Annotated in this window: 111 protein-coding genes, 6 tRNA genes, 2 pseudogenes and 1 CRISPR repeat array (2 of these 120 cut by a window edge); of the genes and pseudogenes, 65 read left to right on the top strand and 54 right to left on the bottom strand. The window is 51.7% G+C overall.

Annotation, left to right across the window (positions count from 1 at the left end; translation table 11 throughout):
- Positions 1-612 carry the 3' portion of an electron transfer flavoprotein subunit alpha/FixB family protein gene (locus tag RGV86_RS07755; protein ID WP_309508391.1) on the top strand. Its footprint begins 249 nt before the window's first position, so 612 of the gene's 861 nt are visible here — the last part of the coding sequence; the start codon falls outside the window, past its left edge; its stop codon occupies positions 610-612.
- A gap of 214 nt (positions 613-826) precedes the next feature.
- On the opposite strand, the gene RGV86_RS07750 is transcribed toward RGV86_RS07755, so the two are convergent.
- The 4 genes from RGV86_RS07750 to queD form a co-directional block, all read right to left on the bottom strand.
- Positions 827-1,402, bottom strand: a complete 576-nt coding sequence (locus RGV86_RS07750) for a glycerol-3-phosphate responsive antiterminator (protein ID WP_001130277.1) — start codon at positions 1,400-1,402, stop codon at positions 827-829.
- 16 nt (positions 1,403-1,418) lie between these two features.
- Positions 1,419-1,679 (bottom strand): ferredoxin family protein, encoded by a 261-nt coding sequence (locus RGV86_RS07745; RefSeq protein WP_000109515.1) that lies wholly within the window; start codon positions 1,677-1,679, stop codon positions 1,419-1,421.
- On the bottom strand, positions 1,670-2,941 hold the full coding sequence (locus RGV86_RS07740; protein ID WP_309508392.1) for an FAD-dependent oxidoreductase: 1,272 nt from the start codon (positions 2,939-2,941) through the stop codon (positions 1,670-1,672). The genes RGV86_RS07745 and RGV86_RS07740 overlap by 10 nt, the downstream gene beginning before the upstream one ends.
- Positions 2,942-3,018: 77 nt before the next feature.
- Positions 3,019-3,384 (bottom strand): 6-carboxytetrahydropterin synthase QueD, encoded by a 366-nt coding sequence (gene queD / locus RGV86_RS07735; RefSeq protein ID WP_016159619.1) that lies wholly within the window; start codon positions 3,382-3,384, stop codon positions 3,019-3,021.
- 315 nt (positions 3,385-3,699) lie between these two features.
- On the opposite strand from queD, the gene cysJ reads away from it, so the two are divergent.
- The 12 genes from cysJ (at position 3,700) to cas2e (ending at position 17,189) form a co-directional block, all read left to right on the top strand.
- Entirely contained in the window at positions 3,700-5,499 is a 1,800-nt protein-coding gene (gene cysJ / locus RGV86_RS07730; RefSeq protein WP_000211335.1) for an NADPH-dependent assimilatory sulfite reductase flavoprotein subunit, read from the top strand.
- A complete protein-coding gene (gene cysI, locus RGV86_RS07725; protein WP_001290645.1) occupies positions 5,499-7,211 on the top strand; it encodes an assimilatory sulfite reductase (NADPH) hemoprotein subunit in 1,713 nt (570 codons plus the stop codon). The genes cysJ and cysI overlap by 1 nt, the downstream gene beginning before the upstream one ends.
- Positions 7,212-7,284: 73 nt before the next feature.
- A complete protein-coding gene (gene cysH / locus RGV86_RS07720) occupies positions 7,285-8,019 on the top strand; it encodes a phosphoadenosine phosphosulfate reductase (RefSeq protein WP_085461093.1) in 735 nt (244 codons plus the stop codon).
- Positions 8,020-8,284: 265 nt separating this feature from the next.
- Entirely contained in the window at positions 8,285-8,437 is a 153-nt protein-coding gene (locus RGV86_RS07715) for a Hok/Gef family protein (protein ID WP_000956460.1), read from the top strand.
- 190 nt (positions 8,438-8,627) lie between these two features.
- Positions 8,628-11,327 carry a CRISPR-associated helicase/endonuclease Cas3 gene (locus RGV86_RS07710; protein WP_085461092.1) on the top strand — a complete coding sequence of 900 codons (2,700 nt, stop codon included), beginning with the start codon at positions 8,628-8,630 and terminating at the stop codon, positions 11,325-11,327.
- A gap of 97 nt (positions 11,328-11,424) precedes the next feature.
- Entirely contained in the window at positions 11,425-12,987 is a 1,563-nt protein-coding gene (gene casA / locus RGV86_RS07705; RefSeq protein ID WP_137598313.1) for a type I-E CRISPR-associated protein Cse1/CasA, read from the top strand.
- On the top strand, positions 12,984-13,520 hold the full coding sequence (gene casB / locus RGV86_RS07700; protein ID WP_085461090.1) for a type I-E CRISPR-associated protein Cse2/CasB: 537 nt from the start codon (positions 12,984-12,986) through the stop codon (positions 13,518-13,520). Before casA ends, casB begins: the two co-directional genes overlap by 4 nt.
- Before the next feature lie 14 nt (positions 13,521-13,534).
- Positions 13,535-14,590: a type I-E CRISPR-associated protein Cas7/Cse4/CasC gene (gene cas7e / locus RGV86_RS07695; protein WP_085461089.1), complete on the top strand. Its 1,056-nt coding sequence runs from the start codon at positions 13,535-13,537 to the stop codon at positions 14,588-14,590.
- Between the two features lie 10 nt (positions 14,591-14,600).
- Positions 14,601-15,347 carry a type I-E CRISPR-associated protein Cas5/CasD gene (gene cas5e, locus RGV86_RS07690; protein WP_085461088.1) on the top strand — a complete coding sequence of 249 codons (747 nt, stop codon included), beginning with the start codon at positions 14,601-14,603 and terminating at the stop codon, positions 15,345-15,347.
- Positions 15,329-15,979: a type I-E CRISPR-associated protein Cas6/Cse3/CasE gene (gene cas6e, locus RGV86_RS07685; RefSeq protein WP_085461087.1), complete on the top strand. Its 651-nt coding sequence runs from the start codon at positions 15,329-15,331 to the stop codon at positions 15,977-15,979. Before cas5e ends, cas6e begins: the two co-directional genes overlap by 19 nt.
- Positions 15,976-16,896 (top strand): type I-E CRISPR-associated endonuclease Cas1e, encoded by a 921-nt coding sequence (cas1e, locus tag RGV86_RS07680; protein WP_085461086.1) that lies wholly within the window; start codon positions 15,976-15,978, stop codon positions 16,894-16,896. Before cas6e ends, cas1e begins: the two co-directional genes overlap by 4 nt.
- Entirely contained in the window at positions 16,896-17,189 is a 294-nt protein-coding gene (gene cas2e, locus RGV86_RS07675) for a type I-E CRISPR-associated endoribonuclease Cas2e (RefSeq protein WP_000063176.1), read from the top strand. Before cas1e ends, cas2e begins: the two co-directional genes overlap by 1 nt.
- Before the next feature lie 96 nt (positions 17,190-17,285).
- Positions 17,286-17,819: a CRISPR direct-repeat array (repeat unit 29 nt; unit sequence GTGTTCCCCGCGCCAGCGGGGATAAACCG).
- 80 nt (positions 17,820-17,899) lie between these two features.
- Here the strand turns inward: cas2e and iap are convergent.
- The gene (iap, locus tag RGV86_RS07670) at positions 17,900-18,937 is read right to left on the bottom strand and encodes an alkaline phosphatase isozyme conversion aminopeptidase (RefSeq protein ID WP_085461085.1); all 1,038 of its coding nucleotides are present in this window, start codon (positions 18,935-18,937) and stop codon (positions 17,900-17,902) included.
- Positions 18,938-19,188: 251 nt separating this feature from the next.
- Between iap and cysD the strand changes: the two genes are divergently transcribed.
- The 12 genes from cysD (at position 19,189) to rpoS (ending at position 28,960) form a co-directional block, all read left to right on the top strand.
- On the top strand, positions 19,189-20,097 hold the full coding sequence (gene cysD / locus RGV86_RS07665) for a sulfate adenylyltransferase subunit CysD (protein WP_000372392.1): 909 nt from the start codon (positions 19,189-19,191) through the stop codon (positions 20,095-20,097).
- Between the two features lies 1 nt (position 20,098).
- Positions 20,099-21,526: a sulfate adenylyltransferase subunit CysN gene (gene cysN / locus RGV86_RS07660; protein WP_085461084.1), complete on the top strand. Its 1,428-nt coding sequence runs from the start codon at positions 20,099-20,101 to the stop codon at positions 21,524-21,526.
- The gene (gene cysC / locus RGV86_RS07655) at positions 21,526-22,131 is read left to right on the top strand and encodes an adenylyl-sulfate kinase (RefSeq protein ID WP_001173681.1); all 606 of its coding nucleotides are present in this window, start codon (positions 21,526-21,528) and stop codon (positions 22,129-22,131) included. Before cysN ends, cysC begins: the two co-directional genes overlap by 1 nt.
- Before the next feature lie 49 nt (positions 22,132-22,180).
- The gene (locus RGV86_RS07650; protein ID WP_001246115.1) at positions 22,181-22,504 is read left to right on the top strand and encodes a DUF3561 family protein; all 324 of its coding nucleotides are present in this window, start codon (positions 22,181-22,183) and stop codon (positions 22,502-22,504) included.
- A gap of 193 nt (positions 22,505-22,697) precedes the next feature.
- Positions 22,698-23,009, top strand: coding sequence for a cell division protein FtsB (gene ftsB, locus RGV86_RS07645; RefSeq protein WP_000517479.1), 312 nt, complete (start codon positions 22,698-22,700; stop codon positions 23,007-23,009).
- An 18-nt stretch (positions 23,010-23,027) separates the two neighbouring features.
- Complete coding sequence (gene ispD, locus RGV86_RS07640) at positions 23,028-23,738, top strand: 2-C-methyl-D-erythritol 4-phosphate cytidylyltransferase (protein WP_085461083.1); 711 nt, start codon at positions 23,028-23,030, stop codon at positions 23,736-23,738.
- Positions 23,738-24,217: a 2-C-methyl-D-erythritol 2,4-cyclodiphosphate synthase gene (ispF, locus tag RGV86_RS07635; protein ID WP_001219242.1), complete on the top strand. Its 480-nt coding sequence runs from the start codon at positions 23,738-23,740 to the stop codon at positions 24,215-24,217. The genes ispD and ispF overlap by 1 nt, the downstream gene beginning before the upstream one ends.
- Positions 24,214-25,263 (top strand): tRNA pseudouridine(13) synthase TruD, encoded by a 1,050-nt coding sequence (truD, locus tag RGV86_RS07630; RefSeq protein ID WP_085461082.1) that lies wholly within the window; start codon positions 24,214-24,216, stop codon positions 25,261-25,263. Before ispF ends, truD begins: the two co-directional genes overlap by 4 nt.
- On the top strand, positions 25,244-26,005 hold the full coding sequence (gene surE, locus RGV86_RS07625) for a 5'/3'-nucleotidase SurE (protein ID WP_032226071.1): 762 nt from the start codon (positions 25,244-25,246) through the stop codon (positions 26,003-26,005). Before truD ends, surE begins: the two co-directional genes overlap by 20 nt.
- On the top strand, positions 25,999-26,625 hold the full coding sequence (pcm, locus tag RGV86_RS07620) for a protein-L-isoaspartate O-methyltransferase (RefSeq protein WP_000254703.1): 627 nt from the start codon (positions 25,999-26,001) through the stop codon (positions 26,623-26,625). The genes surE and pcm overlap by 7 nt, the downstream gene beginning before the upstream one ends.
- A 191-nt stretch (positions 26,626-26,816) precedes the next feature.
- Positions 26,817-27,905: a murein hydrolase activator NlpD gene (gene nlpD / locus RGV86_RS07615; RefSeq protein ID WP_286136638.1), complete on the top strand. Its 1,089-nt coding sequence runs from the start codon at positions 26,817-26,819 to the stop codon at positions 27,903-27,905.
- Between the two features lie 62 nt (positions 27,906-27,967).
- Positions 27,968-28,960 carry an RNA polymerase sigma factor RpoS gene (rpoS, locus tag RGV86_RS07610; protein WP_000081550.1) on the top strand — a complete coding sequence of 331 codons (993 nt, stop codon included), beginning with the start codon at positions 27,968-27,970 and terminating at the stop codon, positions 28,958-28,960.
- Positions 28,961-29,162: 202 nt separating this feature from the next.
- On the opposite strand, the gene pphB is transcribed toward rpoS, so the two are convergent.
- Both pphB and mutS read right to left on the bottom strand, forming a co-directional pair.
- Positions 29,163-29,819 (bottom strand): protein-serine/threonine phosphatase, encoded by a 657-nt coding sequence (gene pphB / locus RGV86_RS07605; protein WP_085461081.1) that lies wholly within the window; start codon positions 29,817-29,819, stop codon positions 29,163-29,165.
- A gap of 105 nt (positions 29,820-29,924) precedes the next feature.
- Complete coding sequence (mutS, locus tag RGV86_RS07600; RefSeq protein ID WP_085461080.1) at positions 29,925-32,486, bottom strand: DNA mismatch repair protein MutS; 2,562 nt, start codon at positions 32,484-32,486, stop codon at positions 29,925-29,927.
- 285 nt (positions 32,487-32,771) lie between these two features.
- Between mutS and RGV86_RS07595 the strand changes: the two genes are divergently transcribed.
- A complete protein-coding gene (locus RGV86_RS07595) occupies positions 32,772-33,125 on the top strand; it encodes a nitrous oxide-stimulated promoter family protein (protein ID WP_000015504.1) in 354 nt (117 codons plus the stop codon).
- A gap of 38 nt (positions 33,126-33,163) precedes the next feature.
- Here the strand turns inward: RGV86_RS07595 and flhA are convergent, their stop codons facing one another.
- From flhA to hypA, 6 genes are all read right to left on the bottom strand, one after another.
- Positions 33,164-35,242, bottom strand: coding sequence for a formate hydrogenlyase transcriptional activator FlhA (gene flhA, locus RGV86_RS07590; protein ID WP_010348056.1), 2,079 nt, complete (start codon positions 35,240-35,242; stop codon positions 33,164-33,166).
- Positions 35,243-35,315: 73 nt separating this feature from the next.
- Positions 35,316-36,326: a hydrogenase maturation carbamoyl dehydratase HypE gene (gene hypE / locus RGV86_RS07585; RefSeq protein WP_085461078.1), complete on the bottom strand. Its 1,011-nt coding sequence runs from the start codon at positions 36,324-36,326 to the stop codon at positions 35,316-35,318.
- Entirely contained in the window at positions 36,323-37,444 is a 1,122-nt protein-coding gene (hypD, locus tag RGV86_RS07580; RefSeq protein WP_085461077.1) for a hydrogenase formation protein HypD, read from the bottom strand. The genes hypE and hypD overlap by 4 nt, the downstream gene beginning before the upstream one ends.
- Positions 37,444-37,716 (bottom strand): hydrogenase 3 maturation protein HypC, encoded by a 273-nt coding sequence (hypC, locus tag RGV86_RS07575; protein ID WP_000334881.1) that lies wholly within the window; start codon positions 37,714-37,716, stop codon positions 37,444-37,446. The genes hypD and hypC overlap by 1 nt, the downstream gene beginning before the upstream one ends.
- Positions 37,707-38,579 carry a hydrogenase nickel incorporation protein HypB gene (gene hypB, locus RGV86_RS07570; RefSeq protein ID WP_000337678.1) on the bottom strand — a complete coding sequence of 291 codons (873 nt, stop codon included), beginning with the start codon at positions 38,577-38,579 and terminating at the stop codon, positions 37,707-37,709. Before hypB ends, hypC begins: the two co-directional genes overlap by 10 nt.
- Before the next feature lie 3 nt (positions 38,580-38,582).
- Complete coding sequence (gene hypA / locus RGV86_RS07565; RefSeq protein WP_001516945.1) at positions 38,583-38,933, bottom strand: hydrogenase maturation nickel metallochaperone HypA; 351 nt, start codon at positions 38,931-38,933, stop codon at positions 38,583-38,585.
- Positions 38,934-39,145: 212 nt separating this feature from the next.
- On the opposite strand from hypA, the gene hycA reads away from it, so the two are divergent.
- The 9 genes from hycA to hycI all read left to right on the top strand — a co-directional run bounded on the left by hycA (position 39,146) and on the right by hycI (position 47,008).
- Positions 39,146-39,607, top strand: coding sequence for a formate hydrogenlyase regulator HycA (gene hycA / locus RGV86_RS07560; protein ID WP_000158052.1), 462 nt, complete (start codon positions 39,146-39,148; stop codon positions 39,605-39,607).
- 124 nt (positions 39,608-39,731) lie between these two features.
- Complete coding sequence (gene hycB, locus RGV86_RS07555; protein ID WP_001079186.1) at positions 39,732-40,343, top strand: formate hydrogenlyase subunit HycB; 612 nt, start codon at positions 39,732-39,734, stop codon at positions 40,341-40,343.
- Positions 40,340-42,166: a formate hydrogenlyase subunit 3 gene (gene hycC, locus RGV86_RS07550; RefSeq protein ID WP_085461076.1), complete on the top strand. Its 1,827-nt coding sequence runs from the start codon at positions 40,340-40,342 to the stop codon at positions 42,164-42,166. Before hycB ends, hycC begins: the two co-directional genes overlap by 4 nt.
- Positions 42,167-42,168: 2 nt before the next feature.
- Entirely contained in the window at positions 42,169-43,092 is a 924-nt protein-coding gene (gene hycD / locus RGV86_RS07545) for a formate hydrogenlyase subunit HycD (RefSeq protein ID WP_000115224.1), read from the top strand.
- A gap of 17 nt (positions 43,093-43,109) precedes the next feature.
- Positions 43,110-44,819 carry a formate hydrogenlyase subunit HycE gene (hycE, locus tag RGV86_RS07540; RefSeq protein ID WP_001288118.1) on the top strand — a complete coding sequence of 570 codons (1,710 nt, stop codon included), beginning with the start codon at positions 43,110-43,112 and terminating at the stop codon, positions 44,817-44,819.
- Positions 44,820-44,828: 9 nt separating this feature from the next.
- A complete protein-coding gene (gene hycF, locus RGV86_RS07535; protein WP_000493804.1) occupies positions 44,829-45,371 on the top strand; it encodes a formate hydrogenlyase subunit HycF in 543 nt (180 codons plus the stop codon).
- The gene (hycG, locus tag RGV86_RS07530) at positions 45,371-46,138 is read left to right on the top strand and encodes a formate hydrogenlyase subunit HycG (RefSeq protein WP_000067387.1); all 768 of its coding nucleotides are present in this window, start codon (positions 45,371-45,373) and stop codon (positions 46,136-46,138) included. Before hycF ends, hycG begins: the two co-directional genes overlap by 1 nt.
- A complete protein-coding gene (gene hycH, locus RGV86_RS07525) occupies positions 46,135-46,545 on the top strand; it encodes a formate hydrogenlyase assembly protein HycH (protein WP_001291918.1) in 411 nt (136 codons plus the stop codon). Before hycG ends, hycH begins: the two co-directional genes overlap by 4 nt.
- Entirely contained in the window at positions 46,538-47,008 is a 471-nt protein-coding gene (hycI, locus tag RGV86_RS07520; RefSeq protein WP_000132947.1) for a hydrogenase maturation peptidase HycI, read from the top strand. Before hycH ends, hycI begins: the two co-directional genes overlap by 8 nt.
- Positions 47,009-47,165: 157 nt before the next feature.
- Here the strand turns inward: hycI and ascB are convergent, their stop codons facing one another.
- Positions 47,166-48,590 carry a 6-phospho-beta-glucosidase AscB gene (gene ascB / locus RGV86_RS07515; RefSeq protein WP_085461299.1) on the bottom strand — a complete coding sequence of 475 codons (1,425 nt, stop codon included), beginning with the start codon at positions 48,588-48,590 and terminating at the stop codon, positions 47,166-47,168.
- 8 nt (positions 48,591-48,598) lie between these two features.
- Positions 48,599-50,056, bottom strand: a complete 1,458-nt coding sequence (gene ascF, locus RGV86_RS07510; protein WP_001107834.1) for a PTS cellobiose/arbutin/salicin transporter subunit IIBC — start codon at positions 50,054-50,056, stop codon at positions 48,599-48,601.
- Between the two features lie 259 nt (positions 50,057-50,315).
- On the opposite strand from ascF, the gene ascG reads away from it, so the two are divergent.
- The 3 genes from ascG to hypF all read left to right on the top strand — a co-directional run bounded on the left by ascG (position 50,316) and on the right by hypF (position 54,407).
- Complete coding sequence (gene ascG, locus RGV86_RS07505) at positions 50,316-51,326, top strand: DNA-binding transcriptional regulator AscG (protein ID WP_085461075.1); 1,011 nt, start codon at positions 50,316-50,318, stop codon at positions 51,324-51,326.
- A gap of 148 nt (positions 51,327-51,474) precedes the next feature.
- Positions 51,475-52,002, top strand: a complete 528-nt coding sequence (hydN, locus tag RGV86_RS07500; RefSeq protein ID WP_085461074.1) for an electron transport protein HydN — start codon at positions 51,475-51,477, stop codon at positions 52,000-52,002.
- Positions 52,003-52,154: 152 nt separating this feature from the next.
- Complete coding sequence (hypF, locus tag RGV86_RS07495; protein WP_085461298.1) at positions 52,155-54,407, top strand: carbamoyltransferase HypF; 2,253 nt, start codon at positions 52,155-52,157, stop codon at positions 54,405-54,407.
- A 128-nt stretch (positions 54,408-54,535) separates the two neighbouring features.
- On the opposite strand, the gene norW is transcribed toward hypF, so the two are convergent.
- Both norW and norV read right to left on the bottom strand, forming a co-directional pair.
- A complete protein-coding gene (gene norW / locus RGV86_RS07490) occupies positions 54,536-55,669 on the bottom strand; it encodes an NADH:flavorubredoxin reductase NorW (RefSeq protein ID WP_085461073.1) in 1,134 nt (377 codons plus the stop codon).
- Positions 55,666-57,105: an anaerobic nitric oxide reductase flavorubredoxin gene (norV, locus tag RGV86_RS07485; RefSeq protein WP_000029630.1), complete on the bottom strand. Its 1,440-nt coding sequence runs from the start codon at positions 57,103-57,105 to the stop codon at positions 55,666-55,668. The genes norW and norV overlap by 4 nt, the downstream gene beginning before the upstream one ends.
- A 186-nt stretch (positions 57,106-57,291) precedes the next feature.
- Here norV and norR point away from each other — a divergent pair, with 186 nt between their 5' ends.
- Positions 57,292-58,806, top strand: a complete 1,515-nt coding sequence (gene norR, locus RGV86_RS07480; RefSeq protein ID WP_085461072.1) for a nitric oxide reductase transcriptional regulator NorR — start codon at positions 57,292-57,294, stop codon at positions 58,804-58,806.
- Here norR and gutQ read toward each other — a convergent pair.
- The 7 genes from gutQ to srlA form a co-directional block, all read right to left on the bottom strand.
- The gene (gene gutQ / locus RGV86_RS07475) at positions 58,803-59,768 is read right to left on the bottom strand and encodes an arabinose-5-phosphate isomerase GutQ (protein ID WP_001287440.1); all 966 of its coding nucleotides are present in this window, start codon (positions 59,766-59,768) and stop codon (positions 58,803-58,805) included. The two genes, norR and gutQ, sit on opposite strands and share 4 nt — an antisense overlap.
- Positions 59,761-60,534 (bottom strand): glucitol operon DNA-binding transcriptional repressor SrlR, encoded by a 774-nt coding sequence (srlR, locus tag RGV86_RS07470; RefSeq protein ID WP_085461071.1) that lies wholly within the window; start codon positions 60,532-60,534, stop codon positions 59,761-59,763. The genes gutQ and srlR overlap by 8 nt, the downstream gene beginning before the upstream one ends.
- A 66-nt stretch (positions 60,535-60,600) precedes the next feature.
- Positions 60,601-60,960: a transcriptional regulator GutM gene (gene gutM, locus RGV86_RS07465; protein ID WP_000252899.1), complete on the bottom strand. Its 360-nt coding sequence runs from the start codon at positions 60,958-60,960 to the stop codon at positions 60,601-60,603.
- 105 nt (positions 60,961-61,065) lie between these two features.
- Positions 61,066-61,845 (bottom strand): sorbitol-6-phosphate dehydrogenase, encoded by a 780-nt coding sequence (srlD, locus tag RGV86_RS07460; protein ID WP_085461070.1) that lies wholly within the window; start codon positions 61,843-61,845, stop codon positions 61,066-61,068.
- Positions 61,846-61,849: 4 nt separating this feature from the next.
- Positions 61,850-62,221: a PTS glucitol/sorbitol transporter subunit IIA gene (srlB, locus tag RGV86_RS07455; RefSeq protein WP_085461069.1), complete on the bottom strand. Its 372-nt coding sequence runs from the start codon at positions 62,219-62,221 to the stop codon at positions 61,850-61,852.
- A 10-nt stretch (positions 62,222-62,231) separates the two neighbouring features.
- Complete coding sequence (srlE, locus tag RGV86_RS07450) at positions 62,232-63,191, bottom strand: PTS glucitol/sorbitol transporter subunit IIB (RefSeq protein WP_085461068.1); 960 nt, start codon at positions 63,189-63,191, stop codon at positions 62,232-62,234.
- Positions 63,188-63,751 carry a PTS glucitol/sorbitol transporter subunit IIC gene (gene srlA, locus RGV86_RS07445; RefSeq protein ID WP_000573314.1) on the bottom strand — a complete coding sequence of 188 codons (564 nt, stop codon included), beginning with the start codon at positions 63,749-63,751 and terminating at the stop codon, positions 63,188-63,190. Before srlA ends, srlE begins: the two co-directional genes overlap by 4 nt.
- Before the next feature lie 255 nt (positions 63,752-64,006).
- Between srlA and mltB the strand changes: the two genes are divergently transcribed.
- Positions 64,007-65,092, top strand: a complete 1,086-nt coding sequence (gene mltB, locus RGV86_RS07440; protein WP_085461067.1) for a lytic murein transglycosylase B — start codon at positions 64,007-64,009, stop codon at positions 65,090-65,092.
- 38 nt (positions 65,093-65,130) lie between these two features.
- Here mltB and RGV86_RS07435 read toward each other — a convergent pair whose 3' ends face one another.
- A complete protein-coding gene (locus RGV86_RS07435) occupies positions 65,131-65,379 on the bottom strand; it encodes a hypothetical protein (RefSeq protein ID WP_000201681.1) in 249 nt (82 codons plus the stop codon).
- A gap of 179 nt (positions 65,380-65,558) precedes the next feature.
- Here RGV86_RS07435 and pncC point away from each other — a divergent pair, with 179 nt between their 5' ends.
- The 15 genes from pncC to luxS all read left to right on the top strand — a co-directional run bounded on the left by pncC (position 65,559) and on the right by luxS (position 75,723).
- Positions 65,559-66,056 (top strand): nicotinamide-nucleotide amidase, encoded by a 498-nt coding sequence (gene pncC / locus RGV86_RS07430; protein ID WP_010348092.1) that lies wholly within the window; start codon positions 65,559-65,561, stop codon positions 66,054-66,056.
- 79 nt (positions 66,057-66,135) lie between these two features.
- Positions 66,136-67,197, top strand: coding sequence for a recombinase RecA (gene recA, locus RGV86_RS07425; RefSeq protein ID WP_000963153.1), 1,062 nt, complete (start codon positions 66,136-66,138; stop codon positions 67,195-67,197).
- A gap of 239 nt (positions 67,198-67,436) precedes the next feature.
- Positions 67,437-67,937, top strand: coding sequence for a recombination regulator RecX (gene recX / locus RGV86_RS07420; protein ID WP_000140499.1), 501 nt, complete (start codon positions 67,437-67,439; stop codon positions 67,935-67,937).
- Between the two features lie 128 nt (positions 67,938-68,065).
- Positions 68,066-70,696: an alanine--tRNA ligase gene (gene alaS, locus RGV86_RS07415; RefSeq protein WP_085461066.1), complete on the top strand. Its 2,631-nt coding sequence runs from the start codon at positions 68,066-68,068 to the stop codon at positions 70,694-70,696.
- A 234-nt stretch (positions 70,697-70,930) separates the two neighbouring features.
- Positions 70,931-71,116: a carbon storage regulator CsrA gene (gene csrA / locus RGV86_RS07410; protein ID WP_000906486.1), complete on the top strand. Its 186-nt coding sequence runs from the start codon at positions 70,931-70,933 to the stop codon at positions 71,114-71,116.
- A gap of 315 nt (positions 71,117-71,431) precedes the next feature.
- Positions 71,432-71,524: transfer RNA gene (locus RGV86_RS07405), tRNA-Ser, on the top strand.
- Between the two features lie 3 nt (positions 71,525-71,527).
- Positions 71,528-71,604: transfer RNA gene (locus RGV86_RS07400), tRNA-Arg, on the top strand.
- Positions 71,605-71,668: 64 nt separating this feature from the next.
- Positions 71,669-71,745 (top strand) — tRNA-Arg (locus RGV86_RS07395).
- A 62-nt stretch (positions 71,746-71,807) separates the two neighbouring features.
- A tRNA-Arg gene (locus RGV86_RS07390) sits at positions 71,808-71,884 on the top strand.
- Between the two features lie 61 nt (positions 71,885-71,945).
- Positions 71,946-72,022, top strand: a tRNA-Arg gene (locus tag RGV86_RS07385).
- Between the two features lie 62 nt (positions 72,023-72,084).
- Positions 72,085-72,161: transfer RNA gene (locus RGV86_RS07380), tRNA-Arg, on the top strand.
- A 276-nt stretch (positions 72,162-72,437) separates the two neighbouring features.
- On the top strand, positions 72,438-73,004 hold the full coding sequence (gene yqaB, locus RGV86_RS07375; RefSeq protein WP_000273321.1) for a fructose-1-phosphate/6-phosphogluconate phosphatase: 567 nt from the start codon (positions 72,438-72,440) through the stop codon (positions 73,002-73,004).
- Positions 73,001-73,429 carry a YqaA family protein gene (locus RGV86_RS07370; protein ID WP_000004484.1) on the top strand — a complete coding sequence of 143 codons (429 nt, stop codon included), beginning with the start codon at positions 73,001-73,003 and terminating at the stop codon, positions 73,427-73,429. Before yqaB ends, RGV86_RS07370 begins: the two co-directional genes overlap by 4 nt.
- 72 nt (positions 73,430-73,501) lie before the next feature.
- Entirely contained in the window at positions 73,502-75,058 is a 1,557-nt protein-coding gene (gene gshA / locus RGV86_RS07365; RefSeq protein WP_085461065.1) for a glutamate--cysteine ligase, read from the top strand.
- A gap of 149 nt (positions 75,059-75,207) precedes the next feature.
- Complete coding sequence (gene luxS / locus RGV86_RS07360) at positions 75,208-75,723, top strand: S-ribosylhomocysteine lyase (protein WP_032226039.1); 516 nt, start codon at positions 75,208-75,210, stop codon at positions 75,721-75,723.
- A gap of 118 nt (positions 75,724-75,841) precedes the next feature.
- Here luxS and RGV86_RS07355 read toward each other — a convergent pair whose 3' ends face one another.
- From RGV86_RS07355 to RGV86_RS07275, 17 genes are all read right to left on the bottom strand, one after another.
- Positions 75,842-78,445, bottom strand: a complete 2,604-nt coding sequence (locus RGV86_RS07355; RefSeq protein ID WP_085461297.1) for an autotransporter outer membrane beta-barrel domain-containing protein — start codon at positions 78,443-78,445, stop codon at positions 75,842-75,844.
- A gap of 558 nt (positions 78,446-79,003) precedes the next feature.
- Positions 79,004-80,116, bottom strand: a complete 1,113-nt coding sequence (locus tag RGV86_RS07350; RefSeq protein ID WP_000638289.1) for an ATP-binding protein — start codon at positions 80,114-80,116, stop codon at positions 79,004-79,006.
- Positions 80,113-80,820, bottom strand: a complete 708-nt coding sequence (locus tag RGV86_RS07345) for an RNA ligase family protein (protein WP_085461064.1) — start codon at positions 80,818-80,820, stop codon at positions 80,113-80,115. Before RGV86_RS07345 ends, RGV86_RS07350 begins: the two co-directional genes overlap by 4 nt.
- A gap of 257 nt (positions 80,821-81,077) precedes the next feature.
- A complete protein-coding gene (emrB, locus tag RGV86_RS07340; RefSeq protein WP_001516928.1) occupies positions 81,078-82,616 on the bottom strand; it encodes a multidrug efflux MFS transporter permease subunit EmrB in 1,539 nt (512 codons plus the stop codon).
- Between the two features lie 16 nt (positions 82,617-82,632).
- Complete coding sequence (gene emrA / locus RGV86_RS07335) at positions 82,633-83,805, bottom strand: multidrug efflux MFS transporter periplasmic adaptor subunit EmrA (RefSeq protein WP_032226033.1); 1,173 nt, start codon at positions 83,803-83,805, stop codon at positions 82,633-82,635.
- A gap of 126 nt (positions 83,806-83,931) precedes the next feature.
- Positions 83,932-84,462, bottom strand: coding sequence for a multidrug efflux transporter EmrAB transcriptional repressor EmrR (emrR, locus tag RGV86_RS07330; protein ID WP_000378436.1), 531 nt, complete (start codon positions 84,460-84,462; stop codon positions 83,932-83,934).
- Between the two features lie 90 nt (positions 84,463-84,552).
- Positions 84,553-84,888 (bottom strand): L-valine transporter subunit YgaH, encoded by a 336-nt coding sequence (ygaH, locus tag RGV86_RS07325; protein WP_000119757.1) that lies wholly within the window; start codon positions 84,886-84,888, stop codon positions 84,553-84,555.
- Positions 84,878-85,615, bottom strand: coding sequence for an L-valine exporter subunit YgaZ (gene ygaZ / locus RGV86_RS07320; protein WP_309508393.1), 738 nt, complete (start codon positions 85,613-85,615; stop codon positions 84,878-84,880). The genes ygaH and ygaZ overlap by 11 nt, the downstream gene beginning before the upstream one ends.
- Positions 85,616-85,738: 123 nt before the next feature.
- A complete protein-coding gene (locus RGV86_RS07315; RefSeq protein WP_000165720.1) occupies positions 85,739-86,923 on the bottom strand; it encodes an MFS transporter in 1,185 nt (394 codons plus the stop codon).
- 188 nt (positions 86,924-87,111) lie between these two features.
- Positions 87,112-88,104, bottom strand: coding sequence for a glycine betaine/L-proline ABC transporter substrate-binding protein ProX (gene proX / locus RGV86_RS07310; RefSeq protein WP_001216525.1), 993 nt, complete (start codon positions 88,102-88,104; stop codon positions 87,112-87,114).
- Between the two features lie 57 nt (positions 88,105-88,161).
- Positions 88,162-89,226: a glycine betaine/L-proline ABC transporter permease ProW gene (gene proW, locus RGV86_RS07305; protein WP_000774988.1), complete on the bottom strand. Its 1,065-nt coding sequence runs from the start codon at positions 89,224-89,226 to the stop codon at positions 88,162-88,164.
- Entirely contained in the window at positions 89,219-90,421 is a 1,203-nt protein-coding gene (gene proV / locus RGV86_RS07300) for a glycine betaine/L-proline ABC transporter ATP-binding protein ProV (RefSeq protein WP_000985478.1), read from the bottom strand. The genes proW and proV overlap by 8 nt, the downstream gene beginning before the upstream one ends.
- Positions 90,422-90,775: 354 nt before the next feature.
- Positions 90,776-91,735, bottom strand: a complete 960-nt coding sequence (nrdF, locus tag RGV86_RS07295; protein ID WP_085461063.1) for a class 1b ribonucleoside-diphosphate reductase subunit beta — start codon at positions 91,733-91,735, stop codon at positions 90,776-90,778.
- Between the two features lie 9 nt (positions 91,736-91,744).
- Positions 91,745-93,889, bottom strand: coding sequence for a class 1b ribonucleoside-diphosphate reductase subunit alpha (gene nrdE, locus RGV86_RS07290; protein WP_085461062.1), 2,145 nt, complete (start codon positions 93,887-93,889; stop codon positions 91,745-91,747).
- Complete coding sequence (gene nrdI / locus RGV86_RS07285; protein WP_000080948.1) at positions 93,862-94,272, bottom strand: class Ib ribonucleoside-diphosphate reductase assembly flavoprotein NrdI; 411 nt, start codon at positions 94,270-94,272, stop codon at positions 93,862-93,864. Before nrdI ends, nrdE begins: the two co-directional genes overlap by 28 nt.
- Complete coding sequence (gene nrdH / locus RGV86_RS07280; protein WP_085461061.1) at positions 94,269-94,514, bottom strand: glutaredoxin-like protein NrdH; 246 nt, start codon at positions 94,512-94,514, stop codon at positions 94,269-94,271. The genes nrdI and nrdH overlap by 4 nt, the downstream gene beginning before the upstream one ends.
- A gap of 208 nt (positions 94,515-94,722) precedes the next feature.
- The gene (locus tag RGV86_RS07275) at positions 94,723-95,154 is read right to left on the bottom strand and encodes a carboxymuconolactone decarboxylase family protein (protein WP_000209790.1); all 432 of its coding nucleotides are present in this window, start codon (positions 95,152-95,154) and stop codon (positions 94,723-94,725) included.
- An 87-nt stretch (positions 95,155-95,241) separates the two neighbouring features.
- On the opposite strand from RGV86_RS07275, the gene pdxR reads away from it, so the two are divergent.
- Complete coding sequence (pdxR, locus tag RGV86_RS07270; RefSeq protein ID WP_085461059.1) at positions 95,242-96,576, top strand: MocR-like pyridoxine biosynthesis transcription factor PdxR; 1,335 nt, start codon at positions 95,242-95,244, stop codon at positions 96,574-96,576.
- Positions 96,577-96,631: 55 nt separating this feature from the next.
- On the opposite strand, the gene RGV86_RS07265 is transcribed toward pdxR, so the two are convergent.
- On the bottom strand, positions 96,632-96,961 hold the full coding sequence (locus RGV86_RS07265) for an ElaB/YgaM/YqjD family protein (RefSeq protein WP_010345700.1): 330 nt from the start codon (positions 96,959-96,961) through the stop codon (positions 96,632-96,634).
- A 151-nt stretch (positions 96,962-97,112) separates the two neighbouring features.
- On the opposite strand from RGV86_RS07265, the gene RGV86_RS07260 reads away from it, so the two are divergent.
- Entirely contained in the window at positions 97,113-97,457 is a 345-nt protein-coding gene (locus RGV86_RS07260) for a DUF2002 family protein (RefSeq protein ID WP_000281310.1), read from the top strand.
- A 36-nt stretch (positions 97,458-97,493) separates the two neighbouring features.
- Here RGV86_RS07260 and alaE read toward each other — a convergent pair whose 3' ends face one another.
- A complete protein-coding gene (alaE, locus tag RGV86_RS07255; protein ID WP_000492676.1) occupies positions 97,494-97,943 on the bottom strand; it encodes an L-alanine exporter AlaE in 450 nt (149 codons plus the stop codon).
- Positions 97,944-98,613: 670 nt separating this feature from the next.
- Between alaE and stpA the strand changes: the two genes are divergently transcribed.
- Entirely contained in the window at positions 98,614-99,015 is a 402-nt protein-coding gene (gene stpA, locus RGV86_RS07250) for a DNA-binding protein StpA (RefSeq protein ID WP_000115375.1), read from the top strand.
- A 46-nt stretch (positions 99,016-99,061) separates the two neighbouring features.
- Here the strand turns inward: stpA and RGV86_RS07245 are convergent, their stop codons facing one another.
- Positions 99,062-99,586, bottom strand: a complete 525-nt coding sequence (locus RGV86_RS07245) for a rhodanese family protein (protein WP_085461058.1) — start codon at positions 99,584-99,586, stop codon at positions 99,062-99,064.
- Positions 99,587-99,595: 9 nt separating this feature from the next.
- Positions 99,596-99,895 (bottom strand): ArsR/SmtB family transcription factor, encoded by a 300-nt coding sequence (locus RGV86_RS07240; protein ID WP_000137274.1) that lies wholly within the window; start codon positions 99,893-99,895, stop codon positions 99,596-99,598.
- A gap of 182 nt (positions 99,896-100,077) precedes the next feature.
- Here RGV86_RS07240 and RGV86_RS07235 point away from each other — a divergent pair, with 182 nt between their 5' ends.
- Together RGV86_RS07235 and kbp are read left to right on the top strand one after the other, a co-directional pair.
- Positions 100,078-100,236 (top strand): YqaE/Pmp3 family membrane protein, encoded by a 159-nt coding sequence (locus tag RGV86_RS07235; RefSeq protein WP_000508177.1) that lies wholly within the window; start codon positions 100,078-100,080, stop codon positions 100,234-100,236.
- Between the two features lie 82 nt (positions 100,237-100,318).
- Positions 100,319-100,768 carry a potassium binding protein Kbp gene (gene kbp / locus RGV86_RS07230; RefSeq protein WP_309508394.1) on the top strand — a complete coding sequence of 150 codons (450 nt, stop codon included), beginning with the start codon at positions 100,319-100,321 and terminating at the stop codon, positions 100,766-100,768.
- Here kbp and csiR read toward each other — a convergent pair whose 3' ends face one another.
- The 6 genes from csiR to glaH form a co-directional block, all read right to left on the bottom strand.
- Positions 100,769-101,431, bottom strand: a complete 663-nt coding sequence (csiR, locus tag RGV86_RS07225) for a DNA-binding transcriptional regulator CsiR (RefSeq protein ID WP_000156829.1) — start codon at positions 101,429-101,431, stop codon at positions 100,769-100,771.
- Between the two features lie 20 nt (positions 101,432-101,451).
- Complete coding sequence (gene gabP / locus RGV86_RS07220) at positions 101,452-102,852, bottom strand: GABA permease (RefSeq protein ID WP_010345708.1); 1,401 nt, start codon at positions 102,850-102,852, stop codon at positions 101,452-101,454.
- A gap of 310 nt (positions 102,853-103,162) precedes the next feature.
- On the bottom strand, positions 103,163-104,443 hold the full coding sequence (gene gabT / locus RGV86_RS07215; protein ID WP_085461057.1) for a 4-aminobutyrate--2-oxoglutarate transaminase: 1,281 nt from the start codon (positions 104,441-104,443) through the stop codon (positions 103,163-103,165).
- A gap of 13 nt (positions 104,444-104,456) precedes the next feature.
- On the bottom strand, positions 104,457-105,905 hold the full coding sequence (gabD, locus tag RGV86_RS07210) for an NADP-dependent succinate-semialdehyde dehydrogenase (protein ID WP_085461056.1): 1,449 nt from the start codon (positions 105,903-105,905) through the stop codon (positions 104,457-104,459).
- A 22-nt stretch (positions 105,906-105,927) separates the two neighbouring features.
- On the bottom strand, positions 105,928-107,196 hold the full coding sequence (gene lhgO, locus RGV86_RS07205; RefSeq protein WP_085461055.1) for an L-2-hydroxyglutarate oxidase: 1,269 nt from the start codon (positions 107,194-107,196) through the stop codon (positions 105,928-105,930).
- Positions 107,197-107,215: 19 nt separating this feature from the next.
- Positions 107,216-108,193 carry a glutarate dioxygenase GlaH gene (gene glaH, locus RGV86_RS07200; protein WP_085461054.1) on the bottom strand — a complete coding sequence of 326 codons (978 nt, stop codon included), beginning with the start codon at positions 108,191-108,193 and terminating at the stop codon, positions 107,216-107,218.
- Positions 108,194-108,502: 309 nt separating this feature from the next.
- On the opposite strand from glaH, the pseudogene RGV86_RS07195 reads away from it, so the two are divergent.
- From RGV86_RS07195 to RGV86_RS07185, 3 genes and pseudogenes are all read left to right on the top strand, one after another.
- Positions 108,503-109,613 (top strand): annotated as a pseudogene (locus RGV86_RS07195) (IS3 family transposase).
- Between the two features lie 9 nt (positions 109,614-109,622).
- Positions 109,623-109,823 (top strand): hypothetical protein, encoded by a 201-nt coding sequence (locus RGV86_RS07190; protein WP_085461053.1) that lies wholly within the window; start codon positions 109,623-109,625, stop codon positions 109,821-109,823.
- Between the two features lie 1,064 nt (positions 109,824-110,887).
- Positions 110,888-112,174, top strand: a complete 1,287-nt coding sequence (locus tag RGV86_RS07185; protein WP_179143916.1) for a YadA-like family protein — start codon at positions 110,888-110,890, stop codon at positions 112,172-112,174.
- 86 nt (positions 112,175-112,260) lie between these two features.
- Here the strand turns inward: RGV86_RS07185 and RGV86_RS07180 are convergent.
- A pseudogene (locus tag RGV86_RS07180) lies at positions 112,261-112,680 on the bottom strand (IS3 family transposase); the annotation flags it as partial.
- Positions 112,681-112,964: 284 nt separating this feature from the next.
- Here RGV86_RS07180 and RGV86_RS07175 point away from each other — a divergent pair.
- Both RGV86_RS07175 and RGV86_RS07170 read left to right on the top strand, forming a co-directional pair.
- Complete coding sequence (locus RGV86_RS07175; RefSeq protein ID WP_000897387.1) at positions 112,965-113,384, top strand: translesion error-prone DNA polymerase V autoproteolytic subunit; 420 nt, start codon at positions 112,965-112,967, stop codon at positions 113,382-113,384.
- Positions 113,384-114,652 carry a Y-family DNA polymerase gene (locus RGV86_RS07170; RefSeq protein WP_085461051.1) on the top strand — a complete coding sequence of 423 codons (1,269 nt, stop codon included), beginning with the start codon at positions 113,384-113,386 and terminating at the stop codon, positions 114,650-114,652. The genes RGV86_RS07175 and RGV86_RS07170 overlap by 1 nt, the downstream gene beginning before the upstream one ends.
- Here RGV86_RS07170 and RGV86_RS07165 read toward each other — a convergent pair.
- On the bottom strand, positions 114,629-114,886 hold the 3' end of the coding sequence (locus RGV86_RS07165) for an SOS response-associated peptidase (RefSeq protein WP_137598311.1). It continues 429 nt past the right edge of the window; only the last 258 of its 687 coding nucleotides appear in the window; its start codon lies beyond the right edge, outside the window — the gene reads right to left on this strand; the stop codon is at positions 114,629-114,631. The genes RGV86_RS07170 and RGV86_RS07165 overlap by 24 nt on opposite strands.

The raw sequence follows: 114,886 nt of genomic DNA, 5'->3' as shown, positions 1-114,886 counted from the left end.
ATCTGCCAGGTAACTTCGTTAGATATTCCAACCGTAAGCGTGCGCAAATCCCACTGGGGAAATGTGCTGACGGCGACGCTGCAAACAGAAAAACGTCCGCTATGTCTTTCTCTGGCGCGCCAGGCTGGAGCAGCGAAAAACGCTATGCTGCCATCCGGTATGCAGCAACTAAACATTGTCCCCGGCGCACTTCCAGAGTGGTTTGTTAGCATCGAAAACCTGAAAAATACTACCCGTGACCCATTAGTAGAAGCCAGACGGGTGTTGGTGGTGGGGCAGGGTGGCGAGGCTGATAGCCATGAAATCGCTATGCTGGCTGAAAAGCTGGGCGCCGAAGTGGGCTACAGTCGGGCGCGAGTGATGAACGGTGGTTTTGATGCGGAAAAAGTGATTGGAATTTCCGGGCATTTGCTGGCGCCAGAGATTTGCATTGTTGCCGGGGCGTCCGGCGCGGCAGCGTTAATGGCAGGCGTGCGTAATAGCCAGTTTGTGGTGGCTGTGAATCATGACGCCAGCGCGGCGGTATTTTCACAGGCAGATGTTGGCGTGGTAGATGACTGGAAAGCGGTACTGGAGGCGCTGGTGACAAATATTCGCGCAGAATGCCAATAACGTACTGCCGGATGCGGTTCTGGGGCAGGGACTTGTAGGCCTGATAGGACGCGTTAGCGTCGCATCAGGCATCGCTTGTCGGATGCGGCGCAAACGCCTTATCCGACCTACATTGGTGGTTCCCGTAGGCCTGATAAGACGCGTTAGCGTCGCATCAGGCGCCGAATGCCGGATGTGGCCTATAAACCACACAAATTCCGTTACGATAATCCCGTTAAAGCAATTTTTTCGCTAACGTCCAGACGCTGGTATTGGTGGTCGAAAGCGCCACCACACCGGCGTCAATTGCATTGCGCGCATCTTCTTCATCGCACACCAGTCCGCCTGCAATCAGCGGCTGGCGGATTTTCTCCGTCACCCAGCCCAGTACTTTGGGCATACAGCCAGGCAGGATCTCAATGCAATCAGGGTTCGATTGCGCAACCTGCTTATCAATATTGTGAAACGAAATCGAATCGACAATAAACAGGCGATGAATACAGAAAAAACCTTCCGCTCTTGCCGCTTTCAGCATTGAGGCTTTGGTACTGATAATACCGTCCGCCTCGGTCACCAGTTTCAGAAACTGAATGACGACCTCTTTATTTGACGCTCCTTCCAGCAAATCGACATGAATAAAGGCATATTTCCCGGCGTTTTTAATCTTTTTGACGATTTGACTGATGGTGCAGATATTGCCGTACAACACGGAAATAAACTGGCATTCAGAATCAATGGCCAGTTGCAGACTGGCATTATCTTTAACGGCAGCAATCACCGGATTCTGGCGGAGCAGGTGTAAGAGGGGCATAAATTATCCTTATTATTTATCCAAAGCGGTAGGTGATGCCGAATCCGGAAGGCGGATAGCGCCACTGTTGTAGTGTTTTTTCATTGCACAGCAAACGGCAGGTGCCGCACTCCAGGCAGTTACGATAATCAACGCGCAAATCACCTTCCGGCGTGAGCGAAAAAAGACCTGCCGGGCAGGCGTTAATCAACCGTTCTGCCGTCTGGCGCTCAACGGAATCAGACGGAACAATATGCGGCGCATCAGCCGCGCGCCAGAGATTACGGGCTACAGACATCGCAGACTCCTGATAACATCGCCTGCCAGATGCCACAATCCGTGACGACGTAAATGACGCCAGAATAACTGGCGCAGCGGTGGAACAGGTTTATCACCCTGATCCCATAAATCACGGGAAATATCCTGCATTAACGCTGGCCATTTCCGATACCAGCCAGGTCGGTGTAAAAGCGCCGGAACATGCTGATAACGTTGTAGAACATCCCACAGCAGGCTACGTTCTACGTTGTGATGATAAAGCGGAAAAAGATTTTGCGGCTCGCGGTGCTGGCAGGCGCTAATCAGCGTTTGCGCTGCTGCCTGCGCACCAGTCAGCGCCATGTCCATGCCGCGCACTGAAATTCCAGTATTGACGCAACTGCGTAATGCATCGCCCACCAGCAACCAGCCGTTACCAGCGTATTGCATCGGCATACTGTGCAGGCCACCTTCTGGCACCAGATGCGCGCCATACTCAAGCGATTCCGTGTTTTTGATAAGCGGGCGCACTGCCGGATGTGTTTTAAAACGAGCTAACAGCTCGCTTGCTGGAACACAGCTTTGTGCAAGGGAAGAGAGCGGGCAAACAATCCCAACTGAAAGCGTTTGTTGATTGGTATAAAGAAAGGCGCCGCCGGGCAAGTCATCACAGATTTCGCCGCTAAACAATAGCGCCGCACCTTCGTTATTCTCCAGATGAAAACGTTCTTCGATAATGGATCTTTCAAGCGACAGAACTTCTTTGATTCCCAACGCCATCGCTTCGCTAGCAGGGCGGGTAACTAACCCATGACGTTCTGCCAGTACGCTATTGGCACCTTCCGCCAGCACCACATAACGAGCGCGGATAATATCGTCACCACAAATAACGCTACATACTCTGCCGTTTTCTATATGTAGTGCATCCACCGTTGCGCCAGGGATGCACTCGACACCTTCTTTTTCGGCTTCGGCAACCAGCCACGGATCGAAGCGAGCGCGTAAGACACTCCAGGATTCACCGCCAGGCTGTAAGCTGGAAAATGTCGTTGCGCCATCCGGCGTTAGCAGAGAAAGGCTTTCGTGAGTGATGCGTCGCTCAAGGGGTGCGGTCAGGTTAAATTGGGGGAGGAGTTCCGCGAGTGCATGGGTATATAGCCGTCCGCCGGAAAGATTTTTGCTGCCAGGGATTTCAGCGCGTTCCAGTAACAGAACGGATAAGCCCGCTCGCGCGCAGCGTAACGCACAAGCGGTGCCCGCAATGCCGGCACCGATAATAATAATGTCGCAGTCGTCTTCCATGTCGTGCCCCATATATCCAGAGCGCAACACCCTAACATAGCGTTACTTAAGCGAAATTGACCGCCGACACACTCTTATCATTCGCCGCGATAGATGCAACCTGCAGTGCAGGTTTCTTTCACCATAACCGCACTTAACAACGGAACAACCGGTTTAACCTGATCCCAAATCCATTTTGCTAAAACCTCGCTGGTCGGGTTTTCCAGGCCAGGAATATCATTGAGATAATAGTGATCGAGGCGATCATAGGTTGGTTTAAATGCCGCTTTCAGTTCAGCGAAATCGATAATCCAGCCCGTATGCGGATCGACTTCCCCGGTAATTTCCAGGCGCACCATAAAAGAGTGCCCGTGAAGGCGACCACATTTATGTCCTTGTGGGACGTGTGGCAAGCGGTGAGCGGCTTCGAAGGTGAAATCTTTAAATAACGTGGTGGACATCATAATTTCTCTACAGGACGACAAAACGGGCGTAGAGTACCGGAAAGCCTGTTTTTTCGCATTATCTAAAATGGGTTTGTTGCGCAAAATAGCCTAATTATCTTAATGATGGTCGATATTTATTTAATTTTCATTGGGTTAATAAATCTATTTTGTTGTTAAAGACTATTGCTAAAACAGGTTAGTCGATTTGGTTATTAGTTATCGCTATCCCGTCTTTAATCCACACCGTTCGCCCCGTTAACCTTACCTTCTCTTTTGTTTTATGGGCGCAGACAGGGCGCAGAAACAGCTTTGCTTACTGGAACATAACGACGAATGACGACACAGGCCCCACCTTCCGCTTTGCTTCCGCTGAACCCGGAGCAACTGGCTCGCCTCCAGGCAGCCACTACTGATTTGACACCTACCCAGCTTGCGTGGGTATCCGGCTATTTCTGGGGAATACTTAACCAGCAGCCAGGTACACTTGCAGCTACACCTGCGCCTGGCGCAGAAATGCCGGGTATCACCATCATCTCCGCTTCGCAAACGGGTAATGCTCGCCGGGTCGCTGAAGCGTTACGTGACGACTTATTAGCGGCAAAACTGAACGTTAAGTTGGTGAACGCAGGCGACTATAAATTCAAACAAATCGCCAGTGAAAAACTGCTCATTGTGGTGACTTCAACACAAGGGGAAGGGGAACCGCCGGAAGAAGCCGTCGCGCTGCATAAGTTCCTGTTCTCCAAAAAAGCGCCGAAACTGGAAAATACCGCTTTTGCCGTGTTTAGCCTTGGTGACACCTCTTATGAGTTTTTCTGCCAGTCCGGTAAAGATTTTGACAGCAAGCTGGCGGAACTGGGCGGTGAGCGCCTGCTCGACCGTGTTGATGCTGACGTTGAATATCAGGCAGCCGCCAGCGAATGGCGCGCCCGCGTGGTTGATGTTCTGAAGTCCCGCGCGCCTGTTGCGGCACCTTCGCAATCTGTCGCTACTGGCGCGGTAAATGAAATTCACACCAGCCCGTATAGCAAAGAGGCGCCGCTGGTGGCGAGCCTTTCGGTTAACCAGAAAATTACCGGACGCAATTCTGAAAAAGACGTTCGCCATATCGAGATCGATTTAGGTGATTCAGGCCTGCACTATCAGCCGGGCGACGCGCTGGGCGTCTGGTATCAGAACGATCCGGCACTGGTAAAAGAGATTGTTGAACTGCTGTGGTTGAAAGGCGATGAGCCTGTCACTGTTGATGGCAAAACGCTACCGCTGGCAGAAGCCTTACAGTGGCATTTTGAACTGACCGTCAACACCGCGAATATTGTTGAGAACTACGCCACTTTAACGCGCAGTGAAACGCTGCTGCCGCTGGTGGGCGATAAAGCGAAGTTGCAGCATTACGCGGCAACCACGCCAATTGTCGATATGTTGCGTTTCTCTCCGGCACAACTGGACGCTGATGCATTCATCGGTATTTTGCGCCCGTTGACGCCGCGCTTATATTCCATCGCCTCATCGCAGGCGGAAGTCGAGAGCGAAGTGCACATCACCGTCGGCGTTGTGCGTTATGACGTGGAAGGTCGCGCCCGTGCGGGTGGTGCCTCCAGCTTCCTCGCCGATCGCGTGGAAGAAGAGGGCGAAGTTCGGGTGTTTATCGAACATAACGACAACTTCCGTTTGCCTGCTAATCCGGAAACGCCGGTGATTATGATTGGCCCCGGTACGGGCATCGCGCCGTTCCGCGCCTTTATGCAGCAGCGTGCCGCCGACGAAGCGCCGGGTAAAAACTGGCTGTTCTTTGGTAATCCGCACTTTACGGAAGATTTCCTCTATCAGGTGGAATGGCAGCGTTACGTCAAAGAAGGCGTGCTGACGCGTATCGATCTCGCCTGGTCGCGCGATCAAAAAGAAAAAATTTACGTACAAGACAAACTGCGCGAACAGGGCGCAGAGCTGTGGCGCTGGATCAATGACGGTGCCCACATTTATGTCTGCGGCGACGCCAATCGCATGGCGAAAGACGTTGAACAGGCACTTCTGGAAGTGATTGCCGAATTTGGTGGCATGGACACCGAAGCGGCGGATGAATTTTTAAGTGAGCTGCGCGTTGAGCGCCGTTATCAGCGAGATGTCTACTAATGAGCGAAAAACATCCAGGGCCTTTAGTGGTCGAAGGTAAACTGGCAGACGCGGAGCGCATGAAGCTTGAGAGCAACTATCTGCGCGGCACGATTGCTGAAGATTTAAACGACGGCCTGACCGGCGGCTTTAAAGGCGACAACTTTCTGCTGATCCGTTTCCACGGTATGTATCAGCAGGATGACCGCGATATCCGCGCTGAGCGTGCCGAGCAGAAGCTGGAACCACGTCACGCGATGATGCTGCGCTGCCGTCTGCCTGGTGGAGTGATCACCACCAGACAATGGCAGGCGATTGATAAATTTGCTGAAGACAACACGATTTACGGCAGCATTCGTCTGACCAACCGCCAGACGTTCCAGTTCCACGGCATTCTGAAAAAGAACGTCAAGCCGGCACACCAGATGCTGCACTCGGTCGGGCTTGATGCGCTGGCAACCGCCAACGACATGAACCGTAACGTGCTTTGCACCTCGAACCCGTTTGAATCGCAGCTGCACGCGGAAGCGTATGAATGGGCGAAGAAAATTTCTGAGCACCTGCTGCCACGTACTCGTGCATATGCGGAGATCTGGCTCGATCAGGAGAAAGTCGCTACCACTGATGAAGAACCGATCCTCGGTCAGACCTATTTACCGCGTAAGTTTAAAACGACGGTAGTGATCCCGCCGCAGAACGACATCGATCTGCACGCCAATGACATGAACTTTGTGGCAATAGCGGAGAACGGCAAGCTGGTAGGCTTCAATCTGCTGGTGGGCGGTGGGCTGTCTATCGAACACGGTAACAAAAAAACCTACGCCCGCACCGCGAGCGAGTTTGGTTATCTGCCGCTGGAGCATACGCTGGCGGTGGCGGAAGCCGTCGTGACGACTCAGCGTGACTGGGGTAATCGAACCGATCGTAAAAATGCCAAAACCAAATACACGCTGGAACGTGTGGGTGTTGAGACGTTTAAAGCGGAAGTGGAACGTCGCGCGGGGATCAAGTTCGAACCGATCCGTCCGTATGAGTTCACCGGACGCGGCGATCGCATCGGCTGGGTTAAAGGCATTGATGATAACTGGCACCTGACGCTGTTTATCGAAAATGGTCGCATCCTTGATTATCCGGGGCGTCCGTTGAAAACCGGTCTGCTGGAGATCGCGAAGATCCACAAAGGCGATTTCCGCATTACGGCGAACCAGAATCTGATCATCGCCGGTGTGCCGGAAAGCGAGAAAGCGAAGATCGAGAAGATCGCCAAAGAGAGCGGGTTAATGAATGTCGTCACGCCGCAGCGTGAAAACTCGATGGCCTGCGTGTCATTCCCGACTTGCCCGCTGGCAATGGCGGAAGCGGAGCGTTTCCTGCCGTCTTTTATCGACAACATCGATAATTTAATGGCGAAACATGGTGTCAGCGATGAGCATATCGTGATGCGTGTAACAGGCTGCCCGAACGGTTGTGGTCGCGCGATGCTGGCGGAAGTGGGCCTGGTGGGTAAAGCGCCGGGTCGCTACAACCTGCATCTTGGCGGCAACCGCATTGGGACACGTATCCCTCGGATGTATAAAGAAAACATCACCGAGCCGGAAATCCTGGCGTCGCTTGATGAACTGATAGGGCGCTGGGCGAAAGAGCGTGAAGCGGGTGAAGGCTTCGGCGACTTTACGGTGCGTGCGGGCATCATTCGCCCGGTGCTCGATCCGGCACGCGATTTGTGGGATTAACCATCAGCGGGATATTGTAGGCCTGATAAGACGTGTGAGCGTCGCATCAGGCAAGGCAAACAGTGAGGTATCTATGTCCAGACTCGATCTAAACGCCCTGAACGAACTACCGAAGGTAGAGCGCATTCTGGCGCTGGCGGAAACTAATGCCCAACTGGAAAAACTGGACGCTGAAAGCCGCGTTGCCTGGGCGCTGGATAATCTGCCCGGTGAATATGTACTTTCTTCCAGCTTTGGCATTCAGGCGGCGGTGAGCCTGCATCTGGTGAATCAGATTCACCCGGATATTCCAGTGATCCTCACCGATACCGGTTATTTGTTCCCGGAAACCTACCGCTTTATTGACGAGTTAACGGACAAACTCAAACTAAATCTGAAGGTCTACAGGGCAAAAGAAAGCGCCGCCTGGCAGGAAGCGCGCTACGGTAAACTGTGGGAGCAAGGTGTTGAAGGCATTGAAAAGTACAATGAGATCAACAAAGTCGAACCCATGAACCGGGCGCTGAAAGAACTTAACGCGCAAACCTGGTTTGCTGGCCTGCGCCGCGAACAATCCGGCAGTCGCGCTAATTTGCCAGTGCTGGCTATCCAGCGTGGTGTATTTAAAGTCCTGCCGATTATCGACTGGGATAACCGAACTATTTATCAGTACCTGCAAAAACACGGTCTTAAATATCACCCATTGTGGGATGAAGGATATTTATCGGTCGGTGATACTCATACAACCCGTAAATGGGAACCCGGCATGGCGGAAGAAGAAACGCGTTTCTTTGGCTTAAAAAGGGAATGTGGATTACACGAAGGGTAAACGTTATCCGGATAAATTAAACGCCTCTGTCAGAAATGATGGGGGCGTTTTTATTTTGCGAGCAGCATTCCGGCATTTAAACGTGAACGTCGCAGGGAGAATCAACAGGTATAGAATGGTGTCGGGTGCTTGAGGCTGTCTGGCGTTAAGCATTCGCGAGGTTCCAGATGGACAAAAGCCCCAGGCGATATTTCTATCAACCTGAGGCCAGCGTTCGAACCTAAGCAATTCGGATGTTAGTCTCTTCTTTGCAGGGAGGCAAGACATGCTGACAAAATATGCCCTTGTGGCAATCATAGTGCTGTGTTTTACAGTATTGGGATTCACGCTGATGGTAGGCGACTCGTTGTGTGAGTTGAGTATCAGAGAACGTGGTATGGAGTTTAAGGCAGTTCTCGCTTACGAATCGAAGAAGTAGCCACCACGCGGGGGTAAAACCCCGCGTATTGAATTGTGATGGTTTGGTCTCCTGCACCCTTTTTTAAAATTTATATTTTTTATGTGAATATATTGTTTCTGTTTATTATTAATTTCAAATGAAAATCATCAATTTATTCATAATATAAATGTTTTATTGGCTGATATATATCACAGATAATTTTTAATATATGCGTAAATATCCTTTAAGTTTACTGAAGGATAAAAATATTGTGACTTTTTTTGATTTCTGGGGAAAAACCCGACACGGCGAGAAAGACGGGGGCGACGACTATCACCTTCTTTGCTGGCATTCGCTGGATGTAGCTGCGATGGGCTATTTAATGGTTAAAAGAAATTGCTTCGGGCTGGCTGGCTATTTTCGTCAATTAGGTATTTTAGATAAGGAACAGGCCGCACAATTTTTCGCCTGGTTGCTGTGCTGGCACGATACTGGAAAATTTGCCCGCTCTTTTCAGCAACTTTGCCCGCCCCCTGAACTCAAGATTCCGGAAGGTTCCAGAAAGAATTACGAAAAGATCTCTCATTCAACGCTGGGTTACTGGCTGTGGAATTATTATTTAAGTGAATGTGAGGAGTTACTTCCTTCATCTTCGCTCTCTCCGCGCAAACTTAGGGGAGTGATAGAAATGTGGATGCCCGTGACGACAGGGCATCATGGTCGACCGCCAGACCGTATTGATGAACTGGATAATTTTCTGCCTGAAGACAAAGCTGCCGCGCGAGATTTTCTCCTTGCAATCAAATCATTGTTTCCGCTCATTGAGATCCCCGCATTCTGGGGTGATGACGAGGGTGTTGAACTTTTTAAAAGACTTTCCTGGTATATTTCTGCAACCGTCGTACTCGCAGACTGGACGGGATCGTCAACGCAGTTTTTTCCACGCGTCGCACACGCAATGCCTGTCGCGGAGTACTGGCAACGGGCGCAGGATCAAGCTCAAAACGCATTAACCGTCTTTCCGCCACAATCTGAAACCGCGCCTTTTACCGGGATAAAAACACTATTTCCTTTTATTGAGCACCCGACACCGTTACAGCAAAAGGTGCTGGATCTGGATATCAGCCAGCCTGGACCGCAGTTATTTATTCTGGAGGATGTGACTGGCGCAGGCAAAACAGAAGCGGCGCTTATCCTGGCGCACAGATTGATGGCTGCGGGTAAAGCTCAGGGGCTGTTTTTTGGCCTGCCAACAATGGCAACGGCTAATGCCATGTACGATCGGCTGGTCAAAACCTGGCTTGCTTTCTATTCGCCAGAATCCCGCACCAGCCTGGTGCTGGCACACAGTGCCCGCACATTAATGGACCGCTTTAATGAATCACTCTGGTCCGGTGATTTAGTCGGGTCAGAGGAACCGGATGAACAAGCGTTCAGTCAGGGATGTGCCGCCTGGTTTGCCGACAGTAATAAGAAGGCTTTACTGGCTGAAATTGGCGTCGGCACGTTGGATCAGGCGATGATGGCGGTGATGCCGTTCAAACATAATAATCTGCGGCTTCTTGGGTTAAGTAACAAAATCCTGCTGGCTGATGAGATCCACGCCTGTGACGCTTACATGTCGTGCATTCTTGAAGGGCTGATCGAGCGGCAGGCGCGTGGCGGAAACAGCATTATTTTGCTTTCTGCCACGCTATCTCAACAACAGCGCGACAAACTCGTCGCCGCCTTTGCGCGTGGCGCAGAGGGCCAGCAAGAAGCTCCGTTGCTGGAAAAAGATAGTTACCCCTGGCTGACGCATGTCACGAAATCGGATGTGAATTCACACCGGGTAGCGATGCGCAAAGACGTTGAGCGTCGCGTGAGCGTGGGTTGGCTCCATAGCGAACAAGCGTGTATTGCGCGTATCGAATCGGCGGTAAGCCAGGGGAAATGTATCGCCTGGATTCGGAATTCTGTTGATGACGCTATTCAGGTTTATCGTCAGTTAATTGCTCGCAGCGTCATTCCTGCTTCCAGCCTTTCACTTTTTCATAGCCGCTTTGCTTTTAGCGATCGCCAGCGAATTGAAACGGAGACGCTGTCGCGCTTTGGCAAAGACGACAGCTCACAACGTGCCGGAAAAGTCCTTATTTGTACTCAGGTATTAGAGCAGAGCGTCGATTGCGATCTGGACGAAATGATTTCCGACCTTGCCCCCATTGATTTGCTGATCCAGCGAGCTGGGCGATTACAGCGGCATATTCGTGATATTAACGGTCAGTTAAAGCGTGACGGAAAAGACGAACGTTCCCCTCCTGAATTGCTGATTCTGGCACCCGTCTGGGACGACTCTCCGGGTGACGAATGGTTTGGCAGTGCGATGCGTAACAGTGCATATGTCTATCCCGATCATGGACGAATCTGGCTGACACAGCGCGTGCTGCGTGAGCAAGGCGCTATTCAGATGCCTCACTCAGCCCGACTTCTTATTGAATCCGTCTACGGTGAGGACGTGGTAATGCCGGAAGGGTTTGCCCGCAGCGAGCAGGAGCAAGTGGGTAAATATTACTGCGATCGCGCAATGGCTAAAAAGTTTGTGCTGAACTTCAGGCCCGGCTATGCCGCTAATATCAACGATTACCTCCCGGAAAAACTGTCAACACGTCTGGCTGAGGAGTCTGTTTCCCTGTGGCTGACTACCTGTATTGACGGTGTGGTGAAGCCTTATGCCACCGGTGCTCACGCATGGGAAATGAGTGTTGTCAGAGTGCGTCGAAGCTGGTGGAAAAAACATCGGGATGAGTTTTCTTTACTGGAAGGGGAAGCGTTCAGGCAGTGGTGCATTGAACAGCGGCAAGATCCGGAGATGGCAAACGTGATTTTAGTCACCGATGACGAAAGTTGCGGGTATTCGGCTACGGAGGGATTGATTGGCAAGGTTGCTTGAGATGTCTGCGACAGGACTCTTTGAATAGTTGATACACCGAAAAGGATGGAATGATGGACAACCGACCTGGGATGGTCTTTTTTACGAGAGGATGCGTATGAACTCGTTTTCACTTCTGACAACCCCGTGGTTGCCCGTTCGTTATAAAGACGGAACGACAGGCAAGCTGGCACCAGTCGATCTGGCTGATGAACATGTTGTCGATATCGCCGCGCCGCGAGCAGATTTACAAGGTGCGGCGTGGCAGTTTTTACTGGGGCTACTACAAAGCAGTTTCGCGCCAAAAGATCATCGTCGTTGGGATGATATCTGGGAAGACGGGCTGGAAGTCGAAAAGCTACGGGAAGCATTGCTGTCATTAGAGCACGCTTTCCAGTTTGGCCCTGAATCCCCTTCATTTATGCAGGATTTTGAGGCGCTCACGGGTGATAAAGTTCCGGTCGCTTCGCTACTGCCTGAGATTCCCGGTGCTCAAACAACGAAGTTTAACAAAGACCACTTTATCAAGCGTGGCGTGACTGAACATGTATGCCCACATTGTTCCGTGTTAGCTCTGTTCTCCCTACAGTTAAATGCACCGTCTGGCGGCAAAGGCTATCGCACCGGTTTGCGCGGCGGTGGGCCGATGACCACTCTGATTGAGTTACAGGAATATCAGGGCAATCAGCAAACTCCCTTGTGGCGCAAACTGTGGCTCAACGTGATGCCGCAGGATGAAGCCGACTTACCGCTACCCAAAAAATTTGATGATCTGGTTTTCCCATGGCTTGGCCCGACGCGTACCAGCGAACTGGCCGGTGCTGTAGTAACCGATGATCAGGTCAATAAACTCCAGGCGTACTGGGGAATGCCGCGACGTATTCGTATTGATTTTAATACCACGACAGTCGGCAACTGCGATATTTGCGGTGAGCAGAACGACGCGCTTCTGAGCCTGATGACGACCAAAAATTATGGTGCCAATTATGCCATGTGGCAGCACCCCTTAACGCCCTATCGTGTACCGCTTAAAGAGGGGGGCGAGTTTTACTCGGTCAAACCACAACCTGGCGGTTTAATCTGGCGCGACTGGTTAGGCCTTATCGAAACGGGTAAGTCAGAAAATAATAAAGAATTTCCGGCGCTGGTGGTGAAACTCTTTAATGCAAGCAATCTGAAGCAGGCAAAAGTGGGCTTATGGGGATTTGGTTATGATTTCGACAACATGAAAGCCCGCTGTTGGTACGAACACCATTTCCCGCTGCTGCTCAATAAAAAAGAAGGCCAGATACCCAAGCTGCGGCTAGCTGCGCAAACGGCTTCACGGATTCTAAGTCTGTTACGCAGTGCACTGAAAGAAGCATGGTTCTCCGATCCGAAAGGTGCTCGGGGTGATTTTAGTTTTGTGGATATCGACTTCTGGAACAAAACTCAGCATCGCTTCCTGAGGTTAGTGCGCAACATTGAAGAAGGTCAGGATCCAGATGAATTACTCAGCAAATGGCAAAAGGAGATTTGGTTATTCGCGCGTCAGGATTTTGACGATCGCGTTTTTACCAATCCTTATGAAGCCGTCGATTTGAAACGCGTTATGACCGCACGCAAGAAATATTTTACAACATCGGCGGAGAAGCAAAATGCTAAGGCCGCCAGGGAGAAAAAGCAGGAGGCTGCTGAATGAATATTGTAAAAGAGGAGCACAAAGCCACGTTGCGTAAATGGCACGAAGAGTTGCAGGCCAAACGCGGCAATCGTGCCAGTCTGCGGCGTAGCACAACGGTTAATGATGTTTGTCTGTCAGATGGGTTTCGTTCTCTGCTGATGCAGACCCACACTTTGTGGAAAATTGAAGCACAAGAGTGGCGTTTTACCGCACTGGCGCTGGTCGCCGCTGTTGCCGCCAATGTTAAAGCCATTGATGAACGACAGCCTTTTGCTGCGCAGTTGGCGGCTGTCATGTCAAAGGGGCGTTTTACTCGCCTGTCGGCAGTAAAAACACCGGATGAGTTACTGCGCCAGTTACGCCGCGCAGTCAGATTATTAAACGGTTCCGTCAATCTTGACTCTCTGGCAGAGGGTGTCTTCCGCTGGAGTCAGGAGAGCGACGACCTGCTCAATCATCACCGCCGCCAGCAGCGGCCAACCGAATTTATCCGTATCCGCTGGGCGCTGGAATATTACCAGGCTGGCGACGCCGATAACGAACAAAATTAATAAAGGACTATCTCATGACGACATTTATTCAGCTTCATTTGTTAACCGCTTACCCTGCTGCCAACCTTAACCGTGATGACACCGGTGCGCCGAAAACCGTAGTGCTGGGTGGCGCAACGCGTCTACGCGTTTCCTCGCAAAGTCTGAAACGTGCGTGGCGCACTTCTGCACTTTTTGAACAGGCGTTGGCGGGTCATATTGGTATTCGCAGTGGGCGTATCGCGCGTGAGGCGGCAACTATCCTGATTGAGAAGGGAATCGAAGAGAAAAAAGCCATCGAATGGGCAGCAAAAATTGCAGATTATCTTGGGAAAGCTAAAAACGACAAAAAACCAAAAGATCCGCTCACTAACGCCGAAACTGAACAATTAGTTCACATCAGCCCGGCGGAATTTGACGCCGTAAAAGCGCTGGCCCATCAACTGGCAGAAGAAAAGCGCGCGCCAAAAGAGGAAGATCTCACTCTGTTACGCAAAGACCGTATGGCAGTAGATATCGCCATGTTTGGTCGTATGCTGGCGAATAAACCCGAGTTTAATGTTGAAGCAGCCTGCCAGGTAGCACATGCATTTGGTGTCAGTGAAACGATTGTCGAAGATGATTTTTTCACCGCCGTTGATGATTTACGCCAGGCTTCTGAAGATGCCGGTGCCGGGCATCTGGGAGAAACCGGATTCGGTTCTGCGCTGTTCTACACCTATATCTGCATCGATAAAGATCTGCTGGTAGAGAACCTTGGCGGAGACGAAGCGTTAGCTAATCAGACCATACGTGCTTTTACGGAAGCCGCGCTTAAAGTCTCCCCAACCGGTAAACAAAACAGCTTTGCCAGCCGTGCCTATGCCTCCTGGGCGCTGGCGGAAAAAGGCACCGATCAACCGCGTTCTCTGGCTGCGGCCTTCTATGAACCCATTAATGGCACCCGTCAGTTAGACGTGGCGGTACAGCGCATTACAACGCTTCGGGAAAACATGAATAAGGTTTACGAACAGAAGACTGATTTCGTAAGTTTTGACGTGATGAACAAACAGGGAAGCATGAAGGACGTGCTGGACTTTATCTGCGCGTAAGGGGCGGCTTATGAGCCAATATCTGATTTTTCAGCTTCATGGGCCTATGGCGTCCTGGGGTGTTGATGCTCCTGGAGAAGTGCGTCATACCCATGAGCTACCTTCGCGATCTGCGCTGCTGGGGCTACTGGCTGCCGGAGTAGGGATCCGGCGTGATGATACCGAACGGTTAAATGCATTTAATCGCCACTATTCACTGGTAGTTTGCGCCAGCTGTAACCCGCGTTGGGCACGGGATTATCACACGGTCCAGATGCCAAAAGAGGTGCGTAAAACGCGTTATTTCAGCCGTCGCGAAGAGCTGAGCAATCCTGAACTGCTAAGCGCGATTATCTCCCGGCGCGACTACTACACTGATACCTGGTGGATGGTGGCTGTGGCAAAAACCCCCGATGCGCCTTACAGCCTCGAACAGTTGCAGAACGGTTTACGTCATCCGGTTTTTCCGCTTTATCTTGGGCGAAAAAGTCATCCGCTGGCATTACCACTTGCGCCTTTACTGCTTGAAGGTAACGCGTCTGATGTCTTACGTAACGCATATCACCAGTATCAGGAGCATTTCCACGAACTAAAAATCTCACTCCCGAAACTTCAGGATGAATGTTGGTGGGAAGGGGAGCACGATGGTTTGGTCGCAAGCAAAATATTACGCCGCCGGGATGTTCCTTTAAATCGTCAGCAGTGGCTGTTTGGGGAACGCACCATCAATCAGGGGCCGTGGCTCAGCAAGGAGGAACCATGTACCTCTCAAGAATAACCTTACATACCGGCAAGCTTTCGCCAGTGCAGTTGCTGCATCTGGTGGATCGCGGGGAATATGTGATGCATCAGTGGCTGTGGGATCTCTTCCCTGGCGGCAAAGAAAGGCAATTTCTTTATCGTCGGGAAGAACTCCAGGGAGCGTTTCGCTTTTTTGTCCTGTCGCAGGAACGCCCGGCGGAAAGTGAAACGTTCACCATCGAATGCCGACCATTTTCGCCGGAGCTGAGTACCGGACAACAACTTTGTTTCAACCTGCGGGCGAATCCAACAATCTGTAAAGCGGGCAAGCGCCACGATTTGCTGATGGAGGCGAAACGGCAGGTGAGGGGGCAGGCGGAAGGATGTGATGTCTGGTTGCATCAACAACAGGCGGCGCTGGACTGGCTGGCAGCACAGGGAGAGAAAAGTGGTTTTACACTACTGGACACCTCGGTTGATGCCTACCGACAACAGCAACTCCGGCGGGAAAGCTCCCGGCAACTGATCCAGTTCAGTAGCGTGGATTATACGGGGATGCTTACAGTCACTGACCCTGAGTTGTTTCTGCAACGTCTCAGCCTGGGGTATGGCAAAAGCCGGGCGTTCGGCTGTGGTCTGATGCTGATCAAGCCCGGAGCAGAGGCGTGACGTTTGTACCTCTGAGCCCGATCCCATTAAAAGATCGCACCTCCATGATCTTCCTCCAGTACGGTCAGATCGACGTACTGGATGGCGCTTTCGTGCTGATCGACAAAACCGGGATCCGCACACATATTCCGGTGGGATCGGTCGCCTGCATTATGCTCGAACCGGGAACGAGAGTTTCCCACGCGGCGGTACATCTGGCCGCCACGGTGGGAACACTACTGGTCTGGGTAGGTGAAGCGGGTGTCCGCGTTTACTCCTCCGGACAACCCGGTGGGGCGCGGGCAGATAAATTACTCTACCAGGCAAAGCTGGCTTTAACGGAAGAGCTACGGTTGAAGGTGGTGCGCAAAATGTATGAATTACGTTTTCGTGAACCACCGCCAGCTCGCCGTTCAGTGGAGCAGTTACGGGGAATTGAGGGATCCCGTGTTCGCCAGACCTATGCATTACTGGCGAAACAATATGGTGTGAAATGGAATGGTCGCAAATACGATCCTAAAGACTGGGAAAAAGGCGATGTTGTGAATCGCTGCATCAGTGCTGCCACATCATGTCTGTACGGTATTTCTGAAGCGGCAGTATTAGCTGCGGGATATGCGCCCGCTATTGGTTTTATCCATAGTGGAAAACCGCTTTCATTTGTTTATGACATAGCCGATATCATTAAATTTGATTTGGTTGTGCCAAAGGCATTTGAAATAGCGGCAAGACACCCGGCAGAACCTGATAAAGAAGTGAGACTGGCCTGCCGTGATATTTTCCGTAGCAGTAAATTAACGGGCAAATTAATTCCGTTAATTGAGGAAGTCCTTGCCGCAGGTGAAATTGAACCGCCACAACCTGCGCCGGATATGTTACCGCCAGCCATCCCCGAACCTGAAACGTTGGGCGATAGCGGTCATCGAGGACGCGGCTGATGAGCATGGTCGTGGTTGTTACAGAAAATGTCCCGCCGCGCTTACGTGGACGGCTCGCAATCTGGCTACTTGAAGTGCGTGCTGGCGTTTATGTCGGTGATACATCCAAACGTATTCGGGAGATGATCTGGCAGCAAATTACCCAACTGGCAGGTTGTGGAAATGTGGTCATGGCCTGGGCGACAAATACTGAGTCTGGTTTTGAGTTTCAGACCTGGGGCGAAAACAGACGTATTCCGGTGGATTTGGATGGGTTACGTTTGGTTTCTTTTCTTCCTGTTGATAATCAATAAGTTAGACGTTCTTTAAAAATAAGGAAATGTTTGAATTTAGTTGGTAGATTGTTGATGCGGAATAAATTTGTTTAAAAACAGATATGTATGCTTAGAGTGTTCCCCGCGCCAGCGGGGATAAACCGGCCATCCGTGATAAGACGTTCGGCGCCGTCGGGTGTTCCCCGCGCCAGCGGGGATAAACCGCCAATCCGCAGGGGAGTTCTGCTACACGTTCGAGTGTTCCCCGCGCCAGCGGGGATAAACCGAACAGAGCCTCACCCGTTGATTTGAGGAAAAGGTGTTCCCCGCGCCAGCGGGGATAAACCGTATTTATCTTCCACAGTGTTCGGTCCTCCGGTGTGTTCCCCGCGCCAGCGGGGATAAACCGGTGATGGGCGGTGACAAATCCCGGAACACGTAGTGTTCCCCGCGCCAGCGGGGATAAACCGCAATCCGGTAAACGTGTGCCTGGGCTCAAGCTGTGTTCCCCGCGCCAGCGGGGATAAACCGAACCGCGATGCAGCGATGCAGCGATGCAGCGATTCACCGACCGGGCGCGTGTTCCACGCGTCAGCGGCGATAAACCGTCGATCGAGGATAAACAGGCGGGGCAGGGACTGTGTTCCCCGCGTCAGCGGGGATAAACCGGATAAACGCGATGCGGCGCAGCAAAAAATCAAGTGTTCCCTGCGTCAGCGGGGAACACTCAGCTTCTATTTTCAAACTCATCAAGACGCCTTCGCCAGCTCTTTCACTAGCGGTAGCATTATCCGCATTACATCACGGCAGCGGCGTTCTATTCTTCCAGGAAGTGCCTTATCAATATGCTGTTGATTATCCAGTCTTACATCATGCCAGCTAGTTCCCTCAGGGAATGCGGCTGTTTTTGCGCGTTGCTGATAACCATCTTTATTTCCCAGATTCCAGTTTGTTGCTTCTACCGAAAGTACGGCAATACCGGCTTTGTCGAAAACCTCGGCGTCATTACAACACCCAGTGCCTTTCGGATAATTTTTATTCAAACCCGGATTGGTCGTTGCGGCAATTCCGTGACTACGCGCAATTGCCAGTGCCCTGTCGCGCGTTAATTTCCTTACTGCTTCAGGGGTTTTTACACCGCTGTTGAAATACAATTTATCGCCAACAATTAAGTTATCGAGATTAATCACCAGCAGCGTATTTTTCTTTTCGGTGTCACTCATCCGCTTGAGTAAATTCTCAGCGCCTAATTTCCCTTCCTCTTCGCCACTGGTCGCCACAAATCGAATACCATACTCGGTAGGCGTATTTTTCAGGCGTTCTGCCAGTTCCAGCATGACACCTAAACCTGCGGCGTTATCATCCATTCCTTGTAACGTCAGCCCGCCGAGATTGGCATCGGCGTCAGCATCGCTCTGCGGGGCGTAGGTATCCAGATGCGCCATAATAATGATCTGCTGCGGCGCTTTGCCTTCATGAGCGGCAATCACCGTACTTCCCGTCACGTTATGCCAGTTTTTGCGATTATCGCGGGCGGTATAAATATATCGGCTATTAAATGTCCGAATATCACTGCGATAACCCATTTGCTGAAACTGTTGCTGAATATAATCGGCAGATAACATTTCTGCGGGGGTTCCGGTCATGCGTCCCGGAAAGAAAGTGGCAATATGTCGTGCCTGGGTATTAGCAAAATCGCCAGGTTTAGGTGACGAGGCGTGTACGGGGAGAATAAAGCATACGCCGAGCGCCAGGGCAGCGGTACGGTGGCGCAATGCGGAAAACATAGTGAGTCCTTAAATACCATGCAAATTTTTTTACCGCCATAGTATGAAACTGCCGCTGCGCTAAAACAATTTCAAATCTTCCTAAATGCCCGAAATCCGGAGCCTTAAGCACTTTTTGATATTAGCTTTGCCAAATCGTTATTCCGTTAAGGAACTACTCATTCTAATTGGTAATTTCATTCGTTCTCTTACGCTCCCTATAGTCGAAACATCTGATGGCAAGAAAATAGCGGTATTGCAAAGGAACGGTTATGGATCAAAAACGACTTACTCACCTGCGGCAACTGGAGGCGGAAAGTATCCACATTATTCGCGAGGTGGCGGCAGAATTTTCAAATCCGGTGATGCTCTACTCTATCGGTAAAGATTCCAGCGTCATGCTGCATCTGGCGCGCAAGGCGTTTTATCCAGGTACGCTGCCTTTCCCATTGCTGCATGTTGATACTGGCTGGAAATTCCGCGAGATGTATGAGTTCCGCGATCGCACAGCTAAAGCCTATGGCTGCGAACTGTTGGTACATAAAAATCCAGAAGGCGTGGCGATGGGGATTAATCCATTCGTGCACGGCAGCGCCAAACATACCGACATCATGAAAACTGAAGGCCTGAAACAGGCGCTGAACAAATACGGTTTTGATGCCGCCTTTGGTGGTGCACGCCGTGACGAAGAAAAATCCCGTGCTAAAGAGCGTATCTACTCTTTCCGTGACCGCTTTCATCGCTGGGATCCGAAAAATCAGCGTCCGGAGCTGTGGCATAACTACAACGGACAAATTAACAAAGGTGAAAGTATCCGCGTCTTTCCGCTCTCTAACTGGACTGAGCAGGATATCTGGCAATACATCTGGCTGGAAAATATCGACATTGTTCCGCTGTATCTCGCTGCTGAGCGTCCGGTTCTGGAACGTGACGGTATGTTGATGATGATTGATGACAACCGTATCGACCTGCAACCCGGCGAAGTGATTAAAAAACGGATGGTGCGTTTCCGCACGCTGGGCTGCTGGCCGCTGACCGGTGCGGTGGAGTCAAATGCGCAAACACTGCCGGAGATCATCGAAGAAATGCTGGTTTCCACCACCAGTGAGCGTCAGGGCCGCGTGATTGACCGCGACCAGGCGGGATCTATGGAGCTGAAAAAACGTCAGGGGTATTTTTAAGATGAACACCGCACTTGCACAACAAATCGCCAATGAAGGCGGCGTCGAAGCCTGGATGATCGCGCAACAACATAAAAGCCTGCTGCGTTTTCTGACCTGTGGCAGCGTTGATGACGGCAAAAGTACCCTGATTGGTCGTTTGCTGCACGATACCCGCCAAATCTACGAAGATCAGCTCTCATCACTGCATAACGACAGTAAACGTCACGGCACTCAGGGCGAAAAACTGGATCTGGCATTGCTGGTGGATGGTCTGCAAGCCGAGCGCGAACAGGGCATCACTATCGATGTGGCATATCGCTATTTCTCCACCGAGAAGCGTAAATTTATTATCGCCGACACCCCAGGGCACGAGCAGTACACCCGCAATATGGCGACCGGCGCATCGACATGTGAGCTGGCGATCTTGCTGATCGACGCCCGAAAAGGCGTGCTCGATCAAACCCGTCGCCACAGTTTTATCTCCACGCTGTTGGGGATCAAACATCTGGTCGTGGCGATCAACAAAATGGATCTGGTGGATTACAGCGAAGAGACGTTCACCCGCATTCGTGAAGACTACCTGACTTTTGCGGAACAATTACCGGGCAATCTGGATATCCGCTTTGTGCCACTCTCCGCGCTGGAAGGCGATAACGTGGCTTCGCAAAGTGAAAGTATGCCGTGGTACAGCGGTTCGACATTGCTCGAAATGCTCGAAACCGTAGAGATCCAGCGAGTGGTGGATGCCCAGCCAATGCGCTTCCCGGTGCAGTACGTTAACCGCCCGAATCTTGATTTTCGTGGCTACGCCGGAACGCTGGCATCCGGTCGTGTGGAAGTCGGGCAACGAGTCAAAGTGTTGCCTTCGGGAGTGGAGTCAAACATTGCGCGGATCGTCACTTTTGATGGCGATCGCGAAGAAGCCTTTGCCGGAGAGGCGATCACTCTGGTGCTGACGGATGAGATCGACATCAGCCGTGGCGATCTGCTGCTGGCGGCAGACGAAGCATTACCGGCAGTGCAGAGCGCGTCGGTGGATGTGGTATGGATGGCGGAACAGCCGCTTTCCCCAGGGCAGAGTTACGACATCAAAATTGCCGGTAAGAAGACGCGTGCTCGTGTTGATGGCATTCGCTATCAGGTTGATATTAATAACCTTAACCAACATGAAGTTGAAAATTTACCGCTCAATGGCATTGGTCAGGTTGATCTCACCTTTGACGAGCCGTTGGTGTTAGATCGCTATCAGCAAAACCCTGTTACCGGTGGGCTGATTTTTATCGATCGCCTGAGCAACGTGACTGTTGGTGCCGGTATGGTGCATGAGCCGAAAAACGAGGCCGCCGTTGCGCCGTCGGAATTTAGCGCGTTCGAGCTGGAACTGAATGCGTTAGTGCGCCGCTATTTCCCTCACTGGGGCGCGCGCGATTTGCTGGGAGATAAATAATGGCGCTGCATGACGAAAACGTCGTCTGGCATAGCCATCCGGTCACTGTGCAACAACGCGAGCAACACCACGGTCATCGTGGTGTTGTGCTGTGGTTCACCGGTCTCTCTGGTTCCGGTAAATCAACGGTCGCGGGGGCACTGGAGGAGGCGTTACATAAACTTGGTGTCAGTACGTATTTGCTGGACGGCGACAACGTTCGCCACGGTTTATGCAGCGATCTCGGTTTTAGCGATGCCGATCGTAAAGAAAATATCCGCCGCGTCGGTGAAGTGGCGAATTTAATGGTTGAAGCCGGACTGGTGGTGTTGACTGCGTTTATTTCACCACACCGCGCCGAACGCCAGATGGTTCGTGAACGTGTAGGAGAAGGGCGATTTATCGAAGTGTTTGTCGATACGCCGCTGGCGATTTGCGAAGCTCGCGATCCAAAAGGCTTATATAAGAAAGCGCGTGCCGGTGAGCTGCGCAACTTTACCGGAATTGATTCGGTTTACGAAGCGCCTGAATCGGCAGAAATTCATCTCAATGGTGAACAATTAGTAACAAATTTGGTTCAGCAATTATTAGATCTACTGAGACAGAACGATATTATCAGATCCTGAGACACCACCGGGTTTCCATGCCCGGTTCGTCAAAGTAACAGGATCAGATATGCGTAATAGCCATAACATTACACTAACAAATAGCGAAAGCCTTACTGAGGATGAAGAAACCACATGGTCGCTGCCAGGCGCCGTGGTCGGTTTTGTCTCCTGGCTGTGTGCGCTGGCGATACCGATGTTGATTTATGGCTCTAACACGCTGTTCTTTTTTATCTATACCTGGCCTTTCTTTCTGGCGCTGATGCCCGTCGCGGTGGTGGTGGGTATTGCGCTGCATTCATTGATGGACGGAAAGCTACGCTACAGTATTGTTTTTACCCTGGTGACTGTAGGTATTATGTTTGGTGCACTGTTTATGTGGTTGTTGGGCTAATTTGTTCTTTCCCGTCTACTCTGTTCATAATTCAAACCGTAACCAATAATGAGATTATGTTCCGCACGCCCTGGGTATACGTAACAATGGACAAATGTGGTACATTTGCCCGCGTTGTCGCGGTATCCCCAACAGAGGATGTAGAGTCGTCTTCGGATGTATGGGATGAAGATGCCGTTTTTCAGGGGGCAGGATGGGTAAACTAACGCTGCTGTTGCTGGCTATTCTGGTCTGGCTACAGTATTCGCTGTGGTTCGGTAAGAACGGTATACATGACTATACCCGCGTCAATAATGATGTGGCGGCACAGCAAGCTACAAACGCGAAACTTAAAGCGCGAAACGATCAGCTTTTTGCCGAAATTGACGATCTCAATGGCGGTCAGGAGGCGCTCGAAGAACGAGCGCGTAATGAACTCAGCATGACCAGGCCGGGCGAAACTTTCTATCGTCTGGTGCCTGACGCGTCGAAACGCGCACAGTCTGCGGGGCAAAACAATCGATAAATCAGCCCAGGAATTAACATGGCAACCACTCATTTGGATGTTTGCGCCGTGGTTCCGGCGGCCGGATTTGGCCGCCGAATGCAAACGGAATGTCCTAAGCAATATCTCTCAATCGGTAATCAAACCATTCTTGAACACTCGGTACATGCGCTGCTGGCGCATCCCCGGGTGTCGCGTGTCGTCATTGCTATAAGCCCTGGCGATAGTCGTTTTGCACAACTTCCTCTGGCAAATCATCCGCAGATCACCGTTGTTGACGGTGGTGAAGAGCGTGCTAATTCCGTGCTGGCAGGTCTGAAAGCCGCTGGCGACGCGCAGTGGGTGTTGGTGCATGACGCCGCTCGCCCTTGCCTGCATCAGGATGACCTTGCGCGTCTGTTGGCGTTGAGCGAAACCAGCCGCACGGGGGGCATTCTCGCTGCGCCGGTGCGTGATACCATGAAACGTGCCGAACCGGGCAAAAATGCCATTGCTCATACTGTTGATCGCAACGGCCTATGGCACGCGTTGACGCCGCAATTTTTCCCTCGTGAGCTGTTATATGACTGCCTGACGCGTGCATTAAATGAAGGCGCTACCATTACCGATGAAGCCTCGGCGCTGGAATACTGCGGTTTTCATCCGCAGCTGGTCGAAGGCCGTGCGGATAACATTAAAGTCACGCGCCCGGAAGATTTGGCGCTTGCCGAATTTTACCTCACCCGAACCATCCATCAGGAGAATACATAATGCGAATTGGACACGGATTTGACGTACACGCCTTTGGCGGCGAAGGCCCAATTATCATTGGTGGTGTGCGCATCCCTTACGAAAAAGGGCTGCTGGCGCATTCTGATGGCGACGTGGCGCTCCATGCGTTGACCGATGCATTGCTTGGTGCAGCGGCGCTGGGGGATATCGGCAAACTGTTTCCGGATACCGATCCGGCATTTAAAGGAGCAGACAGCCGCGAGCTACTGCGTGAAGCCTGGCGACGCATTCAGGCGAAGGGGTATACCCTCGGCAACGTCGATGTCACTATCATCGCTCAGGCACCGAAAATGCTGCCGCACATTCCACAAATGCGCGTGTTTATTGCCGAAGATCTCGGCTGCCATATGGATGATGTTAACGTGAAAGCCACTACTACGGAAAAACTCGGATTTACCGGCCGTGGGGAAGGGATTGCCTGTGAAGCGGTGGCGCTACTCATTAAGGCAACAAAATGATTGAGTTTGATAATCTCACTTACCTCCACGGTAAACCGCAAGGCACCGGGCTGCTGAAAGCCAACCCGGAAGATTTTGTGGTGGTGGAAGATTTAGGCTTTGAGCCTGATGGTGAAGGTGAGCATATTCTGGTGCGCATTCTTAAAAACGGCTGCAATACCCGTTTTGTGGCTGACGCGCTGGCGAAATTCCTGAAAATTCATGCGCGTGAAGTCAGCTTCGCCGGGCAGAAAGACAAACATGCAGTGACGGAACAGTGGTTATGCGCTCGCGTTCCGGGCAAAGAGATGCCCGATCTGAGCGCGTTTCAACTGGAAGGTTGTCAGGTGCTGGAGTATGCGCGCCACAAGCGTAAACTGCGTTTAGGGGCACTGAAAGGCAACGCCTTTACCCTGGTACTACGCGAAGTGAGCAATCGCGATGACGTTGAACAACGTCTGATCGATATTTGCGTAAAAGGTGTACCGAACTACTTTGGCGCGCAGCGTTTCGGTATTGGCGGTAGTAACTTGCAGGGCGCGCTGCGCTGGGCGCAAACCAATACTCCGGTACGCGATCGCAATAAACGCAGTTTTTGGTTGTCGGCAGCACGTAGTGCGTTGTTTAATCAGATTGTTGCTGAGCGCCTCAAAAAAGCAGAAGTTAATCAAGTTGTTGACGGCGATGCGCTACAATTAGCCGGGCGCGGCAGTTGGTTTGTTGCAACTCACGAAGAACTGGCGGAATTACAGCGTCGCGTCAACGATAAAGAGCTGATGATTACCGCAGCTTTGCCCGGTAGCGGCGAGTGGGGAACCCAACGTGAGGCTCTGGCATTCGAACAAGCGGCGATAGCCGAAGAAACTGAATTACAAGCTTTGCTGCTGCGCGAAAAAGTTGAAGCCGCGCGCAGAGCGATGCTGTTATATCCACAACAATTAAGCTGGAACTGGTGGGATGACGTCACCGTAGAAATCCGTTTCTGGCTTCCGGCGGGAAGTTTTGCGACCAGCGTTGTCAGGGAACTTATCAACACAACAGGTGATTATGCGCATATTGCTGAGTAATGATGACGGGGTACATGCACCCGGTATACAAACGCTGGCGAAAGCCTTGCGTGAGTTTGCTGATGTTCAGGTGGTTGCCCCCGATCGTAACCGCAGCGGCGCTTCAAATTCCCTGACGCTGGAATCCTCCCTGCGAACGTTTACCTTTGAAAATGGTGATATCGCTGTGCAAATGGGAACCCCGACAGACTGCGTCTATCTTGGCGTGAACGCACTAATGCGTCCACGTCCGGATATTGTGGTTTCGGGCATTAACGCCGGCCCCAATCTGGGGGATGATGTTATCTATTCCGGTACGGTAGCCGCCGCGATGGAAGGTCGTCATTTAGGTTTTCCGGCGCTGGCTGTCTCGCTTGATGGACATAAACATTATGACACTGCTGCGGCGGTAACGTGTTCCATTTTGCGCGCACTGTGTAAAGAGCCGCTGCGTACCGGGCGTATTCTCAATATTAACGTACCGGATTTACCACTGGAGCAGATTAAAGGTATCCGTGTCACTCGCTGCGGTACACGACATCCGGCAGATCAGGTGATCCCGCAGCAAGATCCGCGCGGCAATACGCTGTACTGGATTGGCCCACCGGGCGGTAAATGTGATGCCGGTCCGGGGACCGATTTTGCTGCGGTAGATGAGGGCTATGTCTCCATCACGCCGCTGCATGTGGATTTAACTGCGCATAGCGCGCAAGATGTGGTTTCAGACTGGTTAAACAGCGTGGGAGTTGGCACGCAATGGTAAGCAGACGCGTACAAGCACTTCTGGATCAATTACGTGCGCAAGGTATTCAGGATGAGCAGGTGCTGAATGCACTCGCCGCCGTGCCGCGTGAAAAATTCATTGATGAAGCGTTTGAACAAAAGGCCTGGGATAATATCGCGTTGCCGATAGGTCAGGGGCAGACAATTTCGCAGCCATATATGGTGGCGCGAATGACCGAATTACTTGAACTGACGCCGCAGTCGCGGGTGCTGGAAATCGGCACTGGTTCGGGATATCAAACGGCAATCCTGGCGCATCTTGTCCAGCATGTATGTTCGGTCGAACGGATTAAAGGCTTGCAGTGGCAGGCGCGTCGTCGCCTGAAAAATCTTGATTTACATAATGTTTCAACCCGTCACGGCGATGGATGGCAAGGTTGGCAAGCACGTGCGCCGTTTGACGCTATCATTGTAACGGCGGCACCGCCCGAAATTCCTACTGCGCTAATGACGCAACTGGATGAAGGCGGGATTCTCGTCTTGCCGGTCGGGGAAGAGCACCAGTATTTGAAACGGGTGCGTCGTCGTGGGGGCGAATTTATTATCGATACCGTAGAGGCCGTGCGCTTTGTCCCCTTAGTGAAGGGGGAGCTGGCTTGAATTGCGAGGAAATACCTGGAATTTTCCTGGTTATTTTGCAGCAAGTCAGCGTATCGTGAACATCTTTTCCAGTGTTCAGTAGGGTGCCTTGCACGGTAATTATGTCACTGGTTATTAATCAATTTTTTCCTGGGGGATAAATGAGCGCGGGAAGCCCAAAATTCACCGTTCGCCGTATTGCGGCTTTGTCACTGGTTTCGCTATGGCTGGCTGGCTGTTCTGACACATCGAATCCACCGGCACCGGTCAGTTCCGTTAATGGTAATGCGCCTGCAAATACCAATTCAGGTATGTTGATTACGCCACCGCCGAAAATGGGAACGACATCTACAGCGCAGCAACCGCAAATTCAGCCGGTACAGCAGCCACAAATTCAGTCTACACAACAACCACAAATCCAACCGGTACAGCCTGTCGCTCAGCAACCGGTGCAAATGGAAAATGGGCGTATCGTCTACAACCGTCAGTACGGGAATATTCCGAAAGGCAGTTATAGCGGCAGTACCTATACCGTGAAAAAAGGCGACACACTTTTCTATATCGCCTGGATCACCGGCAACGATTTCCGTGACCTCGCTCAGCGCAATAATATTCAGGCACCATACGCGTTGAACGTCGGTCAGACCTTGCAGGTTGGCAACGCCTCCGGTACGCCGATTACTGGCGGAAATGCCATTACCCAGGCGGATGCAGCAGAGCAAGGAGTTGTGATCAAGCCTGCACAAAATTCCACCGTTGCTGTTGCGTCGCAACCGACAATTACGTATTCTGAGTCTTCGGGTGAACAGAGTGCTAACAAAATGTTGCCGAACAACAAGCCAACTGCGACCACGGTCACAGCGCCTGTAACGGTGCCAACAGCAAGCACAACCGAGCCGACTGTCAGCAGTACATCAACCAGCACGCCTATCTCCACCTGGCGCTGGCCAACTGAGGGCAAAGTGATTGAAACCTTTGGCGCTTCTGAGGGGGGCAATAAGGGGATTGATATCGCAGGTAGCAAAGGACAGGCAATTACCGCGACCGCAGATGGCCGCGTTGTTTATGCCGGTAATGCGCTGCGCGGTTACGGTAATCTGATTATCATCAAACATAATGATGATTACCTGAGTGCCTACGCCCATAACGACACAATGCTGGTCCGGGAACAACAAGAAGTGAAGGCGGGGCAAAAAATAGCAACCATGGGTAGCACCGGAACCAGTTCAACACGCTTGCATTTTGAAATTCGTTACAAGGGGAAATCCGTAAACCCGCTGCGTTATTTGCCGCAGCGATAATTCGGCGGAACCAGGCTGTTGCTTGAGCGTTCCGTCAAGGGATCACGGGTAGGAGCCACCTTATGAGTCAGAATACGCTGAAAGTTCATGATTTAAATGAAGATGCGGAATTTGATGAGAACGGAGTTGAGGTTTTTGACGAAAAGGCCTTAGTAGAAGAGGAACCCAGTGATAACGATTTGGCCGAAGAGGAACTGTTATCGCAGGGTGCCACACAGCGTGTGTTGGACGCGACTCAGCTTTACCTTGGTGAGATTGGTTATTCGCCACTGTTAACGGCCGAAGAAGAAGTTTATTTTGCGCGTCGCGCACTGCGTGGAGATGTTGCCTCCCGCCGCCGGATGATTGAGAGTAACTTACGTCTGGTGGTAAAAATTGCCCGCCGTTATGGCAATCGTGGTCTGGCTTTGCTGGATCTTATCGAAGAGGGCAACCTGGGGCTTATCCGCGCGGTTGAGAAGTTTGACCCGGAACGTGGTTTCCGCTTCTCAACATACGCAACCTGGTGGATTCGCCAGACGATCGAACGGGCGATTATGAACCAAACCCGTACTATTCGTTTGCCGATTCACATCGTAAAGGAGCTGAACGTTTACCTGCGAACCGCACGTGAGTTGTCCCATAAACTGGATCACGAACCGAGTGCGGAAGAGATCGCAGAGCAACTGGATAAGCCAGTTGATGACGTCAGCCGTATGCTTCGTCTTAACGAGCGCATTACCTCGGTAGACACCCCTCTGGGCGGTGATTCCGAAAAAGCGTTGCTGGACATTCTGGCCGATGAAAAAGAGAACGGTCCGGAAGACACCACGCAAGATGACGATATGAAACAAAGCATCGTCAAATGGCTGTTCGAGCTGAACGCCAAGCAGCGTGAAGTGCTGGCACGTCGATTCGGTTTGCTGGGGTACGAAGCGGCAACACTGGAAGATGTAGGTCGTGAAATTGGCCTCACTCGTGAACGTGTTCGCCAGATTCAGGTTGAAGGCCTGCGCCGTCTGCGTGAGATTTTGCAGACTCAGGGGCTGAATATCGAGGCGCTGTTCCGCGAATAAGCAAGCATCTGTCAGAAAGGCCAGTCTCAAGTGAGGCTGGCCTTTTTCTTTTGTATGACTTGTCCTGAATAGCGTTGATGGTGACGCCAGCTCCTGACAGTAAACTGGTGTGCGAAACCCGATGTCTTTATGAAGAAATTCATGACCGATATTGGCAATAGCGGATCTGAACCAGAGATGATCCTTATCCTGACTGGATTAATTATTTAATTTTATAAAACGATAACCGTCCGCTTTTCGGCGATCCGGTATCAATATAAATCTGGTTAGCGAATGTCTGAATGTTATCAAACATCATATGTCCAAATATAAAATAATCAGCACCGTTTATTTTTTGTAACTCGCCATTAAGCGACTTCTGCACGCGATCAACAGGCCAGAGTAATTCGCTTTCCGCGATTTCTTTGCCAAAGTGATATTCATTACCCGGATAATCTGCATGTGTGATGACATATTTTATAAAATCGTTACTCAATTCGATAATATGCGGGAGATGATGAAATCTCAGTAACAGATCTATTACTTCTTTTTTCTCTGAATCATTTAAATCAAAGAACCAGTCACCGCCGCTGGCTAACCACATATTGCCATCACCAGTCGCGAATGCATCAAGCGCCATCGCTTCATGGTTACCTTTAACCGACGTAAACCAGGGCTGATTTAACAGGCGTAGCACATTAAGACTCTCCGACCCACGATCAATATTATCGCCTGTGGAAATAAGTAAGTCTGTTTCGTGACAAAAAGATAATTCATGCAAACGGGATTGTAATAATTGATAGTCACCATGAATATCACCAACAACCCATATATGGCGGTAGTGATAAGCATCAATTTTTTGATAGCGTGTTGATGGCATGATTTTACCCTGTAAAATAATCTCTACTATTATACAGGGTATTTTTATTAGATTCGTCAGTTGTCGTTAATATTCCCGATAGTAAAAGGCTATCGGGAATTATTTTTACACCAGACTCTTCAACCGATAAATCCACTCCAGCGCCTGACGCGGAGTCAGAGAATCTGGATCGAGATTTTCCAGTGCTTCGACCGCTGGCGAGGTTTCTTCCGGCACAGAAAGTAGCGACATTTGCGTACCATCTACCTGTGTAGCGGCAGCATTCGGCGAAATGCTTTCCAGCTCACGCAGTTTCTGTCGCGCACGTTTGATCACCTCTTTCGGTACACCTGCCAGCGCAGCAACCGCCAGACCGTAGCTCTTACTCGCCGCGCCGTCCTGTACGCTGTGCATAAAGGCGATAGTGTCTCCGTGCTCCAGCGCATCGAGATGCACGTTGGCGACGCCTTCCATTTTCTCCGGCAGTTGAGTCAGCTCGAAGTAATGGGTAGCAAACAGCGTCAATGCTTTAATTTTATTCGCCAGATTTTCGGCACATGCCCACGCCAGCGACAGGCCATCGTAAGTCGACGTTCCGCGCCCAATCTCATCCATCAATACCAGACTGTACTCGGTGGCGTTATGCAGAATATTAGCGGTTTCGGTCATCTCCACCATAAAGGTTGAACGTCCGGAAGCCAGATCATCCGCTGCGCCAACACGGGTGAAGATGCGATCGATCGGCCCAATCTCGACTTTTTGTGCCGGTACGTAACTGCCAATATACGCCATCAGCGCAATCAACGCGGTCTGGCGCATATAGGTACTTTTACCGCCCATGTTCGGACCGGTGATGATCAACATCCGTCGCTGCGGTGACAGGTTCAGCGGGTTAGCGATAAACGGCTCATTCAGCACCTGTTCAACCACCGGATGGCGACCTTCGGTAATACGAATGCCGGGTTTATCGATAAAGGTCGGGCAGGTGTAGTTCAGGGTATATGCGCGTTCTGCCAGATTTACCAGCACGTCCAGTTCTGCCAGCGCGCTCGCACTCTGTTGTAACGCTTCCAGATGCGGCAGTAGCAGGTCGAACAACTCTTCATAAAGCTGTTTTTCCAGCGTCAGTGCTTTACCTTTTGAAGTCAGTACCTTGTCTTCGTACTCTTTCAGCTCCGGAATAATGTAACGTTCGGCGTTTTTCAGTGTCTGGCGGCGCATATAGTTAATTGGCGCCAGATGACTTTGCCCACGGCTGATTTGAATGTAGTAGCCGTGCACCGCATTAAAGCCGACTTTCAGCGTGTCCAGACCGGTACGTTCACGTTCGCGGATTTCCAGACGCTCCAGATAATCGGTCGCACCGTCAGCCAGCGCACGCCACTCATCCAGCTCTTCGTTATAGCCTGGAGCGATGACGCCACCGTCGCGCACCAGCACCGGTGGCGTGTCGATGATTGCTCGCTCCAGCAGGTCGCGCAGTTCGGCAAATTCGCCCATTTTTTCACGCAGCGCCTGTACTGGTGCACTATCGACATTTTCTAGCTGTGCACGCAGTTCCGGCAGTTGCTGGAAGGCATGACGCATACGAGCAAGGTCGCGCGGGCGAGCGGTACGCAACGCCAGGCGTGCCAGAATACGCTCCAGATCGCCGACCTGCCGGAGTACCGGCTGTAACTCGGCGGTGAAATCCTGCAATGCGCCAATAGTTTGCTGACGCTCAAGCAACACACGGGTGTCGCGCACCGGCATATGCAGCCAGCGTTTCAGCATACGGCTACCCATCGGCGTGACGGTGCAATCGAGCACGGAAGCCAATGTATTTTCCGCGCCGCCCGCCAGATTCTGGGTAATTTCCAGGTTACGACGCGTCGCAGCATCCATAATGATGCTGTCCTGCTCACGTTCCATAGTGATAGAGCGAATATGCGGCAGGGTCGTGCGTTGGGTATCTTTCGCATACTGTAACAGACAACCGGCAGCACAAAGCCCACGAGGCGCGTTCTCGACGCCAAAACCGACCAGATCGCGGGTGCCAAATTGCAGGTTCAACTGCTGGCGCGCGGTGTCGATTTCAAACTCCCACAGCGGACGACGACGCAGGCCGCGACGACCTTCAATCAACGACATCTCGGCGAAATCTTCTGCATACAACAGTTCCGCCGGATTGGTGCGTTGCAGCTCTGCCGCCATCGTTTCGCGGTCAGCCGGTTCGCTCAGACGAAAACGGCCGGAGCTGATATCCAGCGTCGCGTAACCGAAACCTTTGCTGTCCTGCCAGATAGCCGCCAGCAGATTGTCCTGACGCTCCTGTAGCAGGGCTTCATCGCTGATCGTGCCCGGCGTGACGATACGGACAACTTTGCGCTCAACCGGCCCTTTGCTGGTAGCCGGATCGCCGATTTGTTCACAAATCGCAACCGACTCACCTTGATTCACCAGTTTGGCGAGATAGTTTTCCACTGCATGGTAGGGAATACCCGCCATCGGGATCGGCTCGCCCGCAGATGCGCCGCGTTTAGTCAGTGAAATATCTAGCAGCTGCGACGCTCGTTTTGCGTCGTCATAAAATAGCTCGTAAAAGTCACCCATCCGGTAGAACAGCAGGATCTCAGGATGCTGGGCTTTCAGCTTGAGGTACTGCTGCATCATTGGCGTATGGGCGTCGAAATTTTCTATTACACTCATGGAGTTAGATCCGGTTCCCTGATGTTAAATGTAGTGTGATGGTTTTTATTTTCGTTGTAATCACATAAGGCGCACATGATACCGGAGTTAATCATTTCAGGGGAAGACACGAAAGGTGAGTTCTTGATGTCGGTTCCGGGAAAAATGCTGCTTTGCAGCGTTTGCTTGTTGGCTGTGGAAAAGGGGCGCAACATTGTCTGGTTGAAGAAACCTTCTCCTTCAGAGCCATAGTCCCCTTTACATTTAAGTTGTAATATAAATGCACCTTAAGAGTGTGGAGGCAGCATGTCCGGTAAGCGTATCTCTCGTGAAAAACTGACGATTAAAAGAATGATCGATCTTTATCAAGCGCAATGCCCGCAGGCGTCAGCGGAGCCGGGGCATTACGATGCGCTGTTTGCTTACGCGCAAAAGCGGCTGGATAAATGTGTGTTCGGCGAAGAGAAACCAGCCTGTAAGCAGTGTCCGGTTCACTGTTATCAGCCAGCAAAGCGTGAGGAGATGAAACAGATTATGCGTTGGGCGGGGCCGCGAATGCTGTGGCGTCATCCGATCTTAACCGTGCGTCATCTGATTGATGATAAGCGTCCGGTGCCGGAATTGCCGGAAAAATATCGCCCGAAGAAACCACGTGAATAGCGTGCCGGATAGATCTTCCTGTCCGGCACTCCAGACGATTAAACCAACGCCGCTTTATCAATTCCCAGCCGCTTCATCCGTGACAGCAGGGTCGTGCGTTTTAACCCCAGACGTTGCGCAGCGCCTTTCGGACCCGCGACTACGCCGTTCGTCTCTTTTAATACGCGAACAATCAGTTGATATTCATCTTCGCCTTCCTGAGCGACGACCGTTGCAGCAGGCGGCGTTTCGGGTTCTGGCAGTGAGATATCGGGTAAAGAGAGTTGTAGAACATTACCGCGAGTCAGCAGTACCGCACGCTCAATAACATTTTCCAGTTCGCGCACGTTACCCGGCCATTCCATGTTGCTCAATATGCGCAGTGTCTCGGCAGGAATGCTGTCGATATTGCGCCCCAGTCGGCGGGCAATTTTGAAGGTAAAGGCTTTCGCCAGCAGCGGAATATCTTCCGGGCGCTCGCGTAACGGCGGCAGGTGGATCGGGAAGACGTTCAGGCGGTAATAGAGATCGCTACGGAACTCGCGGTCGGCGACCATTTTTTTCAGATCGCGATTAGTTGCGGCGATTAAACGCACGTCTGTCTGAATGATTTTGTTGCTGCCGAGGCGTTCAAACTCCTGCTCCTGCAATACGCGCAGCAACTTTGGCTGTAACTCCAGTGGCATATCGCCCACTTCATCGAGGAACAGAGAGCTTTTATCCGCCAGTTCAAAACGACCGATGCGCTGGGCGCTGGCACCGGTAAAGGCACCACGTTCATGACCAAACAGATCGCTTTCCAGTAATCCGGCAGGCATCGCCGCGCAGTTCATTTTCACCATGCGACGATTATTACGCCCACTGAGATTATGGATTGCGCGGGCAATCAGCTCTTTACCCGTGCCAGTTTCACCGAGGATCAGAACGGTACTGTCGCTTTGCGCCACCATTTCAACTTGTTTAAGCACGCTGTACATGGCTTCGCTGCGACCAATAATCTCGCCAAATTCACTATCCACTTTGTTGAGTTGTTCCGTCAGGGCAAGGTTTTCATCAACCAGCCGCTCTTTCAGACGGTGGATTTCCTGGTAGGCGAGGGCATTATCCACGGCGATTGCCACTCGTTCGGCAATCTGGCGCAGCAAACTCAGGTTGGTGGTGGTAAATATTTTCTCTTCGCACTGTGCCAGTTTCAGCACGCCCAGCATGGTATTGCCAGACATCAACGGCAGCAGGCACAGCGTCTGGATCTGGTTGCCCCAGGTATCGAACAACATGCGTTCGTAGGGGGCTAAATCATCCCGCTCGTGGAGATTAATCAGCAGCATCTCTTTGCTTTTAAATACGCGCTCGGTGAGGGTTCCGGCCTCATCAACTTCACTCTGTTCGTGAGTGGGATGCTGTTTATCGAGATAGTGAGTGGAGTAGACGTTGAGTTTGTTTTTGCGGTGGCTGCGTAAGACGATGCTGATATCGTCAATGTCGAAGTAGTAGTGGATCTCTTTCGCCACTTCGCTGACCAGTTCGTCCATGTCCAGGCGGGAGAGTACCGCATTGGTGATGGCAACCAGAATGCGGAAGTTATCCCGTTCCCGACATAACAGTTCGTAGTCGACATTGTTGATGATGCGACTCTGAATTTGCTCGGTGACAACAGAAACAATCTGCGTAAAGGTTTGCAGGCGATTGAACTCTTTTTCGCTCCACGGGCGATCGTCATAACGAATAAATTCACAGCCGCCAAAAATATGTCCTTCCGCTGCCTGTGGCATCAGGCAATAGTGACCAAATTTAGGGTATAGCCCGCTTGTGGCCAGTTGTGGCCAGGTTTCACAAAATTCTTCGTAGCTGCAATGCAGCGTATCAGGACGTGACAAAATGCTGCGCACCGGCCCATGTGCCAGAACGGTTTCGTCTTCGTATTTTATAGGGGGTTCTTTGTCACGCGACGCGTAATAAGTCGCACGTTGAGTCTGCGCTTGCCACAACACAATCGCCGCGTTGTCGGCGAGCGCAGAACGCTTTACCAGTTGCGAAAGAGCCTCACACAGCGAGGCCAGATCGGGCTGCTGCAATAGTGTCCGAGTGATGTCGAACAACCCTTGTTGCCCGAGATCACTCATCGGTGTATACGACATGTTGTTCTTCCAGGAAAGCACCGCTAAGCGGTGCAAAAGGTAAATGACAAATTATAGGAGCTTTAGATTTTTATTAGCATATACGAGGCAGCGGTTCGGCGTGAGGTAGATCGAGAGTTCGTTTCACGCCATAAAGCCCTGCGAGACGAACACCTTTACGTTCCACCACTTCGCCAATTAACGCCGCATCCTGTCCTAGTGGATGGGAATGCAGCGCCGCCAACACTTGCTCAGCCGCGTTACGCTCTACGGCAATCACCAGCTTACCTTCGTTGGCAAAGTTGAGGGCGTCCAGCCCCAGCAGCTCACAAACGCCGCGCACGGCAGGTTTAACCGGCAGTGCCGCTTCTGTAATTTCAATACCACAACCGCAGGCTGCCGCAAACTCATGAACCACCGCATTCACCCCACCACGGGTGGCATCGCGCAGCGCCTTCACGCCGGGAATGTCTCGCAGCGTCTGAATCAGCGGCGTCAGCACCGCGCAGTCGCTGACCAGTTCGCCATCCAGCCCCAGTTGTTCGCGCAAGTTAAGGATAGTCGCACCGTGGTCGCCGAGCGTACCGCTAACCAGCAATACATCGCCGGCGGTCAGGGTTTGTGCACCCCAGTGAATATTTGCCGGGATCGCGCCCATGCCTGCGGTGTTGATAAACAGTTTATCTGCCGCCCCACGCTGCACCACTTTGGTATCGCCGGTGACAATAGCAATGCCAGCCGCACGGGCAGTTTCAGCCATGCTGGTGACCACGGCTTTCAGCGTCTCCATCGGCAATCCTTCTTCAAGGATAAATCCACAGGAGAGATAGCGTGGAATTGCGCCGCTGACCGCCACGTCATTCGCCGTGCCGCAAATCGCCAGCTTGCCAATATTGCCACCAGGAAAGAACAGCGGGTCAATGACGTAACTGTCGGTGGAAAAGGCCAGACGGTCGCCTTCCGCCACCAGTTGTGCCAGGTCAAGACGCGCCTGATCTTCCTGCTCAGCCAGCCATGGATTCGCAAAGGCTTCCATAAACAGGCTGTTGATTAATTGCTGCATCGCCTGGCCGCCGCTGCCGTGGGCGAGTTGGATATTATTCACGCTTCACTCTCCTGCTGACGATACTGATACCACGCGGCGCACGCTCCTTCAGAGGAGACCATCAGCGCGCCGAATGCGGTTTGAGGATTACAGGTGTTACCAAACAGCGGGCATTGATGCGGCTTACATTTGCCCGTCAATACTTCGCCACAGCGCGCGCGTGGGTCATCGCAAACCTGCTGCGGTGCCGGGCGGAAATGCGCTTCAGCGTCAAATTGCTGATAATTCGGCGTCAGATGCACGCCTGAGGATTCGATCACCCCAAGGCCACGCCATTCGCTGTCGCCGTTGACGCAGAACACGTCGGCTATCGCCTGTTGCGCCAGCAGGTTACCTGCGTCAGGCACCACTCGCCGGTACTGATTCTCTACTTTGCTGTGGGCCGCTATTTTCTGCTCTACCAGCATCACCACGCCTTGTAGTAGATCAAGTGGTTCGAAACCAGCGACCACCAGCGGACGATTAAAATCGCTGGCGATAAAATTATAGGCATCGGTGCCGATAACCATACTGACGTGGCCTGGCGCGAGGAACGCATCAATGCCATTGTCCGGTTGTTCCAGCAAACTGCGCAGCGTGGGGATAAGCGTAATGTGCTGGCAGAAGAAGTAAAAGTTCTGCACATCGTGGGCTTTTGCCTGTTGCAGGGTGATGGCGGTGGTCGGCATGGTGGTTTCAAACCCTAAACCGAAGAACACCACTTTGCGGGTTGGGTTCTCTTGCGCCAGTTTCAACGCATCCATTGGCGAGTAAACGATGCGCACATCGGCACCGCGTGCTTTTGCCTGCAACAGTGACCCCTGTTTTCCAGGTACGCGCATGGCGTCGCCAAAGGTACAGAAAATCACTTCCGGATGGCTGGCAATCTCCACGCAGGTGTCGATTCTGCCCATCGGCAGTACACACACCGGGCAGCCCGGACCGTGGATAAACTCAACGTTTTCTGGCAGTAACTGATCGAGGCCGAATTTAAAAATGGCGTGGGTATGACCGCCACACACTTCCATAATGCGCAGAGGGCGTTCGGCAGTGTAAGAGAGATGTGAAGCACGTTCGCGCAGATGCTCAATTAACTGCATCACCTGTTCCGGCGCGCGATATTCATCAACAAAACGCATTATTTTTCCTCGCCATACAACAGCGCGCCAACATCCGGCTCAACGTCAAACATATTTTGTAATGCGTCGAGGGTGTCGCGCGCTTCGGCTTCATTAATTACGCTCATGGCAAAGCCAACGTGAACCAGTACCCACTGGCCCACGCGCGGCTGACCGTTTTCATCGCAGCTGCCGACTAACGTTAAATCGACATCGCGCTGAATGCCGCAGACGTCGACTTTAGCCTGGTTACCGTCAATGGTGCGGATCTGGCCGGGAACGCCTATGCACATCGCTGTGTCTCCAGCCAGTTCAGCCACTGGTCCATCCCTTCGCCGCTGGTGGCGGAAATGAGGATGATTTCAATTTCTGGATTGACTTCGCGGGCGCAGGCGATGCATTTCTCAACGTCGAAATTGAGATACGGCAGCAGGTCAACTTTGTTGAGCAGCATCAGCGAGGCGGCGGCAAACATATGCGGATATTTCAGCGGTTTGTCTTCGCCTTCGGTAACGGAAAGCACCGCAACTTTATGTTTTTCACCCAGATCGAAGCTGGCCGGGCATACGAGGTTGCCGACGTTTTCGATAAACAGAATACCGTTATCGTCCAGTGGCAGACGCGGCGCGGCGTCGGCGATCATCTGTGCGTCAAGATGGCAACCTTTACCGGTGTTCACCTGAATCGCTGGCGTGCCGGTAGCGCGAATACGTGCGGCATCGTTCACGGTTTGCTGGTCGCCTTCAATCACCGCGCACGGAACGCTGTCTTTCAGGCGCATTAAGGTTTCCGTCAGCAGCGTGGTTTTACCGGAACCGGGGCTGGATACCAGGTTGAGCACCAGTTGATTACGGGCAGCAAAACGCGCGCGGTTACGTTCAGCCAGGCGATTATTTTTGTCCAGCACGTCAATTTCGACTTCCAGCATCCGGCGCTGGCTCATGCCCGGCGCGTGTGTGCCTGCTTCGCCATGACCGTAATGCAGGTCGCCCTCTTCGGTCTGGCTGGGGGTAAATTCAGGCGCTTTAATGCCGGTTATTTTCATCTTCGGGCGTGCAGCCGGGGCAAAAGGCGCGCTACGAAACGCGGAATGAGGGTTATGTTCATCACCCTCGATATACAGGTTGCCTTCACCGCAACCGCATGTTGTACACATCGCTCACTCCTGGTCTATTTCTATCCGCCGAATCTGTAAACCGTCGTCTGCCACAATGCGCAGCATGTCGCCATGACACTGTGGGCAGCGGCGGACGCGCTGGGTCAGTAGCGTCACATACTGTTGGCATGTTTCACACCAGCATTCGGCCTCTTGTTCTTCGAGGTGCAGTTTACAACCTTCCGCCACGCTGCCACGGCAAACCAGATCAAAACAAAAGGCAAGAGAGCTGGTTTCGACACAAGAAAATGCGCCAATTTTGAGCCAGACCCCAGTTACGCGTTTTGCACCGTGCTTTGCGGCCTGTTGTTCAATCAATTCCAGTGCCCGTTGGCAGAGGGTTATTTCGTGCATATCGCCTCCCATTAACTATTGCCAGCTATAAGCAATAATTGTGCCAGTGTTGACTATCCCTGCGGTGAATAATGTCGATGATGTCGAAATGACACGTCGACACGGCGTCGAAATTCAGCGGAATCATAAAAATCACCTAAATAACAATGAATTAAAAATTGGCACAAAAAATGCTTAAGGGCAGGCATCTCTGTTAAACGGGTAACCTGACAATGACTATTTGGGAAATAAGCGAGAAAGCCGATTACATCGCACAGCGGCATCGTCGCCTACAGGACCAGTGGCATATCTATTGCAATTCGCTGGTTCAGGGGATCACGTTATCAAAAGCGCGTTTGCATCACGCGATGAGCTGCGCGCCAGATAAAGAACTCTGTTTCGTTCTTTTTGAACATTTTCGCATTTACGTCACCCTGGCGGATGGCTTTAACAGCCATACCATCGAGTATTACGTCGAAACGAAAGATGGCGAAGACAAACAGCGGATTGCACTGGCTCAGTTGAGCAGTGACGGCATGATTGATGGCAAGGTCAACATCCGTAATCGCGAACAAGTGCTGGAACACTATCTCGAAAAAATCGCCGGCGTTTACGACAGCTTATACACCGCCATTGAAAACAATACCCCGGTGAATTTAAGCCAACTGGTAGAGGGACAAAGCTCGGCAGCATGAGCTGAGGCTTTGCCCGTTTTGCAGGCGTCATGCCTGTTTGGGGATGGGCGTGTCGATGAGTGTCGAAAATGACATTTCATCGGCATGTTTTCGTCAAAAATGACAATCACCTGAGGAATGCCTGGTGAATCGTTTTGTAATTGCTGACTCCACGCTCTGTATCGGTTGCCACACCTGTGAGGCCGCCTGCTCAGAGACGCATCGCCAGCACGGCCTGCAATCCATGCCGCGCCTGCGAGTGATGCTAAATGAAAAAGAATCTGCACCGCAGCTCTGTCACCACTGTGAAGATGCGCCCTGTGCGGTGGTCTGCCCGGTTAATGCCATCACCCGCGTTGATGGTGCCGTGCAGTTGAATGAAAGTCTGTGCGTAAGCTGCAAACTTTGCGGCATCGCCTGCCCGTTTGGCGCAATTGAATTTTCCGGCAGCCGTCCGCTGGATATTCCGGCAAATGCCAATACCCCGAAAGCGCCACCGGCACCGCCTGCTCCGGCGCGTGTCAGCACATTGCTTGACTGGGTGCCGGGCATTCGCGCGATCGCCGTCAAATGTGATCTTTGTAGCTTTGATGAACAAGGTCCGGCCTGCGTGCGGATGTGCCCAACCAAAGCCCTGCATCTGGTGGATAACACCGATATCGCCCGCGTCAGCAAACGTAAGCGTGAGCTGACTTTTAATACGGACTTTGGCGATCTCACCTTGTTTCAGCAGGCTCAAAGTGGAGAGGCTAAATGAGCGCAATTTCCCTGATCAACAGCGGCGTGGCGTGGTTTGTTGCCGCCGCTGTTCTGGCATTTCTCTTTTCTTTTCATAAGGCGCTGAGTGGCTGGATAGCCGGGATTGGCGGCGCGGTTGGTAGCGTGTACACAGCAGCAGCAGGTTTCACCGTGCTGACGGGGGCGGTCGGCGTGAGCGGTACGCTGTCACTGGTAAGCTACGATGTGCAAATCTCTCCGCTTAACGCGATTTGGTTGATAACCCTCGGCCTGTGTGGCCTGTTTGTCAGCCTCTACAACATTGACTGGCATCGCCACGCGCAGGTGAAATGCAACGGTTTGCAGATCAATATGCTGATGGTTGCCGCCGTGTGCGCCGTCATTGCCAGCAATCTGGGCATGTTCGTGGTAATGGCCGAAATCATGGCTCTGTGCGCGGTGTTTCTCACCAGCAACAGCAAAGAGGGCAAACTGTGGTTTGCGCTGGGGCGTCTTGGCACTCTGCTGCTGGCGATTGCCTGCTGGCTGGTCTGGCAACGTTACGGCACGCTGGATCTGCGCCTGCTGGATATGCGCGTGCAACAGCTGCCGCTCGGTTCCGATATCTGGCTGCTCGGCGTGATTGGCTTTGGCCTGCTGGCCGGGATTATCCCGCTGCACGGCTGGGTGCCGCAGGCTCATGCTAACGCTTCTGCGCCTGCTGCCGCGCTGTTTTCCACGGTGGTAATGAAAATCGGCCTGCTGGGCATTTTAACCCTGTCTCTGCTGGGCGGTAACGCGCCGCTGTGGTGGGGAATTGCGCTGCTGGTGCTCGGCATGATCACCGCGTTCGTCGGTGGTTTGTATGCGCTGATGGAGCACAACATCCAGCGTCTGCTGGCTTACCACACACTGGAAAATATCGGCATCATCCTGCTGGGGCTGGGGGCTGGCGTAACGGGTATCGCGCTCGAACAACCGGCGCTGATTGCTCTTGGCCTGGTCGGTGGCCTGTACCATCTGCTTAATCATAGCCTGTTCAAAAGCGTACTGTTCCTTGGGGCGGGTAGCGTCTGGTTCCGTACTGGTCATCGCGATATCGAAAAACTCGGCGGCATTGGCAAGAAAATGCCGGTTATCTCCATCGCCATGTTAGTCGGGCTGATGGCAATGGCTGCGCTGCCGCCGTTGAACGGTTTTGCCGGTGAATGGGTTATCTATCAATCCTTCTTCAAACTGAGCAATAGCGGAACGTTCGTTGCCCGTCTGCTGGGGCCGCTGCTCGCCGTGGGGCTGGCAATTACCGGTGCGCTGGCGGTGATGTGTATGGCGAAAGTCTATGGCGTTACGTTCCTCGGTGCGCCGCGTACCAAAGAAGCCGAAAACGCCACCTGTGCGCCGCTCCTGATGAGCGTAAGCGTGGTGGCACTGGCGATTTGCTGCGTGATTGGCGGTGTTGCTGCGCCGTGGCTGCTGCCGATGCTGTCAGCAGCTGTACCTCTGCCGCTGGAGCCTGCTAACACTACCGTTTCTCAACCAATGATCACCCTGCTGCTGATTGCCTGCCCGCTGCTGCCATTCATCATTATGGCGATTTGCAAAGGCGACCGCCTGCCGTCACGTTCCCGTGGCGCGGCATGGGTGTGCGGCTACGACCACGAAAAATCAATGGTGATTACTGCTCATGGTTTTGCCATGCCGGTGAAACAGGCGTTTGCGCCGGTGCTGAAACTGCGCAAAGTGCTGAATCCAGTGTCGCTGGTGCCGGGCTGGCAGAGCGAGGGGAGTGCGTTGCTGTTCCGCCGGATGGCGCTGGTTGAACTGGCGGTGCTGGTGGTGATTATTGTTTCACGAGGAGCCTGAGAATGAGTGTTTTATATCCGTTAATTCAGGCGCTGGTGTTATTTGCCGTTGCGCCGCTGCTCTCCGGTATAACCCGCGTGGCGCGCGCACGCTTGCATAACCGTCGCGGACCGGGCGTGTTGCAGGAATATCGCGACATTATCAAACTGCTGGGGCGTCAGAGTGTTGGCCCGGATGCCTCCGGCTGGGTGTTCCGCCTGACGCCATACGTGATGGTGGGCGTCATGCTGACTATCGCTACCGCGCTGCCGGTGGTGACCGTCGGTTCTCCGCTGCCGCAACTGGGCGATTTGATCACCTTACTGTATCTCTTTGCCATCGCGCGTTTCTTCTTTGCCATTTCCGGTCTGGATACCGGTAGCCCGTTTACCGCTATCGGCGCGAGCCGTGAAGCGATGCTCGGTGTGCTGGTCGAGCCGATGTTGTTGCTCGGCCTGTGGGTCGCGGCGCAGGTTGCCGGTTCCACCAACATCAGCAACATCACCGACACCGTTTATCACTGGCCTCTGAGCCAGAGCATCCCGCTGGTGCTGGCACTCTGTGCCTGCGCATTCGCCACCTTTATCGAAATGGGCAAACTGCCGTTCGACCTTGCGGAAGCCGAGCAGGAGTTGCAGGAAGGGCCGCTCTCTGAATACAGCGGCAGCGGCTTTGGCGTCATGAAATGGGGTATCAGCCTGAAACAGCTGGTGGTGTTGCAGATGTTCGTCGGGGTGTTTATTCCGTGGGGACAAATGGAAACCTTCACCGCTGGCGGGCTGCTGCTGGCGCTGGTGATTGCCATCGTCAAACTGGTGGTCGGCGTCCTGGTTATCGCGCTGTTCGAAAACAGCATGGCCCGTCTGCGTCTTGATATTACTCCGCGCATTACCTGGGCTGGGTTTGGCTTTGCATTTTTAGCGTTCGTCTCCTTGCTGGCGGCGTGATTAAAGAGAGTATGAGCATGTCTGAAGAAAAATTAGGTCAACATTATCTCGCCGCGCTGAATGAGGCATTTCCGGGCGTCGTGCTGGATCACGCCTGGCAGACCAAAGATCAGCTGACCGTGACCGTAAAGGTGAACTATCTGCCGGAAGTGGTGGAGTTCCTCTACTACAAACAGGGTGGTTGGCTGTCGGTACTGTTTGGTAACGATGAACGCAAACTGAATGGTCATTATGCCGTTTACTATGTGCTGTCGATGGAGAAGGGCACGAAGTGCTGGATAACCGTGCGCGTCGAAGTTGACGCCAACAAACCGGAATATCCGTCCGTGACGCCGCGCGTTCCGGCGGCGGTCTGGGGCGAGCGTGAAGTGCGCGATATGTACGGTTTGATTCCGGTTGGTCTGCCGGATGAACGCCGTCTGGTGCTGCCGGATGACTGGCCGGATGAACTCTACCCGTTGCGTAAAGACAGCATGGATTATCGTCAACGTCCGGCACCAACCACCGATGCAGAAACCTACGAGTTCATCAACGAACTGGGTGATAAGAAAAACAACGTGGTGCCGATTGGCCCACTGCACGTTACCTCCGATGAACCGGGTCACTTCCGCCTGTTCGTTGACGGCGAAAACATTATCGACGCCGACTACCGCCTGTTCTACGTCCATCGCGGCATGGAAAAACTGGCGGAAACCCGTATGGGTTACAACGAAGTGACCTTCCTGTCGGATCGTGTTTGCGGGATCTGCGGCTTTGCCCACAGCACCGCCTACACCACGTCGGTGGAAAACGCGATGGGTATTCAGGTACCAGAACGCGCGCAGATGATCCGCGCCATTCTGCTGGAGGTGGAACGCCTGCACTCGCATCTGCTCAACCTCGGCCTCGCCTGTCACTTTACCGGCTTTGACTCCGGCTTTATGCAGTTCTTCCGCGTGCGTGAATCTTCCATGAAAATGGCGGAGATCCTCACCGGGGCGCGTAAAACTTACGGTCTGAACCTGATCGGCGGGATTCGTCGCGATCTGCTGAAAGATGACATGATCCAGACCCGTCAACTGGCGCAGCAAATGCGTCGTGAAGTACAGGAGCTGGTGGATGTGCTGCTGAGTACGCCAAATATGGAACAGCGCACCGTCGGCATTGGTCGTCTGGATCCGGAAATCGCCCGCGATTTCAGTAACGTTGGCCCGATGGTGCGCGCCAGCGGCCACGCTCGTGATACCCGTGCTGATCACCCGTTTGTCGGTTATGGCCTGCTGCCGATGGAAGTTCACAGCGAGCAGGGCTGCGACGTTATTTCGCGTCTGAAAGTGCGTATCAACGAAGTCTTTACCTCGCTCAATATGATCGACTACGGCCTGGACAATCTGCCAGGCGGCCCGCTGGCGGTGGAAGGATTCACCTACATTCCACACCGTTTTGCGCTGGGCTTTGCCGAAGCGCCGCGCGGCGATGATATCCACTGGAGCATGACCGGCGATAACCAGAAGCTGTACCGCTGGCGCTGTCGTGCCGCGACCTACGCGAACTGGCCGACCCTGCGCTACATGTTGCGCGGCAACACCGTTTCTGATGCGCCGCTGATTATCGGTAGCCTCGACCCTTGCTACTCCTGTACCGACCGCATGACCGTGGTCGATGTGCGTAAGAAGAAGAGCAAAGTGGTGCCGTACAAAGAACTCGAGCGTTACAGCATTGAGCGTAAAAACTCGCCGCTGAAATAAGGAATCGCCATGTTTACCTTTATCAAAAAAGTCATCAAAACCGGCACGGCGACCTCGTCTTATCCGCTGGAGCCGATTGCGGTTGATAAAAACTTCCGTGGTAAGCCAGAGCAGAACCCGCAGCAGTGCATTGGCTGCGCGGCCTGCGTCAATGCCTGCCCGTCAAACGCCTTAACGGTTGAAACCGACCTCACCACCGGTGAGCTGGCGTGGCAGTTCAATCTTGGGCGCTGCATCTTCTGTGGACGCTGCGAAGAAGTCTGCCCGACGGCGGCGATCAAACTGTCGCAAGAGTACGAACTGGCGGTATGGAAGAAAGAAGACTTCCTGCAACAGTCCCGCTTCGCGCTGTGCAACTGCCGCGTCTGCAATCGTCCTTTCGCCGTACAGAAAGAGATCGACTACGCCATTGCGCTGCTTAAGCACAATGGTGACAGCCGCGCGGAAAACCACCGCGAAAGCTTTGAGACTTGCCCGGAATGTAAGCGCCAGAAATGCCTGGTGCCGTCCGACCGTATTGAACTGACTCGCCATATGAAAGAGGCCATCTGATGAGCAATTTATTAGGCCCCCGTGACGCCAACGGCATTCCGGTTCCGATGACGGTGGATGAATCCATCGCCAGCATGAAGGCGTCGTTACTGAAAAAAATCAAACGTTCTGCCTACGTTTACCGCGTGGACTGCGGTGGCTGCAACGGCTGCGAAATTGAAATTTTCGCCACGCTTTCGCCGCTGTTCGATGCAGAACGCTTCGGTATTAAAGTTGTTCCGTCCCCGCGTCATGCGGATATTTTACTGTTTACCGGCGCGGTCACCCGTGCAATGCGATCCCCTGCGCTACGTGCGTGGCAGTCCGCGCCGGACCCTAAAATCTGTATCTCTTACGGTGCCTGCGGTAACAGCGGTGGCATTTTCCACGATCTCTACTGCGTGTGGGGCGGTACGGATAAAATCGTCCCGGTGGATGTTTACATCCCTGGTTGCCCGCCAACGCCTGCCGCCACGCTGTACGGCTTTGCAATGGCGCTCGGCCTGCTGGAGCAGAAAATCCACGCCCGTGAGCCAGGCGAACTGGATGAGCAACCGGCAGAGATTCTGCATCCGGATATGGTGCAGCCGCTGCGCGTGAAAGTGGATCGCGAAGCGCGTCGCCTGGCGGGTTACCGCTACGGTCGCCAGATTGCCGATGACTTCCTTACGCAATTAGGGCAGGGCGAAGAGCAGGTTGCTCGCTGGCTGGAAGCGGAAAACGATCCGCGTCTGAACGAGATTGTCAGCCATCTGAATCATGTTGTTGAAGAGGCGCGTATCCGATGAGTGAAAAGGTGGTGTTCAGTCAACTGAGCCGTAAATTTATTGATGAGAACGATGCCACGCCCGCCGAGGCGCAGCAGGTGGTCTATTACAGCCTGGCGATTGGTCACCACCTTGGGGTTATCGATTGTCTGGAAGCGGCGCTCACCTGCCCGTGGGATGAATATCTGGCATGGATTGCCACTCTGGAGGCGGGCAGCGAAGCCCGCCGCAAAATGGAAGGCGTGCCGAAATATGGTGAGATCGTCATCGACATTAACCATGTGCCGATGCTGGCCAACGCATTCGATAAAGCCCGGGCAGCGCAAACTTCGCAGCAGAAGGAATGGAGTACAATGCTGTTAAGTATGCTGCATGATATTCATCAGGAAAACGCCATCTATTTGATGGTGAGGAGATTGCGTGACTGACGTTTTACTCTGTGTTGGCAATAGCATGATGGGCGATGATGGCGCAGGCCCGCTACTGGCGGAAAAGTGCGCCGCCGCGCCGAAAGGTCACTGGGTGGTGATTGACGGCGGTAGTGCACCGGAAAACGACATTGTCGCTATTCGCGAACTGCGCCCGACACGACTGCTGATTGTCGACGCCACGGATATGGGGCTAAACCCCGGCGAGATCCGCATCATCGATCCGGATGATATCGCCGAGATGTTTATGATGACTACCCATAACATGCCGTTGAACTACCTTATCGACCAGTTGAAAGAAGATATTGGCGAAGTGATTTTCCTCGGCATCCAGCCGGATATCGTCGGCTTTTACTACCCGATGACCCAGCCGATTAAAGATGCGGTAGAAACCGTTTATCAACGACTGGAAGGCTGGGAAGGGAATGGCGGATTCGCGCAGTTAGCGGTGGAAGAAGAGTAGTTTTTCAGTAAGGAATCAGGACAGGGATGTTCTTGATGAGGGAATCAGAACTGATGGCAAACGCTAAATTGCCCGATGCGCTGCGCTTATCGAGCCTACAAAGTTCGTGCGACATGTAGGCCGGATAAGGCGTTCACGCCGCATCCGGCACGGTTGCTTACTCTAAATCTTCACCGTTACTGGCAATCACTTTTTTATACCACCAGAACGATTTCTTACGCGTGCGCGCCAGCGTGCCGTTACCTGCATCGTCACGGTCTACATAGACAAAACCGTAGCGTTTGCTCATTTCACCCGTAGAGGCGGAAACTAAATCAATACAGCCCCAGGTGGTGTAGCCCATCAGCGGAATGCCGTCTGCAATCGCTTCGCCCATTGCGCGGATATGTTCGCGCAAATAGCTGATGCGATAGTCATCGTTAATCTCACCATTGGCAGTAAATTCATCTTTTGCGCCGAGGCCGTTTTCCACCAGAAACAGCGGCTTCTGATAACGGTCGTACATCATGTTCATGGTGATGCGCAGACCGAGCGGATCAATACCCCAGCCCCAGTCGCTCACTTGTAGATACGGGTTACGCAGCGATTTCACCACGTTCGCTGCACTGCTGTTGTTGGCGTTCATCTCCGCCGAGGCGCAGCGCGAGGCGTAATAGCTGAAAGAGATAAAATCGACGGTGTTTTTCAGGATCTCATCATCGCCCGGTGCTTTGTCGATGGTTACCCCTTTTTCGCGAAATACGCGGGCAGAGTAAGCTGGGTACGCGCCCCGCGCCTGCACATCGATAAAAAACAGGTTTTCCCGATCTTTCTCCAGCGCCGCCCAGACATCTTCCGGCTTGCAACTGTAAGGGTAGAAGTTACCGCCCGCCAGCATACAGCCCACCTGATTTTGCGGGTTAACCTCATGGGCGATTTTGGTGGCTAATGCACTGGCAATCAGCTGGTGGTGTGCGGCCTGATATTTCACCTGATCCTGATTTTCCCCTTCTTCAAACACCAGACCCGCACCGGAGAACGGGCTATGCAACATAATGTTGATTTCATTGAAGGTTAGCCAGTATTTCACCAGGCCATCAAATGCTTCAAAACAGGTTCGGGCGTAGCGAGTGAAAAACTCCACCAGCTTACGGTTACGCCAGGAGCCATATTCCGTCACCAGATGCATCGGCACATCGAAGTGACACAACGTGACCAGCGGTTCGATACCGTACTTTTTACACTCTTCAAAGACAGAACGATAAAAAGCAATGCCCTGCTGGTTGGGCGTCAGCTCATCGCCCTGCGGGAAGAGGCGGCTCCAGGCTATTGAGGTACGGAAAACCTTGAATCCCATCTCTGCCATCAGGGCGATATCTTCTTTATACCGATGATAAAAATCCGTCGCCTCATGGCTGGGGTAAAACTCGTCATCGCGCAACTGAAAACGTTTTTCCAGCCCCAGTTTCACCGCCATTCGATGCTCGCCGTGTGGGATCATATCGACCGTGGTCAGCCCTTTGCCACCTTCACGGTACGCACCTTCAGACTGGTTGGCGGCAAGCGCGCCGCCCCATAAAAAACCTTCTGGAAATACTGACATTTTCATCCTCAATTAAGACTTACTTCTTTGGCGACGGTCGGTTGTACGCTCTGATGCTTTCGCGCCTCGGCAGCCGCTTCCTCAACAGGAATATCCTCAAAGCCGAGCAGCAGTGTGAGGATAAACGACAGCACCACCGCCAGCGCCATGACCGCGAACACCCAGACGATGCTCATTGGATTCGCCGGATCGAAGAACTGCACGCTGGTAAATAGCCCCGGCGCTGCCATTGAGTGGCTGGCAAGCCCCGCCATACCGGCAACCGCGCCGCAAATAAAACCGCTGATAAGACTGGCGATAAGCGGACGTTTCAGGCGGATCGCCACGCCGTATAACGCCGGTTCGGAAATCCCCGCCATAATGGCTGATGCCGCCGCAGCCAGTGCCGTCTGGCGCAGTTCCGGGTTTTTCGTTTTCCACGCCACCGCCAGCGATGAACCGCCCAGCGACAGGTTAGCGCCGATCTCTGACGGCATGACCATCCCTTCTTTTCCGGTTTCGGCAATGGTCTGAATGATGGTTGGCGTAAAGACGCGGTGCATCCCGGTCATTACCAGCAGCGGCCACAGCGCGCCCATAATGGCGACTGAAAGCCAGCCCAGATAACCATGAATGGTGTAAACCAGCGCCGAAATGGCGCTACCGATCCAGATACCAATCGGGCCAATCAGCAGGATTGCCAGCGGTGCGGCAATCAACACAATCAGCATCGGCTTGAGGAAGTTTTTTGTCACTGCCGGTGTAATGCTGTCCACCCAGCGTTCGATATATGACAGGCACCAGGTCATCACCAGCGCCGGGATCACCGTGTAGGTGTATTTCACCGCCGTGACCGGAATCAGGGCAAATTCAACATGTTCACCCTGAGCCGCTTTCGCCATCAGCTCAATGAAACTCGGATGTACCAGTACACCCGCGATGGCAATCGCCAGCGACATATTGGTTTTAAATTTGATGGCGGCAGATGCCGCGACCATTAGCGGCAGGAAGAAGAAAGCACCGTCACCAATAACATTCAGAATGGTTAAGGTCGGCGATCCTTTTGTCAGCACACCGCTCATCTCGAGGATCATCGCCAGCAGTTTGACCATCGATCCGCCGATAATCGCCGGGATCAGCGGTGACATAGTGCCGATCAGCGCATCAAGGATCCCTGCACCAATGCGACGTAGCGTGAGCTTGGGTTTACCCACGGGCAGGGCGGGTTGCATATCTCCCGGCAGCAGGCTGACGATTTCCTGAAAGGCTTGTGAAACGGTATTGCCGATAATCACCTGACACTGGTTGTCACTACGTACCACGCCGAGTACGCCGGAGATGGTTTTCAACGTCGGGCTGTCGATAAGCGCATCATCTTTAATAACAAAGCGCAAACGCGTCATACAGTGCGTGACCGCCGAGATGTTATCAACGCCGCCCAGTGCCGCTATCACCGAGCGCGCCAGCGCCGCATAATTTTTGGCCATCGGATTTTATCCTGTTATCAGTAGGGTAGAGGTAGTTGTTATCAGTCGACGTGACGGGAAAATGCCGATGCTGAAACGGAAGTAAGAAACCGGTTTCACAAAATCATGAATAGTTATCACTAAATAAGCAAGAGAGTTAATTGTTCATTTTTTATATTTGTGAAACCGGTCACCTGAATATTTTTCCCGCTGATTGCGCAAGGACAATCAGCAAACGGTGCAGTAAACTGCGATGACTGCGTGTAAAGGGATGAAAACAATGACGACAATGCTGGAAGTGGCGAAGCGCGCCGGGGTTTCAAAAGCGACCGTTTCCCGCGTGCTTTCAGGTAATGGCTACGTCAGCCAGGAGACGAAAGATCGCGTGTTTCAGGCGGTAGAAGAGAGCGGTTACCGCCCAAATTTGCTGGCGCGCAATCTGTCGGCGAAGAGTACTCAGACGCTGGGGCTGGTAGTGACCAACACGCTTTACCACGGCATTTATTTTAGTGAATTACTGTTTCATGCCGCGCGGATGGCGGAAGAGAAAGGGCGCCAACTGTTGCTGGCTGATGGTAAACATAGCGCCGAAGAAGAGCGCCAGGCGATTCAGTATCTGCTGGATCTGCGCTGCGACGCCATTATGATTTACCCGCGTTTTTTAAGCGTGGATGAGATCGATGACATTATTGACGCGCACAGTCAGCCGATAATGGTGCTCAATCGACGCTTGCGCAAAAACAGCAGCCATAGCGTCTGGTGCGATCATAAACAGACCAGCTTTAACGCCGTGGTAGAGTTGATAAACGCCGGGCATCAGGAGATTGCTTTTCTTACCGGTTCGATGGATTCCCCCACCAGCATTGAGCGTCTTGCCGGATATAAAGACGCGCTGGCGCAGCATGGTATTGCGCTCAATGAAAAACTTATCGCTAACGGTAAATGGACGCCCGCCAGCGGAGCCGAAGGAGTAGAAACGTTGCTCGCACGTGGGGCTAAATTTAGCGCGTTGGTTGCCAGTAATGACGATATGGCGATAGGGGCGATGAAAGCGTTGCACGAGCGCGGCGTAGCGGTGCCGGAGCAGGTGTCGGTTATCGGATTTGATGATATCGCCATGGCGCCGTACACGATCCCGGCGCTCTCGAGCGTAAAAATTCCGGTGACTGAGATGATTCAGGAAGTTATTGGACGGCTGATTTTTATGCTCGATGGCGGGAATTTCTCACCGCCGAAAACCTTCAGCGGAAAACTGATCCGCCGCGACTCCCTCATTGCTCTTTCGCGATAAACATTGTCATCACATGTCATCGTCACTTGTGTCGATGACATCGTTTTTTCTGCATTACAGATTTTAATTTCCTTAAATAACAGTAAATTAAAAACTGGCATGATTTGTGAATGTATCGGCGCATTAACTGTCATTGCTGGAGAATTTGATGAACCGTTTCATCATTGCTGACGCGAGTAAATGTATTGGTTGCCGTACCTGTGAAGTGGCGTGCGTGGTTTCTCATCAGGAGAATCAGGACTGTGCATCGCTGACCCCGGAAACTTTTTTACCGCGTATCCATGTCATTAAAGGTGTGAACATTTCCACGGCAACAGTCTGCCGTCAGTGTGAAGATGCACCGTGCGCTAACGTCTGCCCGAATGGTGCTATCAGCCGTGATAAAGGGTTTGTTCATGTCATGCAGGAACGTTGTATTGGTTGCAAAACCTGCGTTGTGGCTTGCCCGTATGGCGCGATGGAAGTGGTGGTACGTCCGGTGATTCGCAACAGCGGTGCGGGGCTGAATGTACGTGCAGACAAAGCCGAAGCCAATAAATGCGACCTGTGCAACCATCGTCAAGACGGCCCGGCGTGTATGGCGGCTTGCCCGACCCATGCGCTGATTTGTGTCGATCGTAATAAACTTGAACAACTGAGCGCAGAAAAACGTCGCCGCACGGCGCTGATGTTCTAAAAATCTTACAGAACTGTTCTGGCATCAAAGGAATTCCCGGAAATATTCGTAGAATACGGAGCGGGCGGTTTCGCTGACCTGTGACTGCCGGATGCGACGCGCTCGTGTCCGGCTGGGCGGGTTACGCAATTCATGATGGCGGGAATAACTCAATGGCAAAAAACACATCTTGCGGTGTCCAACTGCGTATTCGTGGCAAAGTGCAGGGCGTCGGTTTTCGTCCGTTTGTCTGGCAGCTGGCACAGCAATTAAATCTTCACGGCGATGTCTGTAATGACGGCGATGGCGTGGAAGTCCGGTTGCTGGAAGACCCGGAAACGTTTCTTGTTCAATTGCATCAGCACTGCCCACCGCTGGCGCGTATTGATAGCGTCGAGCGTGAGCCGTTTATCTGGCCACAGCCGCCCACCGAGTTCACCATCCGCCAGAGCACAGGCGGCACCATGAATACGCAAATTGTTCCCGATGCCGCTACTTGCCCTGCCTGTCTTGCCGAAATGAATACCCCAGGCGAGCGGCGTTATCGTTATCCGTTTATCAACTGTACTCATTGTGGCCCGCGTTTCACCATTATTCGCGCGATGCCTTACGACCGCCCGTTTACCGTGATGGCGGCGTTTCCGCTGTGTCCGGCCTGTGACAAAGAGTACCGCGATCCGCTCGATCGCCGCTTCCACGCCCAGCCGGTGGCCTGCCCGGAGTGTGGCCCGCATCTTGAATGGGTAAGTCATGGTGAACATGCGGAACAAGAGGCGGCATTACAGGCAGCTATTGCACAGTTAAAAATGGGAAACATTGTTGCCATCAAAGGGATTGGCGGATTTCATCTCGCCTGCGATGCACGCAATAGTAACGCAGTGGCGACACTTCGGGCGCGCAAACATCGCCCGGCGAAACCGCTGGCGGTTATGTTGCCAACAGCAGAAGTCTTACCAGACGCTGCGCGCCAGTTGCTCACCACGCCCGCCGCGCCGATTGTGCTGGTGGATAAAAAATATGTTCCTGAGCTTTGTGATGATATCGCCCCTGGCCTTAACGAAGTCGGGGTGATGTTGCCTGCGAATCCGCTTCAGCATTTGCTGTTACAGGAACTGCAATGCCCGCTGGTGATGACCTCCGGCAACCTGAGCGGTAAACCACCGGCTATCAGCAACGAACAGGCGCTGGCGGATTTGCAGGGCATTGCCGACGGATTCTTGATACATAACCGCGACATCGTGCAGCGGATGGATGATTCGGTGGTGCGCGAAAGCGGCGAAATGCTGCGCCGTTCGCGGGGGTATGTGCCGGACGCGCTGGCTTTGCCTCCGGGTTTTAAAAATATACCGCCTGTGCTGTGTCTTGGTGCGGATCTGAAAAATACCTTCTGCCTGGTGCGCGGTGAACAAGCGGTGTTGAGTCAGCATCTGGGCGATTTAAGTGACGATGGCATCCAGATGCAGTGGCGCGAAGCGTTACGCCTGATGCAAAACATCTACGATTTCACCCCGCAATACGTTGTGCATGACGCGCATCCGGGCTATGTCTCCAGCCAGTGGGCAAGCGAGATGAGTCTGCCGACGCAAACGGTGCTTCATCATCATGCCCACGCAGCGGCGTGTCTGGCAGAACATCACTGGCCGCTGGATGGTGGTGATGTCATTGCGTTGACGCTCGACGGTATCGGTATGGGGGAGAACGGCGCTTTGTGGGGCGGCGAGTGCCTGCGGGTGAACTATCGCGAATGTGAGCACCTGGGCGGCTTGCCTGCGGTGGCGCTTCCGGGGGGCGATTTGGCTGCAAAGCAGCCGTGGCGTAACCTGCTGGCGCAGTGCCTGCGCTTTGTGCCGCAGTGGCAGAATTACCCTGAAACGGCAAGTGTGCAACAGCAAAACTGGAGCGTGCTGGCGCGGGCGATTGAGCGTGGAATTAACGCGCCGCTGGCGTCATCGTGTGGGCGTTTGTTCGATGCTGTGGCGGCGGCGCTGGACTGTGCGCCAGCCACATTAAGTTATGAAGGCGAAGCGGCTTGTGCGCTGGAGGCGCTGGCGGCTTCGTGCCACGGCGTGAAGCATCAGGTAACGATGCCGTTGGTAGATAATCAACTGGATCTCGCCACCTTCTGGCAGCAGTGGCTGAACTGGCAGGCTCCGGTTAATCAACGCGCGTGGGCGTTTCATGATGCGCTGGCGCAGGGTTTTGCATCGTTGATGCGTGAGCAGGCTACGATGCGGGGTATCACTACGCTGGTATTTAGTGGTGGCGTTATTCATAACCGTTTGCTGCGCGCACGCCTGGCGCATTATCTCGCTGATTTCAGGTTGCTCTTCCCGCAGAGTTTACCGGCGGGCGATGGCGGGTTGTCTCTGGGGCAGGGGGTTATTGCTGCGGCGCGTTGGTTAGCGGGTGAAGTCCAGAACGGATAAAGCGTGTTGCATTTGGACACCATTGCCGGATGCGGCGTAAACGCCTTATCCGGCCTACACATGCGCTCCCCGTAGGTCGGATAAGACGCGCCAGCGTCGCATCCGACATTTTGGGCACAGTAGCCCACCTACACCGGCAACGTTTTCAACAATCCGAACGCCTCTTTCATCCGATCCTCACTGACCACAAAGGCGCGAAGCTGGTCGGCATCGTCAACGCCGCGCGCCACAATTCCCTGGCGTTCGGTATTAATCTGCCAGCGCAAATCCTGACGCTGGGTTTCCCCTGCCAGATGCAGTGGTAATTCCGGCGTTTTGATTTTCACCAGCATCGCCGGTAGTTTCAGCGGCGTGTTATTGCCGAGAAGATTTTTTGCCAGCACCATCGCGCTAAGTTGAATCGGCTGCAGGAACGGCAATACCTGACCGTTAATCTCCGCGCAATCGCCCAGCGCGTAAATATCGGCATTACTGGTTTGCAGATAACTATCGACGCAAACGCCGCGATTAATCGTCAGTCCGGCACGTCGTGCCAGGGCGGTTTCCGGGCGCAGTCCGGTGGCGGCAATTACTGCATCTACTTCGATGCTGCGTTGGCGATCCAGCGTTGCCCGAATGCCAGAATCCGTTTTTTCCAGCCCCTGCAACTGAGATTTCAACAGCAGATGGACGCCCATCTCCGTCAACCGATGCTGCAAGCGGCTGCTTACTTCCGGTGGCATTAACGACGCCAGAATGCTGGCAGCGTTGTCGATTAGCGTGACCGCTTTGCCTGCACGACAAAAATCCATCGCCAGTTCGCTACCAATCAAACCACCGCCAACAATCAATACGCGCCGCGCTTCCCGCAGTTGCGTTTCACAGGCGCGATACTCTTGCTGACTATTTAACGTCAGCATTAACTCACGCCCGGGCACTGGCGGGACAAAGGCGCTGGCACCGGTTGCCAGCACTAACTTGTCGTATTGCCACTGATTATTCTGACTTTTCACCACATGGGCTTCGGCATCGATATCCGTCACCCAGGTGTGCGGAAACAGGCGCAGATTAAACTGCTCGGCAAATTCACCTGCCGTCTGGCGGGTAAGGTCGTCGGCACGTTGCCCCTGACTGATCACATGGCTGAGGTCAGGTTTGTTGTACTCATCCATGCTGTCGGCGGCAATCAGGGTTAATGGAATACTGGCGTCCTGTTTGCGAATATTTTTCACCAGTTGGCGGGCGGCGAAGCCCGAACCAATGATCACAATGCCGTTGCTCATTTTGCCTCCGATGCCAGTTCGTCAAAGACGTCTTTGCCGAGTGAACATTCCGGGCACAGGAAGTTATCCGGGACTTCACTCCACGGCGTTCCTGGCGCAACGTCCTGCATTGGCTCGCCTTTTGCCGGATCGTAAATCCACTGGCAGACGCTGCATTGCATCCGTGGGCCGAGGTCAGCCGTCGTGGTGGCACAGGTTTCTTCTTTAACCACCGTATTCACCGTGTTCTGCGGCAGCGGCGAAAGCGCCCATTGACGGGCAATTTCACGACCGTGTTCACGGCATAACTCCAGAGCGTCCTGATCCGGTCGCCATTTGGCTTTCAGGCTAAGCGACATTTCGAAACCTGCATCCTGCAGGCGCGTGGAAAGACGATCCACCGCACCGCCGCTCCAGCCGTGAGAGCCGAAAGCACTGGCGCGTTTATTACGAAAGCGCAATCCGGTCATCTCCTCCACCAGCCCGGCGATTTTCGGCATCATCACGTTATTCATCGTCGAAGTGCCGACCAGCACGCCTTTTGAGCGGAAGACATTGGTCAGGATTTCGTTTTTATCGCTTCGGGCGACGTTGAAAATTTTCACCGCTACGCGCGGGTCGGTTTCCGCGATCCCCTGGGCGATAGCGTCAGCCATCATGCGGGTATTATTCGACATTGTGTCGTAGAAAATGGTGATTCTGTCTTCCTGATAATCCGCCGCCCATTTCAGGTACAGCTCGACAATTTGCGTCGGGTTATCGCGCCATACCACGCCGTGAGAGGTCGCTATCATATCGACTGGCAAGTTAAAGCCCAGGATCTCGGTAATTTTCGGCGTTACCAGGCGGCTGAACGGCGTCAGGATATTGGCGTAGTAACGCTGGCACTGCTCGAAAAGCTCGGTCTGATCCACTTCATCGTTGAACAGATGCTCGTCGCAGTAGTGCTGACCGAAAGCATCGTTACTGAACAGCACCGCGTCGCCTGTCAGGTAAGTCATCATGCTGTCCGGCCAGTGCAGCATTGGTGTTTCGACAAAAATGAGCTGTTTGCCGTTGCCGATATCCAGCGTGTCGCCAGTTTTCACCACATTAAAATTCCACTCCGGATGATGGTGATGACCATTTATCGAGTCGATAGCGTTGGCTGTACAGTAGATCGGCGTATCGGGAATTTGCGCCATCAGTTCAGTCAGCGCCCCGGCGTGGTCCTCTTCTGCATGGTTAATCACGATGTAATCGATATCCGCCAGATCGATTTCATTACGCAGGTTCTGCACAAATTCGCGGCTGAATTTATGGTCGACGGTGTCGATCAGCACGTTTTTTTCTTCGCGGATGAGGTAGCTGTTGTAGCTGCTGCCGCGCAGCGTTTTATATTCCGTGCCGTGAAAATCACGAACTTCCCAGTCACGTTGACCCACCCAATGAATGTTATTTTTCACCACAATAGACATAGCAACCTCAATTTATTCAGCGTGTTCTAAAAAGATGTCTTGTTAATTGCAGATTGCGTGCCAGTTTTTTATCTGATTGTTTTTAATGTATAAATTAATTTATGCTCATTAGTGAGTAGTCAAAATGACTATCAATAAAATGGTCAATATGACAATATCAATAGTCAAATTGACAGTGAGGCAAAGATGAGTTTTTCCGTTGATGTGCTGGCGAATATCGCCATCGAATTGCAGCGTGGGATTGGTCATCAGGATCGTTTTCAGCGCCTGATCACCACGCTGCGTCAGGTGCTGGAGTGCGATGCGTCTGCGTTGCTACGTTACGACTCGCGGCAGTTTATTCCGCTTGCCATCGACGGGCTGGCGAAGGATGTACTCGGTAGACGCTTTGCGCTGGAAGGTCATCCACGGCTGGAAGCGATTGCCCGCGCGGGTGATGTGGTGCGCTTTCCCGCAGACAGCGAATTGCCCGATCCCTATGACGGTTTGATTCCCGGGCAGGAGAGTCTGAAGGTTCACGCCTGCGTTGGTCTGCCGTTGTTTGCCGGGCAAAACCTGATCGGCGCACTGACGCTCGACGGGATGCAGCCCGATCAGTTCGATGTTTTCAGCGACGAAGAGTTACGCCTGATTGCCGCGCTGGCGGCGGGAGCGTTAAGCAATGCGTTGCTGATTGAGCAACTGGAAAGCCAGAATATGCTGCCGGGCGATGCCGCGCCGTTTGAAGCGGTGAAACAGACGCAGATGATCGGTCTGTCGCCAGGTATGACGCAATTAAAAAAAGAGATTGAGATTGTGGCGGCGTCCGATCTCAACGTCTTAATCAGCGGTGAGACGGGAACCGGTAAGGAGCTGGTGGCGAAAGCGATTCATGAAGCCTCGCCACGGGCGGTGAATCCGCTGGTCTATCTCAACTGTGCCGCACTGCCGGAAAGTGTGGCGGAAAGTGAACTGTTCGGGCATGTGAAAGGAGCGTTTACTGGCGCTATCAGTAACCGCAGCGGGAAGTTTGAAATGGCGGATAACGGCACGCTGTTTCTCGATGAGATCGGCGAGTTGTCGTTGGCATTGCAGGCCAAGCTGCTGCGGGTGTTGCAGTATGGCGATATTCAGCGCGTTGGCGATGACCGCAGTTTGCGGGTCGATGTGCGCGTACTGGCGGCGACTAACCGCGACTTGCGTGAAGAGGTGCTGGCAGGGCGATTCCGCGCCGACTTGTTTCATCGCCTGAGCGTGTTTCCACTTTCGGTGCCGCCGCTGCGTGAGCGGGGCGATGACGTCATTCTGCTGGCGGGGTATTTCTGCGAGCAGTGCCGCCTGCGGCTGGGGCTTTCCCGCGTGGTATTAAGCGCCAGTGCGCGAAATTTACTGCAACACTACAGTTTTCCGGGGAACGTGCGCGAACTGGAACATGCTATTCATCGGGCGGTAGTGCTGGCGAGAGCGACCCGCAGCGGCGATGAAGTGATTCTCGAGGCGCAACATTTTGCTTTTCCAGAAGTGACGGTGCCGCCGCCAGAAGCGGCGGCGGTGCCCGTTATTAAGCAAAATCTGCGTGAAGCGACAGAAGCGTTCCAGCGTGAAACTATTCGCCAGGCACTGGCACAAAATCATAACAACTGGGCCGCCTGCGCGCGGATGCTGGAAACCGACGTCGCCAACCTGCATCGGCTGGCGAAACGTCTGGGATTGAAGGATTAAATAATCCCGGCCTGATAGAAATCCTGCAGGTTAATTGCGCCGGTGAGTTTGCCGTTTTCATCCACCACCGGTGCGGCAGTGATTTTGCGCTTCATCAGGATCTCTTTAGCGTCGATGGCGCGACTTTGCGCCTGTAGTGTGGTGCCGCCTGTCGTCATCGCTTCATTAACTGGCGTGGTGAGTGCGCCGCCGCCAACCAGCCAGCGACGTAAATCGCCGTCAGTAAAGACGCCTTGTACCTGTTGTTGAGCGTCACATACTGCCACCAGCCCCAGACCGGTGCGGCTGAGTTCCAGCATCGCATCCATCACGCTGGCGGTTAACGCCACCTGCGGGATGGCGTCATCACGGCGCATCAGATGATGTACTTTATTCAGCAAGCGAGCGCCCAGCGCGCCGGCAGGGTGGGAGCGGGCAAAATCTTCTTCATTAAAACCGCGCGCCTGCATGACTGCCATCGCTAGTGCGTCACCCATCATCAGGGTATTCACAGTGCTGGAGGTCGGCGCAAGGTGCATCGGGCAGGCTTCGCGTTCGACGGAAATATCCAGCACTGCTTTCGCCGCCAGACCCAGCGGTGATGTCGGTTTGCCGGTCATCGCCAGCAGCGCGATGGATTTATCTTCCAGACGCGGAATGATCAGATCCAGTTCCTTCGCGCCACCGGAGTAAGAGATAAACAGCATCACATCGCGGCTTTCAATCATTCCCAGATCGCCGTGCAGTGCTTCTGCGGGATGGACAAAAAAAGCCGGTGTGCCGGTACTGGCAAGCGTTGCGGCGATTTTCTTACCAATGTGGCCCGATTTGCCAATTCCCGAAACCACCACTTTGCCTTCGCAGTGCAGGATGATATTGGCGGCGCGAACAAAATCATCGCCCAGACGTTCCGGTAAACGGCTTGCTTCCTGCAACTCCAGGGTTAACGTCTGACGCCCTGCGTTTAGTAGTGCTTCACTCATTGCTCTCTCCGGTAATGATCACGTCGATCCCTTTCTCTTCCAGCGCCTGACGAAACGCCGGATCGATACCTGCGTCGGTAATCAGCTTATCGACGCTTTCAAGACTGCAAACTATGTTGGGGCTTTTACGGCCAAACTTCGATGAGTCAGCCATCAAAATCACTTCGCGCGCGGCATTGCACATTGCCTTACTGACGGTATAGACCTCGTTGAACGTGGTTACGCCCGCATTGAGATCGATGCCGTCGGTGCCCATAAATAATTTATCGAAGGTGAAATGCTCGAAGGCATTCTCTGCCAGTTGCCCGTGAAATGAGGCCGATTTTTTGCGAAATGTTCCGCCTGGCATCAGGATGGTTTGTTCGTTATCCAGTTCGGATAGCGCGTTGACGATATGCAGGCTGTTGGTCATCACCGTGATGTTATTAAAGCGCGAGAGCATGGGGACCATCTGCAACACGGTACTGCCAGCATCAAGAATGATCGAATCGCCATCATGAATAAAACTGACGGCGGCTTCCGCAATCAGCTCTTTCTTGCGGGTGTTGATGAGCGTTTTATGATCGATAGGCGGATCGGATTCCTCTTTATTTAACACCACGCCGCCATAGGTACGGATGACGGTTCCTGCATGTTCCAGAATAACCAGATCTTTGCGAATGGTGGTGCCTGTGGTGTCAAAGTATTGCGCCAATTCTTCAACCGAGCATTTCCCCTGCTTTTGCAGGTACTCCAGAATGGCGGCCTGACGCTGACGAGGTTTCATGGGCGTGATTACCTGATTTAGGTTTCAAAATGATAACTTCGCAAGCAAGTAACATTCACAACGAAATTATCCACGTTTCAGTTTAAGCGCCAATGATAGAGCATTCTGTGATAGTGGATCACGGGGAAAGATCACATCGGGCCTCAAATCACCAGAATACATACCCTTAATTGCGGGAATTTTTTGTGGTCGGGCGAAAACGGTCAGTCCTTTCATAAACAAGGTGTCGGTGACGCGCTGCTGATCGTCCAGGGCGATGGCGACCACGACCCGTGGCTTAAAGCGCCCACTGGAACGGCCTACACCGACGCGCCCTTGCTGGCAGAGCGCGTCGAAGGCTCGATTAAAACGAGAAATTTGCCAACCGCCTAAGGCCAGTTGCGCGCACCAGGCGATAACGGCGACGGTGATGAGTGCGGATACCATAACTTCTCCTTAATGTAGTGGCGGAAGTCCTGTAGGCCTGAGAAGCGTAGCGCATCAGGCATTCTATTAGTCTCGCGGAGATCCTTAAGGGATCTCCGCTGTTGATCAGAACATCACCTGACCACCGGTGACATTGATCGACTGTCCGGTGCAGTACGACGCCTTTGGACTGGCGTAGAACAGCAGCATATTCAGCACATCCTGATAATCGCAGCCGCGTTTGAGCGGTACTTTATCGATGTAATACTGCTCGACTTGATCCGGTTTGATACCTAGTTTGGTCGCGTATTGCGGCAACAGTGACTGGAACATCGGCGATTTCAGCAGGTTACCCAGCATCAGCGAATGTACCGTAATGCCGTACTCTGCCAGATCCAGTGCCAGTGATTGAGTCAGCCCGACGCCACCAAATTTCGCTGCGCTATAGCCAGAGTTGTGTTTGCTGCCCACTTTGCCGGATTTCGAGTTGATCTGAATAATGCGTCCCTGAATCCCGTCGCGGATCATCAAACGCGAAAATTCACGCGCGCACAGGAAATAACCCACCAGATTCACCTGTAGCGAACGGTCAAAATCGCCGAGCTGGAAGTCGCTGATAAAGGCTGCTTTTGCTATTCCGGCGCTGTAGACCAGCAAATCCACGCGACCAAAGATTTCATCTACCCCATGAGAGAGCGCCAGAACGCTCTGCTCGCTGGTAGCGTCAGCACCAAAACCATACGCCGTTCCTTCACCATATTCGGCGTTAATTTCTTGCGCCACATTTGCGGCTTTGTCGCTCTGAATATCGACAACCGCTACGCGATACCCCTCGCCAGCCAGACCGTGGCACAGGAACGCGCCCAGGGTTTGCCCACCACCGATGACAACGGCAACCTGATTCATTTTTTTACTCCTTAATAGATTCAAACTTCAAAACCGATCCCGGTACGATATCGTCGGGTACAGGGCCTGCCACATGGACAGTGCCCGGAAATTCCGCTTCGCTTAAACCATCGAAGCGCAGGGTGACATGACCCAGTTCGCGAAGATTGTCTTCCGCCACGCTGCCAACGGCGGTCACCGGATAACGATGCTGGCCGAGAGAAAATTGCAAACCGGGATGGAGTTCACCTTTCAATTCGCCGTGGCAATGGATGAAGCAATATTCTTCGAGATCCGCAGGTGCGCCTTCACGAAAGGTGATGAGCATCTGGTCGCTGAAAGCGTCAGTGGCGCTCGCGCCGATACGGGTGATGGTGGTCTGATAAATAACGGTCATGTTTCAGCCTCTATTGATAGATAAAACCGGAGACAAACCAGGCGATCAGTACAGTCGGTGCGCCGGTCAAAAAGCGGCTCACCAGTACAGAAGGGACCCCGACGCGAACCGTGTCCTGACGGGCTTCCGCCAGCGATAAACCGACCGGGATAAAGTCGCAGGCCGCCTGCGCGTTGATGGCAAACAGTGCCGGTAAAGCCAGATGCGGCGGAATATTGCCGAGACCAATCTGCACACCAATCAATACGCCGATAACCTGCGCGATAACGGCGCCAGGGCCCAGGAAAGGCGAAAGCAGCGGGAAGGAGCAGATGAGCGCCAGCATAACCAGCCCCAGTGGATGGCTCGCCAGCGGAGCAAGACCGTGAGCAATCCAGTCACCAAGGCCGGAAGCCATAATGATGCCGATGAGCGCCGAGACGAACGCCATAAACGGCAGAATGGTTTTTAATACGGTATCGATAGTGTCGCGCCCGGACTGGAACAACACGGCAACGGCAGACCCCATGCCCATTCCCACCTTCGCCAGTAAACCATCGCTTTGTTCGGTGATTTTCTTGCTGGCATCATAATCACGGCCAACGGAAGAGGGTTGGGGAGTTTCAGCTCCGACCACAGTAATATTTTCTTCTTTCACGCCAGAGACATAAATATCTTCCACTATGTACTGCGCCAGCGGACCGGACTTGCCCGTCGAGTGGATATTAATGGTGGGAATATGCCGTTTTGGATAGATGCCGCAGCGCAGTGTGCCGCCGCAGTCGATTACCGCAACGCCGATTTCCGCTTCCGCAGGTTCACCTTCTTTAAAGCCGTCGATAGCCTGCCAGCCAGTAAGCTGTGCCAGTTTGTCGACAATTGCAGGCCGGGTTCCGGCGGTGATATAGACGATTTTTTTACCTGGCGTGGCTTCCAGCTCTAGCGGGCCGCCCCAGCCACCCGTTCCTTTTTCGATCCGAATACGCGTCATGATGTCGCTCCTGCCAGGTGAACTTTCTGTTCAAGTTGAATGCCCATCTTTTTCTCAAAAATGGCGGTGGTCAGGTCGGTCACCCAGCCACGGAAGAAGTTGGTGACCAGACCAACCAGCAGGTAGCTCACTGCCAGTGGGCCAAGTGGCAGATTCAGCGTCGTCAGACCGCTGGCAATTCCCAGATAAACAAACAGTTCGCCGGGGTTGATATGAGGGAAGAGACCGTTCATTGAGTGGCAGCTATAAGAGGCCGCCGCGTAATAGCTGGGTTTGAACTTTTCCGGCATAAAACGACCCAGACTTAAGGTCATCGGGTTACAAAAGACAAACGTGCCAATGCACGGTAATAGCAGGTAACGAGAAACAGGATTGCCGGCGCAACGTTGAGCAAATCGTTCAATGCGGTGCTGCCCGATAAAATTAATCAGCGCGTTCATGATTACCAGCAGGCTTATCAACAGCGGAAGAATGCCGGTCACCATCCCGGTAAACACCTCTCCACCTTTCTGGAACAGCCCGATGAACCACTCTGCGCCATGAGTAATGGTTTCTATCATTGTTCTCTCCTTTGAAATTTATTGTTTTATTACCAAACGGCAACACAATCTAATCAGATTGAAAGATTTAAAAGTGTTATTTTGATCGCAAAATGAAAGATAAATATTTTAATTTGAAAGTTTAGTTAAGAGAATGGCGATGAAGGTGATTTGTGTTATGTAAAGTCCGTATTGGGCAGTGACTACCGCTTCCTTGTGCGGGGCGGGATGCTTTACCATACTTGCCCCTGGTTGAATCTGTTAAATGGACTCCTCATGGTCAAGCGTCGTTATGTAACATTACTTCCCCTTTTTGTGTTGCTTGCCGCCTGTAGCAGCAAGCCAAAACCTACTGAGACTGAAACGACCACCGGAACGCCGTCCGGCGGCTTCCTGCTTGAGCCGCAGCACAATGTGATGCAGATGGGCGGTGACTTCGCTAACAACCCGAATGCGCAGCAGTTCATCGACAAAATGGTGAACAAACACGGCTTCAATCGTCAGCAGTTGCAGGAAATCCTCTCTCAGGCGAAACGTCTGGATTCGGTACTGCGGCTGATGGATAACCAGGCACCAACCACATCAGTGAAGCCGCCATCAGGCCCGAATGGCGCATGGTTGCGTTATCGCAAAAAATTTATTACGCCGGATAACGTGCAGAACGGCGTGGTTTTCTGGAACCAGTATGAAGATGCGCTGAATCGCGCGTGGCAGGTGTATGGCGTACCGCCGGAAATTATTGTCGGGATTATCGGCGTCGAAACCCGCTGGGGACGCGTGATGGGTAAAACCCGCATCCTCGATGCGTTGGCGACGCTGTCATTTAACTACCCACGCCGCGCGGAGTATTTCTCTGGCGAGCTGGAAACTTTCCTGCTGATGGCGCGCGATGAGCAGGACGATCCGCTCAATCTGAAAGGTTCCTTTGCCGGGGCAATGGGCTACGGTCAGTTTATGCCGTCGTCTTACAAACAATACGCCGTGGATTTCAGCGGCGACGGACATATCAACCTGTGGGATCCGGTTGATGCCATTGGCAGCGTGGCGAACTATTTCAAAGCGCATGGCTGGGTGAAAGGCGATCAGGTCGCTGTAATAGCAAATGGTCAGGCTCCGGGCTTGCCAAATGGCTTCAAAACCAAGTACAGCATTTCACAACTTGCAGCGGCAGGGCTGACGCCACAGCAGCCACTGGGCAATCATCAGCAGGCCAGCTTGCTGCGTCTGGATGTCGGGACGGGGTATCAGTACTGGTACGGTTTGCCGAACTTCTACACCATCACCCGTTACAACCACAGCACCCATTACGCAATGGCGGTCTGGCAGTTAGGACAGGCCGTGGCGCTGGCGCGCGTACAGTAACTCTTTGCAAGAGGGGGGTTAAACCTCCCTCTGCTATCTTACTGTTTATTTGAAAGAGATTGCTGACGTAATTGTTTGATTTTCTTAGACAGCGACACTGTATATCCCAGGCAGACAACGCCTAACGCAGCCTGACCAAAATCGAAAGGTTCAAGATAGCCAGAAGATAAAATCTTACATACCACTGCAACCAGGGCGCTGACGCCGCCAATGGTGACCCACATACGCATTTGCGTGGTCTGTTTGAGTACGTTTTGTGGGGTGTTATCCGTTTTCTTTGTTGCCATTACTTTCTCTCCCTGTGAATACATATCAATGTGAACGCGGCATGGTAGCCTTTTTCTTTACTGGTTGGTCGTAACAGTCTTATTTCGGAATGCGACTCGTAAAATGAATCGCTCGTCCCCATCTTTTACGGGAAAGTGCTATCTTGTCCGGCATAAATATTTGACTGACAGAGGTTGTGATGACTGACAGTGAACTGATGCAATTAAGCGAGCAGGTAGGGCAGGCGCTGAAAGCCCGTGGCGCAATCGTAACAACCGCTGAGTCTTGTACCGGCGGCTGGGTAGCGAAAGTGATTACCGATATTGCCGGTAGTTCCGCCTGGTTTGAACGCGGATTTGTCACCTACAGTAACGAAGCCAAAGCGCAAATGATCGGCGTGCGAGAAGAGACGCTGGCTCAGCATGGCGCGGTGAGTGAACCCGTCGTGGTGGAAATGGCAATTGGCGCCCTGAAAGCGGCTCGTGCTGATTATGCCGTTTCTATTAGTGGTATCGCTGGGCCAGACGGCGGCAGCGAAGAGAAACCTGTTGGCACCGTCTGGTTTGCTTTTGCCTCAGCCAGCGGCGAAGGTATTACCCGCAGGGAATGCTTCAGTGGCGACCGCGAAGCCGTGCGTCGTCAGGCGACGGCGTATGCCTTGCAGACGCTGTGGCAACAATTTCTACAAAATACTTGATACTGTATGAGCATACAGTATAATTGCTTCAACAGAATATATTGACTATCCGGTAATACCCGGCATGACAGGAGTAAAAATGGCTATCGACGAAAACAAACAGAAAGCGTTGGCGGCAGCACTGGGCCAGATTGAGAAACAATTTGGTAAAGGCTCCATCATGCGCCTGGGTGAAGACCGTTCTATGGATGTGGAAACCATCTCTACCGGTTCGCTTTCACTGGATATCGCGCTTGGGGCAGGTGGTCTGCCGATGGGGCGTATCGTCGAAATCTACGGACCGGAATCTTCCGGTAAAACCACGCTGACGTTGCAGGTTATTGCCGCTGCGCAGCGCGAAGGTAAAACCTGTGCGTTTATCGATGCTGAACACGCGCTGGATCCGGTCTACGCACGTAAACTGGGTGTCGATATCGATAATCTGCTGTGCTCTCAGCCGGACACCGGCGAGCAGGCACTGGAAATCTGTGACGCGCTGGCACGTTCTGGCGCCGTAGACGTTATCGTTGTTGACTCCGTTGCGGCACTGACGCCGAAAGCGGAAATCGAAGGCGAAATCGGCGACTCTCATATGGGTCTTGCGGCACGTATGATGAGCCAGGCGATGCGTAAGCTGGCGGGTAACCTGAAACAGTCCAACACGCTGCTGATCTTCATTAACCAGATCCGTATGAAAATTGGTGTGATGTTCGGTAACCCGGAAACCACAACCGGTGGTAATGCGCTGAAATTCTACGCTTCTGTTCGTCTCGATATCCGTCGTATCGGCGCGGTGAAAGAGGGCGAAAACGTGGTGGGTAGTGAAACCCGCGTGAAAGTGGTGAAGAACAAAATCGCTGCACCATTTAAACAGGCTGAATTCCAGATCCTCTACGGCGAAGGTATTAACTTCTACGGCGAGCTGGTTGACCTGGGCGTGAAAGAGAAGCTGATCGAGAAAGCGGGTGCGTGGTACAGCTACAAAGGTGAGAAGATCGGTCAGGGTAAAGCGAATGCGACTGCCTGGCTGAAAGACAACCCGGAAACCGCGAAAGAGATCGAGAAGAAAGTACGTGAGCTGCTGCTGAGCAACCCGAACTCAACGCCGGATTTCTCTGTAGATGACAGCGAAGGCGTAGCAGAAACTAACGAAGATTTTTAATCGTTCGTTATTGATGATAATAGATAATGTGTGCACGGACGGTCCCCTCGCCCCTTTGGGGAGAGGGTTAGGGTGAGGGGAACAGGCCAGCACTGGCGTGAAGAGTGATTCTCACTCTGGCCCGCTAACTGGAAGGGCGAGGAGGAAGATCGTGTCTACATTTATAAGTGAGCTAATTTGTTAGCAATCTCTGGGCCGCATCTGCGGCCCTTTTGCTTTTTAAGTTTTAAGGATATGCCATGACAGAATCAACATCCCGTCGCCCGGCATATGCTCGCCTGTTGGATCGTGCAGTACGCATTCTGGCGGTACGCGATCACAGTGAGCAAGAATTGCGACGTAAACTCGCAGCACCGATTATGGGCAAAAATGGCCCGGAAGAGATTGATGCCACGGCGGAAGATTACGAGCGCGTTATTGCCTGGTGCCATGAACATTGTTATCTCGATGACAGCCGATTTGTTGCGCGCTTTATCGCCAGCCGTAGCCGCAAAGGTTATGGACCAGCGCGTATTCGCCAGGAACTGAATCAGAAAGGTATTTCCCGCGAAGCGACAGAAAAAGCGATGCGTGAATGTGACATCGACTGGTGCGAACTGGCGCGCGATCAGGCGACGCGAAAATATGGCGAACCACTGCCAACTGTCTTTTCAGAAAAAGTTAAGATCCAGCGTTTTCTGCTCTATCGTGGCTATCTGATGGAAGATATCCAGGAGATTTGGCGAAATTTTGCCGACTGAACGCATACGGTATTTTACTTCCCAGTCAAGAAAACTTATCTTATTCCCACTTTTCAGTTACCAGCCCAGCGGTTATTAACTCGCTGCTGCTGGTGGCGATATTTCGTTAGCTTGATTTCAGGATAATTATGAGCAAGAGCACCGCTGAGATCCGTCAGGCGTTTCTCGACTTTTTCCATAGTAAGGGACATCAGGTAGTTGCCAGCAGTTCCCTGGTCCCCCATAACGACCCAACTTTGTTGTTTACCAACGCCGGGATGAACCAGTTCAAGGATGTGTTCCTTGGGCTCGACAAGCGTAATTATTCCCGCGCTACCACTTCCCAACGCTGCGTGCGTGCGGGTGGTAAACACAATGACCTGGAAAACGTCGGTTACACCGCACGTCACCATACCTTCTTCGAAATGCTGGGCAACTTCAGCTTCGGCGACTATTTCAAACACGATGCCATTCAGTTTGCATGGGAACTGCTGACCAGCGAAAAATGGTTTTCCCTGCCGAAAGAGCGTCTGTGGGTTACCGTCTATGAAAGCGACGACGAAGCCTACGAAATCTGGGAAAAAGAAGTAGGGATCCCGCGCGAACGTATTATTCGCATCGGCGATAACAAAGGTGCGCCATACGCATCTGACAACTTCTGGCAGATGGGTGACACCGGTCCGTGCGGCCCGTGCACCGAAATTTTCTACGACCACGGTGATCACATCTGGGGTGGCCCTCCGGGAAGCCCGGAAGAAGACGGCGACCGCTACATTGAGATCTGGAACATCGTCTTCATGCAGTTCAACCGCCAGGCAGATGGCACGATGGAACCGCTGCCGAAGCCGTCTGTAGATACCGGTATGGGGCTGGAGCGTATTGCTGCGGTGCTGCAACACGTTAACTCTAACTATGACATCGATCTGTTCCGCACGCTGATCCAGGCAGTAGCGAAAGTCACTGGCGCAACCGATTTGAGCAACAAATCGCTGCGCGTAATCGCTGACCATATTCGTTCTTGTGCGTTCCTGATCGCTGATGGTGTTATGCCGTCCAACGAAAACCGTGGTTATGTACTGCGTCGTATCATTCGTCGCGCGGTGCGTCACGGTAATATGCTGGGCGCGAAAGAAACCTTCTTCTACAAACTGGTTGGTCCGCTGATCGACGTTATGGGCTCTGCGGGCGAAGACCTGAAACGCCAGCAGGCGCAGGTTGAGCAGGTGCTGAAGACTGAAGAAGAGCAGTTTGCTCGTACTCTGGAGCGTGGTCTGGCGCTGCTGGACGAAGAGCTGGCAAAACTTTCCGGTGATACGCTGGATGGCGAAACAACTTTCCGCCTGTACGACACCTACGGCTTCCCGGTTGACCTGACGGCTGACGTTTGTCGTGAGCGCAACATCAAAGTTGACGAAGCTGGTTTTGAAGCAGCAATGGAAGAGCAGCGTCGTCGTGCGCGCGAAGCCAGCGGCTTTGGTGCCGATTACAACGCAATGATCCGTGTTGACAGTGCATCTGAATTTAAAGGCTATGACCATCTGGAACTGAACGGCAAAGTGACCGCGCTGTTTGTTGATGGTAAAGCGGTTGATGCCATCAATGCAGGCCAGGAAGCGGTAGTTGTGCTGGATCAAACGCCATTCTATGCAGAATCTGGCGGTCAGGTTGGCGATAAAGGCGAACTGAAAGGCGCAAACTTCTCCTTTGCGGTAGAAGATACTCAGAAATACGGCCAGGCGATTGGTCACATCGGTAAACTAGCTGCGGGTTCTCTGACAGTGGGCGACGCGGTGCAGGCTGATGTTGATGAGGCTCGTCGCGCTCGTATTCGTCTGAATCACTCCGCAACGCACTTGATGCACGCCGCGCTGCGCCAGATTCTGGGGACTCATGTATCGCAGAAAGGTTCTCTGGTTAACGACAAAGTGCTGCGTTTCGACTTCTCACATAATGAAGCGATGAAGCCAGAGGAAATTCGTGCCGTAGAGGATCTGGTTAACGCACAGATTCGTCGTAACTTGCCGATCGAAACCAACATCATGGATCTCGAGGCTGCGAAAGCGAAAGGCGCGATGGCGCTATTTGGCGAGAAGTATGATGAACGTGTACGTGTACTGAGCATGGGCGATTTCTCCACAGAGCTGTGTGGCGGTACTCACGCCAGCCGCACCGGTGATATCGGTCTGTTCCGTATTATCTCTGAATCGGGTACTGCTGCGGGCGTTCGTCGTATCGAAGCTGTAACCGGAGAAGGTGCTATTGCCACCGTTCATGCAGACAGCGATCGCTTAAGCGAAGTTGCGCATCTGCTGAAAGGCGATAGCAATAATCTGGCTGATAAAGTTCGTTCAGTACTGGAACGTACGCGTCAGTTGGAAAAAGAGCTACAACAGCTTAAAGAACAAGCTGCCGCGCAGGAGAGTGCAAATCTTTCCAGTAAGGCAATTGATGTTAATGGTGTTAAGCTGTTGGTTAGCGAGCTTAACGGTGTTGAGCCGAAGATGTTGCGTACCATGGTTGACGATTTAAAAAATCAGCTGGGGTCGACAATTATCGTGCTGGCAACGGTAGCCGAAGGTAAGGTTTCTCTGATTGCAGGCGTATCTAAGGACGTCACAGATCGTGTGAAAGCAGGGGAACTGATTGGTATGGTCGCTCAGCAGGTGGGCGGCAAGGGTGGTGGACGTCCTGACATGGCGCAAGCCGGTGGTACGGATGCTGCGGCCTTACCTGCAGCGTTAGCCAGTGTGAAAGGCTGGGTCAGCGCGAAATTGCAATAATATTAGCGTCAGGCAATGCCGTGGACTTGCTCCACGGCATTCGCATCAACGCTATCGACAACGATAAAGTCAGGTTGAAGTTGTGTATATCGGCTAAACTTAGGTTTAACAGAATGTAATGCCATGACTGCTTACATGTAATGTGTTTGTCATTGCTTACTTTTTGGCGTTATATGATGGATAATGCCGGGATACAGAGAGACCCGACTCTTTTAATCTTTCAAGGAGCAAAGAATGCTGATTCTGACTCGTCGAGTTGGTGAGACCCTCATGATTGGGGATGAGGTCACCGTGACAGTTTTAGGGGTAAAGGGCAACCAGGTACGTATTGGCGTAAATGCCCCGAAGGAAGTTTCTGTTCACCGTGAAGAGATCTACCAGCGTATCCAGGCTGAAAAATCCCAGCAGTCCAGTTACTAATCTTTCCGCGTCTCATCTTTAACGGTGAGACGCACCCTCAAAATCTCTCCTTCACTTCAATTTCTTTTCGCGTTACTCCCGTTCATTCAACGTTAACATCCATTTTTCAACATCATTCCTGCCTGTCATAGGCCATTTTTTCTGTTGATAAAACACTCTTTTTGACGTTTTTACAGTCTAATTGAGCGTGAAGTGTGCAAACGATAAAAGTGTGGGAAAAATTGTTTGACTTATAAGTCTCAGAAAGTAATATGTGCGCCACGCAGCGACGATGAGCGATAAACAAGTTCTTCGAAGCACTCGTAAGAGGCGTGTGGTGAGGTGGCCGAGAGGCTGAAGGCGCTCCCCTGCTAAGGGAGTATGCGGTCAAAAGCTGCATCCGGGGTTCGAATCCCCGCCTCACCGCCATTTGCATCCGTAGCTCAGCTGGATAGAGTACTCGGCTACGAACCGAGCGGTCGGAGGTTCGAATCCTCCCGGATGCACCATCTCTTGCTTGATATGGCTTTAGTAGCGGTATCAAAAAATCTGCAGTAAAGTAAGTTTTCCGATGCATCCGTAGCTCAGCTGGATAGAGTACTCGGCTACGAACCGAGCGGTCGGAGGTTCGAATCCTCCCGGATGCACCATCTCTTACTTGATATAGCTTTCGTAGCGATATCAATATCAGTAGTAAAATAATTTTCCCGATGCATCCGTAGCTCAGCTGGATAGAGTACTCGGCTACGAACCGAGCGGTCGGAGGTTCGAATCCTCCCGGATGCACCATCATTACTTGATATGGCTTTCGTAGCGATATCAATATCAGCAGTAAAATAATTTTCCCGATGCATCCGTAGCTCAGCTGGATAGAGTACTCGGCTACGAACCGAGCGGTCGGAGGTTCGAATCCTCCCGGATGCACCATCATTACTTGATATGGCTTTCGTAGCGATATCAATATCAGCAGTAAAATAAATTTTCCCGATGCATCCGTAGCTCAGCTGGATAGAGTACTCGGCTACGAACCGAGCGGTCGGAGGTTCGAATCCTCCCGGATGCACCATCTTCTCCGTATTATCCGCGATTGATGATCCTCATGGTCTGCAATATTGATGTATGCACCAGGGAGGATAACGTTGCGCCAGCAACGACCCGAAGGGCGAACGCCAGTGAGTCATCCTCCCGGATGCACCATCTTCTCCAACAATTTCCTCCAAAAACATCTCATTTCTAAATAACTATTTTATCCATATCCTGAATAATCTTCCCCTTCGCATCGGCGACAAAATCAAGCAATTACGCTAAAGTAGCGTCATATTTTTCGACTTGCGAGAAGACAATGTACGAGCGTTATGCAGGTTTAATTTTTGATATGGATGGCACAATCCTGGATACAGAACCCACGCACCGTAAAGCGTGGCGTGAAGTATTAGGACGCTACGGTCTTCAGTACGATGTACAGGCCATGATTGCGCTTAATGGCTCGCCCACCTGGCGTATAGCCCAGGCGATTATTGAGCTGAATCAGGCCGATCTCGATCCCCATGCATTAGCCCGCGAGAAAACCGATGCCGTAAGAAGCATGTTGCTCGATAGCGTCGAACCGCTTCCTCTTGTTGAAGTGGTGAAAAGCTGGCACGGTCGTCGCCCAATGGCTGTCGGTACGGGGAGTGAAAGCGCCATTGCTGAGGCGCTGCTAACGCATCTGGGATTACGTCGTTATTTTGACGCGGTTGTCGCTGCCGATCACGTCAAACACCATAAACCTGCACCAGACACGTTTTTGCTGTGTGCGCAGCGTATGGGCGTGCAACCAACACAGTGCGTTGTCTTTGAAGATGCCGATTTTGGCATACAGGCCGCTCGCGCCGCAGGCATGGACGCCGTGGATGTTCGCTTGCTGTGAGTGAGTCGCTGTCGCTCTTCTCGTTGTTTGCCAGTAGTTTTCTCAGCGCTACACTACTACCCGGCAATTCGGAAGTTGTGCTGGTCGCAATGTTACTTTCTGGGGTGAGTCATCCCTGGGTTTTAGTATTAACAGCAACAATGGGTAATAGCCTTGGAGGGTTAACTAACGTTATCCTTGGGCGTTTCTTTCCATTGCGCAAAACATCGCGCTGGCAAGAAAAAGCCATTGGCTGGCTGAAACGCTATGGCGCAGTCACACTCTTATTAAGCTGGATGCCAGTGATTGGCGACTTACTGTGTCTGTTAGCGGGATGGATGCGCATCTCGTGGGGACCAGTAATCTTTTTTTTGTGCCTTGGTAAAGCGTTGCGCTATGTTGCGGTTGCAGCAGCCACCGTTCAGGGCATGATGTGGTGGCACTAATTGTAGGCCTGCACACATGGCCACCATTACAGTTATGCTAATTAAAACGATTTTGACAGGCGGGAGGTCAATTTGATCCCGGACGTATCACAGGCGCTGGCCTGGCTGGAAAAACATCCTCAGGCATTAAAGGGGATACAGCGTGGTCTTGAGCGCGAAACTTTGCGTGTTAACCCAGATGGCACTCTGGCAACAACCGGTCATCCTGAAGCATTAGGTTCCGCACTGACGCATAAATGGATCACCACCGATTTTGCCGAAGCGTTGCTGGAGTTCATTACGCCGGTCGATGGCGATATTGAGCATATGTTGACCTTTATGCGCGATTTGCATCGCTATACCGCGCGTAATATTGGCGATGAGCGGATGTGGCCGTTAAGTATGCCATGTTACATCGCGGAAGGTCAGGATATCGAACTGGCGCAGTATGGAACGTCCAATACAGGGCGCTTTAAAACGCTGTACCGTGAAGGGCTGAAAAATCGCTATGGCGCGCTGATGCAAACCATCTCCGGCGTACACTACAACTTCTCTTTACCAATGGCATTCTGGCAAGCGAAGTGTGGTGATATCTCGGGCGTTGACGCCAAAGAGAAAATCTCTGCGGGCTACTTCCGCGCTATTCGTAACTACTATCGCTTCGGTTGGGTGATCCCGTACCTGTTTGGCGCATCTCCGGCAATTTGTTCTTCTTTCCTGCAAGGTAAACCGACGTCGCTGCCGTTTGAGAAAACCGAGTGCGGCATGTATTACCTGCCGTATGCAACATCGCTACGTTTGAGCGATCTGGGCTATACCAATAAATCGCAAAGTAATCTTGGTATTACCTTTAATGATCTCTACGAGTATGTAGCGGGTCTGAAGCGGGCAATTAAAACGCCGTCGGAAGAGTACGCGACGATTGGTCTTGAGAAAGACGGCAAGCGGCTGCAAATCAACAGCAACGTGCTGCAGATTGAAAACGAGCTGTATGCGCCGATTCGTCCGAAACGCGTTACTCGCAGCGGCGAGTCGCCTTCAGATGCGCTGTTACGCGGCGGCATTGAATATATCGAAGTGCGTTCGCTGGATATCAACCCATTCTCGCCGATTGGTGTTGATGAGCAGCAGGTGCGATTCCTCGACCTGTTTATGGTCTGGTGTGCGCTGGCTGATGCACCGGAAATGAGCAGTAGTGAACTTGCCTGTACACGCGTCAACTGGAACCGGGTGATCCTCGAAGGACGTAAGCCGGGGCTGACACTGGGAATTGGCTGTGAAACTGCGCAATTCCCGTTGCCGCAGGTGGGCAAAGATCTGTTCCAGGATCTGAAACGCGTCGCGCAAACGCTGGACAGCATTAACGGCGGCGAAGCATACCAGAAAGTGTGTGATGAACTGGTGGCCTGCTTTGATAATCCCGATCTGACTTTCTCCGCCCGCATCTTACGGTCTATGATTGATACTGGTATTGGCGGAACCGGGAAAGCGTTTGGTGAGGCTTATCGCAATTTGTTGCGTGAAGAGCCGCTGGAAATTCTGCGTGAAGACGATTTTATTGCCGAGCGCGAAGCGTCTAAACGCCGTCAGCAGGAAATGGAAGCCGCAGACACCGAGTCGTTCAAGGTGTGGCTGGAAAAACACAGCTGATAGAAAAGAAAAAGGCCACTCGTGAGTGGCCAAAATTTCATCTCTGAATTCAGGGATGATGATAACAAATGCGCGTCTTTCATATACTCAGACTCGCCTGGGAACAAAGAGTTCAGAATATTTTAAAAAAAATTACCGGAGGTGGCTAAATGCCGTTGTTAGATAGCTTCACAGTCGATCATACCAGGATGGAAGCGCCTGCAGTTCGGGTGGCGAAAACAATGAACACCCCGCATGGCGACGCAATCACCGTGTTCGATCTGCGTTTCTGCGTGCCGAACAAAGAAGTAATGCCAGAAAAAGGTATCCATACCCTGGAGCATCTGTTTGCTGGTTTTATGCGCAACCATCTTAACGGTAACGGCGTTGAGATTATTGATATCTCGCCAATGGGTTGCCGCACCGGTTTCTATATGAGTCTGATTGGTACGCCAGATGAGCAGCGTGTTGCTGATGCCTGGAAGGCGGCAATGGAAGATGTGCTGAAAGTGAAGGATCAGAATCAGATCCCTGAACTGAATGTCTACCAGTGCGGTACTTTCCAGATGCACTCGTTGCAGGAAGCACAGGATATTGCACGTAGCATTCTGGAGCGCGACGTGCGTATCAACAGCAATGAGGAACTGGCGCTGCCGAAAGAGAAGTTGCAGGAACTGCACATCTAGCCCGTTTAAGAAGAAGAAGCCGGGCGGTGATATCACTGTCCGGCTTGCCTGATGTGCTACGCTTATCAGGTTGATGCGGGGAGCGCGCCACCCGTACGTGACGGGCGGCAAAGTGGTATTAAAAGAGATATTTCATGCCCAGCATTCCCTGGGTATCGCTGTAACCGTTGTCCCCCAACTGCTGGGCGACGTTGCCCCACAGTTGCAGACGTGGATTAAGCTGACCTTCCACCCCAACTTTTAGCTCACCGATGTTACGTGTACCGATGATCTCATCGCTGATGCCATCCATCTTCACGCTGTAATTGCGGGAGTTATAAATCCAGTTGGTTTCCACGAAAGGCTGGAAGGAACGCGCTTTATGATCATCAATAGCATTATGACCTTGCAGGTACGCTTTCACCCCCAGACGCGTTTGCAGGTTGCCTTCGGTGCTGTCCTCAACCAGAGTGCCATTGTCTTCAGTATGATTGTCTGCCTTCACATCCATCCACGTCAGTTGCATTTTAGGCTGCAACCAGTAGCTGGTGCGGGCATCTGCGCTTTCACCAAGACGGAAGGTATAACCCGCTTCAATGGCGGCGGTGATACCGTCAGAGTGATATTTTTCACTGGGCAGATACTCGCCGGAGACGGTGTTATCAAACCAGTTATAGAGCAACCAGCTATCAACATAAGTTCCTGTTTTATCTGCTTCGTTAGCGTACCAGGTGCCATACACGCCCACACTGTAGCCGTCGATTTGCCCGCGTGAGTTGTAGCCGGTCAGGCTGGAATGTGTGTGGCTCTTGCTGTTGGCATAGCCAGCCATCAGGCCGAGATGCCAGCGATCGAGTGCGTTACTGCTCCATTGCGCAAGATCGCCGCCAAGTTGCAGAACATAACGGTTGCTCTGAGTGCTCAGTTCATCTGAGCGATCCTTAAAGCGGTTATGTCCGCCAATGTTACGTAACCACAGACTGGTCACTTTCTGCTCGCCGGTTAGCAGGTCGGTGTACTGTGTTTCCCCCAGACGGTCATGCAGCCGGGTATTAAACAGCGTATTTGCAGCCTGAATATTGGCCAGATAGCTACTAATCTCCGGGCGATACTGATGCTTTCTTTCTGGTAGTGGTTCTGGTGAAACGGGGGTATAAGGAGAAGCCGGTGTCGGTGTATCAGGTGGCTCTGGTGAATCAGGTATTACAGGGTCAACAGGTGGTATAAGTGGGGTTTCACTGGTTAAGTACCAGTTCTGATCGTCACTTTTCGTCACGTTGTAATCATAGGCTCCGGCAACAATACGGCCTTCTTTACTAAACGTACCCTCTGATGCCCCCGTTATTTCAACAATGCGGATACCTTCAAGCGTATCGGCGCCCTGACCACCGGCATTATGAACACTCACACGGGTATGACCAGACGTGTTGCCTTTTACAATTAATTTATCGGTCGCAGAATTATCATCGCCGAGTGCGGTACGCATAACTAACAAACCGTTATTAGCGGTGTAATTGCCATTGATGGTGAGTGTGGCAGGCGTGAATTTGTCGCCATTTTTTGAGGACGATAGTGTTGCCGTACCCGCCAAATCCAGTGCATTTAAGGTTTGTGAAAAACCAGCTAAATCAATATTCCCTCCACTGGAGACGACATAACTGGAGTTTGGACTAAAGGTATCGTTGATACCGGCGCGCAGGGTGCCTTTACTAATATTCGTTTGGCCAGAATAGGTATTTGCGCCAGCCAACGTCGTGACTCCGGAACCTACCTGGTTAACCTCGCCTTTGCCAACGATATCTGCTGCCAGGATAAAATCTTCGCTGGAATGGTTGAAATTAATCTGGGCAGTACTGTCCCCGACCTCGCTTCCCATATGGATAATCGGCGTCTTAATTGCCCCCGCTTTTTGCTCGGCTTCTCCCTGCGCTCCACCAATGTTTAGAATACCGGTGCTGGTTTCGTCCATTCCAAGCCAGATAAATTGATTCGCGCTGACCGTGGCATTATTACTCACGGTAAGAATACCCTTTGCTTCGTTCAGCAATGAGCCCAATCCCCCAAGGGAGATAAACTCATTCACGGCTAATGAAGAATTGTCACCATCAACCAGCGTTTCACCGTATCCCGTTCCCTGAAAATTCTCCATATTTCCATTAAAGCCAATGATCATATCTTTTGACGCTGTAAGATGACCGCCATGAGTGATTTCGAGTTTACCTGTCCCCTGATCGCCTACCATCACATACCGTGCGGCAACGGATGATCCCTCACCGTCAATAACGACTTGCCCCTGTGCCTGGTAATTAAATTCACCAATTCTGAATTCATTTAAATCGGTGATAGTACTACCGCTAAGTACCATTAAAGTTCCTGAACCGCCATTAGTTCCCAGGTAAATATCGCGTTCATTAGGCGATGCATGACTAAGCGTCAGATGAGTGTTATTTTCTAATTTTATTGTCCCTGACGTCGCATTACCGATTACGATTTTAGCAGTAGTCAGATCCCGCCCGTCTATATTCAACGTTCCTGCACTTGTTGCTCCAACATTAAGATACCGAAACTGGTCCCATACTGGTGAGTTATTTTCTGATGAAGATAAGGTTACGACATCATTATTATTGATTGTCACATCGCTGTTGATAGTGGCTGGTGGTGTCCATGCCTGAGAAATTGGTATTGATAGCACAGTTGAAATAGCTATTGCCAGCGTGGACAAGGGATGCTGTCTGATATTCATAAAGTTAATTTTCATCCTTATGATTTATTTTAAGATAAATAGCGAATCCACAGTAACTACGTAAAAAATTAGATTTTAAGGCCGCTGAATCAGGTTGCTGTTCTGTAAATGAAGGGTAGTGTGTGAGGCCAATAATTATAAATCAGTTTAATTTGTGATTAATTTGATATTAATTTGTTTTGATGGTTTAGGCATTAGGGTGAAAATAAGGTGCATAATTTTACTTAGCGGAAATTTTTAAATGTCTTAAGGCATAAAAATGAGCAAAGAAAAAGCAAAGGAAATCAATAAGATGTTTTTTCGGAATTTTGCGGGGTTAGTAACAGTAACTGATTAATTGCATGTTTATTGTTTGCACATCTTTTTAGATATAAAAAACACCAGGATTATTATCAAAAAATAATGTAAGTCTGGTTTCCATGCATGGGTTATATGCACGTAAATAATAAGATTAAATATTTCCTCATTAAGAAAAGTGCAAAAGTATTCTCTTCTCAGGCAATGTAAATCTGCCCGATACGATAAACGTATCGGGCAGGTGTTTAATTCTCCGGCTTTCTACCTGTCAGTCACCCGATATTCCACGCTATGCGCTTCATCAGGTTGTGGAACTTCCAGCCTTGAGGCCATCCGCATCACCACCGCTTCAGGAACGGCATACTCGCGTCTGGCATTTTGCTGCTTCCATTGCGACCACGGCACTTCCAGATAAACGATTTTTACTCGTGCGCCGTAAGCCGTAAACAGACTGATAAGCTGGCTACGCAGCTGGCGGGTAATGTTCGTTGCATTCCAGACAAACGACTTCTTTTGCCGAAGTCGCACGCGCGCCTCTTCTTTTGCCTGTTGCACAATACGCCCGGTGGCGGTTTTGTCGTCCGGGCTGGCATTGATTCGCCGCCGCATGTCATCAAGGCTGATAACATCCATTCCCTGGCACTGTTCACTGATATAGCGATCTTTGCCCATTCCCGGTAAGCCACACAGCAAAGTAACTTCAAAATGTTCAGCCTCCCAGGGAACAAAATCGGGAGAACTTTGTTCATGGGTCAGGTAATGCCAGCGTGCGGAATCAGAAACGAATGGGCGCACTTTTCCCCAGCATTGTTGCTCCTGGCAAAACAGCACGAACAGATCGATGCGTTCCAGCATTGACTGCTTATCAGGGCAATGACGACCAAGCAGATCGGCACGGGCAAGCAGGGCGAGCAGACGCGTGTCGACGCGCATCGCAGCAGTGAGCAGTAAACGCTCCGGTTCCGGACGTTCCAGTAACCATAGCGGTAACCCATGCAGACGCACCAGTGCAACGATTTGCTCGCGCAGCACAAATGGTGTGGGGATATCGCGCCATAAAATTTGTCGGGCCGTCAGTTCGCCCCGACGAGCGTGGCCAGGCGACTGAATACGTCCGTTTTCCTGCACGGTAGTGCTGCGCTTTTCAACATCATGCAATAACGCCGCCGCCCATAAAACTTCCTGCTGTTGAGCGGGGAGTTGCTGAAATTCTGGCAGAGTAACGAGGGCGTTAAGCACCATTTCGGTATGCACGCCGACGTCACCTTCACCATGATGCTCCGGGTCTTGTGGCGTGTGATGCATCTCCTCAACCCAGCTAAAACGCTGGCGAAGTGTCGACCAGCGTTTATCGTCGGTAAGTCGCCAAATCATGACTGTTCTCCATAAGCGAACTCATGTGCCATCCGCGCCCGACGCCAGTGGCGCTTCCAGTGTTCGCTGGTTTTGACATGATTTTTGCGCACGTACTTGAATACATTATGGGGAAAATCGGCAACGGGAAATGCGTCGCGATTTCGGCTGACAATGCCTTCCAGCGTACAGGGTTGCCCGGTTTGCGTATCCCAGGGATCGAACGCGCCGCGCTCACAGGTCAGCGCCAGAAAATCATGTTGCCAGCTTTTTTCATCATTCCCCGGCTGCGGGCCGGAAATTTCCGGGACGCAGGGGAAATCAAACAAGGCGGCGTAAAACTGAACTTCTTCCCAGCTTAACCACATGTCCTGACAGCGAACGGCAAACAGATAAAAATCCTGCTCCAGTGCCCGGTATTCAATGGAGTGAACGGCATAAAGATTTTCGCCAAACAACTCCAGATCGCCGAGATCGTTTTTCAGTAGTTGCCAGCGTTGGCGAATATTATAGCTCCATGCCGATTCCGTAGGGGCTGCATGGGAACGGGCAAACACGCCGAAGCGATTAAGACAGTTATTTTCGCCGTCGAGTTTTTCAGTATGTACCAGTTGCGAAATTGCCTGCATATCTTGCCAGTAACTGGCGTTAATGCGGTCATCGCTGGTGGTGCCAGGGGAGAAAGGGTAGTGCCAGGTTCTCCCGTATTTACGTTGGGTATTCATAATAATCCATTATTTGGTGTGTAATAAATGTACGCCCGCGAGGGTGCGAGTTTTGGGGTTAAAAGAAAAATGTAAGTATCACCCGCGAAAGCGAGGGCGAAGGGAAAAGAGAATTAACAACCTGAACGAATGTTCAGAACCGGTTAATGGTGAATGGAAGAGTGTGAGGCGGCGAGAAGATACACCGATTGAGTGGATAAAACAACCGTTTGTAGAATGAGCAAATAAAAAGGGAGCCGCAGCTCCCTTTGACAACATCAGTGCGCACCGCCTCCGCCGCCACCTGCGCCAAATGGCGGCCTGGCAAACCACACCAGCCCCAGCAGGACGAGGAATATCCCGGCTGACATCCAGAAGATCTCATTGGCGGAAATAATCAACCCCTGATTAGTGATCTGCTGGGCAATCCAGCCGGAAGCTTGCTGTTGCGTCATTCCCAGCCCTTCCAGTTGATGGTACATCGCCTGGGCGTTCGGGTTATACGGATTCACTGATTCGGTCAACTGCGCATGGTGCAGTGACTCGCGGTTAGTCCACATAGTCGTAGTGATTGATGTCCCTATAGACCCCGCCAGCGTTCGCGTAAAGTTGGAGAGACTCGACGCCGCCGCCAGTCGTTCCGGCGGCAAACCAGAGAGCGTAATGGTGGTCAGCGGCATAAAGAAGCAGGCCACCGCGAAGCCCTGGATAAACTGCGGCCAGGCCGATGCACCAAAATCCATACCCGGTTCAAAGGTATAAGCACGCCAGTAAAAGCAAACGGCATACATAATAAAGCTGAAGGTTACCAGCCGACGCATATCCAGTTTATGCGCAAAACGGCCGATAATTGGCGACAGGATCACCGGAATAATCCCTACCGGCGCAGATGCCAGCCCTGCCCAGGTTGCCGTGTAGCCGTAGACTTCCTGCAATAATTGCGGCAACAGAACAATTGCGCCGAAGTAGAGCATGTAGGCGAGGCTGATACACAAGCAGCCAATTGTGAAGTTGCGCGATTTAAACAGTGACAGGTCGACTATCGGGTTATCGTCGGTCAACTCCCAGACAATCAGGAAGCTGATAGCCACCACCGCCACCACGGTGAGGATGATAATTTCTTGCGATGAGAACCAGTCCAGCTCTTTACCCCGGTCGAGCATAATTTGCAGGCTACCGATACCAATCACCAGCAGCGCCAGCCCCACGGCATCAATTCGCCGCCTTTCTGTACGGGTTTCGCGTCCGCGCAGGGTTTGCAGTGTCATCAACACCACCGCCACGCCAATTGGCACGTTGATGAAGAATATCCAGCCCCAGTGGTAATTATCACTGATATAACCGCCGAGGATTGGGCCGCAAATTGGCGCGACAATCACCGTCATCGACCACAACGCCAGCGCGATCGAGCGTTTAGCTGGCGGGTAGTTATTCAGTAACAGACTTTGCGAAAGTGGGATCAACGGCCCGGCGACAATCCCCTGAATCACGCGGAAGAAGATCAGCATATTCAGACTACTGGAAACACCACACGCCCACGACGCAATGGCGAAGGCGATGGTTGACCAGAGGAACAGCTTCACTTCCCCGACGCGTTTTGCCAGCCAGCCGGTAAGGGGGATCGAGATGGCGTTTGCCACCCCGAAGGAGGTGATCACCCACGTTCCCTGGCTGAGCGATGAGCCCAGATTCCCGGCGATAGTGGGGATCGCCACGTTAGCAATGGTGGAGTCCAGCACCTGCATGAATGTCGCCAGTGACAGCGCAATCGTCATAATGACCAGTTGCGCGCCTTCCAGCGGTTTTTGCTGTTGCATCACACGCACCTCTGGATTAGCCAGCGTTAGCTTTTACGATATCGTCGATCAGTTTATTGACAGGTGCCAGGCTGATTTCACGCGCGGTACTTACCGCGACCGGCGTAGAACGTACTTTGTTTGCCAGTACCTGACCGTCACGGTTAGTGGTATTGACGCTCACCAGCGTGGACAAACCGATGCGCAGTGGGTATTGCTCCAGCTGTTTCTGATCCAGTTCAATACGAACAGGCAGACGCTGAACGACTTTGATCCAGTTACCGGTGGCATTTTGCGCCGGAAGCAGCGAGAACGCGCTACCTGTACCCATATCCAGACCGACCACTTTACCGGTGTATTTCACATCATCGCCGTAAATATCAGTGGTGATGGTGACCGGCTGACCGATACGCATATTGGCAATCTGCGTCTCTTTAAAGTTGGCATCCACCCACATATTGGTAGCCGGAACGACCGCCATCAGCGGCGTCGTTGGGCTAATTTGCGCACCAGGCTGAACGGCTCGGCGGGAGACATAGCCGGTCATTGGGCTGACAATACGGGTACGTTCCAGCGCCAGCCAGGCGTTACGTACTTCAGTAGCGGCCTGTTGCACGGCAGGCTGATCTTCCAGTTTAGTTCCCAGAATCATCGCCTGATTGGCATTGTATTGTTGAATGGCGACATCCAGTTGCGCCTGGGCGCTGGTGACGGCGTCGCGGGCGTGTTGCAGTTCTTCGCGACCAATCAGGTTGGCATTGCCCAGCGGCACACGGCGGTTGTAGTCGCTCTGTGCTTTAGCGAGGGCGATTTTTTGCACCTCAATATTCGCCTGCAACTGCTTGCTGTTAATCATCAGCTGGTGGGTTTGGCGAACGCTGGAAGCCAGTGCAGTTTTGGCTTTTTCAAACGCCTGGCGAGCATCTGTCGGGTCGAGAGTGACCAGCACATCGCCTTCTTTTACAAAATCGGTGTTATCGGCCCAGACTTTCGTCACGCTGCCAGACACCTGAGACATAATTTGAATCTGATTCCCTGCCACGTATGCGTCATCGGTCTCTTCAAAATGACGCAGTACCAAAAACCAATAAATTCCTATCGCTACGGCAATAATGATAAAGAGCAAGGTGAGAAGGAGGAGCAGACTCTTACGTTTGCCGCTCTTCTTTACCGGTTGCTGCGGGTTTTGAGTCTCCGCATTTGCGCTCATATTGTTCTCCACGATCTTCTTAACTCATCGGCTGAGCCGACCTGCTTGCCAAAAAGGCCAGCACGTTGCGATGCTGGCCGGTCAGTTTTTCTTTTATAAATCTGGATTTTTGAGCGAGATGACGCGTTAGCTCATCGCTTCGAGGACCATGCCGTCTTGTTCCATCTGGTCGAGACGGGAGAGCAACTTGCGGGTGATTTGCTCAAGCTGATCTTTTTCGCTAGTGCTGAGCGCGGACCAGAGTTGATGCAGGCAGTTATGCTGCGGCGGTAAAACCTCGCGCAAAAACTCGTGACCTTTTTCCGTTAATTGCAGATGCAGGCAGCGGCGATCGTTGTCGCTTTCACGGCGCTCGATCCAACCGCGTTTTTCCAGTTCATCGGCAATACGCGTCGCATTGGTACGGGATGATCCAAGAGCACAACTTAATTCAGAAGGCTGAATACTGTGGTTTTCCTGAGACTCCAGCGTAATCAACGCCATAAACAACGTCTCGTTAATCCCCTGAGCCTTCAGCATTTTATTGCGGTTCTCCAGCAGCTTGCTCTGCATATGCATACAAAGACGGGTCAGAAGGATTTCCTGGTAAGGAAAATCTTCGTGGCGGCTGGCGCGAAATTTTAGCATTTGTTCAATGGGCGTAAACGAACTATCCATTTGGGTATGACCTCATTAATTTCAGCCGATATAGTAACGACAGTGACAAATAAAGTAAATGTATTGTTTTAGAAAATTGATTCTTGTGGGTTATATAATCGCCATCACTTTCCAGGCGAGCCCGTAGGCCAGCGCACTTAGCAGTGTAGGGACGATAATGCTGCGTGTTTTATAGAAACTGGCACCCAGTACCGCGAAGCCAACCAGTGTGGGCACGAAACGGCGTGTATCGTGCATCACTTCTGGTGCGGTAGAGACAACCAGCAGAGCACAAATCGAGGCTATGCCAATGGTGTCGAGCAAAATACCCACCGCACCACGTTTGGTCGGGCGGGCATTACCCACACGCAGGCGCAGCGGCAAATAGCGAAAGCAGTAATTAACCGCGCCAACCAGTAACCCAAGCAGCAGAACCTCATAGCTCATCGGGCGCTCCTTGCCAGAATGCCTGAATTAGCGCAGTGAGGCAGCCACAGACAATGCCTGCCAGAATGGCGACGGGAATAGAAAATAGCGTTACGCCCGCAAGGGCGCTGATTAACGCTGCGGTAACGCAAAGGGATTGTTTGCGCTGGAAAGAGGCGAGCAGAAAACTCATAAAGAGCGCCGGTAGCATAAAGCCTAATGCTGCTTCAACGGCTGGATAACCTTGCAGCAATCCGCTGCCAGAGAATGCCCCTATAACCGTACCAAATACCCACGATGACCATGAACTGAAGGCAATGCCAATCATCCAGTTCTCGCTCCAGCGGCGATTATTGCGTACCAGCTTTGCCGTTGCTGCGGCAAAAACTTCATCCGTCAGGCCAAACGCCCACAATGCAGTTTTCGATTTTTGCAAACGCTGAACAATGCGGCTACGCAACGATGGACCATACAGGATATGGCGAACATCCATTGCCATGACGGTCAGCGCAGCGACCCACAAACTACTCCCGGCTGCCAGCATCGTGGTAATGACGAACTGACTCGCGCCTGCATAAATGATGCAGGAGAAAAAAACGCTTTCGAGAGGAGAAAATCCCAGACGGGTCGCATTCAGACCGAAAGCAAAGGCCACCGGAATATAACTAATAACAATCGGTAAACTGTCTTTGCATCCTTCCATGAAGGTCGCCGAACCTGAAGCAGGCAGAGGAGTAGGGCTTACCATAGAGTGTACGCTTAACGACTGTTAAAATTATAAATGGACTGAATGAATATCTTAACCTTATCAGACTGATGGGCTTCTTAACACCCTTATAAGTGTAAAGCCACGAAAACGGTTGCTGATTGTCTAAATAGCGGCTTCCTGACGATGAAAACCTCGCCACCAGACCAACAGATTAACCAGGGCAATCGTCGCACCAGCCAGGCAAACGCCTGCCCAACCGGCATGTTGCCAGGCTGAGGCCGAAATCAGTGAACCGGCGGCACCGCCAATAAAGTAACTGGTCATATAGCCTGCGGTCAGACGATTACGTGCATCAGGATAAATACGATAAATCACGGTTTGATTGGTGATATGCACGCCCTGTACGGTGAGATCCAGCACCAGGATGCCAATAATCAGCGCCAGCACGGAAGTGTGACCAAACCAGATCGCCAGCCATGAAAGCAACAGCAGCAGTAGGCCGAAAGTTGTTGTCAGGTGCGATTGACCCTTATCGGCAAAACCACCTGCCGGACGTGCGCCCAGCGCCCCAGCGGCTCCTGCAAGGCCAAACAGACCAATCGTTCCATCGCTGTAGTTAAAAGGCGGCGCGGCAAGCAAAAAGGCCATTGATGTCCACAGAATGCTGAAGTTAGCAAAGGTCAGACAGCCCAGTACCGCGCGGGTGCGCAGGATCTTATCGCTGATAAACATGCTGAAAACGGAACCTAACAACTGTGGGTAGTTGAGGTGCGTCTCCGATTTCATCTGCGGCAGGCCGCGCCATAACGCCAGCGCCATTAGCGCCATTAATACTGCTGCGACCCAGAAAACGGTGCGCCAGCCGCCGAGATTTGCCAGCAACCCGGCAACGGTACGCGCCAGCAAAATGCCCAGTAGCAGGCCGCTCATAATTGTGCCAACCACCTTGCCGCGTTTTTCCGGCGAGGCCAGTGTTGCCGCCAGCGGAACCAGAATTTGTGCCACGACCGAGAATAAACCCGTTAATGCCGTACCGAGGATCATCATCGCCAGTGACTGACTGCTGGCGGTAATCAACATACCGCCCGCTGCCAGTAAGGTCATCGAGACAATCAGGCGGCGGCGTTCAAACATATCACCGAGGGGAACAAGAAATAGCAGACCGGCGGCATAACCTAGCTGCGCGGCGGTGACAATAAAGCCCGCTGAACTGGCAGAAAGGGAAAAGTTACGCGCGATAGTGTCGAGCAATGGCTGAGCGTAATAGTTGCTGGCGACCGCCAGACCGGTGGCGATCGACATTAGCACGATCAGCGCCGGGCTAAGCTCGTGATTGGGTTTCGTCATTATTGTTTATCAGGTGATGATGAGTCTGAAAACCAATAATAGCGGATGTTGATGAATATGGGATGAAAGATAGATTGTTGAAATGTGCGGTGTGGTGTGTAGGCATGATAAGACGCGTCAGCGTCGCATCAGGCATTGTGTACAGAATGGCGGATGCGGCAAAAACGCCTTATCCGCCCGAATAAAAATTACTTCTGCGCTGCCAGCGCCTCATTTACCCAGCCATCGAACTGTTGCTGGTGGGCTTTGATCCAGCCATCAACGTGACCCTGAATATCGCCTTCTGAGGCTTTGCCGTCATGCATAATGGCGTTCTGGGCGTTAATGTCTGCCACCGGCAACTGCATAATGGCAAACAGTTTCGCTGCCGCCGGGTTTTTCTCAGCCCAGGCTTTGTTGGCAACGATATGCATGGTGCTGACCGGGAAGCCGTAATTTGCGCCATTCGGTAGTTTGGTATCGGCGTTTTTATCACCCGGCAGTGCGGAGAACGGCACCTGCAACCAGACGACATCTTTGCCCGGCTTCAGTTCGTTACTCACCCAGTACGGCGTCCAGGTGTAGTAAAACACCGGCTTGCCCTCTTTGTAACGACTGATGGTGTCAGCCATCATCGCCGCATAGTTACCCTGATTATGCGTCACGGTGTTGGTCAGTTCATACGCGGCAAGCTGGTGATTAATGGCACCTTCGCAGCCCCAGCCGGGGTTACAGCCGGTTAAATCCGCTTTGCCATCGCCGTTGGTATCAAATAGTTTGGCGATCTTCGGATCTTTCAATTGTGCGATGTTGGTGATTTTGTACTGGTCGGCGGTTTTTTTATCGATCAGGTAACCTTGCGCCGCGCCGTTAACAAATACCCCTTCACGATAAAATTTCTTATCGCCACCGGCTGCTTCGTACATGTTGTCATGCAGCGGCGTCCAGTTCACAGCGGTGAAGGTTGCATCGCCAGAAGCAAGCGAGGTGTAGCCAACGTTGTAATCCACTTCGCTGGGTTTATTGACGGTATAACCTAATTTCTCTAATGCACGACTGACCAGCAGCGTCTGGAAGGTTTCTTCAGTGATGGTGCTCTGGACTGGATTAACAGTAATGCCTTTGCCCGGCAGATCGGCAGCAAAAGTTTGTGTAGAGATAAGCGTGGCAAACGCTGTCGCAAAAAGTACGCTATGTCGCATTGTTATTCCTTTTTTTGGCAGGGTGATAATGCCCGGCGTCACCGGGCAAGTGCAGAGTTACTTAATGAATGGGCGGGTCAGCAGACCAACAGGGCCAGTGGTGTACCAGCGACGGTTGCCGCGACTGCGTGAGTCGCGCCCAACGGCCTGCGTCAGGCGATCGAGGATAATGGCGAGGATCACAATCCCGACGCCGCCAACGGTGGCAAGCCCCATATCCAGACGACCGATACCGCGCAGAACCATCTGACCAAGCCCGCCAACAGCAATCATCGAGGCGATGACCACCATTGAAAGAGCCAGCATCAGCGTCTGGTTAACGCCCGCCATAATGGTCGGCATCGCCAGCGGTAACTGAACTTTGAACAGCATCTGGCGCGGGCTGGCACCGAATGAGCGCGAGGCTTCAATCAGATCCGCCGGAACCTGGTTAATCCCCAGAATGGTCAGACGGATAATCGGCGGCAGAGCAAAGATGATAGTCACCACCACGCCCGGCACGTTACCGATACCAAACAGCATGACGATTGGCACCAGATAAACAAACGCTGGCGTGGTCTGCATGGCATCAAGCAGTGGACGAATAATTTTCGCCGCTCGCGGACTTCTCGCCAGCCAGATCCCCAACGGCAAACCGATGACGATACAGAACAGCAGGGCGGTTAATACCAGCGCCAGGGTGACCATTGCTTGCGACCATGCGCCAATCGCGCCGATAGCAATCAGTGAAACCAATGTCGCAACGCCCATACCGACGCCGGAAATCTGCCAGGCGATGAGAGCGAAAACGATAATCGCCACAGGTGCAGGCATACCCAGCAGCAATTGCTGGAAACCGTTGAGAATATAATCCACCGGAACGCGCACACCCTGAAAGACGGGACGGAAATGGGTAACGACCCAGTCGATCCCTTCAGTTACCCAACTGTCGAGTGGGATCAGCGTCTTGTGGAATGGATCGAGAATATTAAAATGCTCGACGTTTGGCGCAGGCGTACTGGTCAGCCAGTCAGCACCACCGCCGTCAGTCGGTGCAGTCGTCGGTGTACCCCAGGCGTCTGCGGATTGTGCGGCGCTGTCCGCCGCTGGTGTGGTATCCCACGGATTATTTTGATCAGCCATTGTTTACCCCCTCACGATCTAAAGCGCGCAGCAGCATTCCTTTCGAAATGATGCCGACATACTGTTGGTCCTCGTCGACCACTGGCACCGCACAGGGCGCCTGTCCGACATGAGAGAGCAACTCGCTAAGAGGTGTCTGAGCATCGACCGCTAACGGCGCATCAATCAGCGCCGCATCAAGACCTTGCTGCTGCGTTAATGCTGCTTTTAACGAATCGATAGACACTGCGCCGACAAATTTATTACCGCGTTCGATGACGTAACCATATTCGCGGTCTTCATCCTGCAATAATTTCAGCGCCGAACGCGGGCCGAAGCCGGGTGTTTTACGAATTAAGCCATTAGGGCTGCGGCGGGCAATATCTTTTGCGCTGAACACCTGGCTAATATCGACGCCACGGAAGAAGGTACGGACATAATCATTCGCCGGATTATTGAGAATTTCATCCGGTGTACCGACCTGAACGACTTCACCATTTTGCATAATGGCAATTCTGTCGCCAATACGCATAGCTTCATCGAGATCGTGGGAAATAAATACAATGGTGCGCTGATGTTTCGCCTGTAATTTTACCAGCTCATCCTGCATCTCGGTGCGAATTAGTGGGTCGAGCGCCGAGAAGGCTTCATCCATTAATAAAATATCCGGATTGATGGCTAATGCGCGAGCCAATCCGACACGTTGGCGCATCCCGCCAGAAAGTTCGTCCGGGTAACTGTGGGCATAATTTTCCAGCCCGACCTGACGCAGTGCATCAATGGCTTTTTCCCGGCGTTCTTCGGCATTAATTCCGGCCAATTCCATACCAAACGCAGTATTGTCCAGCACGGTCATATGTGGCATTAAGGCAAAGGACTGGAAGACCATCGCAATCTTTTTTCTGCGCACCTCACGGAGTTCGGCATCGGATATTTTGGCAATATCCACACCGTCAATCAGTACTTGTCCACGGGTGGGTTCAATCAGGCGATTGAGAAGGCGTACCATTGTGGATTTACCCGAACCGGATAATCCCATGATGACAAATATCTCGCCTTCTTCAATGGCCAGACTGGCGTCTTTTACGCCAAGCGATAGACCTGTTTTTTCCAGAATTTGTTCTTTTGAAAGTCCTTTTTCGATATATTTGAAAGCCCGTTGTGGATGCTCGCCAAATATTTTATAGAGATTTTTAATTTCTAATTTAATTGCCATGCAATAGAAAGATTCCTGTTATTTGTTTATGTCGATATATTACCCGATGGAAATAGTCACTTTTTTCTACCCTAACATACTGAGAATCTGAGGCAACCCCTGATGGCAAATGTGGCATGAATATTGATGTGAGCAAATTGCCGGAATTTCCCGTGATATAAGGGCTGAGAGCAAATCGAGAAAAGTTGATATTTTTTGTTATAGATAGCGGAAAAACGCCTGAATATTGTAGTTTCAGGCGAATAATGCAACAGAGTATCAGTGTAGATCACCACAAAATATCTGTGTGATAAAAAGCCATTTAATGAAAATTATTTCCCTGCTGCGGTTGGTGATATTTTTTAAATAACCGTGTCAGAAATTCCAGTCTTCGTCTTCTGTTTCGACCGCTTTTCCTACCACATAAGAGGAGCCAGAACCGGAAAAGAAATCGTGATTTTCATCGGCATTCGGCGAAAGCGCGGCGAGGATTGCCGGATTCACTTCCGCCATTTCTGCCGGGAAAAGCGGTTCGTACCCCAGATTCATCAACGCTTTATTGGCGTTGTAGCAGAGAAACGCTTTTACATCGTCAGCCCACGAGGTTTCGGCGTACAGCTCATCGGTGTATTGCAGTTCGTTGTCGTAGAGTTCCAGCAACAAATCGAAGGCAAAATTCTTTAACTCTTCGCGTTGTGCCTGGGAGATTTTTTCCAGGTTTTTCTGATATTTATAACCGATGTAATAACCGTGCACTGCTTCATCGCGGATAATCAGACGGATCAGGTCGGCGGTATTGGTCAGCTTACCGCGACTGGAAAAATACATCGGCAGCCAGAAGCCAGAGTAGAACAAAAATGATTCCAGAAAGACACTGGCGATTTTCTTTTTCAGCGGATTATCGCCGCGATAATGTTGCTGAATAATCTGTGCTTTTCGCTGCAACGGCGCGTTTTCTTCACTCCAGGCGTAGGCGGCATCGACATCTTTTGTCTGGCACAGCGTCGAGAAAATCGAACTGTAAGAGCGGGCATGAACCGCTTCCATAAAGCTGATATTTGATAATACCGCCTCTTCATGGGGCGTGATCGCATCGGGCATCAGCGAAGGTGCGCCGATAACATTTTGTAGCGTGTCGAGTAGCGTCAGGCCAGTAAAAACACGCATCGTCAGTTGTTGCTCTACGGCGCTTAATGTCTGCCAGGCGGGGATATCGTTCGACAGTGGCACTTTTTCCGGTAGCCAGAAATTACTGGTCAGGCGATTCCACACCTCCAGATCTTTATCGTCAGTAATCTTGTTCCAGTTGATGGCGCTGATACGTGAGAGTTTCATAGATATTCCTTAAAGTGCGCAGGAGACGCAGCCTTCAATTTCAGTACCTTCCAGCGCCATCTGACGCAGGCGAATGTAATAGAGCGTTTTGATACCCTTACGCCAGGCGTAAATCTGCGCTTTGTTGATATCGCGGGTGGTGGCGGTATCGGGGAAAAACAGCGTCAGCGACAACCCCTGATCGACATGGCGGGTCGCTTCGGCGTAGGTGTCGATAATCTTTTCCGCGCCAATTTCGTAAGCGTCCTGATACAGCGCCAGATTCTCATTAGTCATAAACGGGGCAGGGTAGTAAACGCGCCCGGTTTTGCCCTCTTTGCGGATCTCTACTTTCGCCACAATCGGATGAATACTCGACGTGGCATGGTTGATATAAGAGATGGAACCGGTTGGTGGCACCGCCTGGAGATTCTGGTTGTAGATGCCATAGCGCATCACGTCGTCGCGCAGTCGCGCCCACATCTCACGGGTAGGTAGCGTAATACCGCTACGGGCAAACAGTTCGCCAACTTTCGCCGTTTTCGGCTGCCAGTTACCTTGCAGATATTGGCTAAAATATTCACCGCTGGCATAGCGCGACTGTTTGAACCCGGCGAAGGTTTCACCGCGTTCGCGCGCCAGCAACATCGAGGTGCGCAGCGCGTGCCAGGTGATGGTATAGAAATAGAGATTGGTGAAATCCAGTGCTTCCGGCGAACCATAGGCGATGCCTTCCCGCGCCAGATAACCGTGTAAATTCATCTGCCCCAGCCCGATGGCGTGCGAGGCGGAATTTCCGGCTTCGATGGACGGCACGCTGCGGATATGACTCATATCCGACACCGCCGTCAGACCGCGCACGGCTGTTTCTACCGTGCGGGCAAAGTCGGGGGAATCCATGGTGTGGGCAATATTCAACGAACCTAAATTGCAGGAAATATCATGGCCTGTGCGAGCATAGTTGAGATTCTCGTCATACTCTGAGGCGCTGTTTACCTGCAAAATCTCTGAGCAAAGATTGCTCATATTTATGCGCCCGGCGACAGGGTTAGCACGGTTTACCGTGTCTTCATACATGATGTACGGATAGCCGGACTCAAACTGGATCTCCGCCAGCCGCTGGAAGAAATCACGCGCGTTGATGTATTTTTTGCGGATGCGTTTATCGGCAACCAGTTCGTCATAGTGTTCGCTAATGGCGATATCGGCAAACGGCTTGCCGTAAACCCGCTCAACGTCATAGGGCGAAAACAGTGCCATCTGCGCATTCTTTTTCGCCAGATGGAAGGTGATATCCGGGATCACCACGCCCAGCGACAGCGTTTTAATGCGGATTTTCTCGTCGGCATTTTCCCGCTTTGTGTCGAGAAAACGCAGAATATCGGGATGATGGGCATGTAAATAGACTGCACCCGCCCCCTGACGAGCGCCGAGCTGATTGGCATAGGAAAATGCGTCTTCCAGCATTTTCATCACCGGAATTACGCCAGAAGATTGATTTTCAATACGTTTAATTGGCGCGCCCGCTTCCCGCAGATTCGACAGCAAAAATGCCACGCCGCCGCCGCGTTTCGACAGTTGCAGTGCGGAATTTACCGCCCGGCCAATCGACTCCATATTGTCTTCAATACGCAGCAGAAAACAGGAAACCAGTTCGCCGCGCTGCTGTTTGCCACAGTTGAGGAATGTTGGCGTGGCAGGCTGAAAGCGTCCTGACAGCATTTCATCGGTCAGTTGCAACGCCAGCGTTTCATCGCCTTGTGCCAGCGTCAGCGCCACCATAGTGACTCGATCGGCAAAATCCTCCAGATAACGCTTACCGTCGAATGTTTTCAACGTATAGCTGGTGTAAAACTTCCATGCACCGAGGAACGTCTGGAAACGAAAACCGCTGGCGTGCGCGCGGGCAAATAGCGTAATGACAAAGTCGCGAGAGTAGCGATTGAGGACATTTTCATCATAGTAACCTTCGTTGACCAACCAGTTCAGGCGCTGCTGCTGGCTACTGAAGGTCACACTGTTCGGGCGTACATGCGTCGCCATAAAGGCGTCTACGGCCTGGCTGTCTTTATCGAACTGAATGCGACCTGCGCTATCGTAAAGGTTAAGCATCGCATTCAGGGCGTGGTAATCCATTGTTTCCTGCGTCAGGCGGTCTGCGGTTGTCGTTGCCAAAATTCGGTTACTCCTTTACGAACATTTTCGATATCGCTTTGCGTACCCATGAGTTCAAAGCGGTACAGCCACGGCACGCCGCATTTCCGGGCAATCACATCTCCGGCGCGACCATACGCCTCACCAAAGTTGCGATTACCCGAAGCAATAACGCCGCGAAGCAACGCCCGGTTATGTTCGTCGTTTAAAAAGCGAATCACCTGTCGTGGCACAGCGCCAGCCGTACCGCCACCGCCGTAAGAGGGCACGATCAGGATGTAAGGCTCGTCTACCTGAATCCGTTCCCGCTCATTGAGTGGAATGCGCACGGCGGGCAGCCCTAAACGTTCGATAAAACGCTGCGTATTTTCGGAGCTGCTGGAGAAGTAGACGAGCTGGCTCATGCACTGGCCGCGTGTGGCGCTGGATGCAGACGGTTGATCATGTCCGGACGGAAACCAGACCAGCGAAGATCGCCAGCAATCACTACCGGCAACTGACGAAAGCCCTGAGCACGCAACGCTTCCGCCGCTTCAGGAACGCGATCGACATTAATCATTTCAAAATCAAAGCCCCGGTTTTCCATCGCCCGTTTGGTGGCGTGGCACTGAACGCAATCGTTACGAGTGTAAATAGTAATGCGCATGATTCGTATTTCCGTTTAAAATGAAGATACGGCGCGATGATACGCGTCGGGTTGTCTCTCTGTTGATACAGGGATACTAGATGTAGTTGAAAAAAGATTCAACCATACAAGATATGGGAAATTTCGATAAATCTCACCGCCGCCGAGCAGCTCAGCGGGGTAGGGGGTTTTGTGTTCTATAGCCGGGTGATTACCCGGCATCAGGAAGTTACATCCGCATGGAAACGGCCAGGCGGTTAAAGCAATTCATCAGTCCGATGGCAAAAGTCAGGTCGCTGATCTCTGCTGCGCTGAAATATTCAAGCAAAGGTTGATAAACGTCGTCTTCTGCATGGCTTCGGGCAATATCGGTCACCGATTCCGCCCAAGCCAGCGCCGCCCGCTCGCGATCATCAAAATGATGGCTCACCCGCCAGCCTGCCAGAGCGTCCAGCTTGTGCTGCGGCACACCGGATTTGCGTAATGCTTTACTGTGCATCTCCAGACAAAATGCGCAGCCGTTTATTTGCGAGACGCGCAAATAAACTAACTCCATCAGTGTGGTATCCAGCGCACTATTTTCCAGCGCCGTTTTGGCCTGCACCAGCGCGTTATACACTGCCGGGCTAAGTTCGTAGTAAGGCTGACGTAATGTAGTCATACAGTTTCTCCTCTTATTAACGCCCGCAATGTAGCACTATAATGGACTGCTAAAGAGAGCCATAAATTACCTAAAAAAGCAGACCATATGCCGCGCTATCAGGATATCGCCCGTCAGTTAAAAACGGCTATTGAGCAAGGGGAACTAAAACCCGGCGCAAGGCTACCTTCCAGTCGTACCTGGTCGCAGGAGCTGGGCGTGTCTCGATCCACCGTCGAAAATGCTTATGCTGAGCTGGTGGCACAAGGATGGCTGGTACGGCGGGGGCAGGCGGGCACCTTTGTCAGCGAGCAAATACATCCCCAACAATCCGCTGTGGATGTGCTTGCCTTTGCCGGTGAAAGCCAGCAACCGCTACCATTCCAGATGGGATTACCCGCACTCGATCTCTTTCCGCGAGAGCTGTGGGCGCGGGTGATGGGGCGCCGTCTGCGTACCCAGACGCGCTTTGATTTGGCGTTAGGCGATGTCTGTGGTGAGGTGGCGTTGCGTGAGGCAATTGTTGATTATTTACGCGTCTCACGCGGGATTGAATGCCAGCCAGAACAGGTCTTTATCACTCACGGTTATGCAGCCTCAATGGCCTTAATTCTGCACACGCTGGCGAAACCGGGAGACGGGATGTGGATGGAAGATCCTGGCTTTCCGCTGATTCGTCCGATTGTTACTCGCCACGGTGTGGAAATTTTACCTGTGCCTGTTGATGACAACGGACTGGATGTCGCAAGTGGAATGCAAAATTATCCTGATGCGCATTTTGCCCTGATAACTCCGGCACACCAAAGCCCGCTCGGTGTTGCGCTCTCACTGGCGCGCAGGCATCAGGTGCTGGCGTGGGCAGAGCGTGCGCGGGCGTGGATTATTGAAGACGATTACGACAGTGAATTCCGTTATCACGGTAAGCCATTACCGGCGCTGAAAAGCCTCGACGCGCCACAGCGGGTGATTTATGCCGGAACATTCAGCAAATCGCTATTTCCTGCATTGCGCTGTGCGTGGCTGGTGGTGCCGGTGGAGCAGATTACGCAATTCCGCCAACAGGCGTCACTGAAGCCATGTGCAGTGCCAGTTCTATGGCAGAACACACTGGCTGACTTTCTTCGCGAGGGGCATTTCTGGCGGCATCTGAAGAAAATGCGTCAGCACTATGCGCAGCGTAGGCAGTGGATTGAACAGGCGCTTACGCAACAGGGATTCCTGGTTATGCCACAAAAAGGCGGCATCCAGATGGTTATCAGCATGGTGGGTGACGATATTTTCCACGCGCGTAAAGCCAATACTGCTGGCCTTGCGGTGCAGGCACTTAGCGACTGGCGTATCCGATCAAGTGGGAAAGGAGGATTGCTTCTCTCGTTTACCAATATTATCAGTGAGAGTATGGCGCAGCAGGTGGCACAACAATTACGCAGAGCCTTAAGTTAAAAACCCCGAAGTCAGGCTTCGGGGTCAAAGACGCGTATTTATTATCATTGTTGCATTACGATTTGCGTATGCTTAACAGCGCGCCGATAAAAATACCTACCGCAGCTGCTGTACCCACGCTACACCAGGGTCTTTCACGAACAAAAGAATCTGCGCAGCCAACTGCATCGCGCGCGGCTTGCTGGACGCGAGTACGACCATGCATCCGCGCTCTGGTTTCTTTCAGTAGAGCCTGAGCTTTACTGCGTGCGGCTTCGGCTTCACCTTTGGCGTCGCTGCCCCAGGACTTCAATACAGATTCGAGACTGTCGGCTAATTGATTGACATCATTCTGAATATCCTGCACGCCATCATCGACGTCGTTGCGGTTCGGTCTGTTAAACATATGATCCCCCATTAGAATTCGATGTAATTTTCAGTGTAGACCATAATTTTCTTAACAGAGATTCATCGCGGCTTTATGGACTTTTCTGAAAGCGTTGTGAATGCGCAATCAGGTAAGGTAGGCGCGCAGTAGATATTAACGAGGATAAAATATGTATTTACGACCAGACGAGGTGGCGCGCGTACTTGAGAAAGTCGGTTTTACTGTCGATGTAGTAACCCAGAAAGCATACGGTTACCGTCGTGGGGAACATTATGTCTATGTTAACCGCGAAGCGAGAATGGGACGTACCGCACTGATAATTCATCCAACATTAAAAGAACGTAGTTCCACACTGGCTGAACCTGCTTCCGATATTAAAACTTGCGATCATTACCAGCAATTTCCGCTCTATTTAGCGGGTGAACGTCATGAGCATTACGGTATCCCGCATGGCTTTAGTTCGCGTGTTGCGCTTGAACGTTATTTGCATGGCTTATTTGGCGAAGCCAGTTAAAGACGCGACTGGCGATGCCAGTCGCGAAAAGAAGGGTCAGGCTTTTACCTGCTGGTAGCTGCTCACTTTGAACAAGCGGCGACAGTAATCAAGGAAGTAGCCATAGACCGCCCCCATCAGCATCGAAACAACGATGTTTGAACTGACCGCTGCCATAATCTGGTGCCAGTCTGCGCCTACCACTAATAAGATCGCCATATACACTGGTGACTGGAACGTCACATAAGCCAAAATATCAGCCAGATTTTTTGTCCAACCAGAGTGGCTAACTTTGCGTGCCGCGCGCATAAACAGATCGCGGTACATGCCATATGGCCATGCAATTAAGATATTCACCGGAACGGCCACCAGCCTGGAATAAAAAGACTGTTCGAAGCTCATCCCGGAGAGGAAAACTTCAATACACATGTTCACGACAGTACAGTAAACAACCATCGCGAACGTGTCTGCAACTGCATGACGCAAGCGTGACTGCGGTGAGAACATGCTAATGCTCCTTAATAAAAGCGAAATCGGGTATGAATGGAAATGGAAGCAGTGCTTTAGACTGCCTGTTTCATTTTTGCATAGCGTATATTGCTGGTTGTTAGTAATCAATTAGTGAAAAATTTTTATTTATTTTGTTTTTGTAGATAAAATGTTCCGCAATGGCGTATTTTTTATACATTATGGATTTTTAAATGCCTTTATGAATAATTTTATTTAAAATCATATTATTACGTTGTCATTGTGAACTGTGCTGGTGGAGCGGTTAAGGGCTGTTAACGCCGTAAAGCGTAGACAATCCGGCTTAAGTAGCGGGTTGAGCTCATTTAGCATTTTTAATGACCTGAAGCCACTAATGCCAGCATAAAACTTCAGTTACTGAAACTTTGTTTTTATTCTTTATGTATGCATTTTTATTCAATTTTCTTTAATCTACCTTCGGTGATGATGGCACAGAGGGCATCCGATTATTCGCAAATGTCTGCAATGATAAGTCAAATGGCTAATATATAAACCGAAAATAATTATTAATCTGCCTGGAAATAACGGTTGAAATAATATCGCGCGCGACTGTAAATAGATTAAATTTTGTGGAAATATAATAAGTGATCGCTTACACTACGCGACGAAATACTTTTTTTTGTTTTGGCGTTAAAAGGTTTTCTTTATTATGTCCGTAATGTTACAAAGTTTAAATAACATTCGCACCCTCCGTGCGATGGCTCGCGAATTCTCCATTGACGTTCTTGAAGAAATGCTCGAAAAATTCAGGGTTGTCACTAAAGAAAGACGTGAAGAAGAAGAACAGCAGCAGCGTGAACTGGCAGAGCGCCAGGAGAAAATTAGCACCTGGCTGGAGCTGATGAAGGCTGACGGAATTAACCCGGAAGAGTTATTCGGTAATAATTCTGCTGCACCGCGTGCAGGTAAAAAACGCCAGCCGCGTCCGGCAAAATATCAATTTACCGATTTTAATGGTGAAGTCAAAACCTGGACCGGTCAGGGTCGTACACCGAAACCGATCGCTCAGGCACTGGCTGAAGGTAAATCTCTCGACGATTTCCTGATCTAATGACTGCTGCCGGATGCCGCCACTATGGCGCGTCCGGCGTCGCTTCTTACGCTCGCTGATTCCACGGCATCTTATCTAACAACCTTGCCATCCCGCAAAAACCGCTGATGCCCGCAAACATTAATCCCGCACCGACAAAGCCGCTTAATAAGAAGAGCGCGCTATTCACGGCATAACCCAATACGACGCCGATTAATATTAAGCCACCAGCTGTGATCTGTACCTGACGCATTAATGGTAAAGGCTGCGATTTATTTTCAGCTACCGGCAATCCCGCTTTTTTCCAGCCATCAATACCGCCCTCCAGTAAAAAGATATCTGCGGGAGCGGCAATCGCTGCTAATTTTTGTGCATTATTACTGGTGCGTTTTCCTGCCTGACAGTGGAATATAATTTGTTCGCTACGTAATTTTGTCGGAAGACCAGACTGTTCCAGTACGGATAATGGCGCCAGATCCGCTTCAGGAATATGTTCACGAAGATATTCATCGGCATCGCGAATATCGATTAACTTTGCACCGCGTGAGATTAATTCTTGTGCATCAAGCGGTGGAATTGTTGTTAAAGCCATTGCTACTCCTTACGGACAATAGACGTTTTTCAGGGTGGCGATAATGGCATTTACCGCCTCATTTTTAATGAAATAAAGAATGCGTTGGGCATCCCGTTGGCTGTCGATAAGCCCTTCGTCACGCATCCGTGCCAGATGCTGTGACGTTGCAGAGGCACTCAGTCCGGTAATGCGCGCCAGTTCACCGGCGCTGGTGCCGGGGGAACCGCAAATCATGCACAGAATCAGCAACCGTTTGGGGTGACTCATTGCTTTCAGTAAGGCCGCAGCCTGTTCGGCGCTGGCCTGTAGTTGGGCTAGTTCAGTCATATTCATTTAAGTGTTTTCTAAATTAAGTAAACTCTAAACTAAAAATGCAACGTATACCAGCGTCAGCAGCGTAAATGAGGGTAAAAGCAAAGGCTGAAACAGGCAGACTCCGCTAAAATTACTATGCTTAAGAGATAAAATTTCTTTTTAAACAATGAGTAATTTTCTTATAGGGAGGACATATGGGGTTCTGGAGAATCGTCATCACCATCATTTTGCCACCGCTCGGCGTGCTGCTGGGGAAAGGATTTGGTTGGGCATTCATTATTAATATTTTGCTGACACTTCTTGGCTATATCCCTGGTTTAATTCACGCTTTCTGGGTGCAAACCCGCGATTGATCCTGTGCTCATCCTGCGGCGTTAACGCGCCGCGTTCCTCTGCTACACTTTCTGAGTGTTTCCATTAACGAATGAGGTAGTTATGGGTCTGTTCAATTTTGTGAAAGATGCCGGAGAAAAGCTCTGGGACGCGGTCACTGGTCAGCATGATAAAGACGATCAGGCGAAGAAGGTGCAGGAACATCTGAACAAAACCGGTATACCTGATGCCGATAAAGTGAATATTCAGATTGTCGATGGTAAAGCGACGGTTACAGGTGACGGCTTAAGTCAGGAAGCGAAGGAAAAAATCCTTGTTGCAGTGGGGAATATTTCCGATATTGCCAGCGTGGACGATCAGGTAAAAACGGCGACGCCAGGCACTGCCAGCCAGTTTTATACCGTTAAGTCTGGTGACACTCTGAGTGCTATTTCCAAACAGGTTTACGGTAACGCCAATCTCTACAATAAAATCTTCGAAGCGAATAAACCGATGCTAAAAAGCCCGGATAAAATTTACCCGGGGCAGGTGTTGCGTATTCCTGAAGAGTAGTTAATTGCCAGCCATCGCCTGCTGGATAATCGGAATTGGCGTCAGTAAATGCTGGCGCATTAACTCACTGGCGCGCGCCGTATCTCGCGCCAGTACCGCCTTAGTCAGGGTCTGGTGCTGTTCATGTTTATCTTCCAGCATTTCTACAGAAAGCACCGTTTGCCGCAGCCAGATGAACCGATAGCGCGCCGCCAGATCAAACAACCGTTCACGCATTTGCAGTAAATAGTGGGAGCCACAGCCCGCCACAATTGCAGTATGAAATGCCTGATGGCGCTGGTCCCATTCATCAAGCATTTTCTCGCTGGCGTCACAAGCCTCAAGCTTACTGAGCAAATGCGCTTTGGCGAGAACGTCAGCCTCCCACTCATCGCCGCCACGGGCAATTGCCAGACTCACCAGCATCGCTTCCATATTGGCGCGGGCGTCGAAAATATCGAGCAGTTCTTGCTCTGACATAGACGCCACCCGATACCCTTTTTGATTCACCACCGTGACCAGCCGTTCCGCCACCAGTTGCGAAAGGGCTTCCCGCAACGGCCCGACGCCGAGTGCATAACGCGACGTTAGCGAACTCATCCGTAATTTTTCATCTGGCTGAAAATTGCCGCGAATAATATCGTTTTTCAACCAGCGGTAGCCATCCAGAGACGTAATGGTCATGGTGTGACTCCTGAACATTATCAGCGCGTATTATGAACGGGTGTTTTTTGCCACAATATCAGCTTTTTCCAGCGTGCCATAATTGGCACGGTACAGATAATCCCTATCGCTAATAAGCCGGTGGAAATTACCTCCAGTTGCTGCGCCGGGCGGAATAACATCACCACCAGTACAAAGGTAATAAAGCCAATCACTAGCCAGGTGAGCCACGGATAAAGCCACATGCGCAGGCGAATTTCGCCGCCTTCCGCCAGCAGGATTTTACGCATCCGCAATTGCGAAACGGCGATGACTAAATAAACCAGCAGGGCAATAGCGCCGGAGCTGTCGATCAGGAATTTAAACACTTTGGCGGGCGCGTAATAGTTCACTACCACCGTTAAAAACGCCGCGCCGGTCGAGAGTAATACTGCCACATACGGGGTTTTGCTACGGTTGATTTTACCCATTGCCGCTGGCGCATCCCCGCGACGGCTTAAGGAGTAGAGCATCCTTGAGGCGGTATACAGAGCCGAGTTCAGACAACTGGTCACCGACAGCAAAATAACGCAGTCCATAATGAATTTTGCATGTGGAATATTCAGCAGCTCTAGCACGGAACGGTAGGAACCCACGGTTTTCAGTCCTGGCATATTCCACGGAATGAGTGCCACGACGACAAAAATAGAACACAAATAGAAAATGGAGATACGCCAGATAACCGAGTTGGTGGCGCGGACAATATGTTTATCCGGCGTGTCGGATTCGGCTGCCGCAATGGTGACAATCTCTGCCCCCATAAAAGAAAACATGGTTATCAGCATCGCGCTTAATACCGCGCCAAAGCCGTTCGGCATAAAGCCGCCGCTATCCCACAATCTTGAAATACCGCTCACTTCGGCATAAGGGTAAAAACCGCTAATTGCTACAGCTCCAAGGAAAATAAACGCCAGAATGGCAATCACTTTGCATATCGCCAGCCAGAATTCAAATTCACCGTAGTTTTTAACGCTTAATAAATTACTGCCGGTTAAGGCGAGGGTAATGACCAGGGAAAATAACCAGATGGGAATACCTGGAACCCACGAATGCAGGATCATGGCGGCGATGTTGGCTTCCAGCGGGATAACCAGTACCCAAAACCACCAGTACAGCCAGCCGATGGTATAGCCCGCCCAGCGACCAATGGCTTTATCGGCGTAGGTGGAAAAGGAGCCGGTGTCGGGCGTGGCGACCGCCATTTCTGCCAGCATCCGCATAATCATAACCACCAGTAATCCGGCGAACAGATAAGCCAGTAATACCGCAGGGCCCGCTTCGGCGATGGCGACGCTCGAACCGACAAACAGACTTGCGCCGATAACACCGGCAATAGACAACATGGTGACGTGGCGTGATTTCAGCCCGCCGCCTAGCTCATGTGGTTGCGATGATTGCCCCATCCTGAATCCTCTCGAAAGTGTGTCACTTGGGAGAGCGCCCCGACATTTCCCGCGTCGGGTCACGCGTTTAATTGAGGCGGTCAACAAAATCTTAAAAGCGAAAGCGTGATGGTTTTCTCCCTCTCCCTCAGGGATAGGGTCGGGGTGAGGGTTTAGCAGCGTGTATACCCGTCACCCTAACCCTCTCCCCAGAGGGGCGAGGGGACAGTCCGCAGTCATTTTTAACTTTGTCGATCGCCTCATCGTTATTATTTTTTACTGTATCGTTATCATTCCCTTAGCAACGGTTAACTCTTACAAACAGACATAGCTATTGTTTCGCCTCATCAAAACACTGAGCGATGATCTCCAGCCCCTGACGGATCTGAGCATCTTCAATAGTGAGCGGCACAAGGATGCGCAGCACGTTGTAGTACGGGCCGCAGGAAAGAAGAATCAGGCCTTTGTCGCGGGCGCGCGCCACGATCTCAGCGGTGAATCTGGCGTTGGGTTTACTGTGATCGCCATCTTCAAACAGCTCGATGGCGATCATCGCCCCTAGCCCGCGAACGTCGCCGATCTCGGTGTGTTTTTCGGCGATCGCCAATAATCCGTCTTTTAGCTTCTGGCCCAGGTCGTTGGCTTTTTGCAGCAGATTTTCCTGCTCGAACACCTTCAACACTTCCAGCGCGGCTACGCAGGCAATCGGGTTACCGGCATAGGTGCCGCCCAGACCGCCAGGTGCGACCGCGTCCATCACTTCGGCGCGCCCGGTGACGCCCGCCAGCGGGAAGCCGCCCGCGATGGATTTCGCAAAGGTGGTGAGATCCGCCGCAACGCCCATCTGCTCCATTGCAAACAGCGTGCCGGTACGCCCCGCGCCGCTCTGCACTTCATCGGCAATCAGCATGATTCCGTGCTCGTCACACAGTGCGCGTAAACGCTGCATAAAGGCAGGCGTTGCGGCGTAGAAACCGCCTTCGCCCTGAACCGGCTCAATCACGATGGCAGCGATATCTTCCGGCGCAGCGTCATTTTTAAAAATTCGGTGGATACTGGCGATAGCGTCATCTTCACTGATGTTATGCAGCGGGCAAGGATAAAGCGCGCGATAAACATGACCCGGCATCAGCCCCATGCCTGCAGAATACGGATTCACCTTGCCGGTCAGCGCCAGCGTGTAGTGCGTGCGCCCGTGGTAAGCGCCGCTAAAGGCGATGGTGCCGCTGCGTTTGGTGGCGGCGCGGGCGATTTTCACCGCGTTTTCCACCGCTTCGGAACCGGTCGTTACCAGCAGCGTTTTTTTGGCGAAATCGCCCGGCACCTTCTGATTCATTATTTCGCACAACTCCAGATACGGCTCGTAAGCCAGCACCTGGAAGCAGGTATGCGACAGTTTTTTCAGTTGCGCTTCTACCGCCGCCACCACTTTCGGATGCAGGTGCCCGGTGTTGAGCACCGCAATCCCGCCCGCGAAATCAAGATACTCACGGCCTTCAACGTCCCACACCCGGCAGTTTTCCGCACGATCAGCGAAAATCGGATGAATCTGCCCAACGCCACGAGGAACTGCCTGACTGCGGCGCTGCATTAACTCTTTATTGCTGCTCATTCGCGTTCTCCAGTTAAAGACCGATGCACATATATTTGATTTCTAAGTAATCTTCGATGCCATACTTCGAACCTTCACGACCCAGGCCTGAGGCTTTGATACCGCCGAACGGGGCGACTTCATTAGAAATAATGCCGGTATTGATGCCGACGATGCCGTATTCCAGCGCCTCGCCCACGCGGAAGACGCGGCTTAAATCGCGGGCGTAGAAATAGGCGGCAAGACCAAATTCGGTATCGTTGGCCTGCGCAATCACGTCGGCTTCATCTTTAAAGCGGAACAGCGGGGCGAGGGGGCCAAACGTCTCTTCTTTCGACACTTTGGCGTTGGCTGGAACGTCCACCAGAATGGTTGGCTGGAAGAAGTTGCCGCCGCGTTCGTGCGCTTTACCACCGCAAACCACGCGCGCGCCTTTCTCCAGCGCATCGGCAATATGCTCTTCCACTTTTGCTACCGCTTTTTCATCGATCAGCGGCCCGATGGTGACGCCTTTATCCAGCCCGTCGCCGATCTGTAGTTTGCTCACCGCCTGCTGTAATTTTTCGGCAAAGCGGTCATACACGCCGTCCTGCACATACAAGCGATTAGCGCAGACGCAGGTTTGCCCGGCATTGCGGAATTTCGAAGCCAGCGCGCCTTCCACGGCTTTGTCGAGATCGGCATCGTCAAAGACGATAAACGGCGCGTTGCCGCCGAGCTCCAGCGACACTTTTTTGATGTCTTTCGCGCACTGTTCCATCAACTGGCGGCCAATTTCGGTCGAGCCGGTAAACGACAGCTTGCGCACCAGCGGATTGCTGGTCAGTTCGTTACCGACCGCGCCCGCCGAACCGGTGACCACGTTAAATACGCCAGCCGGAACGCCCGCGCGGATCGCCAGCTCTGCCAGCGCCAGCGCGGAGAACGGCGTCTGACTGGCGGGCTTCAGCACCATCGTACAGCCAGCAGCCAGCGCCGGACCGGCTTTACGGGTAATCATCGCTGCCGGGAAGTTCCACGGCGTGATAGCGGCGGTAACGCCAATCGGCTGCTTGATAACAATCAGGCGTTTATCGGCCTGATGACCAGGAATGGTGTCGCCATAAATACGCTTGCCTTCTTCGGCAAACCACTCAATAAAGGAGGCGGCATAGCCGATTTCGCCTTTCGCTTCAGCCAGCGGTTTACCCTGTTCGAGGGTCATCAGGCGCGCTAAATCGTCCTGGTGCTCCATCATCAAATTGAACCAGTTACGCAGAATGGTGGCGCGTTCTTTGGCGGTAAGCGCACGCCAGGCGGGCAGGGCGCGATTGGCGGCGTCGATAGCGGCGCGGGTTTCATCTGCGCCCATTTTTGGTACGCTACCCAGCTTGTCGCCGTTCGCCGGATTGGTGACGTCGATGACTTCACCATTGTTAGCGTCCAGCCATTCCCCGTTAATCAACGCCTGCTGGCGGAATAAGTTACTGTCGTTAAGTTTCATCGTTACGTCCTGTTTTCAAAGGTTATTGATTAAATGCGGCGTGTAAGGCATCCACACTACGTGCCGCTCGCAGCGTGCGTCCGGGGTTACTCTGGCTTGCCAACAGCGTTTGTACCTTGCTGACAATATGCGCACCAATAGGAATTGCTGATGTCGCTGCCGGGGAGGGCGCATTGCAGGTGTGGATCGTGCGCGGGGTGGTGACAAACAGAAAATCGTCAATCAGCTTACCGTCCGGCGATACCGCCTGCGCCCGCACACCGGCGGGCCAGGGCTGGAGATCGCTTAACGAAAGCCGGGGACAATACTTTTGCACCAGCCGCAGATAGCCGCTTTTGCACAGCGAGTTTTTCATCTCGCCCAGTCCTGAGCGTAGATGGTTTTGCAGCACCCGGCGAATCCCCGACGAGCCCAAAATCTCCAGCGTGTCGCTAAATGAGAAGTCGCGCTTGCGATAGCCTTCGCGTTTGAAAGCCAGCACCGCGTTTGGCCCGACGGTCACGCTGCCGTCGATCATCCGGGTGAGATGAACGCCTAAAAAGGGCATTGTCGGGTCGGGAATGGGGTAAATCAGGTGGTTAACAATCTGGTTATGCTCCGGCGCAAGGCGGAAATACTCGCCACGGAACGGGCAGATGATAAAGCCCGGTTCGAGGCCGAGCATTTTCACCAGCCGGTCAGCCATCAGCCCGGAACAGCTAATCAGCGTCGACGCTTCATATTCGCCGCCCTGACGGGTACGTATCACCACGCCATTCTTATGCTCATTAAGGCCGCTGACTTCGGCGTTATAGATAATCTCACCGCCTCTGGCCTGGAAGATTTTTGCCATCGCCGCTGTCACTTCGCAGTAGCTGACAATGCCGCTGGACGGCACAAAAATACCGCCAAGCCCGGTGATATTCGGTTCACGCTCGCGCAGCTCGTCGGCGTTTAACCACTCGCGCTCGATACCGTTTGCCGCCGTGCGTTCCCATAACGCGCGCATCCGATCCATTTCGAGTGCGGATGTGGCGACCAGCATCTTGCCGCAGTTGTCGTAGCGGATGCCGTTTTGATCGCAAAAGGCTTTGGTGGCGCGGTTCCCCGCCAGGCAAAACTGCGCTTTCAGGCTGCCGGGTGTGTAATAGACCCCGGCATGGATCACGCCGCTGTTGTGACCCGTCTGATGGCAGGCCGGGCCGGACTCTTTTTCCAGTAGCGCAATGCGGGCATCCGGATAGACGTCAATCAGTTGCATGGCGGTCGACATGCCGATGATGCCGCCGCCAATAATCACAAAATCATACATCCGCTCAATTCCTTTGCGCTTACTGATGCGTCTGGTAGTGGTTAGTGGCGTATGCGAAATAGCCGCGCTGGCGCATCAGTTCACGACGCAGATCCGGATGCGCGGTAAAGCGGTCGCGACCGTGCAGCCAGAACAGATTGTTAATCAACAGGAATTTGCCAACGGGAACGGGCACAGAAAGAATGCCTTTGCTGGTTTCAATGGCATCGGAAAGCTCGCTCAGCCACACGCCTTCTTCGAAGTCTTTTGGCTGGACGAACTGGTCGATATAACGCATCACCGGGCGACCCTGCTGATCGACGTCGAACACCGGATGGAAGACATCTTTACTGACGTTTTTACTTGGCGGCGCGGCAAAGCGCATCGGACGGCGCGCCAGCGGATGGCTGAAAAAGTGGTCCAGATGTTCCCAGTCATCGAGATGCAGCAGCAGCGAGTTTCCGCCCTGCATGTTCTGTTCGTCGATTTTCATCATCAGCACATAATCAGTGATTTCTTCAACGTAGGTGCCGTCGTTATGCAGTTCCATTACGCGGTGCGGCTGGCGCAGATAGCTATCTGAGTTATCGACATTTTTCACTACAAAACGCGCGTAATACTGACCGCTCATGGCATCGAAATTGGAACGACCAATCAGATGCGCCACCGCTGTTGCCAGCTTCACCATCTCATCCGCTTGCTTCACATCATCGACACCCACCGCATTGATCAACAACGCACCTTCAGCGCGGTTTAGCAACGTCTTCAACAGCAGTGGTTGCAGCTGATTTGCACACAAGTCGTCAAGAATTTTGCCTATCCGAAAACGCAGAAACGATTTGTACTCCAGTGCCTGCACGGGCCACTCGGCGACCTGTTCAAGGAACTGTTTGGTCGTCTGTTCAGAGAAGGTAAGTTCCAGCAGGCGAGGGGATTGCGCCGACGGGGTGAGGGTGAATCCGCTATAGTCCTGGCCTGAATCGACAGCGTTAGTGTGTACGGCGGTCAGTGCATTCATCAGAAGCGATCCTCTTATGAGATGTAGGGTGACATGGCGATGCTCATTTCGTAGCCATAATCTAAAAATATCTACATTTCTGAAAAATGCGCACAAAAGCGACATATTGTTTTCTTATTGTGATCGAAAACAACAAATGGTTAACATTTGATTTGGTGAGTGCCAGATGCTTTTTTAGGGGAATAACGAGTTAAAACAATGCACTATTGTGGATTGTAAGGGCGTGTATATGTAAGTATCCCGCATAATCGTGCCATTCATATTTAGAGATCATCCGGCATAATCAATCTGCCAACGAAGGAAATCGCTATGCGTAAAGCCCGTTTTACTGAGCATCAGATCATCGCTGTGATTAAGTCAGTTGAAGCCGGACGAACCGTTAAAGATGTCTGCCGGGAGGCCGGTATCTCTGAAGCCACCTACTACAACTGGAAGTCCAGATACGGCGGCATGGAGGCTTCTGATATTAAAAAAATCAAGGATCTTGAGGACGAGAACCGCCGTCTCAAACAGATGTTTGCTGACCTGAGTCTGGAGAACCGGGCGCTGAAAGACGTTATCGAAAAAAAGCTTTAAAACCAGCCTTTAAGCGTGAGCTGGTCACTCATCTGATAACGACATTCGACTCAGTATCCGTCAGGCCTGCCGGAGTCTGAACCTGAGCAGAACGGTTTACCATTACCGCCCGGATACCACGCGTGATGAACCCGTTATTGCCGCCCTGCAGACTGCGGCTGAGCGATACCCGCGATACGGCTTTCCGAAGCTTTTCCAGATTCTGCGACGGCAAGGATACTCGTGGAATCACAAAAGGCTCCACCGTATTTACTGTCTGCTGAAGCTGAATTTTCGCCGTAAGGGCAAACAACAACTGCCGGTACGCAATCCCTCACCACTGGCTACGCCAGAAACGCTGAACCAGAGCTGGTCTGTCGATTTTATGCATGATGCGCTGGCCTGTGGCCGTCGTTTTCGCACGTTCAATGTCGTTGATGACTTTAATCGTGAGGCGTTATCGATTGAAATCGATCTGAATCTGCCAGCTCTGCGAGTGGTCCGTGTACTTGACAGGATCGCGGCAAACCGAGGTTATCCGGTCATGCTGCGCATGGATAATGGTTCGGAATTTATCTCTCTGGCGCTGGCTGAATGGGCAGAGATACACGCAGTAAAACTGGAGTTCATCCAGCCGGGTAAGCCGACGGAGAACGCTTTCATTGAGCATTTTAACAGGACATACCGTACAGAAATACTCGATTTTTATCTGTTCAGAACGCTGAATGAAGTACGGGAAATTACGGAGAAATGGTTATCAGAATATAACTGTGAACGCCCGCATGAATCACTGAACAATATGACACCGGAGGAATACCGACTTCACCATTATTTGGCCGGGTTCTCAAAAAATGCATGGAACTAAAACGGGTCTATTTACAGTACGTTCTTCATTGCGCGTGAACACACCCAGGCAGAATATCGCTGGATTGAAATGTTCGGGCATGGCAAGCGGATTAACATGCCGTGGTGGGGCGGTTTTGACCCACGCGCGTGGGATATGGCAAGCCTGATGGATTTTGCTGTGCCGGTGATAGCGTGTCTGCTGGTCTGGCTGTTGATTAATCGTGGGTGAAAAAGGTGGCTGCAAATGCAACGGACGAAGCGGTGCCGCTTCAGGTTGCCAGGAATAAGCACCGAGTTCTGTTAAATCATGCGCAATATGCCAATCGTCCCAGATATTGAGTGGCCTGTAATTCCTGTCATGTAATAATCATTTCTGCGATATGTCGCGGGCACACCATATACAAGATCGTACAGTGGTTGGTCAACTTTCTGTATGGTGTGCAGGGGCATAGTAATTTGTTATCGATGCTGCCGGTTGATAAATGATCAAAATGGTCGTTAGCTGTCTCCTCAACCGTGGGGCATGTTAAGTCGAACTTTTTGCTGCTTACAGTTTAGAAAGGTATCGAATGCCATTAAACCGGGCTATACCTTACTTGACAAGTATAGATGTGGTTGGTGGTGTTTTTTTATAAATTTGTCAGCACATGATTTAAAAAAGCATAACTATTCGTTTTTTTGTATGCGCATTTAATATTGAATAGTTTGTTTATTGCGTATGAGCTAAGGTGAGATAAAAGATGCTGCATTTTTATGTGTATAAATGAATAAATATCAATACTTTCATATTTTATTTCGATGGGTATATTTTAGCTCTCAATTAATTGAGGGCTAATAACATGAATGGTTATTTATATGATTTTAGTGTGAAATTTGAACGTCATATAGATTTATTGTGTAACTAAATAGCAACATCTTGAGTGTGGGAGATTTTTTTCTATGCGGTCAATGTGAAATTTTCTTTATTAATCAGTGTTTAAGATACGTGCAATTTTGAGGAATAAAATAACAACAAGTTGTTTGATGAAGTAAATGTGTGTATTTTATTTGATAGAGATCTCTTAATTATAAGGTCTGCTAATCATTTTCATGTGTGTTGGTTGTGTTTTTATTAACCTCAGAGTGTAGATTTATTGTTATATCTGTTTTTTTGTAACCTTTATCTGTTTTTTAAATACAAGATAATTCTTGAATTTCCTAAATCATATAAATAAAATCCTGCCGCTTATTTTTAGAGCACTATTAAATGGTGTTAAACCCGGTCTATCTATCAATTTGAAAGATTGAATGTTTATGAAGAAAATATTCGTAGCCTCTGTTATATTTGCAGTTTCAGCAAATACTTATGCATATAATTCTTATAATGCCGGTGATAATAGCCAGGCAACTGATAGTAATGCGACAGCTATTGGTGCATATGCAAATACTTCAGGTTCTTCTTCTACAGCAATAGGCGCTGTTTCAAAAGCCGAAGGGGACTATAATACTGCAATTGGTTCATATTCTTCATCTCAAGGTAATTCATCGTCAGCTATTGGCGCAAATGCAAATGTTGTTGGAAATAACTCGGTAGCCATTGGTTCATTTAGTAAAGTAAACGGTGATTCAGCTATTGCAAATGGCGCGGGTAGTGAGGCAGTCGCTAATTCTACAAGTGTAGGCGCTGCGTCTAAAGCAACTGGGGAGAACAGTGTTGCATTTGGTTCTTCCGCCCAGGCGACTGCAGGAGATACATTAGCTATTGGTGTAGGGGCTACATCTACTGCAGAAAATGCTATCTCACTAGGCTCACAGAGTGTAGCTGAACATAATAATAGTGTTGCCATCGGCGGGGGAAGTACAACTGACAGAGAGTATAGTGTATCTTTTGGGACAGGTAACACTAATCGACAATTAACTCATGTTGCCGCAGGCACTGAGGATACTGATGGCGTTAACGTTAAGCAGCTGAAAGATTATACTGGGAATGAGATAGCTAAAAATAATACTGTAATTAATCAAAACATCAGTAATGCCAAGAATGAATCAATGACATATACAGATCAGCAACTTACCAAAAATAATGCTGTGATAAATCAGAATATCAATAATGCCAAAAGCGAATCAATGACATATACAGATCAGCAAGTTACCAAAAATAATGCTGTGATAAATCAGAATATTAACAATGCTAAAAGTGAATCAATGGCATATACTGATCAGGAAGTTACGAAAAATAACGGCGTTATTAATAAAAACATACAATCAGCAAAACAAGAATCATTCGCATATACTGATACAAAATTTAACCAAATTGATGGGAAGATAAATTCAACATTTAAGCAGTTGAATGATAAGATAGAAGCTAATGCTAAAAAAGCTAATGCAGGTATTGCTTCTGTGGCAGCAATGACCAATATCCCGTATGTGAATAACCAGACATTTAGTGCTGGCGTTGGGGTTGGTAACTATAGAAACGGTAATGCAGTAGCTGTTGGTGTTCAATATAAACTTAATGAAAACACCAATATTCGTGCATCGTCTTCGTGGAATAATACTGATGGAGCAGTAGTCGGAGGGGGTATTGCTGTAGGTTGGTAATTTGTTTCTATAGCTATTGTTTTTAAATTACGTAATCTAAAAGCCTGCAGTCTATGGACTGACCCTATAAAGTTGGACAGTTCATGTTAAGCGGCTTTCAGGGCTTGGGTTCGGTATTCTACCGGACTCAGGTCTTTTAATTTCAGGCTGATCCGCTCGTTGTTATAATAATGAATATAGTCCTCTATCTCTTTCCTCAGTTCATTCAGATCGCTGAACCTGTTTAGGTAAAAACACTCCGATTTTAGTGTGCCGAAGAAGTTCTCCATCACTGCGTTATCCAGGCAGTTTCCCTTGCGCGACATACTTTGTGTCATTCCATGGGGCTTTAACTTTGCCTGATAGCCTGCCATTCGATATTGCCAGCCCTGATCCGTGTGCAGCAACGGTGTATCCTTCGGTCCGAGCACTGAGAATGCATCGTGCAGCATCGTATTAATCATCTCCATCACCGGCCTTTCTGACAGGCTGTAGGAGATAATATCCCGGTTAAATAGATCGAGAATTGAAGTGGTTGTTGAGACAAAACAGACACACAAAGCTTTGCATTGGACGCAAGGCTTTGTGCTCTTCGGCGCTAAGTGGTGGGGCATGGATGGGGCAAACTCACTCAATTTCTGGTTTAAAGTGAGTTCATTTCTTCGTTGTTTCAGCGGGAAAAGCCCCTTACTCATCCGAGGCTATCCTTATGCTTTCCCTCTGTGCTCACAATTGATAGCCATTACTCCCATTGATCTATTCGTCATAAGAATATACTGTATATAAAAACAGTATATCTGGGCGGATTATCATGTTGTTTATCAAGCCTGCGGAACTGCGTGAAATCATTACACTTCCTTTATTTAGTGACTTTGTGCCGTGTGGCTTTCCGTCACCGGCAGCTGACTACGTTGAGCAGCGAATCGATCTTAATCAGCTAGTGATTCAACATCCCAGCGCGACCTATTTTGTTAAAGCTGCGGGAGATTCAATGATTGAGGCCGGGATTGGCGATGGCGATCTGCTGGTAGTTGACAGCGCCATTACCGCCAGCCACGGCGATATTGTTATTGCTGCTGTGGACGGTGAGTTCACCGCCAAAAGGTTGCAACTGCACCCCACGGTACAGCTTGTGCCGATGAACAGTGCGTATTCGCCCATTACTCTTGGCAGCGAAGAGTCTCTGAATGTGTTTGGGGTCGTCACTCATGTCGTAAAGGCATTACGCTGATGTTTGCCCTCTGTGATGTAAACTCATTTTATGCCAGTTGTGAGACTGTTTTTCGCCCAGACTTGTGGGGGAAGCCGGTAGTAGTGCTTTCCAATAACGACGGCTGTGTGATCGCTCGCAGCGCAGAGGCGAAGGCACTTGGCGTTAAAATGGGGGAGCCTTATTTTAAACAGAAGGATCTGTTTCGTCGCTGTGGTGTGGTTTGTTTCAGCAGTAACTATGAACTCTATGCCGATATGAGCCAGCGTGTGATGTCTACGTTGGAAGAGTTGTCACCACGGGTTGAGATCTACAGCATTGATGAGGCATTTTGTGATTTAACCGGCGTACGTAACTGCCGGAATTTAACAGATTTTGGCCGTGAAATTCGCCAGACCATTCTTCAGCGTACACATCTCACGGTTGGTGTCGGCATTGCACAAACCAAGACGCTGGCCAAACTTGCCAATCATGCGGCAAAAAAATGGCAATGTCAGACGGGAGGGGTTGTTGATTTATCAAACCAGGAGCGCCAGCGCAAATTAATGGCTGCATTACCGGTTGATGAAGTGTGGGGAGTTGGTCGAAGGATAAGTAAAAAGTTGGAGGCGATGGGGATAAAAACCGTACTCGATCTCGCGGATACCGATATTTGCTTTATCCGAAAGCACTTCAATGTTGTACTTGAAAGAACGGTACGGGAACTTCGTGGAGAGTCCTGTCTTGAACTGGAAGAGTTTGCGCCAGCGAAACAGGAAATTATCTGCTCACGGTCGTTTGGCGAACGCATAACCGACTATGACACGATGCGACAGGCAATATGCAGTTACGCATCACGAGCGGCAGAAAAACTGCGTGGTGAGCATCAATATTGTCGTTTTATCTCCGCCTTTGTAAAAACTTCTCCGTTTGCACTGAATGAGCCGTATTACAGCAACAGTGCCTCGGTAAAGTTGCTGACACCCACCCAGGACAGTCGGGATATCATTAATGCAGCGACCCGTTGTCTGGACGCAATATGGCAGGAGGGATATCGCTACCAGAAAGCAGGGGTAATGCTTGGTGATTTTTTCAGTTGCGGTGTGGCACCGCTTAATCTTTTTGATGAAAACGCACCGCGCCCTGGTAGTGAAAAGTTGATGGCTGTGCTTGATATGCTCAATGGCAGAGAAGGTCGTGGAACGCTCTATTTTGCCGGACAGGGTATCCAGCAACAGTGGAAGATGCAGCGTGGGATGTTGTCACCAAGATATACAACACGAGCCTCAGATCTGCTTTGTGTCAGGTAAACGCGCGATTAACGCTGATCCCTGATTTTTAACATTACCCACCGCCCGTGATACCGGATGCCAGGTGAAATGGTCACCCGAAACGCTGCCATCAGTTGCAATCTTTGTCGTCTCTTTGCTGCCAATGTCCTGTCGCATCCATTCACGGGCTGCTTCTGGCGACAGAACAATAGGTCGGCGGTCATGAATATCAACAAGATCTTTATCTGCTGCAGCGGTGACTATCAGAAAACC

It is taken from the genome of Escherichia ruysiae (genome assembly GCF_031323975.1).
Lineage (GTDB): Bacteria > Pseudomonadota > Gammaproteobacteria > Enterobacterales > Enterobacteriaceae > Escherichia > Escherichia ruysiae.
The sequence above is the reverse complement of the archived record's forward strand: the minus strand, read 5'-3'. Positions and strand labels throughout refer to the sequence as shown.

Excerpts from the sequence above, each read along its gene's own strand:
- RGV86_RS07750 (WP_001130277.1), bottom strand. The coding sequence starts at position 1,402 with ATGCCCCTCTTACACCTGCTCCGCCAGAATCCGGTGATTGCTGCCGTT.
- RGV86_RS07745 (WP_000109515.1), bottom strand. The coding sequence starts at position 1,679 with ATGTCTGTAGCCCGTAATCTCTGGCGCGCGGCTGATGCGCCGCATATT.
- RGV86_RS07740 (WP_309508392.1), bottom strand. The coding sequence starts at position 2,941 with ATGGAAGACGACTGCGACATTATTATTATCGGTGCCGGCATTGCGGGC.
- queD (WP_016159619.1), bottom strand. The coding sequence starts at position 3,384 with ATGATGTCCACCACGTTATTTAAAGATTTCACCTTCGAAGCCGCTCAC.
- cysJ (WP_000211335.1), top strand. The coding sequence starts at position 3,700 with ATGACGACACAGGCCCCACCTTCCGCTTTGCTTCCGCTGAACCCGGAG.
- cysI (WP_001290645.1), top strand. The coding sequence starts at position 5,499 with ATGAGCGAAAAACATCCAGGGCCTTTAGTGGTCGAAGGTAAACTGGCA.
- cysH (WP_085461093.1), top strand. The coding sequence starts at position 7,285 with ATGTCCAGACTCGATCTAAACGCCCTGAACGAACTACCGAAGGTAGAG.
- RGV86_RS07715 (WP_000956460.1), top strand. The coding sequence starts at position 8,285 with ATGCTGACAAAATATGCCCTTGTGGCAATCATAGTGCTGTGTTTTACA.
- RGV86_RS07710 (WP_085461092.1), top strand. The coding sequence starts at position 8,628 with ATGCGTAAATATCCTTTAAGTTTACTGAAGGATAAAAATATTGTGACT.
- casA (WP_137598313.1), top strand. The coding sequence starts at position 11,425 with ATGAACTCGTTTTCACTTCTGACAACCCCGTGGTTGCCCGTTCGTTAT.
- casB (WP_085461090.1), top strand. The coding sequence starts at position 12,984 with ATGAATATTGTAAAAGAGGAGCACAAAGCCACGTTGCGTAAATGGCAC.
- cas7e (WP_085461089.1), top strand. The coding sequence starts at position 13,535 with ATGACGACATTTATTCAGCTTCATTTGTTAACCGCTTACCCTGCTGCC.
- cas5e (WP_085461088.1), top strand. The coding sequence starts at position 14,601 with ATGAGCCAATATCTGATTTTTCAGCTTCATGGGCCTATGGCGTCCTGG.
- cas6e (WP_085461087.1), top strand. The coding sequence starts at position 15,329 with ATGTACCTCTCAAGAATAACCTTACATACCGGCAAGCTTTCGCCAGTG.
- cas2e (WP_000063176.1), top strand. The coding sequence starts at position 16,896 with ATGAGCATGGTCGTGGTTGTTACAGAAAATGTCCCGCCGCGCTTACGT.
- iap (WP_085461085.1), bottom strand. The coding sequence starts at position 18,937 with ATGTTTTCCGCATTGCGCCACCGTACCGCTGCCCTGGCGCTCGGCGTA.
- cysD (WP_000372392.1), top strand. The coding sequence starts at position 19,189 with ATGGATCAAAAACGACTTACTCACCTGCGGCAACTGGAGGCGGAAAGT.
- cysN (WP_085461084.1), top strand. The coding sequence starts at position 20,099 with ATGAACACCGCACTTGCACAACAAATCGCCAATGAAGGCGGCGTCGAA.
- cysC (WP_001173681.1), top strand. The coding sequence starts at position 21,526 with ATGGCGCTGCATGACGAAAACGTCGTCTGGCATAGCCATCCGGTCACT.
- RGV86_RS07650 (WP_001246115.1), top strand. The coding sequence starts at position 22,181 with ATGCGTAATAGCCATAACATTACACTAACAAATAGCGAAAGCCTTACT.
- ftsB (WP_000517479.1), top strand. The coding sequence starts at position 22,698 with ATGGGTAAACTAACGCTGCTGTTGCTGGCTATTCTGGTCTGGCTACAG.
- ispD (WP_085461083.1), top strand. The coding sequence starts at position 23,028 with ATGGCAACCACTCATTTGGATGTTTGCGCCGTGGTTCCGGCGGCCGGA.
- ispF (WP_001219242.1), top strand. The coding sequence starts at position 23,738 with ATGCGAATTGGACACGGATTTGACGTACACGCCTTTGGCGGCGAAGGC.
- truD (WP_085461082.1), top strand. The coding sequence starts at position 24,214 with ATGATTGAGTTTGATAATCTCACTTACCTCCACGGTAAACCGCAAGGC.
- surE (WP_032226071.1), top strand. The coding sequence starts at position 25,244 with ATGCGCATATTGCTGAGTAATGATGACGGGGTACATGCACCCGGTATA.
- pcm (WP_000254703.1), top strand. The coding sequence starts at position 25,999 with ATGGTAAGCAGACGCGTACAAGCACTTCTGGATCAATTACGTGCGCAA.
- rpoS (WP_000081550.1), top strand. The coding sequence starts at position 27,968 with ATGAGTCAGAATACGCTGAAAGTTCATGATTTAAATGAAGATGCGGAA.
- pphB (WP_085461081.1), bottom strand. The coding sequence starts at position 29,819 with ATGCCATCAACACGCTATCAAAAAATTGATGCTTATCACTACCGCCAT.
- mutS (WP_085461080.1), bottom strand. The coding sequence starts at position 32,486 with ATGAGTGTAATAGAAAATTTCGACGCCCATACGCCAATGATGCAGCAG.
- RGV86_RS07595 (WP_000015504.1), top strand. The coding sequence starts at position 32,772 with ATGTCCGGTAAGCGTATCTCTCGTGAAAAACTGACGATTAAAAGAATG.
- flhA (WP_010348056.1), bottom strand. The coding sequence starts at position 35,242 with ATGTCGTATACACCGATGAGTGATCTCGGGCAACAAGGGTTGTTCGAC.
- hypD (WP_085461077.1), bottom strand. The coding sequence starts at position 37,444 with ATGCGTTTTGTTGATGAATATCGCGCGCCGGAACAGGTGATGCAGTTA.
- hypC (WP_000334881.1), bottom strand. The coding sequence starts at position 37,716 with ATGTGCATAGGCGTTCCCGGCCAGATCCGCACCATTGACGGTAACCAG.
- hypB (WP_000337678.1), bottom strand. The coding sequence starts at position 38,579 with ATGTGTACAACATGCGGTTGCGGTGAAGGCAACCTGTATATCGAGGGT.
- hypA (WP_001516945.1), bottom strand. The coding sequence starts at position 38,933 with ATGCACGAAATAACCCTCTGCCAACGGGCACTGGAATTGATTGAACAA.
- hycA (WP_000158052.1), top strand. The coding sequence starts at position 39,146 with ATGACTATTTGGGAAATAAGCGAGAAAGCCGATTACATCGCACAGCGG.
- hycC (WP_085461076.1), top strand. The coding sequence starts at position 40,340 with ATGAGCGCAATTTCCCTGATCAACAGCGGCGTGGCGTGGTTTGTTGCC.
- hycD (WP_000115224.1), top strand. The coding sequence starts at position 42,169 with ATGAGTGTTTTATATCCGTTAATTCAGGCGCTGGTGTTATTTGCCGTT.
- hycE (WP_001288118.1), top strand. The coding sequence starts at position 43,110 with ATGTCTGAAGAAAAATTAGGTCAACATTATCTCGCCGCGCTGAATGAG.
- hycF (WP_000493804.1), top strand. The coding sequence starts at position 44,829 with ATGTTTACCTTTATCAAAAAAGTCATCAAAACCGGCACGGCGACCTCG.
- hycG (WP_000067387.1), top strand. The coding sequence starts at position 45,371 with ATGAGCAATTTATTAGGCCCCCGTGACGCCAACGGCATTCCGGTTCCG.
- hycH (WP_001291918.1), top strand. The coding sequence starts at position 46,135 with ATGAGTGAAAAGGTGGTGTTCAGTCAACTGAGCCGTAAATTTATTGAT.
- ascB (WP_085461299.1), bottom strand. The coding sequence starts at position 48,590 with ATGTCAGTATTTCCAGAAGGTTTTTTATGGGGCGGCGCGCTTGCCGCC.
- ascF (WP_001107834.1), bottom strand. The coding sequence starts at position 50,056 with ATGGCCAAAAATTATGCGGCGCTGGCGCGCTCGGTGATAGCGGCACTG.
- ascG (WP_085461075.1), top strand. The coding sequence starts at position 50,316 with ATGACGACAATGCTGGAAGTGGCGAAGCGCGCCGGGGTTTCAAAAGCG.
- hydN (WP_085461074.1), top strand. The coding sequence starts at position 51,475 with ATGAACCGTTTCATCATTGCTGACGCGAGTAAATGTATTGGTTGCCGT.
- hypF (WP_085461298.1), top strand. The coding sequence starts at position 52,155 with ATGGCAAAAAACACATCTTGCGGTGTCCAACTGCGTATTCGTGGCAAA.
- norW (WP_085461073.1), bottom strand. The coding sequence starts at position 55,669 with ATGAGCAACGGCATTGTGATCATTGGTTCGGGCTTCGCCGCCCGCCAA.
- norV (WP_000029630.1), bottom strand. The coding sequence starts at position 57,105 with ATGTCTATTGTGGTGAAAAATAACATTCATTGGGTGGGTCAACGTGAC.
- norR (WP_085461072.1), top strand. The coding sequence starts at position 57,292 with ATGAGTTTTTCCGTTGATGTGCTGGCGAATATCGCCATCGAATTGCAG.
- gutQ (WP_001287440.1), bottom strand. The coding sequence starts at position 59,768 with ATGAGTGAAGCACTACTAAACGCAGGGCGTCAGACGTTAACCCTGGAG.
- srlR (WP_085461071.1), bottom strand. The coding sequence starts at position 60,534 with ATGAAACCTCGTCAGCGTCAGGCCGCCATTCTGGAGTACCTGCAAAAG.
- gutM (WP_000252899.1), bottom strand. The coding sequence starts at position 60,960 with ATGGTATCCGCACTCATCACCGTCGCCGTTATCGCCTGGTGCGCGCAA.
- srlD (WP_085461070.1), bottom strand. The coding sequence starts at position 61,845 with ATGAATCAGGTTGCCGTTGTCATCGGTGGTGGGCAAACCCTGGGCGCG.
- srlB (WP_085461069.1), bottom strand. The coding sequence starts at position 62,221 with ATGACCGTTATTTATCAGACCACCATCACCCGTATCGGCGCGAGCGCC.
- srlE (WP_085461068.1), bottom strand. The coding sequence starts at position 63,191 with ATGACGCGTATTCGGATCGAAAAAGGAACGGGTGGCTGGGGCGGCCCG.
- srlA (WP_000573314.1), bottom strand. The coding sequence starts at position 63,751 with ATGATAGAAACCATTACTCATGGCGCAGAGTGGTTCATCGGGCTGTTC.
- mltB (WP_085461067.1), top strand. The coding sequence starts at position 64,007 with ATGGTCAAGCGTCGTTATGTAACATTACTTCCCCTTTTTGTGTTGCTT.
- RGV86_RS07435 (WP_000201681.1), bottom strand. The coding sequence starts at position 65,379 with ATGGCAACAAAGAAAACGGATAACACCCCACAAAACGTACTCAAACAG.
- pncC (WP_010348092.1), top strand. The coding sequence starts at position 65,559 with ATGACTGACAGTGAACTGATGCAATTAAGCGAGCAGGTAGGGCAGGCG.
- recA (WP_000963153.1), top strand. The coding sequence starts at position 66,136 with ATGGCTATCGACGAAAACAAACAGAAAGCGTTGGCGGCAGCACTGGGC.
- recX (WP_000140499.1), top strand. The coding sequence starts at position 67,437 with ATGACAGAATCAACATCCCGTCGCCCGGCATATGCTCGCCTGTTGGAT.
- alaS (WP_085461066.1), top strand. The coding sequence starts at position 68,066 with ATGAGCAAGAGCACCGCTGAGATCCGTCAGGCGTTTCTCGACTTTTTC.
- csrA (WP_000906486.1), top strand. The coding sequence starts at position 70,931 with ATGCTGATTCTGACTCGTCGAGTTGGTGAGACCCTCATGATTGGGGAT.
- yqaB (WP_000273321.1), top strand. The coding sequence starts at position 72,438 with ATGTACGAGCGTTATGCAGGTTTAATTTTTGATATGGATGGCACAATC.
- luxS (WP_032226039.1), top strand. The coding sequence starts at position 75,208 with ATGCCGTTGTTAGATAGCTTCACAGTCGATCATACCAGGATGGAAGCG.
- RGV86_RS07355 (WP_085461297.1), bottom strand. The coding sequence starts at position 78,445 with ATGAATATCAGACAGCATCCCTTGTCCACGCTGGCAATAGCTATTTCA.
- RGV86_RS07350 (WP_000638289.1), bottom strand. The coding sequence starts at position 80,116 with ATGATTTGGCGACTTACCGACGATAAACGCTGGTCGACACTTCGCCAG.
- RGV86_RS07345 (WP_085461064.1), bottom strand. The coding sequence starts at position 80,820 with ATGAATACCCAACGTAAATACGGGAGAACCTGGCACTACCCTTTCTCC.
- emrB (WP_001516928.1), bottom strand. The coding sequence starts at position 82,616 with ATGCAACAGCAAAAACCGCTGGAAGGCGCGCAACTGGTCATTATGACG.
- emrA (WP_032226033.1), bottom strand. The coding sequence starts at position 83,805 with ATGAGCGCAAATGCGGAGACTCAAAACCCGCAGCAACCGGTAAAGAAG.
- emrR (WP_000378436.1), bottom strand. The coding sequence starts at position 84,462 with ATGGATAGTTCGTTTACGCCCATTGAACAAATGCTAAAATTTCGCGCC.
- ygaH (WP_000119757.1), bottom strand. The coding sequence starts at position 84,888 with ATGAGCTATGAGGTTCTGCTGCTTGGGTTACTGGTTGGCGCGGTTAAT.
- ygaZ (WP_309508393.1), bottom strand. The coding sequence starts at position 85,615 with ATGGTAAGCCCTACTCCTCTGCCTGCTTCAGGTTCGGCGACCTTCATG.
- RGV86_RS07315 (WP_000165720.1), bottom strand. The coding sequence starts at position 86,923 with ATGACGAAACCCAATCACGAGCTTAGCCCGGCGCTGATCGTGCTAATG.
- proX (WP_001216525.1), bottom strand. The coding sequence starts at position 88,104 with ATGCGACATAGCGTACTTTTTGCGACAGCGTTTGCCACGCTTATCTCT.
- proW (WP_000774988.1), bottom strand. The coding sequence starts at position 89,226 with ATGGCTGATCAAAATAATCCGTGGGATACCACACCAGCGGCGGACAGC.
- proV (WP_000985478.1), bottom strand. The coding sequence starts at position 90,421 with ATGGCAATTAAATTAGAAATTAAAAATCTCTATAAAATATTTGGCGAG.
- nrdF (WP_085461063.1), bottom strand. The coding sequence starts at position 91,735 with ATGAAACTCTCACGTATCAGCGCCATCAACTGGAACAAGATTACTGAC.
- nrdI (WP_000080948.1), bottom strand. The coding sequence starts at position 94,272 with ATGAGCCAGCTCGTCTACTTCTCCAGCAGCTCCGAAAATACGCAGCGT.
- nrdH (WP_085461061.1), bottom strand. The coding sequence starts at position 94,514 with ATGCGCATTACTATTTACACTCGTAACGATTGCGTTCAGTGCCACGCC.
- RGV86_RS07275 (WP_000209790.1), bottom strand. The coding sequence starts at position 95,154 with ATGACTACATTACGTCAGCCTTACTACGAACTTAGCCCGGCAGTGTAT.
- pdxR (WP_085461059.1), top strand. The coding sequence starts at position 95,242 with ATGCCGCGCTATCAGGATATCGCCCGTCAGTTAAAAACGGCTATTGAG.
- RGV86_RS07265 (WP_010345700.1), bottom strand. The coding sequence starts at position 96,961 with ATGTTTAACAGACCGAACCGCAACGACGTCGATGATGGCGTGCAGGAT.
- RGV86_RS07260 (WP_000281310.1), top strand. The coding sequence starts at position 97,113 with ATGTATTTACGACCAGACGAGGTGGCGCGCGTACTTGAGAAAGTCGGT.
- alaE (WP_000492676.1), bottom strand. The coding sequence starts at position 97,943 with ATGTTCTCACCGCAGTCACGCTTGCGTCATGCAGTTGCAGACACGTTC.
- stpA (WP_000115375.1), top strand. The coding sequence starts at position 98,614 with ATGTCCGTAATGTTACAAAGTTTAAATAACATTCGCACCCTCCGTGCG.
- RGV86_RS07245 (WP_085461058.1), bottom strand. The coding sequence starts at position 99,586 with ATGGCTTTAACAACAATTCCACCGCTTGATGCACAAGAATTAATCTCA.
- RGV86_RS07240 (WP_000137274.1), bottom strand. The coding sequence starts at position 99,895 with ATGACTGAACTAGCCCAACTACAGGCCAGCGCCGAACAGGCTGCGGCC.
- RGV86_RS07235 (WP_000508177.1), top strand. The coding sequence starts at position 100,078 with ATGGGGTTCTGGAGAATCGTCATCACCATCATTTTGCCACCGCTCGGC.
- kbp (WP_309508394.1), top strand. The coding sequence starts at position 100,319 with ATGGGTCTGTTCAATTTTGTGAAAGATGCCGGAGAAAAGCTCTGGGAC.
- csiR (WP_000156829.1), bottom strand. The coding sequence starts at position 101,431 with ATGACCATTACGTCTCTGGATGGCTACCGCTGGTTGAAAAACGATATT.
- gabP (WP_010345708.1), bottom strand. The coding sequence starts at position 102,852 with ATGGGGCAATCATCGCAACCACATGAGCTAGGCGGCGGGCTGAAATCA.
- gabT (WP_085461057.1), bottom strand. The coding sequence starts at position 104,443 with ATGAGCAGCAATAAAGAGTTAATGCAGCGCCGCAGTCAGGCAGTTCCT.
- gabD (WP_085461056.1), bottom strand. The coding sequence starts at position 105,905 with ATGAAACTTAACGACAGTAACTTATTCCGCCAGCAGGCGTTGATTAAC.
- lhgO (WP_085461055.1), bottom strand. The coding sequence starts at position 107,196 with ATGTATGATTTTGTGATTATTGGCGGCGGCATCATCGGCATGTCGACC.
- glaH (WP_085461054.1), bottom strand. The coding sequence starts at position 108,193 with ATGAATGCACTGACCGCCGTACACACTAACGCTGTCGATTCAGGCCAG.
- RGV86_RS07185 (WP_179143916.1), top strand. The coding sequence starts at position 110,888 with ATGAAGAAAATATTCGTAGCCTCTGTTATATTTGCAGTTTCAGCAAAT.
- RGV86_RS07175 (WP_000897387.1), top strand. The coding sequence starts at position 112,965 with ATGTTGTTTATCAAGCCTGCGGAACTGCGTGAAATCATTACACTTCCT.
- RGV86_RS07170 (WP_085461051.1), top strand. The coding sequence starts at position 113,384 with ATGTTTGCCCTCTGTGATGTAAACTCATTTTATGCCAGTTGTGAGACT.